The 115,343-nt window shown below is 58.5% G+C and carries 98 protein-coding genes and 7 tRNA genes (2 of these 105 running past the window's edge); 67 read left to right on the top strand and 38 right to left on the bottom strand.

Features of this window, described 5'->3' with window-relative positions:
• Positions 1-439, bottom strand: the 5' portion of a protein-coding gene (locus F451_RS0103430) for a sigma-54-dependent Fis family transcriptional regulator (RefSeq protein WP_020679955.1). Its footprint begins 1,571 nt before the window's first position; the window shows 439 of its 2,010 coding nt (coding positions 1-439); it begins with the start codon at positions 437-439; the stop codon falls past the left edge of the window.
• A gap of 385 nt (positions 440-824) precedes the next feature.
• On the opposite strand from F451_RS0103430, the gene F451_RS0103425 reads away from it, so the two are divergent.
• The 7 genes from F451_RS0103425 (at position 825) to F451_RS0103395 (ending at position 8,278) form a co-directional block, all read left to right on the top strand.
• On the top strand, positions 825-1,928 hold the full coding sequence (locus F451_RS0103425) for an ABC transporter ATP-binding protein (RefSeq protein ID WP_020679954.1): 1,104 nt from the start codon (positions 825-827) through the stop codon (positions 1,926-1,928).
• A complete protein-coding gene (locus tag F451_RS0103420; RefSeq protein ID WP_020679953.1) occupies positions 1,921-3,021 on the top strand; it encodes an ABC transporter ATP-binding protein in 1,101 nt (366 codons plus the stop codon). Before F451_RS0103425 ends, F451_RS0103420 begins: the two co-directional genes overlap by 8 nt.
• The gene (locus F451_RS0103415; protein WP_205623955.1) at positions 3,021-3,887 is read left to right on the top strand and encodes a carbohydrate ABC transporter permease; all 867 of its coding nucleotides are present in this window, start codon (positions 3,021-3,023) and stop codon (positions 3,885-3,887) included. The genes F451_RS0103420 and F451_RS0103415 overlap by 1 nt, the downstream gene beginning before the upstream one ends.
• Positions 3,888-3,897: 10 nt before the next feature.
• Positions 3,898-4,704, top strand: a complete 807-nt coding sequence (locus F451_RS0103410) for an ABC transporter permease subunit (protein WP_020679951.1) — start codon at positions 3,898-3,900, stop codon at positions 4,702-4,704.
• Positions 4,705-4,718: 14 nt separating this feature from the next.
• Positions 4,719-4,991: a DUF2160 domain-containing protein gene (locus F451_RS0103405; RefSeq protein ID WP_026291470.1), complete on the top strand. Its 273-nt coding sequence runs from the start codon at positions 4,719-4,721 to the stop codon at positions 4,989-4,991.
• 156 nt (positions 4,992-5,147) lie between these two features.
• The gene (locus F451_RS0103400) at positions 5,148-6,896 is read left to right on the top strand and encodes an ABC transporter substrate-binding protein (RefSeq protein ID WP_020679949.1); all 1,749 of its coding nucleotides are present in this window, start codon (positions 5,148-5,150) and stop codon (positions 6,894-6,896) included.
• Positions 6,897-7,054: 158 nt separating this feature from the next.
• Positions 7,055-8,278: an iron-containing alcohol dehydrogenase gene (locus tag F451_RS0103395; protein WP_020679948.1), complete on the top strand. Its 1,224-nt coding sequence runs from the start codon at positions 7,055-7,057 to the stop codon at positions 8,276-8,278.
• Between the two features lie 14 nt (positions 8,279-8,292).
• Here F451_RS0103395 and F451_RS0103390 read toward each other — a convergent pair whose 3' ends face one another.
• Complete coding sequence (locus F451_RS0103390) at positions 8,293-9,084, bottom strand: endonuclease/exonuclease/phosphatase family protein (RefSeq protein WP_020679947.1); 792 nt, start codon at positions 9,082-9,084, stop codon at positions 8,293-8,295.
• A gap of 160 nt (positions 9,085-9,244) precedes the next feature.
• On the opposite strand from F451_RS0103390, the gene F451_RS0103385 reads away from it, so the two are divergent.
• Together F451_RS0103385 and F451_RS24680 are read left to right on the top strand one after the other, a co-directional pair.
• Entirely contained in the window at positions 9,245-10,462 is a 1,218-nt protein-coding gene (locus F451_RS0103385) for an MFS transporter (RefSeq protein WP_020679946.1), read from the top strand.
• A gap of 115 nt (positions 10,463-10,577) precedes the next feature.
• Complete coding sequence (locus tag F451_RS24680; protein WP_020679945.1) at positions 10,578-12,287, top strand: phosphoethanolamine transferase; 1,710 nt, start codon at positions 10,578-10,580, stop codon at positions 12,285-12,287.
• 3 nt (positions 12,288-12,290) lie between these two features.
• On the opposite strand, the gene F451_RS0103375 is transcribed toward F451_RS24680, so the two are convergent.
• From F451_RS0103375 to F451_RS0103360, 4 genes are read right to left on the bottom strand one after another with little or no spacing between them, the layout of a single operon-like run.
• Complete coding sequence (locus tag F451_RS0103375; RefSeq protein WP_083928325.1) at positions 12,291-13,493, bottom strand: histidine kinase dimerization/phospho-acceptor domain-containing protein; 1,203 nt, start codon at positions 13,491-13,493, stop codon at positions 12,291-12,293.
• On the bottom strand, positions 13,477-14,175 hold the full coding sequence (locus F451_RS24675; RefSeq protein ID WP_020679943.1) for a response regulator transcription factor: 699 nt from the start codon (positions 14,173-14,175) through the stop codon (positions 13,477-13,479). The genes F451_RS0103375 and F451_RS24675 overlap by 17 nt, the downstream gene beginning before the upstream one ends.
• Before the next feature lie 22 nt (positions 14,176-14,197).
• Positions 14,198-15,019 (bottom strand): phosphatase PAP2 family protein, encoded by an 822-nt coding sequence (locus tag F451_RS24670; protein WP_020679942.1) that lies wholly within the window; start codon positions 15,017-15,019, stop codon positions 14,198-14,200.
• Positions 15,016-15,228, bottom strand: a complete 213-nt coding sequence (locus F451_RS0103360; protein WP_020679941.1) for a hypothetical protein — start codon at positions 15,226-15,228, stop codon at positions 15,016-15,018. The genes F451_RS24670 and F451_RS0103360 overlap by 4 nt, the downstream gene beginning before the upstream one ends.
• Positions 15,229-15,456: 228 nt before the next feature.
• Between F451_RS0103360 and F451_RS0103355 the strand changes: the two genes are divergently transcribed.
• The 3 genes from F451_RS0103355 (at position 15,457) to F451_RS0103345 (ending at position 18,159) form a co-directional block, all read left to right on the top strand.
• Positions 15,457-16,818 (top strand): aldehyde dehydrogenase family protein, encoded by a 1,362-nt coding sequence (locus tag F451_RS0103355; protein WP_020679940.1) that lies wholly within the window; start codon positions 15,457-15,459, stop codon positions 16,816-16,818.
• A gap of 261 nt (positions 16,819-17,079) precedes the next feature.
• Entirely contained in the window at positions 17,080-17,823 is a 744-nt protein-coding gene (locus F451_RS24665; RefSeq protein ID WP_169434428.1) for a class II glutamine amidotransferase, read from the top strand.
• A 9-nt stretch (positions 17,824-17,832) separates the two neighbouring features.
• Complete coding sequence (locus tag F451_RS0103345) at positions 17,833-18,159, top strand: YnfA family protein (RefSeq protein ID WP_020679938.1); 327 nt, start codon at positions 17,833-17,835, stop codon at positions 18,157-18,159.
• A gap of 191 nt (positions 18,160-18,350) precedes the next feature.
• On the opposite strand, the gene F451_RS0103340 is transcribed toward F451_RS0103345, so the two are convergent.
• The 3 genes from F451_RS0103340 to F451_RS0103330 all read right to left on the bottom strand — a co-directional run bounded on the left by F451_RS0103340 (position 18,351) and on the right by F451_RS0103330 (position 24,224).
• Complete coding sequence (locus F451_RS0103340; RefSeq protein ID WP_020679937.1) at positions 18,351-20,339, bottom strand: flavohemoglobin expression-modulating QEGLA motif protein; 1,989 nt, start codon at positions 20,337-20,339, stop codon at positions 18,351-18,353.
• 118 nt (positions 20,340-20,457) lie between these two features.
• Entirely contained in the window at positions 20,458-22,743 is a 2,286-nt protein-coding gene (ptsP, locus tag F451_RS0103335; RefSeq protein ID WP_020679936.1) for a phosphoenolpyruvate--protein phosphotransferase, read from the bottom strand.
• 194 nt (positions 22,744-22,937) lie between these two features.
• On the bottom strand, positions 22,938-24,224 hold the full coding sequence (locus F451_RS0103330) for an NAD(P)/FAD-dependent oxidoreductase (protein ID WP_020679935.1): 1,287 nt from the start codon (positions 24,222-24,224) through the stop codon (positions 22,938-22,940).
• Between the two features lie 297 nt (positions 24,225-24,521).
• Between F451_RS0103330 and F451_RS24660 the strand changes: the two genes are divergently transcribed.
• Positions 24,522-24,761 (top strand): hypothetical protein, encoded by a 240-nt coding sequence (locus F451_RS24660; RefSeq protein WP_020679934.1) that lies wholly within the window; start codon positions 24,522-24,524, stop codon positions 24,759-24,761.
• A 9-nt stretch (positions 24,762-24,770) separates the two neighbouring features.
• On the opposite strand, the gene F451_RS0103320 is transcribed toward F451_RS24660, so the two are convergent.
• Positions 24,771-24,953 (bottom strand): hypothetical protein, encoded by a 183-nt coding sequence (locus F451_RS0103320; RefSeq protein ID WP_020679933.1) that lies wholly within the window; start codon positions 24,951-24,953, stop codon positions 24,771-24,773.
• 157 nt (positions 24,954-25,110) lie between these two features.
• Here F451_RS0103320 and recC point away from each other — a divergent pair, with 157 nt between their 5' ends.
• From recC to recD, 3 genes are read left to right on the top strand one after another with little or no spacing between them, the layout of a single operon-like run.
• Positions 25,111-28,467: an exodeoxyribonuclease V subunit gamma gene (recC, locus tag F451_RS0103315; RefSeq protein ID WP_020679932.1), complete on the top strand. Its 3,357-nt coding sequence runs from the start codon at positions 25,111-25,113 to the stop codon at positions 28,465-28,467.
• A gap of 2 nt (positions 28,468-28,469) precedes the next feature.
• On the top strand, positions 28,470-31,997 hold the full coding sequence (recB, locus tag F451_RS0103310) for an exodeoxyribonuclease V subunit beta (protein ID WP_020679931.1): 3,528 nt from the start codon (positions 28,470-28,472) through the stop codon (positions 31,995-31,997).
• A gap of 3 nt (positions 31,998-32,000) precedes the next feature.
• Positions 32,001-33,833, top strand: a complete 1,833-nt coding sequence (gene recD, locus F451_RS0103305; RefSeq protein WP_020679930.1) for an exodeoxyribonuclease V subunit alpha — start codon at positions 32,001-32,003, stop codon at positions 33,831-33,833.
• 9 nt (positions 33,834-33,842) lie between these two features.
• Here recD and F451_RS28565 read toward each other — a convergent pair whose 3' ends face one another.
• The 4 genes from F451_RS28565 to F451_RS0103290 form a co-directional block, all read right to left on the bottom strand.
• Positions 33,843-33,977, bottom strand: a complete 135-nt coding sequence (locus F451_RS28565; protein WP_276202583.1) for a hypothetical protein — start codon at positions 33,975-33,977, stop codon at positions 33,843-33,845.
• 139 nt (positions 33,978-34,116) lie between these two features.
• Entirely contained in the window at positions 34,117-34,359 is a 243-nt protein-coding gene (locus F451_RS0103300; RefSeq protein WP_020679929.1) for a GrxA family glutaredoxin, read from the bottom strand.
• Between the two features lie 81 nt (positions 34,360-34,440).
• Entirely contained in the window at positions 34,441-34,896 is a 456-nt protein-coding gene (locus F451_RS24655; RefSeq protein WP_020679928.1) for an RrF2 family transcriptional regulator, read from the bottom strand.
• 168 nt (positions 34,897-35,064) lie between these two features.
• Positions 35,065-35,670, bottom strand: coding sequence for a TIGR04211 family SH3 domain-containing protein (locus tag F451_RS0103290; protein ID WP_156826352.1), 606 nt, complete (start codon positions 35,668-35,670; stop codon positions 35,065-35,067).
• Between the two features lie 334 nt (positions 35,671-36,004).
• Here F451_RS0103290 and F451_RS0103285 point away from each other — a divergent pair, with 334 nt between their 5' ends.
• Positions 36,005-36,820 (top strand): mechanosensitive ion channel family protein, encoded by an 816-nt coding sequence (locus tag F451_RS0103285; RefSeq protein WP_020679926.1) that lies wholly within the window; start codon positions 36,005-36,007, stop codon positions 36,818-36,820.
• A gap of 107 nt (positions 36,821-36,927) precedes the next feature.
• Here F451_RS0103285 and F451_RS0103280 read toward each other — a convergent pair whose 3' ends face one another.
• The 4 genes from F451_RS0103280 to F451_RS0103265 form a co-directional block, all read right to left on the bottom strand.
• Positions 36,928-39,135: a sodium:solute symporter family protein gene (locus F451_RS0103280; protein ID WP_020679925.1), complete on the bottom strand. Its 2,208-nt coding sequence runs from the start codon at positions 39,133-39,135 to the stop codon at positions 36,928-36,930.
• Between the two features lie 139 nt (positions 39,136-39,274).
• Positions 39,275-39,553 carry a membrane protein insertion efficiency factor YidD gene (yidD, locus tag F451_RS24650; protein ID WP_020679924.1) on the bottom strand — a complete coding sequence of 93 codons (279 nt, stop codon included), beginning with the start codon at positions 39,551-39,553 and terminating at the stop codon, positions 39,275-39,277.
• A gap of 114 nt (positions 39,554-39,667) precedes the next feature.
• Entirely contained in the window at positions 39,668-41,218 is a 1,551-nt protein-coding gene (mqo, locus tag F451_RS24645; RefSeq protein ID WP_051103896.1) for a malate dehydrogenase (quinone), read from the bottom strand.
• Positions 41,219-41,924: 706 nt separating this feature from the next.
• A complete protein-coding gene (locus tag F451_RS0103265) occupies positions 41,925-43,313 on the bottom strand; it encodes a PhoH family protein (protein WP_020679922.1) in 1,389 nt (462 codons plus the stop codon).
• Positions 43,314-43,844: 531 nt separating this feature from the next.
• Here F451_RS0103265 and ppnN point away from each other — a divergent pair.
• From ppnN to F451_RS0103220, 9 genes are all read left to right on the top strand, one after another.
• Entirely contained in the window at positions 43,845-45,233 is a 1,389-nt protein-coding gene (gene ppnN / locus F451_RS0103260) for a nucleotide 5'-monophosphate nucleosidase PpnN (RefSeq protein ID WP_020679921.1), read from the top strand.
• Positions 45,234-45,473: 240 nt separating this feature from the next.
• The gene (locus F451_RS0103255) at positions 45,474-46,433 is read left to right on the top strand and encodes a M23 family metallopeptidase (RefSeq protein ID WP_020679920.1); all 960 of its coding nucleotides are present in this window, start codon (positions 45,474-45,476) and stop codon (positions 46,431-46,433) included.
• Complete coding sequence (locus F451_RS0103250) at positions 46,430-46,816, top strand: bactofilin family protein (RefSeq protein ID WP_020679919.1); 387 nt, start codon at positions 46,430-46,432, stop codon at positions 46,814-46,816. Before F451_RS0103255 ends, F451_RS0103250 begins: the two co-directional genes overlap by 4 nt.
• Before the next feature lie 95 nt (positions 46,817-46,911).
• Entirely contained in the window at positions 46,912-47,772 is an 861-nt protein-coding gene (locus tag F451_RS0103245; protein ID WP_020679918.1) for a class II glutamine amidotransferase, read from the top strand.
• Between the two features lie 115 nt (positions 47,773-47,887).
• Positions 47,888-51,805: an ATP-dependent RNA helicase HrpA gene (hrpA, locus tag F451_RS0103240; protein ID WP_020679917.1), complete on the top strand. Its 3,918-nt coding sequence runs from the start codon at positions 47,888-47,890 to the stop codon at positions 51,803-51,805.
• Positions 51,806-52,382: 577 nt separating this feature from the next.
• On the top strand, positions 52,383-53,372 hold the full coding sequence (locus F451_RS0103235) for a porin (RefSeq protein ID WP_020679916.1): 990 nt from the start codon (positions 52,383-52,385) through the stop codon (positions 53,370-53,372).
• Between the two features lie 190 nt (positions 53,373-53,562).
• On the top strand, positions 53,563-54,267 hold the full coding sequence (locus F451_RS0103230; protein ID WP_020679915.1) for an MlaA family lipoprotein: 705 nt from the start codon (positions 53,563-53,565) through the stop codon (positions 54,265-54,267).
• A 106-nt stretch (positions 54,268-54,373) separates the two neighbouring features.
• Entirely contained in the window at positions 54,374-55,522 is a 1,149-nt protein-coding gene (locus tag F451_RS0103225) for a PP2C family protein-serine/threonine phosphatase (RefSeq protein ID WP_169434426.1), read from the top strand.
• Entirely contained in the window at positions 55,515-56,000 is a 486-nt protein-coding gene (locus tag F451_RS0103220) for an STAS domain-containing protein (protein ID WP_020679913.1), read from the top strand. Before F451_RS0103225 ends, F451_RS0103220 begins: the two co-directional genes overlap by 8 nt.
• Positions 56,001-56,411: 411 nt before the next feature.
• Here the strand turns inward: F451_RS0103220 and tal are convergent, their stop codons facing one another.
• Complete coding sequence (gene tal / locus F451_RS0103215) at positions 56,412-57,365, bottom strand: transaldolase (RefSeq protein ID WP_020679912.1); 954 nt, start codon at positions 57,363-57,365, stop codon at positions 56,412-56,414.
• Between the two features lie 23 nt (positions 57,366-57,388).
• Entirely contained in the window at positions 57,389-58,327 is a 939-nt protein-coding gene (dusA, locus tag F451_RS0103210; RefSeq protein ID WP_020679911.1) for a tRNA dihydrouridine(20/20a) synthase DusA, read from the bottom strand.
• 321 nt (positions 58,328-58,648) lie between these two features.
• Here dusA and F451_RS0103205 point away from each other — a divergent pair, with 321 nt between their 5' ends.
• Positions 58,649-60,445 carry a phosphoethanolamine transferase gene (locus tag F451_RS0103205; protein WP_020679910.1) on the top strand — a complete coding sequence of 599 codons (1,797 nt, stop codon included), beginning with the start codon at positions 58,649-58,651 and terminating at the stop codon, positions 60,443-60,445.
• Complete coding sequence (locus F451_RS0103200; RefSeq protein ID WP_020679909.1) at positions 60,445-60,822, top strand: diacylglycerol kinase; 378 nt, start codon at positions 60,445-60,447, stop codon at positions 60,820-60,822. The genes F451_RS0103205 and F451_RS0103200 overlap by 1 nt, the downstream gene beginning before the upstream one ends.
• Positions 60,823-60,896: 74 nt before the next feature.
• On the opposite strand, the gene speD is transcribed toward F451_RS0103200, so the two are convergent.
• The gene (speD, locus tag F451_RS0103195) at positions 60,897-61,721 is read right to left on the bottom strand and encodes an adenosylmethionine decarboxylase (protein WP_020679908.1); all 825 of its coding nucleotides are present in this window, start codon (positions 61,719-61,721) and stop codon (positions 60,897-60,899) included.
• A 474-nt stretch (positions 61,722-62,195) separates the two neighbouring features.
• On the bottom strand, positions 62,196-62,444 hold the full coding sequence (locus F451_RS0103190; RefSeq protein WP_020679907.1) for a hypothetical protein: 249 nt from the start codon (positions 62,442-62,444) through the stop codon (positions 62,196-62,198).
• A gap of 165 nt (positions 62,445-62,609) precedes the next feature.
• On the opposite strand from F451_RS0103190, the gene pdxB reads away from it, so the two are divergent.
• The 4 genes from pdxB to F451_RS0103170 all read left to right on the top strand — a co-directional run bounded on the left by pdxB (position 62,610) and on the right by F451_RS0103170 (position 66,110).
• Entirely contained in the window at positions 62,610-63,779 is a 1,170-nt protein-coding gene (pdxB, locus tag F451_RS0103185) for a 4-phosphoerythronate dehydrogenase PdxB (RefSeq protein WP_020679906.1), read from the top strand.
• 42 nt (positions 63,780-63,821) lie between these two features.
• The gene (locus F451_RS0103180; protein WP_020679905.1) at positions 63,822-64,523 is read left to right on the top strand and encodes a flagellar brake protein; all 702 of its coding nucleotides are present in this window, start codon (positions 63,822-63,824) and stop codon (positions 64,521-64,523) included.
• Between the two features lie 171 nt (positions 64,524-64,694).
• A complete protein-coding gene (locus F451_RS0103175; RefSeq protein WP_020679904.1) occupies positions 64,695-65,807 on the top strand; it encodes an ATP-NAD kinase family protein in 1,113 nt (370 codons plus the stop codon).
• A 102-nt stretch (positions 65,808-65,909) separates the two neighbouring features.
• A complete protein-coding gene (locus tag F451_RS0103170; RefSeq protein WP_020679903.1) occupies positions 65,910-66,110 on the top strand; it encodes a hypothetical protein in 201 nt (66 codons plus the stop codon).
• A gap of 77 nt (positions 66,111-66,187) precedes the next feature.
• Here the strand turns inward: F451_RS0103170 and htpX are convergent, their stop codons facing one another.
• Positions 66,188-67,075: a protease HtpX gene (gene htpX / locus F451_RS0103165; protein ID WP_020679902.1), complete on the bottom strand. Its 888-nt coding sequence runs from the start codon at positions 67,073-67,075 to the stop codon at positions 66,188-66,190.
• A 154-nt stretch (positions 67,076-67,229) separates the two neighbouring features.
• On the opposite strand from htpX, the gene F451_RS0103160 reads away from it, so the two are divergent.
• Both F451_RS0103160 and F451_RS0103155 read left to right on the top strand, forming a co-directional pair.
• Complete coding sequence (locus F451_RS0103160; protein WP_020679901.1) at positions 67,230-68,135, top strand: class I SAM-dependent methyltransferase; 906 nt, start codon at positions 67,230-67,232, stop codon at positions 68,133-68,135.
• Positions 68,135-68,614: a 3'-5' exonuclease gene (locus F451_RS0103155; RefSeq protein ID WP_020679900.1), complete on the top strand. Its 480-nt coding sequence runs from the start codon at positions 68,135-68,137 to the stop codon at positions 68,612-68,614. Before F451_RS0103160 ends, F451_RS0103155 begins: the two co-directional genes overlap by 1 nt.
• A 71-nt stretch (positions 68,615-68,685) precedes the next feature.
• On the opposite strand, the gene F451_RS0103150 is transcribed toward F451_RS0103155, so the two are convergent.
• The 9 genes from F451_RS0103150 to F451_RS0103110 form a co-directional block, all read right to left on the bottom strand.
• On the bottom strand, positions 68,686-69,054 hold the full coding sequence (locus F451_RS0103150; RefSeq protein WP_020679899.1) for a hypothetical protein: 369 nt from the start codon (positions 69,052-69,054) through the stop codon (positions 68,686-68,688).
• Positions 69,055-69,165: 111 nt separating this feature from the next.
• Complete coding sequence (locus F451_RS0103145) at positions 69,166-69,771, bottom strand: histidine phosphatase family protein (protein ID WP_020679898.1); 606 nt, start codon at positions 69,769-69,771, stop codon at positions 69,166-69,168.
• Between the two features lie 68 nt (positions 69,772-69,839).
• On the bottom strand, positions 69,840-70,964 hold the full coding sequence (locus F451_RS0103140) for a glycosyltransferase family 4 protein (RefSeq protein ID WP_020679897.1): 1,125 nt from the start codon (positions 70,962-70,964) through the stop codon (positions 69,840-69,842).
• 7 nt (positions 70,965-70,971) lie between these two features.
• Positions 70,972-72,258, bottom strand: coding sequence for a glycosyltransferase family 4 protein (locus tag F451_RS0103135; protein ID WP_020679896.1), 1,287 nt, complete (start codon positions 72,256-72,258; stop codon positions 70,972-70,974).
• Between the two features lie 30 nt (positions 72,259-72,288).
• The gene (locus F451_RS24640) at positions 72,289-73,032 is read right to left on the bottom strand and encodes a polysaccharide deacetylase family protein (protein ID WP_020679895.1); all 744 of its coding nucleotides are present in this window, start codon (positions 73,030-73,032) and stop codon (positions 72,289-72,291) included.
• Positions 73,029-74,195 (bottom strand): glycosyltransferase family protein, encoded by a 1,167-nt coding sequence (locus F451_RS0103125; RefSeq protein WP_020679894.1) that lies wholly within the window; start codon positions 74,193-74,195, stop codon positions 73,029-73,031. Before F451_RS0103125 ends, F451_RS24640 begins: the two co-directional genes overlap by 4 nt.
• Positions 74,192-75,370, bottom strand: coding sequence for a glycosyltransferase family protein (locus tag F451_RS0103120; protein ID WP_020679893.1), 1,179 nt, complete (start codon positions 75,368-75,370; stop codon positions 74,192-74,194). Before F451_RS0103120 ends, F451_RS0103125 begins: the two co-directional genes overlap by 4 nt.
• A gap of 96 nt (positions 75,371-75,466) precedes the next feature.
• Positions 75,467-77,740 carry a mechanosensitive ion channel family protein gene (locus F451_RS24635; protein ID WP_020679892.1) on the bottom strand — a complete coding sequence of 758 codons (2,274 nt, stop codon included), beginning with the start codon at positions 77,738-77,740 and terminating at the stop codon, positions 75,467-75,469.
• 139 nt (positions 77,741-77,879) lie between these two features.
• Complete coding sequence (locus F451_RS0103110) at positions 77,880-79,094, bottom strand: pyridoxal phosphate-dependent aminotransferase (RefSeq protein WP_020679891.1); 1,215 nt, start codon at positions 79,092-79,094, stop codon at positions 77,880-77,882.
• 211 nt (positions 79,095-79,305) lie between these two features.
• On the opposite strand from F451_RS0103110, the gene F451_RS0103105 reads away from it, so the two are divergent.
• On the top strand, positions 79,306-79,974 hold the full coding sequence (locus F451_RS0103105; RefSeq protein ID WP_020679890.1) for a DNA-3-methyladenine glycosylase I: 669 nt from the start codon (positions 79,306-79,308) through the stop codon (positions 79,972-79,974).
• 11 nt (positions 79,975-79,985) lie between these two features.
• Here F451_RS0103105 and F451_RS0103100 read toward each other — a convergent pair whose 3' ends face one another.
• Both F451_RS0103100 and syd read right to left on the bottom strand, forming a co-directional pair.
• On the bottom strand, positions 79,986-80,576 hold the full coding sequence (locus F451_RS0103100) for a YajG family lipoprotein (RefSeq protein WP_020679889.1): 591 nt from the start codon (positions 80,574-80,576) through the stop codon (positions 79,986-79,988).
• A gap of 3 nt (positions 80,577-80,579) precedes the next feature.
• A complete protein-coding gene (syd, locus tag F451_RS0103095) occupies positions 80,580-81,155 on the bottom strand; it encodes a SecY-interacting protein (protein WP_020679888.1) in 576 nt (191 codons plus the stop codon).
• 396 nt (positions 81,156-81,551) lie between these two features.
• On the opposite strand from syd, the gene F451_RS0103090 reads away from it, so the two are divergent.
• The 18 genes from F451_RS0103090 (at position 81,552) to F451_RS0103005 (ending at position 92,790) form a co-directional block, all read left to right on the top strand.
• Positions 81,552-81,628 (top strand) — tRNA-Asp (locus tag F451_RS0103090).
• Between the two features lie 77 nt (positions 81,629-81,705).
• Positions 81,706-81,781 (top strand) — tRNA-Val (locus F451_RS0103085).
• A 4-nt stretch (positions 81,782-81,785) separates the two neighbouring features.
• Positions 81,786-81,862 (top strand) — tRNA-Asp (locus tag F451_RS0103080).
• Positions 81,863-81,930: 68 nt separating this feature from the next.
• Positions 81,931-82,006 (top strand) — tRNA-Val (locus F451_RS0103075).
• Positions 82,007-82,010: 4 nt separating this feature from the next.
• Positions 82,011-82,087 (top strand) — tRNA-Asp (locus F451_RS0103070).
• Between the two features lie 171 nt (positions 82,088-82,258).
• Positions 82,259-82,334: transfer RNA gene (locus F451_RS0103065), tRNA-Val, on the top strand.
• Positions 82,335-82,338: 4 nt separating this feature from the next.
• Positions 82,339-82,415 (top strand) — tRNA-Asp (locus F451_RS0103060).
• 200 nt (positions 82,416-82,615) lie between these two features.
• Positions 82,616-83,584 carry a 1-aminocyclopropane-1-carboxylate deaminase/D-cysteine desulfhydrase gene (locus F451_RS0103055; protein WP_020679887.1) on the top strand — a complete coding sequence of 323 codons (969 nt, stop codon included), beginning with the start codon at positions 82,616-82,618 and terminating at the stop codon, positions 83,582-83,584.
• Positions 83,585-83,612: 28 nt separating this feature from the next.
• Positions 83,613-84,494, top strand: a complete 882-nt coding sequence (locus F451_RS0103050; RefSeq protein ID WP_020679886.1) for an NAD(+) kinase — start codon at positions 83,613-83,615, stop codon at positions 84,492-84,494.
• A 1-nt stretch (position 84,495) separates the two neighbouring features.
• On the top strand, positions 84,496-85,482 hold the full coding sequence (locus tag F451_RS0103045) for a metallophosphoesterase (RefSeq protein ID WP_020679885.1): 987 nt from the start codon (positions 84,496-84,498) through the stop codon (positions 85,480-85,482).
• Positions 85,479-86,330, top strand: a complete 852-nt coding sequence (locus F451_RS0103040) for a rhomboid family intramembrane serine protease (protein ID WP_020679884.1) — start codon at positions 85,479-85,481, stop codon at positions 86,328-86,330. The genes F451_RS0103045 and F451_RS0103040 overlap by 4 nt, the downstream gene beginning before the upstream one ends.
• Positions 86,331-86,487: 157 nt before the next feature.
• Positions 86,488-86,748: a YeaC family protein gene (locus tag F451_RS0103035; RefSeq protein WP_020679883.1), complete on the top strand. Its 261-nt coding sequence runs from the start codon at positions 86,488-86,490 to the stop codon at positions 86,746-86,748.
• 13 nt (positions 86,749-86,761) lie between these two features.
• Positions 86,762-87,592 (top strand): DUF2797 domain-containing protein, encoded by an 831-nt coding sequence (locus F451_RS0103030; protein ID WP_020679882.1) that lies wholly within the window; start codon positions 86,762-86,764, stop codon positions 87,590-87,592.
• A 12-nt stretch (positions 87,593-87,604) separates the two neighbouring features.
• The gene (gene pepN / locus F451_RS0103025) at positions 87,605-90,232 is read left to right on the top strand and encodes an aminopeptidase N (RefSeq protein WP_020679881.1); all 2,628 of its coding nucleotides are present in this window, start codon (positions 87,605-87,607) and stop codon (positions 90,230-90,232) included.
• 84 nt (positions 90,233-90,316) lie between these two features.
• Positions 90,317-90,703: a hypothetical protein gene (locus F451_RS0103020; protein WP_020679880.1), complete on the top strand. Its 387-nt coding sequence runs from the start codon at positions 90,317-90,319 to the stop codon at positions 90,701-90,703.
• Positions 90,704-90,739: 36 nt separating this feature from the next.
• The gene (locus F451_RS0103015) at positions 90,740-91,549 is read left to right on the top strand and encodes an AlbA family DNA-binding domain-containing protein (protein ID WP_020679879.1); all 810 of its coding nucleotides are present in this window, start codon (positions 90,740-90,742) and stop codon (positions 91,547-91,549) included.
• 1 nt (position 91,550) lies between these two features.
• Positions 91,551-92,168 (top strand): HAD family hydrolase, encoded by a 618-nt coding sequence (locus F451_RS0103010; RefSeq protein ID WP_026291464.1) that lies wholly within the window; start codon positions 91,551-91,553, stop codon positions 92,166-92,168.
• Between the two features lie 73 nt (positions 92,169-92,241).
• On the top strand, positions 92,242-92,790 hold the full coding sequence (locus F451_RS0103005; protein WP_020679877.1) for a hemerythrin domain-containing protein: 549 nt from the start codon (positions 92,242-92,244) through the stop codon (positions 92,788-92,790).
• A gap of 28 nt (positions 92,791-92,818) precedes the next feature.
• Here F451_RS0103005 and F451_RS0103000 read toward each other — a convergent pair whose 3' ends face one another.
• Positions 92,819-93,433 carry a riboflavin synthase gene (locus F451_RS0103000; protein ID WP_020679876.1) on the bottom strand — a complete coding sequence of 205 codons (615 nt, stop codon included), beginning with the start codon at positions 93,431-93,433 and terminating at the stop codon, positions 92,819-92,821.
• Between the two features lie 67 nt (positions 93,434-93,500).
• Here F451_RS0103000 and F451_RS0102995 point away from each other — a divergent pair, with 67 nt between their 5' ends.
• Positions 93,501-94,409: a TIGR01777 family oxidoreductase gene (locus F451_RS0102995; RefSeq protein ID WP_240476432.1), complete on the top strand. Its 909-nt coding sequence runs from the start codon at positions 93,501-93,503 to the stop codon at positions 94,407-94,409.
• An 82-nt stretch (positions 94,410-94,491) separates the two neighbouring features.
• Here the strand turns inward: F451_RS0102995 and F451_RS0102990 are convergent, their stop codons facing one another.
• A complete protein-coding gene (locus tag F451_RS0102990; RefSeq protein ID WP_020679874.1) occupies positions 94,492-96,198 on the bottom strand; it encodes a BatD family protein in 1,707 nt (568 codons plus the stop codon).
• A 420-nt stretch (positions 96,199-96,618) separates the two neighbouring features.
• Between F451_RS0102990 and F451_RS0102985 the strand changes: the two genes are divergently transcribed.
• Both F451_RS0102985 and F451_RS0102980 read left to right on the top strand, forming a co-directional pair.
• Positions 96,619-96,843: a DUF2835 family protein gene (locus F451_RS0102985; RefSeq protein ID WP_020679873.1), complete on the top strand. Its 225-nt coding sequence runs from the start codon at positions 96,619-96,621 to the stop codon at positions 96,841-96,843.
• A gap of 84 nt (positions 96,844-96,927) precedes the next feature.
• Entirely contained in the window at positions 96,928-97,962 is a 1,035-nt protein-coding gene (locus F451_RS0102980) for a quinone-dependent dihydroorotate dehydrogenase (protein ID WP_020679872.1), read from the top strand.
• Between the two features lie 83 nt (positions 97,963-98,045).
• Here the strand turns inward: F451_RS0102980 and rmf are convergent, their stop codons facing one another.
• Positions 98,046-98,252, bottom strand: a complete 207-nt coding sequence (gene rmf, locus F451_RS27035) for a ribosome modulation factor (protein WP_083928317.1) — start codon at positions 98,250-98,252, stop codon at positions 98,046-98,048.
• Positions 98,253-98,591: 339 nt separating this feature from the next.
• Between rmf and rlmKL the strand changes: the two genes are divergently transcribed.
• The 3 genes from rlmKL to F451_RS0102965 all read left to right on the top strand — a co-directional run bounded on the left by rlmKL (position 98,592) and on the right by F451_RS0102965 (position 103,411).
• A complete protein-coding gene (gene rlmKL / locus F451_RS0102975) occupies positions 98,592-100,721 on the top strand; it encodes a bifunctional 23S rRNA (guanine(2069)-N(7))-methyltransferase RlmK/23S rRNA (guanine(2445)-N(2))-methyltransferase RlmL (RefSeq protein WP_020679871.1) in 2,130 nt (709 codons plus the stop codon).
• A 334-nt stretch (positions 100,722-101,055) separates the two neighbouring features.
• Entirely contained in the window at positions 101,056-102,264 is a 1,209-nt protein-coding gene (locus F451_RS0102970; RefSeq protein WP_020679870.1) for an ammonium transporter, read from the top strand.
• 205 nt (positions 102,265-102,469) lie between these two features.
• Positions 102,470-103,411 (top strand): malate dehydrogenase, encoded by a 942-nt coding sequence (locus F451_RS0102965; protein WP_020679869.1) that lies wholly within the window; start codon positions 102,470-102,472, stop codon positions 103,409-103,411.
• A 97-nt stretch (positions 103,412-103,508) separates the two neighbouring features.
• Here the strand turns inward: F451_RS0102965 and gltA are convergent, their stop codons facing one another.
• The gene (gene gltA, locus F451_RS0102960) at positions 103,509-104,786 is read right to left on the bottom strand and encodes a citrate synthase (protein ID WP_020679868.1); all 1,278 of its coding nucleotides are present in this window, start codon (positions 104,784-104,786) and stop codon (positions 103,509-103,511) included.
• A gap of 413 nt (positions 104,787-105,199) precedes the next feature.
• Here gltA and sdhC point away from each other — a divergent pair, with 413 nt between their 5' ends.
• From sdhC to sucC, 8 genes are all read left to right on the top strand, one after another.
• Positions 105,200-105,577 carry a succinate dehydrogenase, cytochrome b556 subunit gene (sdhC, locus tag F451_RS0102955; RefSeq protein ID WP_026291463.1) on the top strand — a complete coding sequence of 126 codons (378 nt, stop codon included), beginning with the start codon at positions 105,200-105,202 and terminating at the stop codon, positions 105,575-105,577.
• Entirely contained in the window at positions 105,571-105,918 is a 348-nt protein-coding gene (gene sdhD / locus F451_RS0102950; RefSeq protein ID WP_020679866.1) for a succinate dehydrogenase, hydrophobic membrane anchor protein, read from the top strand. The genes sdhC and sdhD overlap by 7 nt, the downstream gene beginning before the upstream one ends.
• Positions 105,919-105,921: 3 nt before the next feature.
• Positions 105,922-107,694: a succinate dehydrogenase flavoprotein subunit gene (gene sdhA, locus F451_RS0102945; protein WP_026291462.1), complete on the top strand. Its 1,773-nt coding sequence runs from the start codon at positions 105,922-105,924 to the stop codon at positions 107,692-107,694.
• Positions 107,695-107,706: 12 nt separating this feature from the next.
• Positions 107,707-108,411, top strand: coding sequence for a succinate dehydrogenase iron-sulfur subunit (locus F451_RS0102940; protein ID WP_020679864.1), 705 nt, complete (start codon positions 107,707-107,709; stop codon positions 108,409-108,411).
• A gap of 334 nt (positions 108,412-108,745) precedes the next feature.
• Positions 108,746-111,577 (top strand): 2-oxoglutarate dehydrogenase E1 component, encoded by a 2,832-nt coding sequence (locus F451_RS0102935; RefSeq protein ID WP_026291461.1) that lies wholly within the window; start codon positions 108,746-108,748, stop codon positions 111,575-111,577.
• Between the two features lie 51 nt (positions 111,578-111,628).
• Positions 111,629-112,843 carry a 2-oxoglutarate dehydrogenase complex dihydrolipoyllysine-residue succinyltransferase gene (gene odhB / locus F451_RS0102930; protein ID WP_020679861.1) on the top strand — a complete coding sequence of 405 codons (1,215 nt, stop codon included), beginning with the start codon at positions 111,629-111,631 and terminating at the stop codon, positions 112,841-112,843.
• Between the two features lie 42 nt (positions 112,844-112,885).
• Positions 112,886-114,325, top strand: coding sequence for a dihydrolipoyl dehydrogenase (gene lpdA, locus F451_RS0102925; RefSeq protein ID WP_020679860.1), 1,440 nt, complete (start codon positions 112,886-112,888; stop codon positions 114,323-114,325).
• 142 nt (positions 114,326-114,467) lie between these two features.
• Positions 114,468-115,343, top strand: the 5' portion of a protein-coding gene (gene sucC / locus F451_RS0102920) for an ADP-forming succinate--CoA ligase subunit beta (RefSeq protein ID WP_020679859.1). Its footprint extends 291 nt past the window's final position; only the first 876 of its 1,167 coding nucleotides appear in the window; it begins with the start codon at positions 114,468-114,470; the stop codon falls past the right edge of the window.

Here is a 115,343-nt window from a genome sequence, read left to right as displayed (position 1 = left end):
CCGAACCGATCATGAAGCGATTGGCCTTGAGAAAGTGCTCATCGCGCTGCACCTGGACCGCCTGCCCGGAAGCGATGGCTGTACCGATGGCATTGGTGCCGTGGGCCTTTTCCTGCCAGCTGGTGCCCTGCTGGAAAAAAGCCTTTTGCTGCTGGCCGACAAAACGCTGGTCGCCCCAGCCATTGAGTACCTGGCCACGCGAGTCCGTGAGCAGAATCATGCATTTGCTATTGGAGAGAATATTCTCATAGAAAGGCAGCACCTCCTGTCCGGTGGTATGTACCAGGGAGTGATGCGCCTCGCGCAGTACCTTGCACTCCGAGCTTCCCAGCTGCTGCAATCCCGGCTCGCTGCCGTGTTCCAGCCCGAATGAGCGGCAGCGGTCCCAGGAGTCGAGGATCAGGCTGTCATGTACGGTATCGCTGCTCGGTTCGCTCATGGGATCTGCTCTTTATTGTTTTTATGCCGTGCGAGTGCTGTTCAGGCGCGCCCTTGCCCTGCGTTCCCCTCTGAACTGTGCAGCCGGGCGAGAGCCTGAACAGGGTGCTGAGTGTTCAATCATCTGTTCATTTGACTGTGCAGTCAACAGTGTTCTGAACACAAATGTTCGAACTCGAACATTTGTGTTGTTGCCGCGATTCTGATGCTTTAAGTATATTTACTTATAAAACAAGTACTTGGTTTTTTTCGTTGGCTTCTTTCGTGTTTTGGCATGATGTTCGCTTTCATTTGTTCGTATTCGAAAAAAGCTGTGAACCGCAGAGTTCGCGGTGTTCCGGCCGCCTGAACAGGCAGCCATGACAATAAGAACAAGGGACGACAATATGTCGCTAACACTGGAAAACATCACTCGTGTGGTGGATGGCGTGCCATTCATCAGCGATGCGAACATTAGTTTCGAACCTGGATCCTTCAATGTCCTGCTGGGTCGTACCCTGGCGGGCAAGACCTCTCTGATGCGACTGATGGCCGGGCTCGACAAGCCGACCCGCGGCCGGGTTCTGATGGACGGCGCCGATGTCACCGGCATGCCGGTGCAGCAGCGCAACGTCTCCATGGTCTATCAGCAGTTCATCAATTATCCCAACCTGACGGTGCGGGAAAACATCGCCTCGCCGCTGCGTTTGTTGAAAATGCCGGAATCCCAGATTGACAAGCGTGTGAAGGAAACGGCAGCCATGCTGCGCATCGATCCGTTCCTGGATCGCCTGCCGCTGGAGCTTTCCGGTGGTCAGCAGCAGCGTACTGCCATGGCGCGGGCGCTGGTGAAGGACGCCAGCCTGATTCTGTTCGACGAACCCCTGGTGAACCTGGACTACAAGCTGCGTGAAGAGTTGCGCATGGAGCTGCGCGAGCTGTTCAAGGAGCGCCGCTCCATTGCCATCTACGCCTCCACCGAGCCCAACGAGGCGCTGGCACTGGGTGGCACCACCACCCTGTTGCACGAGGGGCGCATTATTCAGTCGGGCCCGGTGAACACGGTTTACCATCAGCCGGTGGACGTGACGTCGGCGGAGCTGTTTAGCGAGCCGCCGATCAATCTGCTGGGGGGGCGCGTATCCGAGTCGGAGGTCACCTTCGATGAATACGCCCACTTTCCGCTCAATCAGGACCTGCGTGGTCTGACACCCGGCGATTACCGCTTTGGCGTGCGTCCAAGCCATATTGGCCTGGTACCGCGCAATGACGATGACCTGGAGCTGGCAATGCAGGTCGAGCTGGCTGAAATCAGCGGCTCGGAAACCTTCATGCACGTCAAGAATCGCCATTTCAGCCTGGTATTGCAGTTGTCGGGGGTGCACGAGTACCACACCGATGCGCCGATCAAGGTGTATCTGCCGACCCATAAGCTGTTCGTGTTCGACAAGCAGGGCGCGATGCTGCAAGCACCGACGCGTCTGGTACAGGGGGCTGCACATCATGGCTGAGATTCATCTGAAATCACTCGCGCACAGTTACAGCGCCAAGCCATCGGGCCCGGCGGATTACGCGATTCGGGAGATGAACCATGTCTGGCACCAGGGAGGGGCCTATGCGCTGCTGGGGCCGTCCGGCTGCGGCAAGAGTACGCTGCTGAATATTATTTCCGGTCTGCTGGCACCATCCGAAGGCGAAGTGCTGTTTGACAATGTGCGCGTCAACGAGCTGTCGCCCAAGGACCGCAACATCGCCCAGGTGTTCCAGTTCCCGGTGATCTACGACTCCATGACGGTGTTCGACAACCTGGCCTTCCCGCTGCGCAATGCCAAGGTGCCGGAGCCCAAGGTGCGGGCCAAGGTGAACGAAGTCGCCGAGATTCTGGAGCTGCATCCGGTACTGCACAACAAGGCCAAGAACCTGACCGCCGACGAAAAACAGAAAGTGTCCATGGGCCGTGGCCTGGTGCGCGATGATGTGTCAGCCATCCTGTTCGACGAACCCCTCACGGTTATCGATCCGCATCTGAAGTGGAAGCTGCGCCGCAAGCTCAAGCAGATCCACGAGCAGTTCAATATCACCATGGTCTATGTGACCCACGATCAGCTGGAGGCCTCGACGTTCGCCGACAAGATCGCGGTGATGTACGGCGGCCAGATCGTACAGTTTGGCACGCCGCGCGAGCTGTTCGAGTCGCCCAACCATACCTTTGTCGGCTTTTTCATCGGCAGCCCGGGCATGAACCTGATGGAAGTACGTCGCTGTGAGGGTGGTGTTGCCTTTAATGGTTTCAAGGTGGCGCTGAGTGACGAGCTGAACGAGCATCTGGCGCTGGTGCCGAGCGACAACCTCAAGATCGGCATTCGCCCGGAGTTCGTGCATATCTGGGATGGCCCCACCGATGATGCCTTTGAGGTGCAGGTGAAGCACACCGAAGATCTTGGCACCTACAAGATCGTCACCTTCGAGCTGGGCGAACAGACGCTCAAGGCCCGCCTGGATGAAGATCGCGAAGTGCCCAATGGCCGTGCCCATGTGAGCTTTCCGCAGCAGTGGCTGAAGCTCTATGTCGATGAGTTCCTGGTTGAGGAGCAAGCCCGATGATCATCAAGACCGACAATAACAAAGCCTGGTGGCTGGTGCTGCCGGTGTTCCTGCTGGTGGCGTTCTCAGCGATCATTCCGCTGATGACCGTAGTGAACTACTCGGTGCAGGACATCTTTGATCAAAACAACGCCTACTTTGTGGGCGCCGACTGGTACCGCGAAGTGCTGCGCGATCCGCGCCTGCATGATTCATTGCTGCGCCAGTTTATCTACTCCTTCTCGGTGCTGGCCATCGAGATCCCGCTGGGTATCGGTGTCGCGCTGATGATGCCCACCAAGGGGCGCATGGGCTCGCTGTGCCTGATTCTGCTGGCCATACCGCTGCTGATCCCCTGGAACGTGGTCGGTACCATCTGGCAGATCTTTGGCCGCGCCGACATCGGCCTGTTCGGCTGGACACTGAATGCCCTGGGCGTCGACTACAACTATGCCTCCAATACGGGAGATGCCTGGGCCACGGTGCTGCTGATGGATGTCTGGCACTGGACCTCGCTGGTGGCGCTGCTGTGCTATTCGGGTCTGCGGGCCATTCCTGAAGCCTTCTACCAGGCGGCCGAGATTGACCGGGCGTCGAAATGGGCGGTGTTCCGTTATATCCAGCTGCCGCGGCTCAAGAGTGTGCTGGTGATCGGCATACTGCTGCGCTTCATGGACAGCTTCATGATCTACACCGAGCCCTTCGTGCTGACCGGCGGTGGTCCCGGCAACTCGACCACCTTCCTCAGCCAGACCCTGACCAAGATGGCCATCGGCCAGTTTGACCTGGGGCCGGCGGCGGCATTCTCGCTGATTTATTTCCTGATCGTGCTGCTGGTGTCCTGGCTGTTCTTCACGACCATCACCTATATGGACAAGGCGAAGTGAGGCTCGAATCATGAACATGACCAAACGCAAAATCGTCGGCATCACACTCTATATCCTGTTCCTGCTGGTGCCCATCTACTGGCTCGTCAACATGTCGTTCAAGACCAACGAAGAAATTCTGGGGTCCCTGAGCCTGTGGCCGAGCAACGTTACCTTTGACAACTACATGGTGATCTTCACCGATGCCACCTGGTACTCGGGGTATATCAACTCCATCCTCTATGTCTCGATGAACGTGGTGATTACCCTGCTGGTAGCGCTGCCGGCGGCCTACGCCTTCAGCCGTTACCGCTTTACCGGTGACAAGCACCTGTTCTTCTGGCTGCTGACCAATCGCATGGCGCCGCCTGCGGTCTTCCTGCTGCCGTTCTTTCAGCTCTATTCGTCGGTGGGGCTGTTCGATACCCATATCGCCGTGGCGCTGGCGCACTGCCTGTTCAACGTGCCGCTGGCGGTCTGGATTCTGGAAGGTTTCATGTCCGGCGTGCCGCGGGAAATCGATGAAACCGCCTATATCGACGGCTACAGCTTTCCGCGTTTCTTCGTGCGCATCTTCCTGCCCATGATCCGTTCGGGCATCGGTGTGACGGCCTTCTTCGCCTTCATGTTCTCCTGGGTCGAGCTGCTGCTGGCGCGCACCCTGACCTCGGTGGACGCCAAGCCCATCGCCGCCATCATGACCCGTACCGTGGGGGCCACCGGGGTTGACTGGGGTGTGCTCGCCGCTGCCGGTGTGCTGACGATCCTGCCGGGTCTGCTGGTGATCTGGTTTGTACGCAACCATGTAGCCAAGGGCTTTGCCCTGGGCCGGGTATAGGGAGACGACGCATGATTAGCTGGATGGCATGGACCTTACCGGTCGCAATATTTTTCTCCACCATTGGCATCATTCTGGTCTGTATGACGGTTTATGAACTGCACTCGCCCTGTGTCGAGCGCAAGGGCTTTCTGCCGATCGCCACCACCCGCGGCGACCGCCTCTTTATCGGCCTGCTGGCCAGCGCGTACTTCCACCTGCTGTATGTCGGGTTTAGCGACATGACGCTGTGGTTGCCGCTGGGCCTCTCGGCCGTCTGGCTGGCCATCGTGCTGCGCTGGGGCTGAAACCGAACCTGCAAAGGTGTGTTCCGCAAGACTGTTTAACCCAAGCTCCGGTGTGGCTTCAGGGCCGTGCCGGTAATAAGAAAGACAGGCTGTATCACTGCGGCGCTGAGCTCGCAGCGGAGGTCTGAAATGCAATCAACTCCAATGAGGTTGACGATGATCAAGAATAATAAATTGCCACAGGCGCTGCTGCTGCGTGTTGCCATTGCTGCTGCGACCCTGGGTGTCAGTGTGCAAACCTATGCCGACCAGTACCTGGATGCGGCCAACAAGTGGGCCGCCGAGGAGTTTGCGACCTCGACCCTGACGCCGGAACAGCAGATCACCGAAATGCAGTGGTTTACCGAGGCGGCCAAGCCGTTTCGCGGCATGAGCATCAACGTGGCATCCGAAACCATTGCCACCCATGAATACGAAGCCAAGGTGCTGGCCAGGGCGTTTGAAGAGATTACCGGCATCAAGGTCAACCATGACCTGATCCAGGAAGGCGACGTGGTCGAGAAGCTGCAGACCCAGATGCAGTCCGATCGCAATATCTACGATGCCTACATCAATGACTCCGACCTGATCGGTACGCACTTTCGCTATGGCAAGGTCGTGCCGATCTCGGACATGATCGCCGGTGATGGCAAGGACTTCACCTTGCCGACACTGGATCTGGAGGACTTTATCGGGCTGGACTTCACCACCGGCCCCGATGGCAAGCTGTATCAGCTGCCGGATCAGCAGTTCGCCAACCTGTACTGGTTCCGTGCCGACTGGTTTGCCCGCGATGACCTCAAAGCCAAGTTCAAGGAGATCTACGGCTACGACCTGGGTGTACCGAAAAACTGGTCCGCCTATGAGGATATCGCCGAGTTCTTCAGCGAGAAGGTCAAGGAAATCGACGGCGAGCGCGTCTATGGCCACATGGATTACGGCAAGAAGGACCCGTCCCTGGGCTGGCGCTTCACCGATGCCTGGTTCTCCATGGCCGGTGCCGGAGACAAGGGTCTGCCCAACGGTCTGCCGGTGGACGAGTGGGGTATCCGTGTCGAGGGCTGCAGCCCGGTGGGCTCCAGCGTTGAGCGCGGCGGTGCCACCAATGGCCCGGCTGCAGTCTATGCGACGACCAAGTACGTCGACTGGCTGCGCAAGTATGCGCCACCGGAAGCCCAGGGCATGACCTTCTCCGAAGCAGGCCCCGTGCCGGCCCAGGGCGGCGTGGCACAGCAGATCTTCTGGTACACCGCCTTTACCTCCAGCATGACCGAAAAGGGCCTGCCGGTAGTTAACGACGATGGCACGCCGAAATGGCGCATGGCGCCATCCCCCAAGGGACCGTACTGGGAAGAGGGCATGAAGCTGGGGTATCAGGACACCGGTTCCTGGACCTTCCTCAACTCGACACCAGAGAAACAGCGCTTGGCTGCCTGGCTGTACGCGCAGTTCACGGTATCCAAAACGGTATCGCTGAAAAAGACCCTGGTGGGCCTGACACCGATCCGCGAGTCTGACATCAACTCCGATGCCATGACCGAGGCGGCACCGATGCTCGGCGGACTGGTCGAGTTCTACCGCAGCCCGGCCCGCACCCAGTGGACGCCCACCGGTACCAACGTGCCGGATTATCCGAAACTGGCGCAGTTGTGGTGGCAGTACATTGCCGAAGCCGCCAGTGGCGAGAAAACGCCGCAGGAATCACTGGATGGCCTGGCAGCCGCCCAGGACAAGGTACTGCAGCGACTTGAGCGCGCCGGTGTGCAGGGCGAGTGCGGTCCCAAGCTGAACGAACCGCGTGAAGCCAGCTACTGGCTGGAACAGCCGGGTTCTCCCAAGGCGAAACTCGCCAACGAGAAGCCCCAGGGTGAAACCGTACCCTACGACGAGCTGCTGAAAAGCTGGGAAGCCGGCCGCAAAGGCTAACTCCTTGCGCGTATAATTGGCGAACTCGGCCGGCTGTCCCTTGGGGGCAGTCGGCTTTTTTATCGCCGCGGGATCGCTGCCTGCTACACGGGGCGGCGGGAAATGCCCTACATTGGGCATTCAGATAGCGGCAGTCGGTTTTAGCGAGGGAGTTGACGATGAGCAATACCGGATTGGATTCACAGGGTCTGCGAACGGATTCTGGCGGCATCGCCCCGTTCGGGGTGGCGGCACTGCCACGCATTATTTTTGGTGCGGGCAGCTTTGATCGCCTGGCGGATGAACTGGCGACTCTCGGCACACGGGTGCTGGTCGTGACCGGTGGCCTGTCCTTTACCGGGAGTGATCGCTGGGCGCAGTTGCAGCGTCGGCTAAAGGCCGTGGGGCTTGCCTGGGTGCAGGTCTCTATTGCCGGGGAGCCCAGTCCCGAACAGGTGGATGACGTGGTGGGTCACTACGCCGACTATGGCATCGACGTGGTGTTGGGGATCGGCGGTGGCAGTGCGCTGGATGCGGCCAAGGCCATCGCCGGTCTGCTGCCGGTGCAGCACTCGGTAATGGACTATCTGGAGGGTGTCGGGCCCGAGCTGCCCTACCGGGGGCCCGCGCTGCCGCTGGTGGCGGTGCCGACAACCGCCGGTACCGGCAGCGAAATGACCAAGAATGCAGTACTGACGCGTCATGGCGTCGGCGGCTTCAAGAAATCATTCCGGGATGAAAGGCTGCTGGCACGTGTCGCCCTGGTGGACCCGGACTTGCTGCACAGCTGCCCGTCACCGGTGTTGCTGGCCAATGCCATGGATGCCTTCACACAGCTGCTGGAGTCCTATGTATCGACCCGTGCCAGCGCTTTTACCGATGCGCTGGCCCAAAGTGGTATCCAGGCTTTTGCCGCGGGGTTTGATCCCTACGCGGCGACGCCGGTGAAAGACTATGGCCAGCTGGCCTATGCCGCTATGCTGTCCGGTATCTGCCTGGCGCAGGCGGGACTTGGATCGGTACACGGCATGGCCTCGCCGCTGGGAGCCTACTTCCCCATTCCCCATGGCGTGGCCTGCGGCACATTGCTGGCAATGGCCACGGCGATGAACATCGCGGCGTTACGCGAGCGGGAGCCGGCGAGTCCTGCGCTGGAGAAATACGCCCAGGTCGCGCGCTGGCTGGGCGTCGAAGCCCAGGGGGTCGAGGAGGGTTGCGATGCGCTGGTGGGTTTGCTCGATAGCTGGATCGAGCAATGCGCGCTGCCGCGGCTGTCGACCTTTGGCATGACCGAAGCTGATCTGCCCCGTGTGATTGCCGGCAGCGGCGGCAACAGCATGAAAACCAATCCGCTGGTTCTGAGCGATGGCGAAATCCGCCAGGTATTGCTGGCGCGCTTGTAGTGCATCAAAGACAGTCAGCCCCGCTTGGGGTCGAGCCGCAGGCGGATATGGGTGGCAACAGGCAGGTGATCGGACATGCGCTCGTCCAGCACCCGGGCATCGATGACATCGATTTCCGGCGTCGCCAGTACGTGATCCAGTGAGCGACGCGGGCGCCAGCTCGGGAAGGTTTCACCGTTGTGCAGCGTGCGCAGGGCCGCATCACGGATACCGGGGTGGGCATGGAGTTCCGGCAGGTCGCAGTTGAGGTCGCCGAGCAGCAGGCTGTCCCGGCCGCTGCCAATGAGTTCCGCCAGAAAATGCAGCTGGCGGGCCCGGGTCTGACGGCCCAGGGCCAGGTGCGCAATGATCAGGCGTACTGGCGCATAGCCCGGAGGCCGAACCTCCACTTCCAGTGCACCCCGTCCCGGCAGGCGGCCGGGCAGGGGGTGAAACTCGATCTCGCGCAATGGCCAGCGTGACAGGCAACCCAGGCAATGGCGGGCAAAGGGGGCGAGATCCCGCGTAACGGCGGCGTGCCAGTATGGCAAGCCGGCCAGCTCCGCCAGATGAGACACCTGATTCAGCTGGGCCGTGCGCAGGCTGCCGGCATCGCACTCCTGTAGCGCGACGACATCGAAGTGGCCGGCCAGCTCGGCGATGCGCTGCAGGTTGTTGCGCGCGCCACGGGTTGGCAGCAGATGTTTCCAGGACCGGGTTACATAGTGCATGTAGCTCGAGGTCTGCAGGCCGACCTGGATATTCAGCGACAGTACGCGCATTTGGCCGTCGCGGTGCTGAAATGGAAAAATCGGGGAGTTAGGCATGACAAATCCAAGTATGCGTGGCCTGAGACAAAGCGCAAGGCGGATTCAGCCAGAGGCAACCTGTGCATGACGCAATCCGCCCTGTAGGACCCAGCAGTTGCACAGGCAGGGGCTGCGTTCGATACTGGCACGCACCTCTTAGCCAGAACCCGGATGGTTTATGTCATTATCAGGTCCGCCTCCTGCCTCGGCCTTCAATGCCAATGTGATTCTGCTGTCGCTCTGTCAGGCATTGCTCACTACCGGCAATATCCTGCTGGTCTCGGTGAACGCACTGATTGGCAAGGAGCTGGCCCCGTCGATGGCGCTGATTACGCTTCCCATGGCAATGCAGTTTATCGGCCTGATGGTGGCCACGATTCCGGCCTCATTGATCATGCAGCGTATCGGCCGCATGAACGGCTTTTACCTGGGGAACCTGATTGGCCTGCTCGGGGCGGCCTGCAGTGGCATGGCGCTGGTGGAGGCCAGTTTCTGGGCCTTTAATCTAGGCACTTTCCTGCTTGGGATCGGTATCGGCTTTGGCATGCTGTATCGTTTTGCCGCCATCGAGGCGGCGCCGCAAGGGCATCAAGGTCGGGCCGTTTCCCTGGTGATGGCCGGCGGCGTCCTGGCTGCAGTGCTGGGGCCGAACCTCGCCATTCACAGCCGTGGCTGGTTCGCGGCGACGCCGTTTCTCGGTGCCTTTATGGGTCTTTTCGGACTGTATGCACTGGCGCTGCTGTTGCTGCGTGCCGTGCGCCTGTCAGCGCCGACGGCAAGTCCGTCGAATGAGCCGCCGCGCCCGCTGGGCCAGATTGTGCGCCAGCCGGTGTTCGTCATGGCGGTGGTCGCGGGCGTGGTCAGCTATGCGGTGATGAACCTGCTGATGAGTGCCACGCCGCTGGCCATGATTCGCCACGGCTTCAGCTTCGATCATTCGGCCCATGTTATTCAGTGGCATGTGCTGGGCATGTTTGTGCCGGCATTCTTTACCGGGCGTCTGGTGGAACGCTTTGGTGCGCCGCCGATAATGCTGGCGGGTGGTACTTTGATGCTGCTGTGCATCCTGGTAAACCTGCTGGGCCAGAGTCGGTGGCACTTCTGGCTGGCGCTGGTGTTGCTGGGCGTCGGCTGGTGCTTCATGTTTGTCAGCGCGACCACGTTTCTGACTCGCGCCTACAGGCACGCCGAAAAAGCCCGTACCCAGGCAGCCAATGAATTTCTGGTATTCAGCAGCGTGGCGCTGTCGGCTCTGGCCGCCGGCTGGCTGGAGGCATCTTTGGGCTGGGTGGTGATGAACTGGCTCATGCTGCCGGTGGTGCTTGGTGCCATGACGCTTATCGGCTACCTGAGCCAGTACCACGGGGTTGAGGTGACGCGTCAGCCGCTTGGATAGCCGTGCGCGCGTCGGCGTATTTAGCGGGATAGTGTGCCCGGATTTCACATGGCACTCACGCACGGCAGCCTATGCTCTGGCGCTATACGTCCTGTTGCCGTGAGTAAATGTTGTCATGAAGACCCCTCTGCGAGTATCCAGACTGAAAGGCCTGCAGCTTTCGCTGTCCAGTGGCCAGTTTCGGCTGCTGCTGTGCGCCGCGCTGGCACTGTTCTATAACGGCCCGTTGTGGCAGCTGATCTCGGCCCAGCCTGCATCAAGTTCGTTGGCAGGTTGGCTGTTTATGGCCGCCTTTTTCAGTTTCATGGTGGCGGTGCTGCAGTTTTGTCTGACCCTGATCGGCTTTCGCCACATCCTCAAGCCCCTGGCCATCTTTATACTGCTAAGCGCCAGTGCCGTGTCCTACTTCATGCACAGCTACGGCATCCTGGTTGACCGCAGCATGGTGCAGAACCTGTTTGAAACCGATGTCGCTGAAGCCGGCGAGCTGCTGAATGCAGGGCTCGTTATGCATGTCCTTCTATTCGGTATCCTGCCGGCGTTGCTGGTCATGATGCTGCGTATTCGCTACCGGCCGGTGTTTGCCGAACTAAGGGCGCGGGCGGTGGCGCTATTGCTGTGCCTGATGGTCATCGGTGCAAACGGTATGCTGTTTTACAAGGATTACTCTTCACTGTTTCGAAACAACCGCCAGGTGCGCAATCTGGCCGTGCCCTCCAACTATCTGTACTACGGAACCCGTTACCTGATGGGCGCCTATGACGCCGTGAAAGTACCGCTGCAGCGCCTGGGTGAGGATGCCCACCAAGTGTCGAATGCGGCGGTACCCGCCAAGCGCAAGCTTCTGGTGCTGGTGGTGGGTGAAACCGCGCGGGGCATGAATTTCGGCCTGAACGGTTACGGGCGCGATACCAATCCGCAATTGACTGCCTTGCCTGTGTTGAGCTTTGGGCAGACCGATTCCTGCGGCACCAGTACGGCTGAATCCCTGCCCTGCATGTTTTCGCTCAGCGATCGGGCGCACTACGACAAGGTGACGGAAAGCCACCGGGAAAATCTGCTGGATGTACTGCAGCATGCCGGCGTTAAAGTGCTCTGGCGTGACAACAACTCCGGCTGCAAGGGTGTGTGTGATCGGGTGGACAACCAGGACACGGCCGTGTTTGAGTTGCCGCAGTTCTGTGTGGCCGAGGAATGTTATGACGAGGGCATGCTCAGTGCACTGGATGACTATCTGCAACGTACTCGAGGGGACGCGGTGATCGTGTTGCACCAGAAAGGCAGCCATGGTCCGGCCTATTACCTGCGCTACCCGCAGCAGTTCGAGAAATTTACCCCGGTGTGCCGCAGTAGCCAGCTGCAGTCCTGCAGCGAGGAGGAAATTCGAAATGCCTATGACAACAGCATTCTCTATACCGACTACTTTCTCAGTCGCGTGATCGGGTTCCTTCAGCGCGAGCGGCAGGAGTACGACACCGCGATGCTCTACATGTCCGACCATGGCGAGTCGCTGGGTGAGGGCAATATCTATCTGCATGGCATGCCCTATCTGTTCGCACCTGAGGAACAGACCCGCGTGCCCTTTATCGCCTGGTTATCCGAGGGTATGCAGTTGCGCACGGGGCTGGATGCGGCCTGTCTGGGTGGCAAGCGCACCCAGACACTGAGTCACGATAACCTGACTCACTCGGTACTGGGGCTGATGGGGGTCGAGACATCGGTGTATCAGCGCGGGCTGGACATTTTTGGCGATTGCCGCTCGCCACTGCCCACCGGTACGGCGCAACAGCAGGCGTCGACGGCCGAGCAGCGGGGACCGGCCTGAGGCTCAGGCCGGCGTGAATATCAGCCGGGCGCTGAACTGCTGTGCCCCGTGCTCCAGTACGAAGCGGCAATTGGCCTGGGCGCAGAGCTGTTCCACGATGATGAGGCCGTAGCCATGGCTGTCTTGTGCGGCTGGGGCCATGTCGCCGATGCGATTACGGATCAACAGGCTGTCGGCATCGTTGCTGATATCGATGTCGCCACTGCCATGCAGCAGGGCATTGCGCAGCAGGTTGTCGATAATCACCGACAGTATAAAAGGCGGTATCGGCCAGCTGCAGGGGGAGAGTGCCAAGGACGACACCCGGGCCTGCAGGTCCGGATGGGTGCCAAGGCGCTCCTCAATCACGGTTTTGAGCCCTGCCTGATCGATGGTTGTGGTACCAGCCTTGCTTTCGCGGCCGAGCCACAAAAAGGCTTCGATCAGCTGGCTCATGCGAGTGGTGGCAGCGTCGATGCGTTGCAGGGCGCGCCCGTTGAGGCTGTCGGCCGGCATTCTTTCGCGCAGCAGATCAGCCGAGCTGCGGATGACCATGACCGGTGAGCGCAGTTCGTGGCTGGCAAAGCGGGTAAAGTCACGCTCGCGCTGGATAAAGGCCGACACCCGTTCGAGCAGGGACGCGAACTGGCGGCTCATGAAACCTATTTCATCGTTACGCTGCAGCGGCTGCAGTCGCGGGTTGGTGGGGTCGATGTCAGCGAGCTGGCGGCTGAGCTGACGGATGGGTACTGTCAACTGCCAGGTAATCAGCAGCGTCAGCCCCATGGCGCCGAAGGTGATCAGCGCAATGCCACCCATCACCAGGCCGATCTCGGCCGTTTCCTGGGCCTCGCTTTCAAGCAGTTCTTCGAGTTGCTGCAACACGATGTAATAGAGCTCGCCGGTAAGCGGGTGAGGGCGGGCGACCAGCAGGTTGTCGTTGGGCAACTGATGAATGCCTGCGGCGGCGAACGCGGCCAGGCCCTCTGGCAGGGCATCCCGGTTGGCGTAGAAGTGCAGGATGTCGAAGAACTCAAGGGTTGTGGCGGGCGCTTCGCTGGCCAGGACCCGGTCGACCTGGGCGCCGATATAGCCGGTAAAGTGCTCTACGTTCTGGGCTTCCATACGTTCGATCACCTGCCAGCCCGCCAGCCAGTACAGGCTCATGATCAGGCAGGTAGAGAGTCCGACGGTGAGCAGAATCCTGCGGCTAAAGCTCTGTTTCATGAGGTTCGGTATCCCCGGGGAGTGTCAGCCGGAATCCGATGCCGCGTACCGTGGTGAGCATCGGTTGGCTGAAAGGCTTGTCCAGCTGCATGCGCAGCTGGTACAGGTGCGAGCGCAGGGCATCGCTGCTGGGCGGGTTGTCGCCCCAGAGGAGCTGTTCCAGCTCTTCTCGTGTCACGGTACGGGGCGCTTTGGCCACCAGGTGCTTGAGCAACTTGAAAGACAGTGCGGTGAGGTTCAGTGGACGGCCTTCGCGGCAGGCGGTGGACGTTTCGACGTCCAGTTCCAGTGGCCCGAAGGACAGCCGGCGCAGCATCTGGCGCGATTCGCGTTTGCTCAGTGCCTCGACCCGGCACACCAGTTCGGCCATGGCAAAGGGTTTGACCAGGTAGTCGTCGGCGCCGCACTGAAAACCCCGTACCTTGTCGTCCAGGGTGTCCAGTGCGGTCAGAAACAGGATTGGGGTGGTGACGCCCAGCGCCCGCAGTTGCTCGCAGGTCGACAGCCCATTGAGCCTTGGCATCATGATATCGAGTATCAGTACGTCATAATGATTCTGGCGACACAGCTCGAGGACCTGGGCACCATGGCTGGCACAATCGGTTTCAATGCCACGCCACTGCAGAAAATCCGCAATGCCTGCCAGGATATTGGCATCATCGTCGGCTACCAGCACATTCATAGGGTATGGGGTCCCACAACAGCTAAGGGGCGGATGCCCCGACAGAACTGCGACTGTAGCAGAAATCCGGCTTGATGGGCTTTGGCCAGAGCAGCCAGCGGTACAGAATCAGCGCGCTGAACCAGCAGATGGCGAGGGTCCAGATATCATGCGAGATGAAATGGGCGCCGCGCAGTTGTTGCGAAATGCCGAATATTACGCCCAGGCCCAGTCCTGGCAGCAAGGCCAGGCGTCCATGACGCTGGCCGCGTTGGTTGGATGAGTCGGTGAAATAGTGCAGCCAGACGAAGTACAGTGCCACCCAGGCATAGCCTGCGCTGGCATGGCCTGCAGGGAAGCAGGCGCCGCCGCTTGCAGCGGCCGGGCCCGGGCTGAACAGTGAATGGTAGACGCGATCGGCGCCATAGCGCGTGAGGCTCCAGGGGCAGTCCAGCCCCGTCAGGCGCTTGGCAGCATTGACCGTTAGAACGCTGCACAGCAAGGCACTGATCAGGTAGCCGAATCCCGGTCGCCAGTGCCGCAGTGCCGGACGAAACCAACTCAGCCCCCAGAGCAGCAGGGTCACAAGCAGCAGGCCAAAGCTGAGCCATCGGCCGCCATTGTGGATCAGTCCTGCGGTTAGCCAGTACTCGCGCAGTGCCCAGTGCCCGCCTTCCAGCTGATACAGCAGGTCCGCCAGTTTCAGGTCTATCCGATAGGACTCCAGCAGGGTGATGCTCAGCACGAACAGGAACAGGGGGATCAGGCCCAGGCGCTTCCAGGGCAGGGGGGCTGCGTGCACCTGCAGGGCGCTGGCTGTCGGGGTCAGGCGCTGCGGCTGGCGCAGCGGATCGAGGCTGCTCATGCGAGTGCCCGAGCGCGGCGTGCAAGGTGTCCGGGCAGTCGGCGATAGCGTGCCAGCAGGGGCCAGAACGGGCAGCCGTATAGCCGGGCGAGGCCAGGGCCTGCGGGCGTGCGTGTACCTGCGCGGTTCAACGGCCTGCGCCAGGCCTGCAGGCCGGTCGCACTGATCCACAGGAACGGTGTCTGGTTAATGGCTTGCAGTGAGTGCATCGGTGGCGGGGCTCCCTGTGTTAGATGCTCGCAAAGTTCAAGATACAAAGTTCAAAATACAAGGTACTGCTGTGCGTATCGCAAGGCCCGGGGACTCTAGCAGCGCTACTGTGAGCCCGGTGTGAAATGTAACCTGCAAAAGGCTGGCCGAAGGACTTCGAGGGCGCTGGGCTCGCGACTGTGTCCGGCAGCAACTATCCTGAAGGTCAGGCTGAAGGAGGAGTTGCCATGACTTACCTGATCTCCCTGAATCCCGCCACGGGAGAACCTGTGGGTGAAATCCCGACCACGTCGCTGGATGCGATTCCTGCACTGGTGTGTGCGGCGCGTGAAGCGCTGTCGGGCTGGAGCGACCTGAGTATCGAGAAGCGGGGCGAATGTCTGCTACGTGCGGCCCAGGACCTGCTGAATGAATCCGAGCGCCTGGGTGAGTTGCTGAGTCAGGAAATGGGCAAGCCGTTGCGCAAGGGTATCGGCGAGGTGCGCTTCTGTGCCCAGAGTATCGAGCCTCGGGTCAAGCAGGCGGTGGCGGCCTTGCAGGCACGGCGCAGCAGTGATGCTGATACCGAGTCCACACTGTATTACGATCCGCTGGGCGTATGTGCCGTCATCAGCCCCTGGAATTACCCGATGTCCATGCCGCAGTGGATGCTGCTGCCGGCTTTGTTGTGTGGCAATACGGTGCTGTTCAAGCCGTCGGAAGAAACACCACTGATCGGTCAGGCGTACGCTGACGTACTCAATCGTTACCTGCCGCCCGGTGTGCTGCAGGTGGTGCAGGGGCCGGACCAGCAAGGTCGGGCGCTGGTGGAAGCCGATATCAACATGGTGGCGTTTACCGGGTCACGCGAGGCGGGCAAGGACATCATGACCCGCGCCGCAGCGGGGTTGAAGCGGCTGATGCTGGAACTGGGCGGCAAGGACCCGTTGCTGGTGCTGGATGACGCCGATCTGGATGCGGCCGCCGAGTTCGCCTGCGCCAACAGCTTCGAGAACGCAGGTCAGGTCTGCGTGGCGACCGAACGGGTCTACGTCGATCGTCAGGTGCTGAAATGTTTCGAGCAGCGGGTCAGCCAGCAGGCTGCACTGTATCGTACCGGTGCCTGGCTGGACGAAAATGCCAGCTTCGGGCCCATGATCCATGACCGCCAGCGCGAGCATGTGCTGGATCAGATCGAGCAGGCTTTGGCCGCAGGTGCACGCCTGCTGTATGGCGGTGTGGATCATCCGCCGCGTTACATTTCGCCGACCGTACTGACCGATTGCAGCTCCGACATGTGGATCATGCAGCAGGAAACCTTTGGTCCCGTCGTCTGCATTCAGGCGTATGACAATCTCGACGAGGCGCTCTTTCTGGCCAACAGCACCGAGTATGGTTTGGGCGCCGTGGTATTCGGCGAGGACGAAGATCGCGCCTGGCAGGTGGCACGGCAACTGGAAGCCGGTATGATCGGCGTCAATAAAAGTTGCTTTGGCACTGTGGAGTGCCCCTGGGTGGGGGCGCGTCAAAGCGGTTATGGTTTCCATGGTTCGGCCGAAGGCTTTCATCAGTTCTGTCAGTTGCGGGTTGTCAGCAAGCCGCTATCCTAGGAGACTGTCCGACAATACTCAACCTACTGCGAACCACCTGAGCTTGGCTGTTTTTTGTGCTGTTTTTCGTTAAATAGAACCACTATTCGCCTTAAAACACCGCAAAAACCAGCTCAAGTCAGCCGGCTCTCGCTACGGCCAGCATTCTCGGACAGCCTCCTAGCAGCCTGTCGGACTTACCACAGATCTACTGCGGAAAAGCCCGACAGGCTGCTGGGCCGCTGCACAGTGGATTAGATCATTCAAAGGGAGGTTGCAGGCGTGTCGCTTTTGTTTGCCTATTCTGGCGTTGAAGCTCCGTTACACCAGTGTCTTGCTGATCTTGCAGCGGTGTCGCCAGGCACTGCGGGCAGTTGGGGTCTGGGGTGTTATGACGGCGCTGATGCCCAACTCACACGTGACCCCGCAGCACGCGGGCACGTAGCCGGTTTTGTCGATCAGTCTGGCGGTGTCAGCGCGTTGCTGCTGTCGCACAAGGGCGAAGCACGGGATCCGCCCGCCGCCCTGGCAAACTGTCAGCCCTTTGCCCGCGAGTTGATGGGATGCGTGCACCTGTTTGCCATGCAGGGCGACCTGCAGGGGCTGGAAGATTCGCGCGCTTATCCCACCGGTGTGTATACGCCGATTGGCGATACGGCGGCCGAACGGGCGTTCTGTGTCCTTATGTCCCGCATGCGCGCACTGTGGCAGGACGACAAGCCACTTCCCGAGGTTCGTCTGGCGGTGGTGTCGGACTTTGCTGCCCGCATGCGCCCGCTGGGCCTGGCCAATTTTATTTATGCTGACAGCGAGCTGCTGTTTGTGCACGGGCACCAGCAGCTTGATGAGCCTACTCGGCCCGGCCTGTTCTTGGCGCAGGGCGAGGGTGCGGTCAGGGTGTCCGGCCGGGCGCTGGATAGCGCCGGCTGGGAGGGGCTGGAGCCTGGCGAGGTCGTGGCGATCAAGGGTGGCGAGGTGCTGGATCGCTGTGCGCCGATCAAGCTCTGGAGTCAGTTGCGTGACTGACGTACGCGCGTGAGCGCGCTGTGGTTTCTGTTCGCCGCGTTCTGTGAAATTGCCGGCTGCTACGCTTTTTGGCTCTGGCTGCGTCTGGGGCGCAGTGCAATATGGATACTGCCCGGCGTGCTCTCGCTGCTGCTGTTTGCATTGATCCTGACCCGGGTCGAAGCCGCATATGCCGGGCGAGCCTATGCGGCGTACGGTGGCGTTTATATCGTGGCGTCGCTGGGCTGGCTGGCCTGGGTGGAGCGAAGCCCGCCACAGCTGACCGATCTGCTGGGGGCGGGCCTTTGCCTGGCCGGGGCTGCGCTTATTCTTTACGGCCCGCAGTGGTCAGCCTGATCAGCTGCCTGTTTTTCGTCTGGGGGCTAGCAGCCTGTCGGACTTACCACTGATCTACTGTGAAAAAGCCGAACTTGGTCATTTTGTGTGCTCTTTCTTGTTAAATAGAACAACTATTCGCCTCAAAAGAGCTCAAAAACTGCCGCAATTCGGTCTTTCCCTCGCTACGATCGGCCAAGCCCGACAGGCTGTTAGCGGATGCAGGATACCAGGTAGTCCAGCTCGGGCGCCGAGGTGCCGGGGTCGTTGAGGCACACCGGCAGGTAGGTCGGTGCCGTCAGCAAGCCGCGGGCCAGCAGGTCGTCGATCAGGTCAAGAAACTCAAAGCTCGTTTTGCCGATAAAGAGCCCGGTGATGTCCCGGGTCTTGTGCAGTTGGTAGGCATCGCGAAAGCCGCTCAGGTAAAGATGATCCTTGGTAAAGCCACCGCCGCGGTGAACCCGGGTACAGACGCGGAAGGCTTCCTCCGGTTCGGTACCGTAGTCTTCGACGATCGTGCGCCAGGTGCGGCAGAAATCACCATAGCGAATCATCAGGTCCACCGCGATGACCCGCAGCGCCAGACTCTTGAGGCGCTTGAGGGTAAGGTTGCCGGAGCGGTATTCGCTGTAGATCGCCAGCCCTTCCTGGGTATGGGTGTTATTGGGCAGCCCCAGGGAAAAGACCTCCAGCGGCTGCTGCCTGGCATTGAGCGAGGTGGTCATGTGGACCCCCAGCTCGTGATGCGCCAATGCCCGCAGCTCCACCTGACTGACTTTTGCCGAGCGACGCACCAGCAGGGCCTTGCGGCCATTATTCACCATGGCGGCGGCGATCAGCCGGTCCGACAGCTCGACCTTGCACTTGAGCCCCCAGTCCTTGGCCATCTGCTGGAACTGCGGAATCATTTCCCTGGAACTCAGCTGGTCGCCGTTCTGTTCTTCGGCACGGTTGGCGGCGTGCAGCAAAAAGCGTGCATTGGCGAGCTCGCCGGGCGTGGGCTCTCCGTAGTAGCGCAACGAGTTGTACAGAAAACTGTCGGTACCGATGCTCACCAGCATGTCGATGCGCTCGGCCAGGGCATCAATGACCTGGCGGTAAAGCTGGCGCAGGGCCGGTTCGCGAATGGCATCGACCGGCAGGCGGTAGAGCTTTTCGCGATGTGCATAGGGGTCAATCTTGAGCTGGCGATAACGGAAGTTGGGGGCCTGGCGTCCCTGGTGCTTGAAAAAACGACGCTGTTCGACGGGCATGTTGATGGGGTTGATGTAGAGCAGCGTTTCGAGGCCGCGCGCGAGCTTCTTCAGTTCACGATCAACCAGCAGCACCTCGGGGGGAAGTTCGGTGGGCATCAAGTCGTTGCGGTGCAGCGACGGTCCCGGCAGCGTGCGGCTGGCATCCGCCGTGGTTTCGAGCAGTGCTTCATGCAAGCCGTGGCGCAATGCATCTATAACCAGCGGAAAAGGGGCTCCGCTGTCCAGATCCAGGAATACTTTCTGAATCTCGAACGGAATGGTCAGGGTGTCGCTGTGGTGCTCGGCAACGTGGCTCGCGGTATAGCCTCCCCCGTGATTGCGCTCGCCCACAGTGACGCGATTGTGCAGATTCGGCAGCTCAATTTCGCCAAGCCGGTTTTGCAGGCGTTTGAGCAGCGGGTTCCACTGCTCGCTGTCGACGTCTTCGGTGGCGATGTGAATCTTGCTGTGGCCATCCTTCATTTCTTCAAACGGACAGCTGTGCACATCGAACAGCACGGCATGGCTGTGATCTTCCTCGATCGCCCAGAGCAGGGCGTCGAGAATGCGGTAGATGCGCTGGTGACGTTCCTGTCCACGGTGGCGCATGGTCTTGGTCACCGGTTTGTGCCACAGCGCGGTGCCGTTGATTTCGTTGCGCACGCAGCGGTTCACCGGCAGGCTCAGGTCGTAATCAATGCGTGAATCCTGGGCGCACAGAGCAATGGGCATCAGCTCGATCAGCCAGTCGCTGCCGCGATCCTCCAGCTGCAGACGGGTCTTGTCATCCACTATCAGGCGCTGAATGCTGTCGCTGTGCAGTCGACTGCCGGCGTGCAGTGCGGTGCAGACGATGGGCAGGTATTCATCCACCCGAATGTGCAGTGAGCCGTCGCGCAGCCGGGCATTGAACGGGGTGCGGTTTTGAATGCGCTCGAGAATCTGATTTTCGGTGAGTGTCTGCATCGATCCGTAACCTGAACGGGTATGAAGTCGATGAGATTCTGTGCACTATTCGGGCCCATGTACAGCAATAATACTTTCGGGCCCGATAGTTATTGGTGATAAGTCATGCCGGTGGACGTCAGGCGACGACCGCGGGTTCGGGGCCGCTGAGGTTTTTGAGCCCCAGACGCTTGAGTTCTTCACTCATCAGGGCGCGTATCTCAACTTCGTTGCCAAGGGTTTGCGCCTTGCGCAGCAGTTCCTGTGCATCGGTAAAGTTCACCGAGCGGATCAGCCACTTGATTTTGGGAATGCTATGGGCGCTCAGACTCAGCGTGCGCAGCCCCATGCCCAGCAGCAACAGCACTGCCGCGGGATCCGAGGCCATTTCGCCGCAGAGGGAAAGCGGAATATTGGCAGCCTGGGTATGGGCGACGATCTGTTCCAGTGCCACAAGCATGGCCGGATTAAGGTTGTCGAACAGTGCCGACACCTTGGGATTGTTGCGATCCACCGCCAGCAGGTACTGGGTCAGGTCGTTTGAGCCGATGGAAACGTAATCAACGTATTTCAGCATGCGCGGCAGCAGCAGCACGGCGGACGGCACCTCCACCATCATGCCGATGGGTGGGCGCACGACGACCTCGCCCTCGGACTGCAACTCTTCCAGGGTGTCATCGACGATACGCACGAAGGTTTCCAGCTCGTCGATGCGGCTGACCATGGGCACCAGCAGGCGCAGGTTGTCATTGTTCACATTGGCGCGCAGCATGGCGCGCAGCTGCGTGACCAGCAGCGAGGTGTTGTCGAGGGTGAAACGAATACCGCGCCAGCCGAGGAAGGGGTTGTCTTCGCGAATTTCGAAGTAGGGGAGTTGCTTGTCGCCGCCGATATCCAGGGTGCGCATGGACACCGGCAGTGGCGCGTAGGCTTCCAGCACCTGGCGATAGATCTCATACTGCTCGTCTTCCGTCGGGAAGCTGTCGTGCAGCATGAAGGGAATTTCGGAACGATAAAGCCCAACGCCTTCGGCGCCGTGTTTTCGGCCGGGCGTCACGTCGGCCAGCAGGCCGGTATTGGTCAGCAACTGGACGCGTACGCCGTCCTTTGTCTCGGCTGGAAGGTCGTGCAGGCAGGCCAGCCGGTCGATGAACTGGGCATCGGCATGTTGCAGGCGGCGGTATTCGTGCAGCAGCGTGGGAGACGGATGCAGGATGCACTCACCGCGGTATCCGTCGATAATGACCTCCTCGCCGTCGAATTTCTTCAGGTCAAGGCTGGAGACCCCCATGACCGCCGGGATGCCCAGGGCATTGGCGACAATGCCGGTATGGGACAGCGCCGAACCCGCAGTGCAAATGATGCCCTTGATTTGCTCGGGGCGGTAAATCGACAGGTCGGCAATGCTGATCAGGTCGCTGGCCAGAACCAGCTCGCGCTGTTCGCTGGCGGTATCCAGCGGGTTTTTGCTGAGCATGTGGCGCAGCAGGCGGTTGCCGATATTGCGAATGTCCTCGCCCCTGGCACGCAGGTACGGATCCTGCGCCTGGTCAAAGACGCCGGCCAGTTCGTTGACCGTTTCACGCAGTGCCCAGGTGGCTTTGAAACCCTGCTGGATGTGTTGCTGCGTACGTTCAAGCAGCTCCGGGCTTTGCAGCATCATCAGATAGACGGAAAACAGGTTGGCGACGTCGGACGGCAGGTTGTCGCCCAGGCGCGAAGCCCCGAGACTCAACTCGTCCTTCAGCCTTGCCACGGCTGCATCAAAGCGCGTCAGCTCGGCATCGATGCTGGTGCTGCGCTGCTGGGTGATATCCTGCAGGCTGAGATTCAGGTGCAGCACTTCCAGCCGGCCGCAGCCAATTCCCGGTGCACTCTTGACGCCGCTGTAACGGTCGATATCCGGTGTTGTGTACTGTTGTGGCAGCCAGGCGCCGGAACGCTGTATTGACTGCAGGGTGCCGGCCAGCTGGCTGGCGATGGTGACCATGAAGGCCTCGGCATCCTGGCTGAAGCGCTGCTGTTCCGTGCCCTGAATAACCAGAACGCCGATCAGTTCTCGCAGGTGAATCAGCGGCACCCCCATAAACTGGTGGTAGGGGGATTCGTGCGTTTCGGGGATGAGCACAAACTTGTCGTGGGTTGGCGCATCAGCAAGGTTCAGCGGGTGCAGAGTGCGGCCAATCTTGCCAACCAGGCCTTCATTCAGCGCCAGGCTGACCTTGCCGACGGCAACATCCGCGAGACCCGCCGTCGCGGCCAGTACCAGGCGCTGTTCAGAGGATGACTTTAAATAAAGGCTGCAGACGGGTACTGAAAAAAGTTCAGCGAGCTTGACGACGATCTGGCGCATGGCCGCGACCGCGTTTTCGGCGCGGGATATGTCCTGTACCAGCGACGTCAGCGTCGAGAGGGAGTGGAGCATAGGTTGAACTCCGAAATCCTTGTCCGTGTTGGATCAAACGAGTGAGTTTGGCTTTGATACTCGCACAAGCGCCGCACTGGCGCAATTGCATGTGCGCGGCGCAAGGCCCACAGCGCGCCCGCTGCGACACTGTTGTCGCAACCTGGCAGTGGTGCGAGGGCGAACAGAGCCGGGCGGCCCTGTTCGTGGCGGCGTCAGTGTAGTTTGAGACGTGGCCGAATGACCCGGTTGATGCGATCAACCAAGGTGACCAGGATGGTTTTGGTTATACCGTAGAGCGCCATCTGGTGCATGCGATACAGCGAGATGTAGACCAGTCTGGCCAGGCGCCCTTCGATCATCATGCTCTTGCCGCTCAGGTTGCCCATCAGGCTGCCGACGGTGCTGAAGCGGCTGAGCGACACCAGCGAGCCGTGGTCGCGGTACTGGTACGAGGGTATGGGCTGGCCATCCAGAATCTTGCGGATATGGCGATACAGGTGCGAGGCCATCTGGTGAGCGGACTGGGCTCGGGGTGGGACCAGGCCATTGCCGTCCGGCATGGGGCAGGCGGCGCAGTCGCCCAGGGCGTAGATGCAGGGGTCCTGGGTAGTCTGCAGGCTAGCATTGACCAGCAACTGGTTACGCGTATTGACTTCCAGCCCGTCCAGCTCGCGGGTTAAGCCGGGTGCCTTGATCCCGGCCGCCCAAACCATCAGTTGTGCCTCGATCAATTCGCCATTGGCGGTCATCAGACCCTCGGCGGTGACTTCCTTCACTGGGGTCGAAGCACGTACCCGTACACCCAGCTTTTCCAGTTCATGGTGTGCAGCACCGGATATGCGTTCCGGCAGGGCCGGCAGTATGCGGGGCCCGGCTTCCACCAGGCTGACTTCAAGCTGCTGGGCGTCGCCCTGCTCGAAGCCGTAGCTGGTCAGTTCCCGCGCGGTGTTGAACAGTTCGGCAGAGAGTTCAACGCCGGTGGCGCCAGCCCCGACGATGGCAATCTTCAGCGGGTGGGGATCGGCACTGGTGCTCAGGTAAGCATTGAGCAGGTTTTTTCGGAACAGTTCGGCCTGCTGGCGGCTGTCGAGAAACACGCAGTGCTCTGCGGCACCCGGGGTGCCGAAATCATTGGTCACGCTGCCGATGGCCAGTACCAGCAGGTCGTAATTCAGTGAGCGCTGAGGCAGGATTTCAGATCCTTCCTCATCGGTGACCGCGGCCAGATTCACGGTGCGGCTGGCGCGATCGAGGCCATCCAGGCGGCCGATACGAAACCGGAAATGGTTATTGGCCGCCTGCGCGCGGTAGCTCAGTTCGTCGATGCCGGCATCGAGCGAGCCGGTGGCGACTTCATGCAGCAGCGGTTTCCATAGATGGGTCTGGTTGCAATCAACCAGGGTGACGGACAGTCCCTTGCGGCCATAACGACGGCCCAGGCGGGTGGCAAGCTCAAGCCCGCCCGCTCCGCCGCCAATGATGACGACTCGCTTTTTCATGACATACCTCAGACTACAGTTTTGAAATCCTGGCCTGTGCCGGTCGCGGGGCAGCCTTCGCGCTGTCTGTCAGGGGGCTGGCATTGGCAACCGAGTGTGGCGCAATGGTGATGAGAATAACAGCATGCGGACAAAGTCTTAAGTCTGCATGTAAATTATTTTCGTAATTTTCTAACGTTCTGGTCTTGCTGGGGGCACGCGGGAACCAAAAGGGGTGGCGCAAACACGCGATGAGTTAAGCGCAGAGCTTAAACTGACTGCGGCTTTATGCGATGATTCCGCTCTCAGGAGAGCACAATGAAAAGTTATCTGTTCAGTACCGAAAATGGCCGAGGCGGCGTCATTCTGTGTGACATCGATGCCTTTGAGGAGGCGGTGGATTACCTGCGCCAACGCTTTGATGGCGTGGTGCGCGTCGAGCAGGGGCTGACGCTCTGGACACTGGCGGAGGGGTTTGGCCAGTTCGAGCCGGCTATCGTGCCGAGGTTGCCAGTCTCGGCGCCCAAGGAGCCGCCCGACGGGCAGCCGGCTGGCTAGCCTGCGCGACTACAGCAGCTGCGCCGCAGCCTCATACTGCGCCGCCAGCCACAGGTCGGTGCTGCTGCTGGCTTGCTGGCGAATATCCCGGGCGCGTCTGAGCAGGCGCTGGCGTGATTGCATGCGGGTCTGTTGGGGCGCGGTGAGCAGCATCTGTGCGGGCTGAGCCGGGCTCTGGGACTGAATGTTCATGGTAAGGCTCCCGTCGGTCATTGAGTGGGCATCGGTCAGGTGCCCAGTATTAGAACAGCGGCTTGCGACAATCTGATGACGTCCGCCCGTCATTCTACGGTAAGGCCTTTACCGGATACTCATCCGTGGTGTAGGCACCGATTCCCAAGGACAGGACATGCTGCAGATCTATCATTCCCATTCGCTGACCAATCTGAAAGACCTGCTGGTACTGCTGATTGAGCGCGATCCCCTGCCTGATCCCTTTCAGGATGAAACCATCCTGGTGCAGAGTCCCGGCATGGCCCAGTGGCTCAAGCTCGAAATGGCCGCGGGCCTGGGTATCGCCGCCGGTGTTCAGTTCCCGCTGCCGGCCACCTTTCTGTGGCAGAGTTTTGCAACGTTGTTGCCTGAGGTACCGGAGCGCTCGGCCTATCGCAAGGAGGCCATGACCTGGAAGCTGATGGAGCTGTTGCCGCCGTTGCTGGAACAGGATGAGTTTCTGCTGTTGCGCCAGTATCTCGAAGCCGATGAGGCCGGCTTCAAACGCTACCAGCTGTGCGGCAAGATCGCCGATATCTTTGACCAGTATCTGGTATACCGGCCGGATTGGATTGAGGCCTGGGATCGCTCGGAACCGGTACCTGCCCCGCTGGGCGACCAGGCCTGGCAGCCTGTGCTCTGGCGCGCGCTGGTGGCCAAGACCCAGGCGCTTGGGCAACCCCGCTGGCACCGGGCCAACATGCAGCAGACCTTCGTGCAGGCGCTCGCCGCCCGAACGCCGGACGGACTGTCGTCACGGCTGTTCGTGTTCGGGATTTCCGCCCTGCCGCAAACCTTTCTGCAGGCCCTGCAGGCACTGGGGCAGCGTATCGACGTACATTTGATGATCCTCAATCCCTGTCGTCATTACTGGGGCGATATTGTGGATCCTGCCTATCTGGCAAAGCTCAGCCGTCGGCTGTTTCAGTCCGGCAATGCCCGGCAGGCGAGCGATTCGCTGGCCGATGGCGGGCAGGGGCAGTTGTTTGATGCACAGCCTGCAGGCTATCTCGAAAGCGGCAATCCCCTGCTGGCCTCCATGGGCAAACTGGGGCGCGACTACCTGCACCAGCTGCAGGACATGGAGCTCACGGGGTTTGATTTCTTTGAGCTGCCGGGTGAGCAGCTGCAGGCGCCGCAGACGCTGCTTGAGTTCGTTCAGCGGGATATTCTTGAGCTGGAAGATCGCAGCGTCGAGCCGCCAGGTGCCCTGGACTCCACTTACAAGACCCTGCTGTCACCTGAGGATCGTTCGTTGCAGTTGCACAGCTGCCACAGTCCGTTGCGTGAGCTTGAAGTTCTGCAGGACCAGATTCTGGCGCTGTTCGAGGCCGATCCGACACTGGCGCCACGGGACATTATCGTCATGATGCCGGATGTGGCCGCTTATGCGCCCCATATAGAAGCGGTCTTTGGCAGCGCGCGCTATGAGCGGCGTATTCCCTTCGCGATTTCGGATCGCTCACTGCAGCAGGAAAGCCCGCTGCTGCAGAGTTTCCTGATGCTGTTGCAGTTGCCGCAGAGCAGGCTGCGGGTGTCCGAGGTACTTGACCTGCTGGAGGTGCCGGCCACGCTGCGCCGTTTTGGCCTGGACAACGACGGCTTCGATCAGCTGCGGGCCTGGATAGAACAGGCGGGTGTGCGCTGGGGGCTTGATGCGACGCAGCGTGAATCCCTCGCGCTGCCGGCATTTGAGCAGAACAGCTGGCGTTTCGGGTTGCGCCGGATGCTGGCCGGTTATGCCCTGATGGATGATACTGGGCTCTGGCAGGGGCAGGCGCCCTATGGCGAGATCGAGGGGCTCGATGCCGTGCTGCTCGGCCCCCTGGCCGACTTTATCGATCTGCTGGAGGAAACCTGTACGCTGTTTCGCGGTGCGCGTCCGGTGGCAGACTGGGTCAGCGAGATCAACCGCCTGCTGCTGGCCTGTTATAGTCCCGATGAAGAGGATGAGCTGGCGCTGTCCCAGGTGCGCCGGGTGCTGGAAAGCCTGCATCAGGAGCTCACCGATGCGGCCTGCGAAGCGCCACTCAGCGCTGAAATTCTGGTGGACTACCTGGCCCAGAGCCTCGGTGAACAGCGTAGCAGCCAGCGCTTCATGGTCGGTCCTGTCAACTTCTGTACCCTGATGCCCATGCGCTCTATTCCGTTTCGAGTGGTGTGTCTGCTGGGGATGAACGAAGGCGTCTATCCGCGCACGCTGGCGCCCATGGGCTTTGACCTGATCGCCCGACACCCGCGTCGCGGCGACCGGTCGCGCCGCGACGATGACCGCTATCTGTTTCTTGAGGCCCTGCTGTCGGCCCGCGACCTGCTTTATATCAGCTTTATCGGGCGCTCCATTGTCGATAACCGCGAACGGGTGCCTTCGGTACTGGTGAGCGAACTGCTGGAATACAGTACCCAGGGATTCGCGCAGGCATCGGACCTTGATCTGAGCCCTGAACACAGTGCCCGGCAACTGCGTCGAGCACTGGTCACCGAACATCCGCTGACCGCCTACAGTGAGCGCTATTTTAACGGTGACTCGACCCAGCTGTTCAGTTACGCCGACCAGTGGCTACCCGCCGCCAGCAGTGCAATGGGCGCGGTTGAGCCCTTCTGTTCCTCGCCGCTGCCCCCCGAGCCTGTGACTGAGCTTGAGCTTGATGAGCTGCTGGCCTTCTATCGCAATCCGTGTCGGTACTTTTTCCAGCGCCGCCTGCGTGTCAGTTTCCATGAGCAGGGCGTTGAGACCCTGGACGAAGAACCTTTTTCGCTTGACGGACTGGAAGGCTACGGGCTTAAACAACAGATTTTGCATGCCCAGTTACGCGCAGAACCCCTTGATGTGCTGGCCAGGCGTCTGATGGCCCAGGGGGGGCTGCCGGTCGGCGTGGCCGGTACCCGCTTGCTCAACCGCCATCGCACCGATGTGGCGCCCCTGGCGCAGGCGCTGCAGCCCCTGCTGGCAGTGCCTGCGACACGACATGAGCTCAGCCTTGAGCTGGATGGCTGTCTGCTCAGCGGCTGGCTCGATGCGGTACACGACGGTTGCCTTATTCGTTACAGGCCCGCGGGCCTGAAAGGGCACGACTACCTGCGAGGCTGGATTCTGCACCTGGTTGCCAGTGCGGGTGCCGGTCTGAAGGGGTGTCATTACCTGGGGGTGGATCGCAAGGCCGGTGTGATGAGCCTGCGCTTCAAGCCTGTCGAGCGCGGTGCTGCGATCGAGGCTCTGAACCGCTTGCTGGCGGGGTATCGTCGCGGATTCTGCGAACCCCTGCCACTGGCGCCCAACACAGCCTGGGCCTGGCTCTCCAACGAGGACAAGGAGCAGGCACTGCACAAGGCCAGGGGGGCCTTTAACAGTGGCTTTCAGGTGCCGGGGGAGGGGGATGACCCCTATATCGCCAGGGCCTGGCCCGATTTCGATGCGATCAGTACACAGCTGCCGGAGCTGAGCGAGCAGCTGTTCGGCGAAATCGGCCATTATATTGAGCAGGAGTCCTGAGCATGAGCACGCATCAGATTCTGGATTCCCTGCACTTTCCGCTGCATGCCATGCGCCTTATCGAGGCCAGCGCCGGCACCGGCAAGACCTATACCATCGCTGCGCTCTACCTGCGCCTGCTGCTGGGTCATGGCGCCAATGGGACTGCCCATTCACGGGCGCTGGATGTGGACGAAATCCTGGTGGTAACGTTCACCGAGGCGGCCACCGAAGAACTGCGTGACCGCGTGCGGGCGCGCATTCAGGAAGCGCGTCGGGCCTTTATGCACGGCAGCAGCGAGGATGCCTTTATCAAGGGGCTGCTGGCGGAAGTGCCGGACCACGGTGCGGCCGCCCGGTTGCTCGGCGATGCGGCCCGCAACATGGATCAGGCAGCGATATTTACCATCCACGGTTTTTGCCAGCGCATGCTCAAGCAGCATGCATTTGAAAGTGGCAGCCTGTTCGACATCGAGCTGGAGCAGGATGATGCGCCGCTGCTGCATGAGGCCATGCTCGACTACTGGCGCCAGCGGGTCTATACCCTGCCCGATAGCCTGGCCGATGAAGTTTTGCAGCTGTGGGCCGAGCCCGCCCGGTTGCTCAAGGACATTCGGCCGCACCTGGCCACCGACGGCTTGCGCCTGGAGCCGGACCTGAGCGGTGTTGATCTGCTGGGGCAGTGGCGCCAGCAGGACGCGCGGGTGACGGCGTTTAAACAGGCCTGGCGCAGCAACACCGACGACCTGCTGGCGCTGGTGGAAGCGGCCGACCTCAATGGCACCAGCTACCGCAAGGCTTCGATACCGGGCTGGCTGCGCAGCATCGATGACTACTGTGTATCGGAGCAGGTGCTGCCGGACAGCAACCTGCTGAAAAACCTGCAGCGCTTTTGCCAGAGTCAGCTGCGCGACAAAACCAAAAAGAACGGGGTCAGCCCCGAGCATTCGCTGTTCGAGCAGCTGGAAGCGCTGTGTGAAAGCTGGGTGCCGCTACGCGAACTGATCCTCACCGAAGCGCTGCACGAGGTGCGCCTGCGTCTGGCGCGCAACAAGCAGCAGCGGCGGGTGCAGGGGTTCGATGACCTGCTCAGCGGGCTCGATCGGGCGTTGGCATCCAGCGCCGGCGAGCGCCTGGCGGCGGCGATACGCGAGCAGTATCCGGTGGCACTGATCGACGAGTTTCAGGATACGGATCCGCAGCAGTACCGCATTTTCAGTACGCTGTACTCGAATGCGCCGGAGTGCGGTTTGTTCATGATCGGCGATCCGAAACAGGCCATCTATGCCTTTCGCGGCGCGGACATCTTTACCTATATACAGGCGCGCCGCGCCGTGGCTGATCACTATACCCTGGAGACGAACTGGCGCTCTGGGCAGGCCATGGTGGATGCGGTCAATCGGCTGTTTTCGCGTCATGCTGCCCCTTTCATCTATGAGGACGATATTCCGTTTGTCGAGGTGCGCGCCGCGGCCCACGCTGACAAGAAGCCGCTGACACTGCGGGGCGAAGTGGTGCCGGCACTCACACTCTGGCATCTGCCCGGGGAGCCCATCTCCAAGGCCGACTACCTGGGTCACTTTGCCGCCAGCTGCGCCAGCCAGGTCGTCACGCTGCTGGAAGGCCAGGCGCGCCTGGGTGATCAGGCGCTGCAGGCGGCGGACCTGGCGGTGCTGGTGCGGGACCGCTACGAGGCGGCCGCGGTGCAGCGGGAACTGCAGCGGCGCAACGTGCCCTCGGTGTATCAGTCGGGCCGCGACAGCGTCTTCAACACCCAGGAAGCCCTGGACCTGTACCGCATTCTACAGGCCGTACAGGAGCCACAGCAGGAACGCTATCTGCGTACCGCCCTGGCCAGTGCGCTGTTGCTGCAGGATGCCGCGTCACTGAATGCGCTCAATGAGGACGAGCGTTGCTGGGAAGCGCTGGTGGCGGAGTTTCTGGAGTATCACCAGCGCTGGCTCAGTCTGGGCGTGCTGGCGACGGTGCATCAGTTGCTGGAGCGGCGCGACCTGGCGCCGGCGCTGCTGGCACTGCCCAACGGCGAGCGGCGCCTTACCGATCTGTTGCATCTGGCTGAGCTGCTGCAGGAGGCCAGCCAGCAGCTGGAGGGCATGCCTGGGCTGATGCGCTGGTTTGGCGAGCATCTGCAAAACCCCAATGGCGGCAGCACCGCGCAGCAGCTGCGGTTGGAGAGTGATCGCAACCGCGTCACCCTGGTGACCATTCATAAATCCAAGGGGCTGGAGTATCCGGTGGTGCTGCTGCCGTTTCCTGTTAGTCATCGGGTGGCGTCCACCGCGCTCTACCATGATGATGCCAGTGGTACGGTGCTGGATCTCAGGGGTGCAGAAGAATCCAGGGACAAGGCTGACGGCGAGCGTCTGGCCGAGGACCTGCGGCTGCTGTACGTGGCGCTGACGCGCTCCGTACATGCCTGTTACCTGGGCATCAGTGACTTGAAGACAGGCACGAGCAAAAAAAGCGTCCTGGCGCGCAGCGCGCTGGGGTACTTGCTGCTGCGTGGCGCCAAGCCGGACGATCTTGCCAGCTGTCTGGCGGAGTTTGCCGAGGCCAAGGGCATCGTGTTGAGCGAACCGCCGCTGCACGAGCACAGTCTGCCGGCCCCGGCCGAAGGGATAGTGGCGCTGCAGGCTCGGCAATTCTGTAGCCGTATCCTGCGTGACTGGCGTATCGCCAGCTATTCGGGGCTGAGTTCCCACGGCCGTAGCCAGACCCTTGCCGAGCTGCCGGGGCTGGATCTGGAGGTGGTTGCCGAGACCGATACGCCGGCCCCTCTGATCGAGCAGGCCGATATCTTCAGTTTCCCCAAGGGGGCTCGTGCCGGCACCTTCCTGCACGGCCTGTTCGAACAGCTGGAATTCCCCGAGGCTCGAGGTGAGGGGCTGGCACAAATGGTACAACAGCGCATGCAGCTGGAGGGCTATGACGCCCTGTGGCAGCCGGTGCTGGAGCAGCTGGTGGCCGATGTGCTGGATGCACCGCTGGATGCCAGCGGTCTTTGCCTGCGCCGGGTGGCTGCTGCCGACCGGCTGGTAGAGCTGGAGTTTCTGCTGCCGGTAGCGGGGCTCGACTGTCGTGCCCTGAACCGGCTGCTGGCCGAGGGCGACGCCCTTTCGGCGCGGGCCGGCCTGCTGCAGTTCGATCGCGTGCAGGGCATGCTCAAGGGGTTTGTTGACCTGGTGTTCCGGGTCGATGAGCGCTATTACATTGCCGATTACAAATCCAATCATCTGGGGCATGACACGGGATGTTATGCACAAACCGCACTGGAGAGCGCCATGCTTGAGCACCGCTATGATCTGCAGTATCAGCTCTATACCCTGGCGCTGCACCGACTGCTGCGCCAGCGCTTGCCGGATTACGATTACGATAGGCATATGGGCGGGGTCTTCTATCTGTTTGTGCGCGGTATGCGTGCCGGTGCCGAGGATCGTCCAGGGGTATTTCAGCGCCGGCCGGACAAGGCCCTGATCGAGGCGCTGGACCGGCTGTTTGCCGGCCAGAGTCTGGCCGTGGCGGAGGGCTGACCCATGCAGATCCTCAGCCTGTTACAGGAAGCCGTGTTACCAGGAGGACTGCGCTCGCTGGATGTCCAGTTTGCGCGTTTTTTGTACCAGACCGGCCAATGTAACGATGCCAACCTGTTATTGCTGGCGGCACTCACCAGTTTTGAGCTGGGGCGCGGCAATGTCTGCCTGCCACTTGCGACGGTGCCCGACCTGCTGGCCAGCCTGACGCCTCCGCTGGCCGAGCGCCTGCGTCCCTGGCTCACGGGCACGCCCGCGCTGGATGCCGACAGTGCTGTGGTGTCGGACGGTGAGCGCCTGACGCCACTGGTACTGGATCTTGATCGGCTTTACCTGCAGCGCTACTGGCGTTTCGAGTGTGATGTGGCGGGTTTCCTGGTGCGTAAAAGCGAGCCGCTGGGGCTTGATCCGGACGTACTCCGGCCGTCTCTGCAGCACCTGTTTGGGGGGGCGGGCGCAGAGCCTGACTGGCAGATGGTGGCTGCGGCGGTCGCGGTGAACCGGCGCTTTAGTGTCATCAGCGGCGGGCCTGGTACCGGCAAGACCACCACGGTGATCAAGCTGCTGGCGCTGTATATTGAGCAGCAGCTGGCAGCCGGGAGCGTTCCGCGCATTCGCCTGGCGGCGCCCACCGGCAAGGCTGCCGCCCGCATGGCGGAATCCATCTCGGCGGCGCGCGGCGGTCTGAAACTTGCGCCGCAGATTGCGCGCCTGATTCCACAGGAGGCCTCGACGCTGCACCGGCTGCTGGGCGTGCGCCCGGGCAGCCGGGGCTTTCGTCATAATGCCGATAATCCGCTGCACTTGGATCTGCTCATCGTGGATGAAGCTTCGATGGTGGATTTGCCGATGATGGCACGGTTGCTGGCAGCGCTTCCCGATACGGCGCGGCTGATTCTGATCGGCGACCGCGATCAGCTGGCGTCGGTTGAGGCGGGCAGCGTGCTGGGGGATATCTGCAGCTGGTCCGGCGAACTGCGTTACGGCCAGGCGCAGGCTGGTTATCTGGCCCGCGCCTGTGAGCTGGACGGCACCGCTTTGCAGGCGCCACAGGCCCGTCCCATCGCCGATTCCCTGGCGCAGCTGCGCACCAGTTATCGTTTTGGTGCCAACAGTGGTATCGGGCAGCTGGCCCGCGCGGTTAACCTGGGGGATGAGGCACAGTTTCAGGCGCTGTGGCAGGGGCAGTTTGCCGACATCACCTGGCACCGGCTGGATAACGCCGGCTACCAGACACTGATCGATCGCTGCGTCGAGGGTTACCGGGCGTATCTGCAGGCGATATCGGCGCAGCAGCCGGCGGGCCAGGTGCTGGCGGCGTTCGGGCGCTTTCAGCTGCTCTGTGCCCTGCGTAACGGGCCTTATGGCGTCGCCGGCCTGAATGAACGCATTGAACAGGCTCTGGCGCAGGCCGGGCTCATTGATCCGGGCTCCAGCTGGTATGCCGGGCGGCCGGTGATCGTCACTCGCAACGATCGGGCACTGGATCTGTTCAATGGTGATATCGGCATCGCCATGGCAAACGCCGAGGGTGAATTGCGTGTCTGGTTTGAGCAGGGGGGCGAGGTACGGGCGCTGCTGCCCAGCCGAATGCCGGAACATGACACTGTGTATGCCATGACGGTACACAAGTCCCAGGGCTCGGAGTTCGATCAGACGCTGTTGTTGCTGCCGCCGGAGGATTCACCGGTGCTGACGCGGGAACTGCTGTATACGGGCATTACACGGGCACGCAAGGTGTTTGAGCTCTATGCGCCGGATTTCCTGCTCAAGCGGGTCATTGCGCGGCGTACGCAGCGGGCCAGCGGATTGGCTGGCCGGCTGTGGGGTGGATAAAGTGGCTGATTAGCGACGGGGGCGGCGGTCTTCGCGCACGCGGATCGGAATGAGTCGCGGTTCGGGTCTGGAGCGGCTTTTGGTGGAAGTAGCAATTATCATCAGGCCACCTGCAAGTAACGCGAGAATCGTCAGTGTAAGCATGGCATGCCTCCGTTTCAGACATAGGGTGCTGTGGTTGGTTTACGTGATGTGGTTCAGGTCGTTTACCTGAACAGCAGTCTACCTTTGTAACAGTAATACAGCCAGGATAACAGCCCTGGCTGACTTGGTGCGCGCCTGCTCAGGCGAAAGTCTGCTTCAGCAGGTGGGCAAATTCAGTGTAGCCCCCAATGTGCTGTTGCCCGTGAAAAATCTGTGGCACCGTGAGTACCGGCTTGCCAATCGTCTTTTCGAGATCCGCCTTGCTGATCCCCTCGGCCTGGATATCGATGTAACGGTAATTGAGGGATTTTATGTCGCACAGTTCTTTTGCCCGGCGGCAGTAACCACAACCTTCACGTCCAAAAATGGTAATGCGTTCCATGTGTTCCTCCTGTCAGTCAATGCTGACAAGTTGAACACGGCGCCTCGGTGTGTTGCCAATTGGGGCTCGCAATGGCGCTGATTATGTCAGGCTATCGCCGGATGGGAGGGGGGCAATCTGCAGCACCTGCTCAAGCCAGTCGGTGTCGTGCAGCAGGTCACGCAGGCGGTACTGGTTCATGTGTTCGAGCATGTGCTGCAAGGAGTCGGCGAGAATCTGGCGCCAGCGGCACTGCATTGCCAGAACACATCCGGGCTGTTCACAGTGCGCCAGTTCCGTATCGGATTCAAAAGAGGCCACCAGGTCGCCCATGCGAAAATTCAGGGTTTCGCTGTTGAGCATCATGCCGCCGTTGCGTCCGCGCAGTGTGGTGATCAAGCCGTCTGCGGCAAAGCGGTTGACAATTTTTGCCAGGTTGTTGGGTGAAATGTTCAGTGCCGACGCCATCTGTGCGATGGTGCAGAGCTTGCTCCGCGGGGCGGTCGCAAGATAGATAAGTACGCGGATAGCGTAGTCAGTCTGCTTGTTGAGTTGCATAGAGTCTGGCTTTCGGCTGATCACAAATTGGTCAGACGTGAAATTATCTATGCCATTCGATGATTATTCAATCAAAAATGTAACGTACAAGATACAGGTGACGCTCAGTAGCGACGGTATCCTTGCGCACCGTCGCTATTGAGTAGTCGTTTGTGCTGATTGTTTCGATTAGAACCAGTCGTTGCTGCGCTTGCGCCGTTTCGGAAAATACGGAATCAGCAGGCCCAGTAATACGCCACCAAGTGCCACCAGACCACCGTGCGTTAGCCAGCGCATCAGGTTGCTTTCATCCATGTTTTCGATCTGATAGTTCAAATCCTTGATCTGGCGATTAAGCGCATCGCGCTCTCCGGCGTATGTCTGGTCGCGGGTTTTGAGTTCCGTCAGCTCTGAACGTAACCTTTCGATTTCATCGGCTTGTTTCAAGGTGGTCGCGCTTTTTTCGTTCAGTGCAGCCTGCAGCCCTGGCAGGCGTGCCAGGGTGCTTTGTCCTTCGGTGATCTGGTCGCCTGGCAGCCAGCCGGTGCGACCGCTTTCGAGCTTGACCTGGACATAGTCGGTATTTGCATCGCGCTTGAGAATTTCAACGGCTTCGCCGCTGCGAACGCGGCCGGCAATACGGTACTTGTTGCTGGGGCCGCTGTGGTAAAAGGTATAAACGTCATCGGCGACATGGCCTGGCTGGGCGAAAGCCGGTTGCAGGGAAAAGGAAGCTAGCAGAATGAGGCCAGTGGCGAGTCGTTTCGGGGTGCGTGAGTCCGGAAATTTAATCATTGAGTTTTGAAAGTCGTTGTCCTTGGTTGCCGGGTTGCCTGCCAATGGAGCGGGCTTGAAAATGACGCTCCCTGTTGGGCATAGCATCTGGGTATCTGATGTATAACCATTGTCCAAGGTTCCTGATTATAGTTCCGAAAAAAAATCGTGAAACCCTATAGCATCATAACTGTTGAGATCGTGCCGGATTTTATTATCCTATGTCGCTATCGGGTGTCATTTTGCAGCGCAGCTTCTGAGTGTTGTCGCGCGAACCCGACAGTAGGGAGCCTGTTCGAGTACCAGAGGCGACTGGAACAGTTGCAGTTTTTGTTTCATTTAAAGGGATGTGTGTATGGATAACTTTTACGCTGACTATGTTGACGCCTATGCCGTGCCTTGGGCGATCAATATTGTCTTCGCACTGGCCATCTTTCTGGTGGGTCGAGGGCTGGCAAAGCTGATACTGAATCTTCTGGGGAGGGCTCTGCGCAAGGCCAAGGTTGATCAGATGCTGGTCAACTTCATCTGTTCGATTATCAACGTGTTGCTGTTGCTGATCGTCATCGTCGCAGCGCTGGATCAGCTGGGTGTGGATACCACTTCGTTGATCGCTGTGGTGGGTGCTGCAGGCCTGGCCGTGGGTTTGGCGCTGCAGGGTTCGCTGAAAAACTTTGCTGCCGGCGTGCTGCTGATCGTGCTCCGCCCGTTCAAGGAAGGGGACTTTATTGAGGCTGGCGGCGTCTCGGGTATCGTTGAGCACATCTCCATTTTCAGCACCATCATGCGCACCGGCGACAACCGTGAGGTTGTGGTGCCCAATGGCGGTATCTATGATGGTGTGATCATTAACTACTCCAAGCGTGCGACGCGCCGGATCGACATGGTGTTCGGTATTGGTTACGACGCCGATCTGCTCAAGGCCAAGCGTATCTTCGGCGAGATTCTGGCGGAGGATGAGCGTGTCCTGGCGGAGCCTGCGCCGGTGATTGCAGTGGCGGCGCTGGCCGATAGCAGTGTGAATTTCAATGTGCGTCCCTGGGTCAACAGTGCCGACTACTGGCCTGTCCTCTGGGATACCACGGAAAAAGTCAAACTGCGACTGGATGAGGAAGGGATCAGCATTCCGTTCCCGCAGATGGATGTTCATCTGCACCAGCAGGATACCTGATCGCAGCATTGCTGCCATGCGTTGCAGTAACGCGACTGCAGCTAAAAACCGCCCTTGTGGCGGTTTTTTGCGTTAAGGCGGTTGCGGGCTCGGCGATGATGCGGCCTTTACTTCGTATCCTCGGGGCGCAGTCCGCCCAGTTCCCTGCGCAGCAACTCGTTTTCCTGCAGGCGCTTTTGCGCTTCCATGCGGTAGCGGAATATATCCGCATAGCGCTGTTCCAGTTTGGATTCGAGCTGGGCGATCTCCTTGTTCTGCTGCCTGATTTTTTGTTCGAGCTTTTCGATATTGCGTTGCAGTTCGCTCACCATGCCGTAATGATCCGCGGAGCCCTGGGCTGCAGCGCTTGGGCTATCAAGTGCGGTCGCGCTCAGGTGCGGTGTATTGAGCTCACTGACAATATGGCTGTATAGCGCTTTTAGGTCGGCCGCTTCGCGATCGCTGTAGTGTATCGACGATTCGATGGCATTGTGGGCGCTGGCAGCGCCAATGGCACCGGCCAGGGTGTGTTCCAGCGAACGATGAAATTCCACCAGTTCGATGATGGTGATATGGGGCTTGTCCAGTACCTCCAGGTCTTGCATCAGCGTGTGTACTGCGGCTTCGGCCTTGTCGCTATTAAGGTATTTGGCCAGCAGGCTGCGGGCCTCGGCGACTTTCGGGGCCAGGTCTATATAGGCATGCAAGCCTGTATGGCGGGCACGGCTTTCCCGGTGCTGCGGGAGCATGGCGGACATAAAGTCGGTGGTCAGGGTGCGCTCGCCCTTGCCCGGACTGAACAACAGCGACCCCAGCAGATAGGCGCCGATGTTAATCAGCAGTGACCAGAAAACGCTGTGGGTCAGCGGGGGCAGGCCTTCGAGCCCGAACAGGGCTTCGGGGCGCAGCATTGTCAGTGCCCAGGGGCCCTCGGTGAGCAGGTCGGGTTCATACCAGCCCTGTCGAATAAAGCTCGGCAGGGCCAGGGTATAGCTCCAGACCAGAAAGCCGCAGCAAAGGCCTGCCAATGCACCTGCGCTGTTGCCGCGCTTCCAGAACAGGCCTCCAAACAGCGCCGGTGCGAATTGCAGTACGGCGGCGAAGGACAGCAGACCAATGGTGACCAGCAGGTAGGCGTCGGCGAATTCGACGGCAAAGCTGTAGGCTGAGACCAGAATCAGTGCTATTAGCGCCCAGCGTACCTGCAGCAGTGAGCCGCGGGCGCGTCCAAGGCCCGGCGTCAGCTCAAACAGCGGCAGCAAAAGGTGGTTGGAAGCCATGGTCGCCAGTGTCATGGTGGTGACCAGTACCATGGCGGTAGCCGCCGAAAAGCCGCCGATAAACACGAGTAGCGTCAACGCTTGCTCGCCGGCTTGCTGCGGGAGCAGCAGAACATAAAAATCAGCCATGCTGAGAGGCAGGTCGCTGATCAGCCCGGCCCCGGCTATGGGCAGTACAAAGAGGTTTATAAGAACCAGGTAGAGCGGAAACAGCCACATCGCGGTCCTGATGTGCTTTTGGTCCGAGTTTTCAACCACGGCGACATGAAACTGGCGCGGTAATAGCTGGATGCCTGCAAAGCTCAGGATGATGAAAGTCAGCCAGGTGGTTCCGCTATTCTCGTTGCTACGAAAGCGGGTCAGGTGGCTTAAATCGCCATCGACAAGTCGTTCGAGCAGTGGTGAGAGGCCGCCAAATACCGTGACGGTCACAAAGACACCAATGGAAATGAAAGCGATCAGCTTGACCACGCACTCCACGGCCAGCACCGTGACCATGCCCGGATGACGTTCTGTTGGATCCAGCCTTCGTGCACCAAATGCGATCGTGAATACAATCATGACCAGCGTGACCATCAGGCCTGTGAGGCCGCCTACGCCGGGGTTGTTGCCGGATGTAATCAGGTTAAAGGAACTGATAATCGCTTTCAGCTGCAGGGCGATGTAGGGCACGGCGCCGATAAGTGCAATCAGGGTAGCGACGGCGGCGATGCTCTGGGATCGGTTGTAGCGGGTGGATATAAAGTCGGCAATGCTTGTGATGTGAAAGGTTTCCTTGGCGGCCACCATGGGGCGCAGGATAACCCACCAGAGCGCAATGGCGATCAGTGCGCCGGTATAGATCCCCAAATAGAGCAGGCCCGAATGGCTCGCCAGGCCAACGCTGCCGTAGAAGGTCCAGGAAGTGGCATATACCGCCAGTGACAGAGAATAGATCCAGGGGCCCCGGGGAGACTGTCCGCTACGCGCGATGCGGCTTTCCACCGTTTGCGCAATGCTGAACAGCACGCCCATATAGAGCAGCACCACCAGGGTGACTGTGATCGGAGAAAACATGGATGCTGGTGCCCTGTGGTCAGCGCTGTAAGAGTGTTTACTTAATAGCTGCTGCGGGCGGGAGGGTCAATCGGGACCGTTGCGTCATTTAGCGCCAAGGGCTGCCTAACGGGCTGGGTTTTTGGGGCTGAGAGGATGTTTAGGGGCGTTTTCGCGCGGGGCTGGAAGCCGCCGTTGTATGATTATCCGCGGGTTCTGCACAGCTGCATTCTGGCACCAGGTCGATGCCGCCGGGGTGTAGCGGATGGCATTTGGCAATGCGTTTCAGTGTCAGCCAGCCGCCCTTGACTGGACCATGGCGCTGAATGGCTTCTATGCCGTAGCTGGAGCAGGTTGGGTAAAACCGGCATCGGGGCCCGATAAGCGGGCTGATGACCAGTTGGTAGGCGCGAATGGGGCCGATCAGCAGCCAGCGCATAATGAGTGACTCCCAAGCCTTGGACGAGATCTCTAGTGTACCAGCATAGGGAAAAACGCGGTTGTGGGAAAGCGCACCGACCAGGCCGGCGCGCTTTGCGCTACAGCCTGTCAGTTAACTCGCCAGCGCCTGGATGTTTTCCAGCGCATCAGACGCTGGCTGTGACTTTGGGGGCGAGGTTTCCTCATCCAGTTGCAGCACCGACAGCGTGCGATTGCGTACCTGCTTGAGCAGTGGCGTATTTTGCATCAGGTCCTGCTGGTAGGACGGGATCATTGCTCTGATCTTGTCCTGCCAGGCGGGGCTTGCCAGCCGGTCTGCAAAGCAGCGTTCAATAATGCCGATCATGGCGCTTGCAGCGGTGGAAGCACCCGGGGATGCACCCAGTAGTGCTGACAGGCTGCCATCAGCCGAGGTAATCACCTCGGTGCCAAACTCCAGTTTGCCGCCTTTGTCTGCATCTTTCTTGATGATCTGTACGCGCTGTCCGGCATGGGAGAGGGTCCAGTCTTCAGCGCGTGCAGCAGGGTAGAACTTGCGCAATGCTTCGATCCTCGAGTCATGAGACTGCATGACTTCGCTGATCAGGTAGCGGGTAAGGTCCATGTTGTTCATGCCGACGGACAGCATGGGCTTGATATTGTTCAGGCGTACGCTCTTGAGCAGATCCAGGTTTGAGCCGCGCTTGAGAAACTTGGTGGTAAAGCCTGCAAAGGGGCCAAACAGCAGTGCCTTCTCGCCGTCGATAATGCGGGTATCCAGGTGGGGAACCGACATGGGGGGAGCACCTATTGGGGCTTTGCCATAAACCTTGGCCAGGTGCTGGCTGACAATCTCGGGCTTTTTGCATACCAGCCACTGACCACTGACCGGGAAGCCGCCGTAACCGTTCCCTTCGGGAATACCGGACTGCTGCAACAAGGGCAGAGCGCCGCCGCCCGCGCCAAGAAAGACGAAGCGGGCGCGAATGTGTTCGGTGCCATTGCTCTGGCTGTTTTTCAGCTCGACGTCCCACAAGCCATCAGCCTGCTGATTTAGATCATTGACGCTACGTCCGAGCCGCAGTTCGAAACCGTTCTGGGATTGCAGGTGCTGAGTCATGCTGCGTGTCAGGGAACCAAAGTCGACATCGGAGCCATAGCGTACGCGGGTGCCGGCGACTTTTTCATCCGGGCTGCGGTCCTGCATTATCAGAGGCATCCATTGACGCAAGACCTCGGGGTCTTCGCTGTATTCCATGTCTGCAAATGCCGGATGGGCGCTCAGGGCCGCATAGCGCTTGCGCAGGAAGCTGACGTTTTCCTCGCCCCAGACAAAGCTCTGGTGCGGCGTGGCATTGATGAATTTTTTGGGTGAGGGCAATACCTGCTGTTCGACCAGGTAGGACCAGAACTGCAGGCTGATTTCAAAAGCGTTGTTGATCGTGAAGGCTTTGCGGGTGTCGATACTGCCATCGGCCATAAGCGGCGCGTAATTCAGTTCGCAGTATGCTGCGTGACCGGTACCGGCGTTATTCCAGCCGTCGGTGCTTTCCTGGGCGACCTGGTCCAGGCGCTCCACCATGCTGATGGTGAGGCTCGGATCCAGCTGTTTGAGCAGCATGCCCAGGGTGGCGCTCATTGCGCCGGCCCCGACGAGTAGTACGTCTACGGATTTTGTGGTCATGATAACTCCGCCTTTTAGATAGTTGATCCTGGCGTAGAGACTTCGCGTTAAAGGGGCTTTTGGCCCTGTTCGCGTTGTCAGTCCCGTTCGCTATGAAACTACTGGTACGCTTATTCGGCGCTGATATGGCCGCGATGGCATCAGCCCTAACTTCGTTTGTCTGCGGGTGGGCAGCAAGGCGCAGAGCTGCATCAATGTGCAGATGTCAGCGCCCGTCAGATCCGGGTCTGTTCTGTCTGTTTATGCTCGGATTGATCTGGCTGAAGGTTTTATTATTATCATTCGCAGTTGCGACGCATTATAAGTCAGCAGCGACAGAAGGAAACGCTGGAATCTTTTATAGTGCCTATAAATCAGCGGTTTCATCATTGTGTAACGCAGCTGCGGTAAGGGCTGCAGGCGGGCTATATACTTTGGTCGGGCGACGTTAAAAGGAGGCTTTCGGGCATGTTGGACCCGGAATTTGCCGCGAGAACTGCGCTGTGGGCCCAGTGTGAAAATTCGCCTGGCCCGTTGTGCGGCACGCCGGAAGAACGGCCATGTGCGCAGTGGCAATGGGGATTTTTGTGTGTTGTGGAGGCGGCCAGGTCATCGCGCTTGGCCAGGCCCGACAGGCTGCTAGCTGCTGGACAGATACATCTCTGTATCGTCCAGCTGCGCGTTGTTGGGACGGTGGATGGCGCTGCAACAGGTTGTCGCGCCCGTATTAGAGGTGTTCTTCGGCGTAGCGTGCCAGTCGGGAGCGGAAGATGCCTTCGAAGTGGATGTTGGCGGAACCTTCGAAACCCTTGAAGCGTTCGACAATATACGTGAGGCCCGAGGTCAGGGCGGTCAGGTAGTTGGAATCGATCTGGGCGAGGTTGCCCAGGCAGATCATCTTGGTGCCTTTGCCGCAGCGGGTGATGATGGTCTTGAGCTGCTGTGGTGTCAGGTTCTGGGCTTCATCGACGATGACTACGGCATCCTGGATGCTGCGCCCGCGGATAAAGTTCAGCGACTTGAACTGGATGTTGGCCTTTTCAATGGCGTACTTGACGCTGCTCTGGGGACGCTCGTCATGTTCGTGCATGGCCTCGAGATTGTCGTGAATGGAACTGAGCCAGGGTGTCATCTTCTCCTCTTCGGTGCCCGGCAGGAAACCGATATCCTCGGCGACGGGGGGCGTGGAGCGGGTCACGATGATCTTGTTAAAGCGTTTTTGCTCGATCACCATTTCCAGCGCACAGGCCAGAGCAATCAATGTTTTACCGGAGCCTGCCGCGCCGTTCAGAAGACACATGTCGATGGTGGGGTCCAGCAAGGATTGCATGGCAAAGGCCTGATACAGCGTGATGGGTTCTATGCCCCAGCAGTTCTGCTGCATCAGCCGGCTGTAGCCCAGGTCCAGCAGCACGACCTTGTCGTCTTCAATGGAAATGGTACGGGCGGCAAAGTCCTGGCTTTCGTCGTAGACGTATTCATTGTGATAGGTGTCGGGCAGCATTTCCCGATTGACGCGGTGGTAGGTGCGGTCTCCGTCCCGGTAGCTGTCGACCTGCTCGACCCGGTCCCAGAAGTTACCCTCGATTTTCTGGTGTCCGGCGGGCAGCAGTTCGAGGTCCGAGATCAGCTGGTCGGTGCGGTAGTCTTCGACTTTGAGCAATCCGGCGCCGAGCGCCTTGAGTCGCATGTTGATGTCTTTGGTGACCAGTACAATATCGCGGTGGGGGTTGGTCGCCTGCAGGTGCAGGGCGCAGTTGATAATCTGGTTATCCTTGTTCTTGTCGGCGGGCAGAAAGCCCTGGCGCGCGCCCAGCTCGTGGTCTGGAAAGATGCTCAATTTTCCCAGGGGCGTATCCTTGCTCTGCCCCGGCAGCATAATGCGCACACCTTTGGTGATCTGGGTGGGGGTCGTCGCTCCGCTGAGTATATTGTCGATTGCCCGGATTGCGTAGCGGGCTTCTTGTGCCACGGTTTTCTTGCGGTCCTTGATATCATCAAGTTCCTCAAGCACGGTCATGGGGATGGATATGTCCTGTTCCTTGAACTCGAACAGGCACTTAGGATCATGCAGCAACACATTGGTATCGAGAATATAGAGTTTCGATGCGGTCATCGGCTTTTCCTTCAGCTGCTTGCTTGCTGGATGAGCATACGCATGCGGCTGTATCCTGCGGTTGCATAAGCACAATACAGCTGCCGCACCTACACAATAACAGTACCTAGATGACCGTCAATAGCCCAAGAGAGGAAGGAAATTCACGCGAGTGGGGATGGATGTCGGCACCTGCCGTTTGCCTGGCGGGTGTATCTCAGGAATGGCGCGTACTGGCGGCGGTTTTCGGTATCAGCAGTGCGATTTGGTGGGCATATAAAAATGCTGAGCCGGTGCGATAAATATCTTAACTGGTCAAAAAATAGTCTGGATGGCATTGTTTTTAAAAGGGTTATGGTGGGATTCGTAGAAATTCCCTATATTGAATAGGGTGAACCTCTGACGCGGTGCTCTTGTCTCACAACAGTCTGTGTCGGAGCTGGCACCGATTAGACGGTGCTGGTGCAGGGCTTTACTGGTTAAGTCGGTTGCGTGTGTTGCGCAGCTGAACTTGGTATTTCAGGAATTCGATGCTCAAGGGAGGTGATATTTATGATCACCGAAGACTTCGTGACCGCCAGTGTGACGCCCAGCGATAGATTGGCGTCACTTTCCCCCGTTGAAGTTGCCAGGCTGCAGGACGCAAGCCAAGGTGGTTTGTATCGACTGTTCAGGCAGTGCTGCCTGGCGGTATTAAACTGTGGCAGTGAACTGGATAGCACCAAGATGGTGCTGGAACGCTACAAGAAGTTTGATATCAGGATCAGCCAGAAACACCGTGGTCTGCAGCTGGATTTGATTAACGCACCGGCCAGTGCATTTGTCGATGGAGAAATCATCCAGGGTATTCGCGAGCATCTGTTTTCGGTACTGCGTGATCTGCTTTATATCGGCGATGAGCTGGATGATTATTGCCATGGCCTTGATGAGGGGGGCACTACCACCCACACGGTCTTTCAGATATTGCGTCACGCTGATGCCTTCCGCCCGCATGTGAAACCCAATCTGGTGGTGTGCTGGGGTGGGCACTCGATTGGCCATGAGGAGTACGAATACACCAAAAAGGTGGGGTACGAGCTCGGCCTGCGGCGTCTCAATATCTGTACCGGCTGTGGTCCGGGGGCAATGAAGGGGCCCATGAAGGGGGCCGCCATCGCCCATGCCAAGCAGCGTATCCACGATGCACGATATGTAGGTATTTCGGAGCCGGGCATTATTGCTGCAGAGTCGCCGAACCCCATCGTCAATGAACTGCTGACCATGCCGGATATCGAAAAGCGGCTCGAAGCCTTTGTGCGTCTTGGGCATGGCATCGTGGTCTTTCCGGGTGGCGCCGGCACCGCTGAGGAAATTCTCTATATTCTTGGCGTACTGCTGCACGAGAAAAACAATGACCTGCCGTTCCCGCTGATCTTTACGGGGCCTGAAGGCAGCGAAGCCTATTTCGAGACCATCGACCGTTTTATACGCTTGACGCTGGGTGAAGCCGCCGCCAAGCGCTATGAAATTATTGTCGGTGATCCGATAGAAGTTGCGCTGAGGATGCAGGCGGGTCTCAGAGCGGTAACGGCCTATCGCAAGGCGACCAGTGAGTCCTTCCACTTCAACTGGCAGCTCAGCATACCGCTGATTTTCCAGCAGCCGTTTGAGCCTACCCATGAAAACATGGCGACGTTAAAGCTGTTTCAAGATCAGTCGCCCTGCGATCTGGCGTCTAACTTGCGGCGCGCGCTTTCGGGTATCGTGGCGGGCAATGTCAAGGAACCCGGCGTGCGGGCGATCGAGGAGTTCGGGCCTTTCGAGCTCTGCGGCGAGTCTGAATTGATGGATCCGCTGGACCAGCTGCTTGGCTCCTTTGTACAGCAACGGCGCATGAAGCTGGACTATCAGGAATATACGCCCTGCTATCGCCTGACAGGCGTGGCCAGCAGCGTGGCTTGAGGCCCGCCTTGCGTGAAAACGCAGCGCGGTAATCCGCCGAGGTTGTCGCGCTGTGCTCGTCCTGCGTTATAGTGACACACCGACTGTGTCGACCTCGGGTGACCCTGGGCGCGAGTAGAGGCAGTTGTGTTCCGGATGGACGCTGTTCAAGTCCGGTATTATCCATCTGGCCGCACTGGCTGAACTTTAGTCTGACGGCTGTTGTCTTTCATCTCCTTGTCGGTTCGTCTGGGACGTGCTTTGAAAAATAAACTAATCGTTACCCTCACGACGGTAAAGGGTTCGCGACAGTACACACTGAACCAGGTTGCCCGGGTACTGGTACCGGCGTTTATGCTGATGGCGGTACTCAGTTTTTTCGTGTCCAATGCATTGCTGGTCAAGACCAGCGATGATCTGGCCATTCTGGAAGAGGATCATCAGTTACTGGCCGATCAGTACGAAACCGTACTCGGAACCCAGCAGCTGTATGTGTCCGAGCTGAATCAGTTGAGCAGTACGCTTGAGGTGCTGCAGCAGGAAAATTATCGCATTGGTGAGCTGAATGCCTCGCTGGATGAAAGCCTCGGCGGACTGGAATCGATGCTGGGTCTGCCGGCCAGTGATTCCTATACTCCTGAAAAGGCGGAAGTACTGAAAGCGACCGCAACGCAGCGGCTATTTCTGTTGCACAATATTCCCAACGGCGTGCCGATACAGGGAGCCCGCATGTCAGATCGCTTTGGCATGCGCACCCACCCCGTGACGCGCAAGAAAAGCATGCATAATGGTGTCGATTTCGCCGTCGATCGGGGCACCGATGTGTATGCAACGGCGGATGGCGTCGTAGAGTTCAGTGGCCGTCAGAGCGGCTTCGGCAAGCTGGTCATTATGCAGCACAGCTTTGGTTTCAAGACTTACTTCGCGCATCTGGATAAACTGAATGTCAAAGCAGGTGATCTGGTGGCCAAGGGCCAGCTGATTGCACACAGTGGTAACAGTGGTCGGTCGACCGGGCCGCATTTGCACTATGAAATAAGGCGCTTGTATACGGCGATTGATCCGGCACCTTTTCTGAAGTGGAATATTGCGAATTTTGACACCATCTTTACAGACGTAACGAGCGTGAAATGGGCATCTTTAAAAGAAATGTATCCGTTAAATCAGGCCGCGGTGCAGTTACCATCATCGCTGAAGGAAACCGATTCACCGGAGACATGACAGTGCACGGCAAGGTGCATGTCGATGGTGTGATTGAAGGCAAGATCGACGCCAACGACGATATATCGATAGGCAAGCATGGCCAGGTCACGGGGCTTGTAAAGGCCAGGCATGTACATGTCAGCGGTTGTCTTGAAGGCGAGGTAATCTGCGATGTGTTATTTGTGGAGGCTGGCGGCCAGGTGCGGGCCAGGGTGCTCAGTCGCAAGATGTCGGTGGACCCCAGGGGGTGTTTTCAGGGCGAGCGCCGCGAGCAGATACAGCAGGTGCTGGCCTTGCAGGAGGCACCGGAAAAAGCGTTTGAATTTGGTGTCGAGGCGATAGACAGTCTGCCGGATCGCATCGTGCTCGGGTCGGGGCGTGGCAAGTACGGTGGCAAATAAGACGGCTGCGCAGTGCCGCGGGACGAGTGCGCGAGTGCAGGCTAGGAAGCCAGTTTGTCCGCCAAGTTAATGATCGAGCAGACGGGGTTTTACGGATGTGTGAACTCTTGGGCATGAGTGCCAATGTACCCACCGATATCTGTTTCAGCTTTTCCGGGCTGATGCAGCGCGGTGGAGCAACAGGCCCGCATCGCGATGGCTGGGGCATTGCCTTTTATGAGGGGCGGGGTGTGCGTTTTTTCCATGACCCGGCGCCAAGTGTTGAATCGGCGATCGCGCGTCTGGTGCGCAGTCATCCGATCAAGAGTCATATAGTGATCAGTCATATCCGCCAGGCCAACGTGGGTCAGATCTGCCTGGAAAACACCCATCCGTTTTCCCGTGAGCTCTGGGGGCGCAGCTGGTCCTATGCCCATAATGGACAACTGGATGCGCGGCTGTATGAACTGCCACTGGAGTTCTATCGTCCCATCGGCACCACCGACAGTGAGTATGCATTTTGTTGGCTACTGGGGCAGATTCGCAATCGCTTTCCCGAACAGCCAGAGGACATTTCGCAATTAAGCGATTTTATCGCCGCGCTTTGCGACCGTCTGCGTGGCTTTGGCGTGTTCAATATGCTGCTGACCGAATCCCATTATCTGTTCTGTTACTGCACGACCAAGCTATCCTGGATAACGCGCCGGGCACCGTTCGGTGAGGCGAGGCTCAAGGATTGCGAACTGACGGTTGATTTTTGCCATGAGACGACGCCGCTGGACGTTGTTACCGTGATTGCCACAGATCCTCTGACTAATAATGAACGCTGGCAGCCACTGCACACCGGGGAGCTCTGCGTATTTAAAGATGGTCTGGTGGTGGCGCAGCGTGTGGCTCCCGCAATGGCCGAGACGCGGGCAGATGCTCCGCGGGGTGCACCGTCTGGCGCAAAGCCGGACACGCTGGGGCAGGGTTAGCCGGGAGGCACCGTTTTGGCGCAGCAGGCTCGGGCTGCGCCGTACCCGTGTATCCGCCGAGTGTCTCCTTTATAATATCCACCCTCATTTCAGACTGAACGACTGCAGCCCATTCGTGACTATCGATATTGAACACCTCCGTCAGCAGCTCGCGGGCTGCCAGTGCAAGGATCGCCTTGGCCTTCTCAGAAAGTTTCAGCAGCTGGAGCAGCGCCTTGGCAGGGGGCTGCCGGCGGACCGCCTGGCCGCGCAACTGGCACCGGCGCTTGAACGGTCAGTCGCCGAGGTAAAGGGGCGCGCCGAACGGGTCGGAACCATCAACTACCCCGACCTGCCGGTGTCCGCGCGGCGGGAGGAAATTGGCAAGGCGATCATCGAGAACCAGGTTGTGGTCATCGCTGGTGAAACCGGCTCTGGTAAAACCACGCAGTTGCCCAAGATCTGCCTGGAACTGGGTTTGGGTGTACGTGGGCTGATCGGCCATACGCAGCCGCGACGCCTTGCCGCGCGTACGGTTGCGACGCGTATTGCCGACGAGCTGAACTGCCGCCTGAGTGACCAGGTGGGGTATCAGGTGCGCTTCACCGAACAGGTCTCCGATCATACCCTGATCAAGCTGATGACCGACGGTATCCTGCTGGCGGAAACGCAGCACGACCGATTGCTGGAGCGCTATGACGTCATCATTATCGACGAAGCGCACGAGCGCAGTCTCAATATCGATTTCCTGCTCGGCTACCTGAAACGAATTCTGCCGCAGCGCCCGGACCTGAAGGTCATCATCACCTCGGCGACGATCGACCTCGAACGCTTTTCCCGTCATTTCGATGATGCACCGATTATCGAAGTCTCGGGGCGCACCTATCCGGTGGAAGTGCTGTATCGTCCGCTCAATGACCGCGGGGAGGATCAGCCCGATGTGGATCAGCAGCAGGCCATATTGGAGGCAGTGGAAGAAATCACTGATCTTGGCCGCAGTCGGCGCAGTAACAGTGCGCGGGATATTCTGATTTTTCTCAGCGGCGAGCGAGAGATCCGCGAAACCGCCGAGGTGCTGCGCCGGGCGCAACTGCGTGATACCGAAGTCATGCCGCTCTATGCGCGCCTGAGTGTGGCGGAGCAGAATCGCGTGTTTCAGGCCGAACGAGGTGCGGGTCGGCGTATCGTGCTGGCGACCAACGTAGCGGAAACCTCGGTTACGGTGCCGGGTATTGGTTATGTGATCGATCCTGGGCAGGCACGTATTTCGCGCTACAGCTATCGTGCCAAGGTGCAGCGTCTGCCGATTGAAGCGGTGTCCCAGGCCAGTGCAAATCAGCGAATGGGGCGTTGTGGCCGTATCTCGGAAGGTGTCTGCATTCGGCTTTATTCCGAAGAGGACTTCGAGGCGCGGCCGCGTTTTACCGATGCTGAGATTCGGCGTACCAACCTGGCGGCGGTTATTTTGCAGATGCTTAGCCTGCGACTCGGTGATATTGCCGACTTTCCCTTTATTGATCCGCCGGACAGCCGCTTCATCAATGACGGTTTCAAGTTGCTCGAAGAGCTCGGCGCCGTCAATGAGGCCCGCGGCATGACCGCCCTTGGGCGCCAGTTGGCGCAGTTGCCGGTGGATCCACGTATCGGTCGTATGGTGCTGGAGGGTGCAAAGCAGAGTGCCTTGCGTGAGGTGCTGGTGGTTGCCAGTGCGCTGAGCTGCCAGGATCCGCGTGAGCGCCCGCTGGACAAGCAGCAGGCGGCTGACCAGATGCACCGGGAGTACGCAGATGACGAGTCGGATTTTGTCACCCTGCTTAATCTTTGGAACCTGTACGAAGAGCAGCGTCAGGAACTGAGTCAGAATCAGCTGCGAAAATACTGTCAGAAGCACTTCCTGTCTTTCATGCGCATGCGCGAATGGCGCGACGTGCATCGTCAGCTACACCTCATCAGTCGGCAGCTTGGATTGCGAGAGAACTCAACGCCGTCGGAGTACGAGCCGTTCCACAAGTCTCTGTTGGCAGGCTTGCTGAGTCAGATCGGCATGCGCCAGGAGAATCGAGAATACCTGGGCGCGCGCAATCGTCGCTTTCATCTGTTTCCGGCGTCGACGGTATTCAAGAAGGCGCCCAAGTGGGTCATGTCCGCTGAAATGGTCGAGACCTCGCGGTTGTTCGCCCGCATGAATGCAGCGATAAAGCCTGAATGGGTCGAGCCGCTGGCTGGCCACCTGGTAAAACGCAGTTACCTTGAGCCGCACTGGGAGAAGAAGCGGGCCCAGGTGGTCGCAAGTGAGCAGGTGACACTGTTTGGACTGATCATCGTGCCGCGACGCAAGGTCCATTACGGCAGTATCGACCCACAGGTTTGCCACGAAATTTTCATTCGCAGTGCGTTGGTGGAAGGCGAGTACCAGACCCGGGCGCCGTACTTTAGCCATAATCGCCAGTTGCTGGAGGGGGTTGAGGCGCTGGAGGCCAAAAGTCGTCGCCGTGACCTGCTGGTGGATGAGGACAGTCTGTACGAGTTTTACGCCGGACGCCTGGCGGAGCATGGTGGCGCGGATATTGTCAACGGTGCCGGATTCGAGCATTGGCGCAAGGCGGCAGAGAAGCAGAACCCCAAAATACTGTTTTTTACCGAGGCGGATGTGCTGCAGCGCTCGGCCGCGCATGTCACAGCACGGGACTACCCGCCGCGCATGAGGCTTGAGGGTGTCGACCTGCCGCTGAACTACCAGTTCGAGCCCGGCGCTGAGAACGATGGCGTTACGCTTGACCTGCCCCTGGCACTGCTGCACAGCGTTACGCCGCGTCGTCCCGACTGGCTGGTGCCGGGCATGCTGGAAGACAAATGTATCGCCATCCTGAAAGGGTTGCCCAAACAGCTGCGCAAGCACTTCGTGCCCATTCCGGATCATGTGCGTGCCTTCACGGAGCAGGTGGTCTTTGCGGACGGCGACCTTTACGAAGCGCTGAGCCTGTTTCTGCGTCGCAAAACCGGTGTGCGGGTGGATCCCGCCGAATTGCGGGCGGTGGAGCTGGACAAGCACCACTGCATGAATATCCGCCTGCTGGATGCACAAGGTAAGCAGCTGGGGGTCGGGCGTGACCTGGAGGCGCTGTCGAGCCAGTTTGGCAAGCAGGCCGAGGCCGCGTTGCGCGAGGGGTCGGGGGATAGCTGGGGGCGAACTGGCCTGGCGAGCTGGGATTTCGGCGATCTGCCGGAGTCCGTGGAGCTGCGCCAGGCCGGGGGGATTCGGCTGGCAGCTTATCCCGCATTGCGCGATTGTGGCAGTAGTGTCGAATTGCACATTTGTGCATCGCTCGATCAGGCGCTGGCCGAATCGCGCCTGGGTGTGGCACGTCTGGCCATGTTGGAGCTTGCAGCTGCAGTACGCTATGCGCGACGTGAGATGCCGCATTTGAACGAAGCGTTGCTGTATGGAGGCGCTTTGTTCGACAAGGCGCGGCTGACGGATGCAATCCTGATGCAGGCCTTGATGCAGTTAATGCGGCTGGATGAGTCTCTGCCGCGCTCTGAAGAGGACTACAAAGCTCGCTTGGAGCAGGCGCGCGCCGGGTTGTGGGAAAAGGTGGTGCAGCTTGGTGAGTTTGTACGCGACTGTCACCGGGATTATCACCAGGTACGCAAACAGCTCGGTGGAAACATACCCCTGCAGGCTGTAACGGTACTTAATGATATAAAAAGCCAGTTGTCAGAACTGATTAATGCTGAATATTTGCTGACTACCCGCTGGACGCAGCTGCAGCATTTTCCGCGCTATCTGCAGGCTATTCTAAAGCGGCTGGAAAAATATCAGCGGGACCTTAATCGCGAACGGTTATTATCTGAACAGTTGCAGCAGTATTGGCAGCGCTATAAAAACCTGCGTGATAAAAATCAGGCGCAGGGCCTGTTTGATCCGGCGCTTGACGAGTTTCGCTGGATGTTGGAGGAATACCGCGTCTCCCTGTTTGCTCAGACATTGGGTACTCAGGTCGCAGTGTCGGACAAAAGGCTGCAGCAGCACTGGCGCCAGTTACAGAAGTGATGCAGAAAATTCAAGATTGGTATAGGTGCCTTTATTGTGCATGTTATGCGGGCGGGCTCTGGCAAGAGTTGAGCGTAAGTTAAACTGTCATCAATCGAGAAGCAGCCAGCTTTACAGCTCAGTGTTTCCGTCGCTTATAGCGGTCGGTCTGTATGGCTCGTGGGTGCGATCTATATTGAGTTAAGTGCAGCTTAAGCCTGTGAGTCTATATTAATAGCGCGATTCTTCGCTTGTTTGCTAATCGCGGGTGGAGCGCAGTTGGCGGGCTTGCGCGCTGCAGTCGGGTATGCTGTAATGCTTGCGATTTGGCTATTGTATTGTGGTTGTAAGTAGGCTGTCGGTACCGGTTATGGATAACGGGAAAAGAGTCTGGCAAAGCTGAAGAAATGTACAGGAACGCTTAACCTTTAGTTGCAGTTTGTGTGTAGCTATAAAAAGTAGCCAGTCAGAAAGGAAAAAAGTTCTTTCACTGGTTTGAAATATTTAGGTTTTATAGTACTTTCCTAGAAGCACTTCGGTGCACTAAGAAAAACTAGAGTATGCAACTAGCAAGTTGAATCATTGAAGGGGAATGTTGATGAAAAAGTCACTGATCGCTCTGGCTATCGCTGGTGCCATGACTGCTCCGATCGTCGCTCAGGCTGATGCGACGCTGTACGGTGGCGTTGAAACCCGCCTGAAGTTTATTGAAGACCATGATGCCGACCTGTTCGTCGACAAGGCTGAGATGGGTGTTAAGGGCTCTTCCGACCTGGAAAACCTGGATGGCGTGAAAGCCACTTACCAGATCGAATTCCGTATCGATGCCAATGGCAACGACGACTCAGCTCTTGCAAACACGATTAACAATAGCAATAGCAGCGGCGTGCAGATGCGTAAGGCCAATGTTGGTCTGGTGGGCGATTTCGGTATCGTACAGATCGGCCGTCAGAACAATCTGGGTAACGCTGTCAAGAAAGCTGACGTCTTCATGAGCCAGTCTGCGGGCTACCTGGCTAATGACCGTTTCGGCAACGCCGTATACTACGTTACGCCGAAAATGGCTGGCTTCGAAGCTTATGCCGGCCTGATTCTCGATGGCCAGCAGGATGACAACGAAGAAGATGTCGACGCCTGGCAGTTGGGTTTCAACTACGGCCTGATGGGTCTGGACCTGTCTGCTGCCTATACCGAAGTTGATAGCAACTACCTGGATGGTGCCGACGATGCTGAGCTTTGGGGTGTAGGTGCTGCCTACGCCATCGGCGACTTTACCTTGGCCGCGACCTACGAGAATCAGGAAGTGGGTGATGTAGAAGACGAGACTGCGGTACTTGCTGCACTCTACACCATCGGAAACACCACGCTGAAAGCCGGTTATGCCGAGACTTGGGTGGATAACAGCCATGAAGGTTCTGATGGCCTGTCCAATACGGGCGACAACGACTACGCAGGTTACACCGTGCAGGCTGCTTATGCGCTGGGCAAGAAAGCCACTGTAAAGGCTGAGTGGAACACTCAGGACTACGACGGCGACCGTTTCGAAGACACAGATACTGTTACTCTGAGCTACGCTGTAGCCTTCTAATCGTCTTTAAAACGATTTGTGGTTATAGAAGGGCCCCCGCATGGGGGCCCTTTTTTGCGTTTGGGTGTTGGATTGGTGTGGGTGTGTATTCTGCTCAGTGACCGTGCGGAATCTGGTCTGCGTGGGTGTGAAGTGCTATAAAGGTCAAGATGATTGGAAGGTGTCGAGTTTGGTGAAGGAAGCATTGACGATGAACTACAGCAGGGTTGCGATGCTAAGTGCGGCACTGGTCTGTACGCCCTTGATTGCAGCCGAGCAAGGCGAGGGTGCATCTGCGGATCCGTGGGAGGGCTTTAACCGGGCCGTGTTCGAGTTTAACGATGTGCTGGATCGCTATGCCCTCAAGCCGGCTGCCCGGGGCTATCAGTACGTTACCCCGGACTTGATTGAGCGGGGTGTGACCAATTTTTTCGGCAACCTGGGTGATGTGCGCACGCTGGCGAACAATGCGCTGCAGTTCAAGTTACATGATGCGGCCAGTGATGTGGCCCGTATTACTCTGAACAGTACCTTTGGTCTTGCGGGTGTGCTGGATCTGGCAACACCGCTGGGGCTCGAAAAGCACCATGAAGACTTCGGGCAGACGCTGGGGTACTGGGGTGTTCCCAGCGGTAACTACCTGGTTCTGCCGCTGTTTGGGCCAAGTTCCGTACGTGATGGCGTGGCACTGGTTCCGGACAGCTACATTGATCCGGTCGGTGACGTGGAGTATGTTCCGACGCGCAACAGTCTATATGCCCTGCGTCTGATCGATACCCGTGCCGAGCTGCTGAAGTCGGAGGGTTTGATCAGTGGCGATCGCTACTTGTTCATTCGTGATGCCTATCTGCAGCGCAGAGAATATCAGGTTAATGATGGCCAGATTAACGCGCCTTTTGATGCTGAGGACTTCTGATCTTTGCGTTGCAACTTAAGGGTAATGGGCGTAGTGTGCGGCTCATGAATATGTGGCTTTTTCTACCGCAGGCTGCTCTATGAGTCACCCCTGCCATCGGATTCTTTTGGTAGAGTCTGACACCCAGCTTATTGATCAAATATTTGAGCTAAGCGAGCAGGTCGAACCTTTTCGTCTGCAGATTCTGAAAGCAGCAGACGCTTCAACGCTTGAAAGTCTGCTCGATCACTATGAGTTTTCGCTGGCGGTGATTAATGTGCAGCGGTTGCCGTTGGAATTCTCGCTGAGTGATCTCTGTATTCGTTTTCATCCCAAGCCTGTGCTGGCATTGGTGCCGGAGCTGGATGCTGCTCACCTGCTCAGTGGGCTTCGTGCCGGTGCCAGTGATATATATAGCTACCGCTGTTTAAGTTACGAGGCGCAGGCTTTCGTGGCGACGCTTTCGCGGCTTTTAAGTCGGGCAGCGCAGCTTGAAGCCGCTCATCGTTATCGTGAGAGCCTGGAGCGTAGTCTGGATGAGCTGCGTTCGGATCAGATGGCTGCGCAGCAGGTACAGCAGAACCTGTTACCGGCAAAGCGGCAGACAATTGGCGGTGTTAGCTTTGCCTATGACCTGACGCCATCTTTGGTGCTGAGCGGTGACTTTGTCGATGTGGCGCCGCTGGATGACCACCTTACGCTGTTTTATCTGGCCGATGTCTCCGGGCACGGTGCGTCTTCGGCGCTGGTAACGGTACTGCTAAAAAATATGACGAATCGCGTGTTGCGTGCGCATCGGCGCGATACGCCATTGTCTGAGTTGTCGCCGGCTTCCACACTCTATACGCTAAACCGTGAACTGCTCGACACGGGGCTTGGGAAGCATTTTACGATTTTTGCCGGAATATTGGATGCGCGCAATTCAACCCTCCGATATGCCGTGGGCGGTCATCACCCCATGCCGATTCTGAGTCAGGGGGGCGATACGCGCTTTTTGTCCGGGCGGGGCATGCCGGTGGGATTGTTCGATGAGCCGTTCTTTGATGAGCACGAGCTACACTTGAAAGAGGCGTTTACACTCACGCTATTTTCGGACGGTGTGTTGGAGGTCATGGTTAAAGAGGGTTCGCTGGAGCGGCGTGAAGAGCGCTTGCGCGAGCTGGTAGCGGCAGGTGTGGTGATGCCTGATGATTTGCTGGAGTCTGTGCTGGGTACTGCCAGCTGTCCGGATGATATTGCGATTTTGACCTTGTACCGGGACGTCCCTGATGCGTGAAGGCTCGATATTTTTTGCCCGAGAGGGCGATAGCTATGTGTTGAAATTCGTGGGCGAAGTGCGACTCACGCTCTGTACGACACTCGATCGTCATCTTGAGCAGGTGTTGGCGGCCGGGAACGTCAGACATATTTTGGTTGATTTGACTGAAACCGATACCATTGACAGCACTTCCCTGGGATTGATAGCAAAGCTCGCAGTGGGTGCGAGCCGCTTGTCCCTGGAGGCGCCAACCCTCGTGTCGACCAATGAAGACATAACGCGCATTCTCTTTACCATGGGGTTCGAGCGTATATTTCTGTTATTGGAAACAATGCCAACCAGCCTGGTTGATCTCAAGCGACTGCCGTTTGTGCAAGAGTCCGACGAAGCGGTACGAGATCGCATCATCGAGGCTCACAAGGTTCTCATGAGCTTGAATGAGGCGAATCGGGATGCATTCGTGGATCTGGTTCATACCCTGGAGTGCCATCCCTGAGTCGGGTCGTCAGCCGGTAGGAGGTTGGTCGATTTTAGGCCTTTGTCCTATTGGTTTTGTAATCGAACTCTCTAGAATAGATCTTGCTGGTTGAGATCACAGGGATGTGGCCTAACGATAGGATGCGAACTCAGCTACTCACTTCTCACGGATTTGAGAGGTGACCGGCAAGGATGCTGGGCATGGGGCTCTCAATGGCAAGATGCCAGAGAGCCCTTTTTTGTGCTCGAAGCTTTTTATGCTTGCAGCAGGGGTGACTTCATTGTGCGCAACAGGCCCGAAGGCCGATTGCGGACCTGGTGCTTTACTCTACCTGTTTTTCCATGCGGCGAATATTCTATTCGCCTGGCTTATCGGTTGCCTGCGGCTGTGTTTCCAGTGGCTGCACCCCTGACGGCTCTGCGGTGCCTTTTACAGTGCTAGCAGTAGCTGTTCCAGTTTCACCTGGTCGGCGGCGAAGTTACGAATACCTTCCGCCAGTTTCTCGGTCGCCATGGCATCATCGTTCATGTTCCAGCGGAAGTTGCGTTCCAGCAGTGCTGTGCGTGGGTCCTGGCTGTCGGCAGTCAGTGGGCTGAGGCGTTGTGCCAGCGGGGCCTGGGTGGCTTCCAGCTCCTGCATCAGTGCCGGGCTTATGGTCAGGCGGTCGCATCCGGCCAGGGCCTGAATCTCGCCAATGTTGCGAAAGCTTGCGCCCATGACAACGGTGCCATAGTCATGCTTCTTGTAGTGGTTGTAGATGCGTGTTACCGAAATCACGCCGGGATCGAGTTCGCCGGCGAAATCGGTGTCGGGTTGCCGGGTGCGATGCCAGTCGAGGATGCGGCCGACGAAAGGCGAGATCAGGAAGGCGCCTGCATCTGCGCATGCCTGGGCCTGGGCGAAACCGAAAAGCAGGGTCAGGTTGCAGTTGATACCTTCGCGTTCCAGAATTTCGGCGGCGCGAATGCCTTCCCAGGTGGACGCGATCTTAATCAAAATGCGGTCTCTGTCGATCCCCGCCTGCTGGTACATGTCCATGAGCTTTTTGGCCCGGGCGACTGTGGCGTCAGTGTCAAACGACAGGCGCGCATCGACTTCGGTTGAGACTCGTCCCGGTACCAGCTTAAGAATTTCCAGTCCTATAAGTACGGCCAGCTTATCGGTCATGTTGCCGAGCTGGTGCTGATTGTCACCACCCAGGTCCTGTGCCCAGGTCCGGGCCTGTTCCAGCAGGGGGCGATAAGCGGGATTTTGCCCGGCCTTGAGCAGCAGCGATGGATTGGTTGTGGCATCGACGGGCCTGAACTGGCGTATGGCCTCTATATCACCGGTATCTGCCACAACACTGGTAATGGCTTTTAACTGTTCCAGCTGGTTTTGCATGCTATGTGTCCCTGTAGAAATTATTAGACCGGTATCCGTTCCATTGCTTCTCTTAGCACGTCGGCGTCAGCACCTGGCTTGTGAGCATTCTCGCTCAGATAGCGTCGGAACTGTTTGCCGCCGCGCTGGGCGTGGAAAAGGCCCAGAATGTGGCGTGAAATGTGCCCCAGGCTGACCCTGTCGCCGAGTTCTTGCTCGGTATATGCGATCATGCGCTGCAACGCATCGGTGCGACTGATGGCGCCGATGGCGTCACCGTAGAGTCGGCTGTCCACTTCAGCCAGCAGGCTATAGGGATTTTGGTAGGCTTCGCGCCCGACCATAACGCCGTCAACATGCTCCAGGTGTGTTTCACATTCTTCAAGTGACTTGATGCCGCCATTAATGATGATCTCAAGTTCGGGAAAGGCCTGCTTGATTCGATAAACCCAATCGTACTTAAGGGGCGGAATATCGCGATTTTCCTTCGGGCTCAGGCCTTTCAGGATCGCCTTGCGAGCATGGAGAATGAACGTTCTGCAGCCAGAGCGGCGTACCGTGTCGACAAACTGGTGCAGCTCTTCATAGCTGTCCATGTCATCGATACCCAGGCGATGCTTGACGGTAACGGGTATCGAGACCGCGCTTTGCATGCGCTCCAGGCACTCAGCCACTAGTTGGGGGTGAGCCATCAGGCAGGCGCCGATCATGTTGTTCTGAACCCGGTCGCTGGGGCAGCCAACATTGAGGTTTACTTCATCGTAGCCATGGTCTTGCGCCATGCGACTGCATTGCGCCAGCGCATCCGGATCGCTACCGCCGAGTTGCAGGGCGATGGGGTGCTCTGCGCTCTGGTAGCGTAAAAAACGCTCTGCATCGCCGTGAATCAGGGCCCCGGTGGTCACCATTTCGGTGTACAGCAGGGCATTGCGGCTCAGCAGACGGTGAAAATAACGGCAATGGCGATCTGTCCAGTCCATCATCGGCGCAACCGAGAAGCGTCGATTGGGTTCCGCGCTGTGATTAACTGCGGCTGGCTGGGGGCTTTGCTGAAGGCTGCTGGGCATGCTGTACAACTGGAGTCTATGGAGTCGGTGATAGGGTAACGCGGACGAGATTATATACCAATAGGGCAAGTTCGAGCGACATGCATCGTTCGTCGCCGGGGTGGGTGCGGGCTGAGGCGATAATCGCTATCATTGGTGGCTGCTTTTATTCAATTGTCTGCGGTATCCATTGGGGTGTTTTACAGGCACCGGTCAGGGTGTCCGGCCTAACATAAAGTGGTCAGGTTCAAATCGATCATGCTTGCCTCGTATTTCTCACATTACCCTGTGTCGCCCTGGCGTGCACTGTGTCGACACTGTTCGCGCATTCCCCGCACGACGCTGCTGCTAGCCTGGGTACTGTTAATCGCGCTTGATCTGTTTGTGGTGCGTAACAGTGGCTGGCTGGTGGAGCATCTGTTTGGCAAGCGCTTCATCGTTAATTTTGCCCTCAGTGCCCTGATTGCCTGGTTGCTGCTGTATTGCATGCTAGGTCTGATGGTGCGCAGGCCCTGTCTTGGTTTCAGTGTGCTATTGCTGTTGGGGATTGCCTACGTTGCCCAGATATCCTACTTCAATGTCTATAACAAATTCGTTACAGCTTTTGATTTTCGTTTTTTTGTCGCGGATCCCTTGTTGTCGCTGCAGTTGGGTGTGCAGAGTGTTTCGCTATGGCATTCGTTCTGGGGTACGGTCTTTGGTCTGCTGATTCTGGCAGTGGTCATGTCGATTGAAGCCCGTCCTTCATTGCTGCGGCGCTGGCTCAGCGGGTGTTTGGCATTGCCGCTGTTCTTGCTTATTGCGTTGAACTGGTACGGTACCTCCAGCTTCCAGCTGGCGCCTGTGGCATATTTCGGCAGTCTCGTCAGTATGCTGGAAGTTCATGCTCAGACGCTGGACAAACCCGTAAAGCCGCAACTCAGGCGCCATGCAGCCAAGCCCGGCGTACCGAATATAGTTGTGGTTGTCGGTGAGTCGCTTAACCGTGATCATCTGGGCCTGTATGGCTATGAACGTGACACGACACCGCATCTCAGCGCCATGCTCGCGCGTGGCGAAGTGCTGGCCATGCAGAATGCCGTGGGGATTTCCCCCCGTACGCTGACATCCGTACCCTACATGCTGACCGGCTTGCAGGGGGTGGATCCCAGGGGCGTAATCTATACCGTACCCACGCTGTTTAACTACGCCAAGAGCGGCGGTTATCAGACGGCATTGATTACCGCCCAGGATTTTCAGTGGCGCAACCTGGATCAGCTGTTTGTGGACGCAGACCTGGATCACTACGAGCAGGGCGTGAATTTTAGTTCGGACGTATCGGTTTCGGTTGGTGCCGATGACTTGCAGGTGCTGCAGCGGGGTATTTTACCCTACATGAAACAGGCCTCTGCGCAGGCTGAGCCCTTTATGCTGGTTGCCCAGATGAGTGGCAGTCATACGCCATTCAGTGCCCAGGTGCCGCACGTCTACAAGATCTACCTGCCGGAGAACGGTCCCAACAGTGTGAATGCGTATGACAATACCGTGCGCTACATGGATCTTTATTTGTCGAGGCTGGTCGAGGAGGCGCGGCGGCTGGATCCCAATACCTGGGTATTCTATGCCAGTGACCATGGTGAGCATGTCGATGACAAGGGTAGCCGGTTTCATGCTGACTTTATTCCCGAGGTAATCCGTAATCCCCTGTTGGTGTTCCCTCCCCTGGGGCAGCTGGATGCCGTGAAAGCCGCGCTGGATGCGCCGGTCAGTGCCGCTGATATTGTGCCCAGCGCGCTGGAGCTGATGGGGGTGAAGCCGGTCACTGAACTCGGTGGTGTCAGTTTGCTGCATCCTATTGATCCGCAGCGCATGCGTATTGTAACGGCCTACATGATTACATTGCACAATGACCCGCGTGCCGCGCTGGTCTTTCCTGATCAGTCAATTTACGACATTGATTTCAAGCGCAAAAGCGTGAAATTAAGTGATGGTGAAACACTGATTCGCTACGATGAGCTGGAAACGAAGTACAGAGGCTTGTTCGAGCCGCGACTTAATTTTTCTGGAGAGGGATGATGCCCGACGAGAAGGTAACTGGGCTGGCGCGCTTCTACTATGCAACCTGCTATTCGATGAAGGGCATTCGAGCGGCCTATGCTCATGAACCGGCATTTCGCTACGAGGTCTATGCGGTGCTGGTACTTGTACCGGCATCGTTCTGGGTCGCCCAGACGGGACTTCAGCTGGGGCTGCTGGTCGCCAGCTGTCTGCTGGTGCTGATGGCTGAAATGTTTAACAGTGCGATAGAGGCCGTGGTGGATCGGGCCGGGCTTGAGATGCATGAGCTGGCCGGACGCGCCAAGGATCTGGGGTCGGCGGGTGTGTTTTTTACGCTGCTGATCGTGGCGTCTATCTGGAGTGGTGTGCTGTGGGACAATTTCATCGCAGGCTGATGCCCGATGTTGTCATTTGCTGCTGAGCGGGGAAGGCGGCAGGAACAGAGCTGTGTCTGCTCCTGCCGGGCTTGTCAGCTTTGGCTGAACGGCAATTCCGGCAAATTGCGCGCGTAGAAGATTTCACGCATCTCACGAAACAGATTGTCGGTAATGGTGTTGATTTCTTCTTCGCTCATGCCCTGTGTGGTGGTGCCAAACAGGTATTGATTGAGGTCGAAATTGTTCAGCATCATCTTGGTATGGAAGATGTTTTCCTGATAAACGTTTACATCCACCATCTGGTACAGGTCGCGGATGTCATCGCTCATGAAATTCTGGATCGAATGAATGTCATGGTCGATATAGTGCTTGATGCCGTGAACGTCGCGGGTGAAGCCGCGAACGCGATAGTCGATCGTCACGATATCTGACTCAAGCTTGTGAATCAGGTAGTTCAGCGCTTTCAGCGGTGAAATGACACCGCAGGTGGACACTTCAATATCGGCTCGAAAGGTACAGATCCCATTGTCCGGGTGGCTCTCCGGGTAGGTGTGTACGCAGATATGACTCTTGTCGAGGTGGGCGACGACAGAGTCCGGCTGCAAGGGGCCCGGCTTTTCTGACGTGTCGACCTTGAGCGAATCTTTCAGCGGCTCTTCGGACACCAGGATTGTGACGCTCGCGCCCTGGGGGTCGTAGTCCTGGCGTGCAACATTCAGGACGTTGGCGCCAATGATGTCGCATACCTCGGTCAGGATCTCGGTCAGACGATCAGCATTATATTGCTCATCAATGTATTCGATGTACTCCGCCTTCTGTTCCGGCGTCCGGGTGTAGCAGACATCGTAGATACAGAAGCTCAGGCTTTTGGTGAGGTTGTTAAAGCCCTGCAGTTTGATCTTGCCACTGGGTGTCAACGATCAGGCCTCCAAAAAAATAACGCGCCTCTCGGGCGCGATGGACGAATAGCTAAGGGGCTTGCCCCGGTAATGTGTCGTGATTGTAGTGCAACTGGGCGATCAGAAAAAGTCCATCCGGCGACAAAAGTTGTGCTGTATACAAAACGGCCTGTTTGTGGGCGCTTAATTTGTCTATTTTTAGTTGTTGCAAATCATTATCACTAAGATTATCGTTTGTTTGTCAGTAAGACCTGACAGGCATCAAGGGTTGTTCTGATGCGCTGTTGGTCCGGCAGAAGTCGCCTTTGGCGGGGCCGGTTCTGCCATTTGCTTTATGTTCAAGGCTCTTATCACGCATATCGTGAAAGCCGGTTCTGTCATGGAGCCGGCTTTTTTTTTGCTGGAATTGAGCGTATCGGAATTGTGCGTGTCGACAAGGGTAGGCGGTCGTACTGAAGGGGCTGCAGCGGGAGGCCGCGGGGGCCTCAGGTGTTAGCTGAAATCGAATCCCAGCTGTTCTTCACTGCGGCCGGTATGGCGATAGCCCCGTTTGCGCTGCTGGCGCGCAATGCTGCTGAGCAGTCGCCTGGCGTCCTTGTAGGAGTGCAGTACGGTATACGTCACCGTCGCTTCGTTGGCGGCTCGATCTCCCCAGCTCTGGCTCAGAATCCAGTCACCGACAAGGTCCTGATACAGGCGGACGATGAAGTATTCCTGCTCTTTTTGCCAGCGTACTATCAAGGGGCTTTTACCGTAACTCAATCGGGGGGAGAATGTTGCAGTGAATGCATACCCGTTTATGCGACGAACCCAGGCCCGCCGCGCCAGACCCCGATGCAAGGCGCATCAGGCGTAACGGCGCATTGAGCCCGAAACCACAGCATTTGTAAAGATCCGGAGTACAGATTGAAGCCCCGTCCCCTGCATATAGTTGCCGATGAAAACATACCCGCATTGCAGGCCCTGTTGGGGTCGCTTGGCACTATCAGGACCCTGCCTGGGCGCAGCATGAAAGCTGCTGACCTGGCCGAGGCCGACGTGTTGCTGGTGCGCTCTATCACCCAGGTGGATCAGACGCTGCTGAAAGACACGCCGGTTCGTTTTGTCGGTACCGCCACCATCGGCATGGACCATGTCGATCAGGATTATCTGCGTGAGCAGGGGATTGAGTTTTGCAGTGCTCCGGGCTGCAATGCCGACGCTGTGGTGGAATATGTATTGACGGTGCTTTACAGCCTCGCGGCCGAGCAGGGTTTTGTGCTGCGGGACAAAACCGTCGGAATCATAGGGGTCGGCAATGTCGGATCCCGCCTGCAGCGTCGACTGCAGGGCCTTGGTATCCGGCTGTTGCTGAACGATCCGCCGCGGGCTGCTGAACAAAGGGATAAAGCGGCGGCAACAGCGGAAGCATTTGTGAGTCTGGATACGGTGCTGGACGAAGCCGATATCCTCTGTCTGCATACACCGCTGGTGTTCGCGGGCCCATACCCCACACAGCACTTGCTGGCGGCTGAGCAGCTGGGCCGGCTGCGCCCGGGGGCTATTTTGCTGAATGCCGGTCGCGGGGGGGCCATCGATGGTGCCGCATTGTTAAGCGTGGCGCGGCAGCGCCCGGATCTCACTCTGGTGCTGGATGTCTGGGAAGCTGAACCCTGTATCGATCCCGCCCTGGCGCCTTATGTACGTATTGGCTCGCCCCACATTGCAGGCTATAGCCTGGATGGCAAGATTCGTGGCACCTACATGCTCTATCAGGCGCTATGCCAACACCTGCATTTGTCCGAGCCGGCGCCGTTGCGGGAATATCTGCCTGCGCCGTCGGTGACCCGGGTGGAGGCGGGTGAAGGGCTGGTTCCGCTTGAGCTGATGCGCCTCTTGTATGACCCCTATCGGGATGACCGGGCGCTACGGGCGACCCTGGGGCTGGAGAAGGTCGAGCGCGGCATCGCGTTTGACCGCCTGCGCAAGGAATATCCGGTACGACGTGAGTTTGACACCCTGACTGTGGCAGGCCGTCTTGAGCCCGCCCTGGCAGAGGAACTCACGGCACTCGGCTTCAGGGTCGAATTGTCGTAAGCTGTCGCGCTTTTAACACGTCATGACCATGCCGGAACCTTAATGCAGAACTCATTGGAACAGGGGGCTGAAGCTCTCGATCTGGCGCAATTAAACCCGTTGCCAGGCGAGCGCCTTAGGGTTGAAAGTCGTGCGCCGCGCAGCCGCTTTGTGTCCGAGCTCATTGGTTACAGGGTCGGTGGCAGCGTGCTGATTGCAGCGCCGAGTGCCGGTGCTTTGGCGGCCAGTGTCAATGCGGGCTCGTCCGTCACCGTGAGATTGATGGCGGGCAATCGCATCTGTGCCTTTACCAGCCGGCTGCTGCGGGTACAGGCGCAGCCCTTTGCGTACTGGCATCTTGAGTATCCGAAGGCTGTCGAGGTGCGCCGCATCCGCAACTGTACCCGGGTGCCGGTACGGCTGAAAATTGCGCTGGATGCTCAGGAAGACAGTTCGGCGGTGCAAGCAGGGTTGCCCTGTTCTGCCCTGTGTACCGATATCAGCCTTCAGGGAGCCTGCGTGGAGACCCTGGGCCTGATCGGTCAGCCCGGCGACCGGCTGTTTGTGACCATGCGTCTGGCGCTGGCCGGTATCGATCAGGTCCTGTTGGTACCTGTGCAGATCAGGAATCAGCAGGCGCTGGCGGCGGGCTTTCGCTATGGGGTGGAGTTTCTGGAGTTGGAAGAGGACAGTCGGGTAATGCTTGCAGGCTTCGTCTATCAGCAAATGCTGCTCGAAACCGGCCATATCGAGGCGGTGCTGTAGCCTGAGGCTGGCCGTTATAGTGCCGGGAGTATGTTGCTGCAGGGGCAAGTGGTGATGACCGTGCCAGCAGGGAGAAAATTCCTGCCCATAACGTACAGGCAGGCTGTCTGGTTGTCGGATTAATGGCTTGGGCACTGCGTGCCGTATCTTTTATCGAATGCTGGAGGTCGCGTGTTTCGACTTGGACTGATCGTCAATCCGTTGGCGGGCCTGGGAGGCAGTGTGGCGCTCAAGGGCAGCGATGGCGCTGAAACTGCGCGCCTTGCGCTGGAGATGGGTGCGCAGCCGCGTGCCGGGGAGCGCGCGCTGCAGGCGTTATTGCCGCTGCAGGGGCTGGATGTCGAGATCCTGACCTGGCCGGCCGAAATGGGTGCAGATGTGGCGCGCCGCGCAGGTTTTGAACCCCGGGTTCTGGGGCAGATCGACAGCGGCCATACGGGGCCCGAGGATACTGAACGTGCAGCGCGGGAGCTGGCATCGGCTGGGGTTGATCTGATTCTGTTTGCCGGTGGAGATGGCACGGCACGCAATATCTGCAATGTATTGTCTGATCGGGTACCGGTTTTGGGGGTGCCCGCCGGGGTAAAAATTCATTCCGGTGTCTATGCCGTTACGCCCCGTGCTGCCGGTGAAATTGTTGCCATGCTGGTGCGTGGTGAGCTGGTAACGCTGGCAGATCAGGAAGTGCGGGATATCGACGAAGAAGCTTTTCGACAGGGGCGGGTGCGTGCCAAGTATTACGGCGAGCTGCTGGTGCCACAGGAACACCGTTATTTGCAGCATGTGAAAAATGGTGCGCGCGAGGTTGAGGAGCTGGTGTTGGCGGATATCGCTGCCGATATGGTCGAAGCCATGTTGCCGGGAGTTCGTTATGTGATGGGCTCAGGCACGACAGTGCAGGCGGTGATGGATGAACTTGGGTTACCCAATACCCTGCTGGGTGTGGATGTCATCGAGGATGGCAGACTGATTGCCAGTGACTGTACGGCCGATCAGCTGCTGGCGTTGACTGAGGGCCATGCGAGTCGCCTGGTGATTACGGTCATTGGCGGTCAGGGACATATCATCGGACGCGGCAACCAGCAGTTGAGTCCTGCGTTGCTGCGTCGTATCGGGCGGGAAAATATTCATCTGCTGGCATCCAAAACCAAGCTCAAGGCATTGGACGGAAGGCCCCTGATTGTCGATAGCGGGGACCCCGAGCTGGATCGCGACTTCGCCGGACTGGTACGTATCACCACCGGTTATCATGATGCGGTGCTTTATAGGGTGGCGGATTACTGAGCAGGCTTCTAACCTGAAGGGAATGTGAAAGAGCGGTTGTCGGGCATGCCGTGCGTGTGCCGGTGAGTCGGCGGCCATCGTTCTATTGCTCTGGAGGTGCTCATGTTTCCCGGTCTGTTCGGATTTGTATTGCAATGTCTTGGGCTGGATGGATACAAAGTACGCTCGCGCCTGGGGCTGGTGCGCAATATCTGGATATTGTCAGGGTTCTTTATGCTCTGGCTGGCGCAGCCACCACTTATCATGGCGGTGGCGCTGTTCAGCACTTGTCTGTCTTTTTGTGTGCTTGACGAGAGTAGCTGATCGTATTGTTGAACGAAAAACGGGCGCCCTGGGCGCCCGTTTTTGTATCTGGAAGTTGTCAGTTGCGCCGAATTAAATCAGCGCTGGTTCTGTAATGCGGCGATACGATCGTCCAGCGGAGGGTGGGAAGAAAACAGTTCCATGAATCCCTGTTTGATGTGGCTGCTGATGCCGAAGGCGGTGAGCTGGCCCTGGAGCTGGTCGGGCATGCCATATTCAGCCTTCAACCGCTGCAGCGCGCCGATCATGGCATGGGGGCTTGCCAGCGATGCTCCTGATTCGTCGGCACGGTATTCGCGTCGGCGCGAGAACCAGGCCACGATTATCGATGCAACTATGCCAAACAGGATTTCGAATACAAAGGTCGTGATGTAGAAGCCAATTCCCGGGCGCGAGTCATCGCCATCACGACGCAGGAACGAATCCACTGCATAGGCTGCAATACGGGCAAAGAACATGACGAAGGTGTTTACCACGCCCTGTATCAGGGCCAGTGTCACCATGTCGCCGTTGGCGACATGACCGATCTCGTGGGCCAGTACGGCGCGCGTTTCTTCTTTGCGAAAGCGCTCCAGCAGACCCTGGCTGACGGCCACCAGGGCGGCATTTCGGTTCCATCCGGTGGCAAAGGCGTTTGCCTGCTGGGCGGGGAAAATGCCGACCTCTGGCATCTTGATGCCGGCCTTGTCCGACAGTTCTGCAACGGTGTCCAGCAGCCAGCGTTCTGCCTCGGTGCGTGGCTGGGTAATGATCTGGGTGCCGGTGGACATCTTGGCCATGGTCTTGGACAGCAGCAGTGATATCAGGGATCCGGCGAAACCAAACACGGCGCAGAATGCCAGCAGCGAACCGAGATCAAGTCCGGTGCCGCTGAGGTAGTGCTCGACCCCCAGCAGGTTTAGCGTAATGCTGGCAACGATCAGCACAGCGATGTTGGTGGCTAGAAACAGGACAATCCGCATCATGTTGTATGTCTACCTGGTTGGGTGGTAGTCGATAAGATGTGGTCTGGCCGCAAAAGTTTCAATGCCTTAGGTAATAAATAATCGTCTGGTTGTGATGCGCCACGGCGGCTATAATGCCGCGCTTTTACAGTAGCCGAAGCGGCCGGGGTAGGGGATGGAAGCGCTGATCGAGACGGTCACGCAACAACTGCAGTTGGCGGCGGGCGAAACGCGCCGGCTGTTTCATGGTCGTGGTCACTGTTACCCTGGCCTGGAGCACCTGGTGATTGACTGGTTCGCCCCGGTTGCCGTGGTGCGGCTCTATGCAGAGGTGGACGCTGCCTGGTGTGAGCGTCTTTGTACGGCTTTGCGTACAGTGCCCGCGATCGAGGCTCTGGTGGTACAGTCCCGCGGTCGTGGCCGTGAAACGCATAACGAGATCGTCTGGGGCGAGGTACCGGAGCGCCTGGCGGCCATCGAGCTGGGCCTGAAATACTGGGTATCGCCACTGCAGAATCAGAACAGCGGGTTATTTCTGGATATGCGCGAGGGGCGCCGCTGGGTTCGCGAGCATGCAAGGGATGCCCGGGTGCTCAACCTGTTTGCCTATAGCTGTGCGTTTTCGGTAGCCGCCATGGCGGGCGGTGCGGCCTCGGTGGTGAATCTGGACATGAGCCGCGGTGCGCTGGCGCGGGGGCGCGAAAATCATCAGCTCAATGAGCAGGATCAGCGCGATGTGCGCTATCTGGGTCATGACCTGCTCAAGTCCTGGGGTAAGCTGCGCAAGCTTGGCCCCTATGACCTGGTGTTGGTGGATCCGCCGAGCTTTCAGCCGGGGAGTTTTATCGCCGAGCGGGACTATCGCAAGGTGGTGCGTCGATTGCCTGAACTGACACAGACCGGCAGTCGCATACTGGCGTGCCATAATGATCCCCTGCATGACACCGGTTTTATCCGTGCGCTCATGGCCGAAGAGTGCCCGCAGTTCGCCTTGCGTGAGCGGCTGGCTAACCCCGACGACTTTCCCGAGCAGGAGCCTGAACGGGCTCTCAAGGTATTGCTATTTGAGCGTGAGGCCTGATGGACATTATCTGCCTTGATTTTGAGGCCAGCGGGCTGAGTCCGCGTTCGTACCCGATTGAAGTGGCCTGGCGTGATGCGGGGAGCGGTGCGCAGGATAGTTTTCTGATTGATCCGCAGACCGTGCCCAACTGGACGCACTGGGATGAGGTTGCGCAGGGCGTACATGGCCTCTCTCGCGAAGAGTTGCATGCTAAGGGCATCAGTGCCGCGGCGGCCTGCTGGCGGCTGAACAAGGCGCTGGAAGGCAAGACCGTTTATTGCGATGCGCTGGAGTTCGATTATTTCTGGTTGCGGCGACTGTATGATGCGGCGCAGATGCGCCGCTTATTCCTCATTGAGGGGCTGGAGGTGCTGCTAGACGCCCATCAGCGTAAGCGATTTGTCAGTGCCATGGAGTCTCAGGAGCGTAACCACCGCGCGCTGGATGATGTGGCAGATTTGATCAAGGCGCTTGATTACGCCTTTCAGGCTTCCTGAGTCATTACCCTGGGATAGCACAGCATTGGCGGGGTTAAGGCCCGCCAGTGCTGATGGGTGTTTCCGTCGCCTCAGGTGTTTAGCGTCAGCGCTTCGATCTGGCTGCGGATAGCATCGTACTGACCGGTTTCCTCTGGCATGAAGTACAGCTTGTAGTAGCCGCGATCCACCAGGCGACCCTTGCTGCCCTGGATTGTTTCCTTGTATGTGGCATACAGGTAACTCATCTGCAAATGAATAACCCGGGTATTTGGCTGCACCGTAAAGGGGTGGTTTTCCAGGTCGTAACGGGTCTTGGATTCCTTGATGGAGTAAAACGATACTTCAGCGACGTGATTCAGGTTGATCAGGAAGTTGGAGCTGACGGGAACTAGGCGCTGCTTTTCCAGCCCATTGTGTTCCATGTAGATGCCGCTGTTCTTGTTGATCTTGATAAACATGACTGACGAACCTCTGCGTGTTTTTCGACTGTGAACGACAATAAGACAATTTGATTATAGCTGTGTGACAGCTTAGCAGGTTGTTGAAAGAATTGGTTTTTTTGCAACAAGTCAGCTATTTCTGCGGCATTGGCGTGGTTCCAGTGGCACGTTTGCCTGTCGCAGGTGCCAGCGCCGCCCATCCCATGCAAAGCACTGCAGGCAGCTGTAATCCAGCTTGACCGGCGCCTTGGCGCGCATGTCCCATTGGCAGGCGTTGGCGAGCAGTGCCCGTATCACACCCTTGTGGCACACGGCGCCGGCGCGCTTGATTCCCTGTAGTCGCAGTGATTCTGCCCAGTCGCTGAGACGTTGTTGTACCTGGCGCGGCGACTCTCCGCCTGGCGGGCACAGGTCCAGCCCCATTGATTCCATCGCATTCATGCCATTCGGGTCACTCCGTCGCAGATCCGTTATGCGTTGACCTTCCCAGTCGCCCCAGTCCATTTCGATCAGCGCAGGCGCCTGGCGTGCGTCCAGCCCCAGCAGCTGTGCTGTTTCCAGTGCGCGGACAAGTGGGCTGCTATACCAGTTGATGTCCGCAAGGCTCTCGGGCACCTCGAGGGTCAGCAGTTGATGCCGGCTTTCTGGCCGTAGCGGCTCATCATGCTGCCCCTGGATCCGTTTCTGTCGGTTCCATTCGGTGGGGCCGTGGCGCAGGCAAATCAGTTCAAGCATGGGGCAGAAACTCCCTGTGCGCGCGCAGGTGTCTCTGGCGCTTGCGCCGTCTGCATGGGGTTGGCACCTCAGGCATGGATTAAGGGTTCCAGTTGATTGCGTAATACCGAGGCTGCGGCCTGGAGTGAATGCTGCTGGTAAACCTGTACCAGGCTCGCCTCGCGCCACTGCTGGCGCTGTACCGGCCGTGCCAGCGCCTGGTCCACGGCGTGGGCGAGAGCGTCCGGGTCCCGGGCGGGTACCAGCTGGCCGGTCTGGTTGTGATGCACGACGGCGGCAACCCCCCGTTCGTTGCCGGCAATGACCGGCAGGCCCTGGGCCTGGGCTTCCAGCAGTGCCATGCCGAAGGCTTCGTTGACCGCCGGCCAGACCATCAGGTCTGCTGCCTGCAACAGGGGTGTCAGTTCGATCGGCGCGAGCTGGCCCAAAAACCGCACACGCGGATCCTGTCCAAAGGCGGCCCTGATTTCCTCCCGGGCGCTACCGTCACCGATAATCAGCAGTTGGCAGTCGCTGCGCAGCTGTTCAAGACTGGCCGCCAGTACGCGGTACGACGCCAGCTTGTCGCCGGGGCGCATCATGGCGACGCTGATCAGCCAGGGCTTGTTGGCAGTCAGGCGCCAGCGTCGGGCGAGAGAAGGTTTGTCTGCGCCCGTCGCGGGCTGGGTGGCGAGATCAATAAAGGGTGCCAGGCTGACAATGGGCGCGCCCGGACCAAGGCAGGACCTGACACCCTCGATATCGGTGGGGTTAAAGGTAAAGATGCGCTGTGCCAGGTGCAGCGCGTCGCCGACGCTGCGGTGCGACAGAGCCCAGGGGCCGCTGGCGCGGCTTGCGGCCCAGGAGGCTTCGGCACAGACATAGGGAATACCGAGCCGGCGGCACACGACGGGGCCAACCCAGTCGGGTGCCTTGTAGTACAGGTGATAGGTAAACCAGAGTCTGGGCTGCCATTGCAGGCGTTGCCAATGGCGGATCAGCCGTGTTGCCAGCCGCTCGCCGAGTTGCGCCATGCGCGCCTGGCGCGCGGCATCGCCGCGGGCATCACGGCTGCGCAGTGTGCTGGCCAGGCGCACATCAAAACCCGCCTCGCTCAGTGCGTCCATCAGTAACCGGGCCAGCAGTCGGTCACCCGACGGGTTGGGGTGGCTCGGGGCCTTGAGGGGGGCATAGAAGGCGACAGGCGCGGACATGAGGCGTTCAGTGCTCGCAGTGACAGTGCCGGGCGGCGGTGGAGTTGACTGCTGTTTCGCCGGCCGGCGCCGGCAGGTCAAACAGTTCGGCCAGCTGATCAATGCCGCGTTCAACATCGAAGACCCGCTGTACGCGCTGCTGGCCGGCCTGGCCCAGGGTGGTGCGCAGCGCAGGGTCGTGCAGAAGGCGTTGCAGTGCCGCTGTCAGCCCCGTTGCATCGCCGGGCTCCACCAGCCAGCCGGTGCGCTGGTGCTCAATCAGCTCGGGGATGCCGGAAATGCTGGTGCTCAGGCAGCACAATCCCTGACTCTGGGCTTCCATCAACACGTTGGGCAGGCCGTCGCGATCGCCATCATCGACGATCTTGCTGGCCAGTACGAAGAGATCCGAGGTGCGGTAGCTTTCCAGTACCTGTTTTTGCGGCAGGGCGCCGAGCCACTGGATACGCTGGTCTATGCCCAGTGCCTGTGCCTGCTGCTTGAGTCCGCCGAGCAGGGGACCGCCACCGATATGGGTCAGCTGCCAGGCGCATTCAGCCGGCAGTGCTGCCAGTGCGTTGAGCAGGTCGTCGTAGCCTTTCTTGGCGACGGCGCGACCCACCGATATCAGCCGTACCGGGTCCTGTGCCTGGCGGGCGTCACGCGACTGGGGCATGCTGGGCGGGGCCGAAAAGCGCCGAAAATCCAGCCCGTGATAGACCAGGTGTACCCTGGAAGGGTCAGCGGCAAGGCTCTGCAGGTAGTCGTGATTGGCGCCGGTGCAGGTGGCGAGCCAGGAGAGCTCGGCGAGTTTTTCGCGCAGCTCCCAGGGTTCGCTGGTCCAGATGTCCTTGGCGTGGGCCGATGCGCTCCAGGGCAGTCCGGTCAGCAGGGCGCAATAGCGCGTTACCGAGGCGGGTGTATGCAGAAAATGGGCGTAGAGCTGCTCGGTGCCCGGTGGCAGTTCTGCCGCCAGCACCATGGCCTGGCCCAGCCGGCGCACGCGGTTGCGGCTGCAATCGCGCTTGAGGTCCTGCCACCAGTGCTGCAGGCAGGTGCGGTATCCAGGCAGGCGGCGGGCTTTCCACCACCCCTTGAGTACGCGCAAGGGTTCCTGGTGCAGGTATTCGGGAAGGTAGAGCACCGGCGCCTGGATCTCGTCGTGTATCGGGTGAGTGGCCTTGTCGGTCGGGTGGCGCAGTGATGCCAGGGTAATATGCAGGCCCCGCTGCTCCAGTGCGCGTATTTCCTGGGCGATAAAGGTTTCCGACAGGCGTGGGTAGCCTTTCAGCACGAGGGTAATCTGTCGGCTCAAATTGTACTCCTTCAGGGCCGTGATCAGGGGTCAGACCGTCAGCAGGCGGGGTCCTTCGATCCAGCTGACCAGTTGCGTTGCCGATAATGTGCGGGTCAGTTGCTCAAGGAACGCCCAGCATTCCTGGTCATGATCCAGGTGATGCGTCATCAGGCCGCAGGGTTCGCTCGCATCGACCTGGCCGAGCCTGCGCGCTTCCAGGTTGGCGATAATGCGGTTCAGCACCTGCTCGGTACCGGCGAAGCGGCGTGCGCGCCAGTCGATAATGTCGATATGTACATTGATCTGCGCAGGGCCCACAGGTTCAGTCTCCCGAGGCCCCAGTACGGACAGGCGCCGATAGCCCAGCGCTGGCAGCAGGGGGAGCAGGTCGGTATCGATGCGGTTCCAGGGCGGGACCAGTATATCCAGTGCCTGGGCGCCAAATTGCTGTGTCAGGCGCGCCCGGCCGAGCTGCAGCTGGTGCAGGATTTCAGCCCGTGGCCGTGGGCCGCCCAGCTCACGCTTGCGCTCTCCAGGGGCGGCGTAGGGCCGGTGGTCGTAGCCGTGCTGCAGTACCCAGATACGGGGCTCCGCCGCCAGGCGTTGGGCGAGTGCCGATGTGCACAGGGCTGGAATCACGGCAAGACACAGGTCGATATCCTGACGCTGGGTGATGTCGATGAGCTGATCGAGGGCGGCGCTGGGCGCGACTGCATCGTCGTCGCGCCACCAGAAGGTCGCGGGCTCAGGCCAGCGTTCCAGTTCCTGCTGAAGTCGTTGCCAGGGTGTCATGCGCGCGGACCTTGCAGCAGTCCGAGCAGGTCGGCGGCGGCGTCGCGAGCGCCATCAAGGCGCAGCCTGGGTGGCTCCTGTGTGCTGTTGCTCTGCTGCAGTGCCTTGAGTGCGGCACGGCTGAGGCTCTGTGCGCAGAGGTCCGTTTCGTTGGCGATGCTGACGCGCCCGGCGCCGGCCAGCTGCTCTGCGCGGCTGATTTGTTCGGTTTCGCCACTGCCAATGTAAGGTACAACGACCGCCGGCACCTGGCTGACCAGCAGGTCCATGACCGTGTTGTAGCCGGCCTGGGAGATGGACAGCTCGGCGCCTGCCAGGCGGCTGACGAAGTCGTCACAAAAACGAATCAGCTGCAGCTCGGGCCCGTGCAATGAGTGCTGCAGCCGGTCGAAATCCGTCTGGGGCAGGTTGGGGCCCGCGATCAGGGTCCAGGGGCGCTTCGGCAGCAGGCCGGTACGCTGTGCCTCAATGGCGGCCTCCAGCAGGCGCAGGCCGACGGCCCCGCCACCGGCCGAGACGATGACGCCGTGCCGTGGTTTTGGCCCGGGCGCCGCAGGGGCAATGTAGCCGGTGTAGTGCAACCGCTGAGCGAGCCGGGGCGTCAGCCGGTAGCTGGCATCCAGGGGTGCGAAGCGCGGATCGCCATGGGCCCAGACCCGGCTGTAATATGTCTCGATCAGCTGCAGTGTTTCCAGCTCCCGCTCCGGGCTGCGCTGTTGCACGATATCGCGCAGCGAGCACACGAGCTGCGGGCGCGGCGTTTGCTGTCGTGCCCAGTCGAGTAGCGGGCGCAGTTCGAACCGCATCTGGCGCCGACCGAAGGGATACAGCTCGGTAATAATGGCATCGGGCCGAATCTGGGCCGCCAGCGCCAGCAGCTGGTCCCGGCGGCTGTGGCGCATCGTATCGCTGAGCGGGTTGCCTGACGCGTCCACCAGGGTGTTAAAGTTCGCATCCTGTGCTCGTATGGCGCTCAGGTAGTGGCACCGGGCGCCCGGAAAGGTGATCGAGGGGACTGGGTCGCCACCAAGCACCATCTGCACGTCAAGGCCCGCCTCGACCAGGCCTTCGCAGAGCAGGGCTGCGCGGCGCAAATGGCCGACACCCAGAAGATGCTGCACATAAAACAGTACGCGCGCGGGTGTGGTGTTCGGCGGGCTCATTGCGGCACCTGGCCGAACAGCTCGCCTATGCGTTCAGTGACGCTATCAAGCCCACCAAGCCACTCGGCCTTGTCGACGACGTTTGGGGGTGGCTGCAACGGTAGCTGCTGCAGGGCTTGCACCATCTCGGCGGTGGTGCGATCGCCGTCGGCATCCACCATGCTGATCAGGTTCAGGGCGGCGGCATTCTGTGCCCGGATCAGCTGCTCCTTGCGAGGAAAGCTGCGGGGCAGGATCAGCGCCGGGCGATTGAGGGAGAGGATTTCGCAGAAGGTGTTATAACCGCCCATGGCGACGACGGCACTGGCGTTGGCCATGAGCCGCTCCAGCTGCGCATCGAAGGTGATCATGTCCACGTTTTTCAGTGTCTCGGCGCGCTGCAGAAACTGCTGGCGTTCCGCCTGGGGCATAAAGGGGCCAAGCACAAACAGCGCCCGCCAGGGCAGTTGCGCACCGGATTCGTAGGCCCGCAGTACCCAGTCAGTCATCTCGATACCGTCGCCTCCGCCGCCGGGTGTCACCAGGATGTAGGGCGGTTCGGGGGCTGTATAGTCGACGGTGTTGGCGAACTCGGGGATTTCGCGGCGCAGATAGCCGGTGTAGCGCATCCCCGCCAGGGTGTCCGCATCGATTGGCAGGCCGCGCAGCGGGTTGCCCATGGCGCGGGGGCCATATACCCAGAGTTCGTCATACAGGCGCTCCAGTTCGCCAAAAACGCCCTTGGTGTGCCACTCGGCGGCCAGCAGGTCTGGCGCGTCCATGACGTCGCGCAGGCCCAGAATGGTCCGGGTCGGCGTGTCCTTGAGCATTTCCAGCGTGGCATGCACTTCGCCCTTCAGCCCCAACGGTTCCTTGTCGACCAGGAATATGTCCGGGGCGAAGGCCTTGGTCGTGTTCAGGATAATGCTTTCGCGCAGCGCCAGGGTATCGGCCAGGTCGATATGCAGCGCCAGGGAGGTATAGTCGCCATTGTGGAGTTTGATCACGCCGGGGATGCGGACAAAATCAACCCGGGCCTTGAAGTCGAAGCGGCCGATGATGGGCGATCCGGTCATGATCAGCACCGAGAGCCCCTTGTAGGCATCCACCATGGCATGGGCCAGTGCACGGCAGCGGCGCAGGTGGCCGAGACCGAAGGAATCGTGGCTGTAGATCAGCAAGCGACGGTTTTTCAAACTATTGCCTTATGCAACTGCGTCCATTTCTGGCGGCCATAGTAATGCACCGGCTCAGGGCTTGTATAGCCATGACCGGCGCGGCTATGACCTGGCTCAGGCAGATCCATCATCTTCATAGGGATTTTTGCCGTGGTCGTCGTCGATCCGATTACTGCGCAACAGGTCAGGATGCGTGGCCGCCTGGGCGGCTGCGGCGCCGACGATACTCAGGTGTGTGGCATCTTCCTGGTCGGATGTCTGCGCGGGGGGCAGGTTGTCGGGCAGCAGGACATGAACCGAACGGTGGGCGAAGCGAATGCCGTTGGCTTCCAGTGCGTCTTTCACCCGACGGTAGGCTTCGCGGCGAATGATCCACTGCTCGCCGGGTTTGCAGGTGAATTTCATGCGAAAGATCAGTGCTGATTCCTCGACCCGCATGACACCCTGGGACTTGAGTGGCAGCAGTATCTGTGGGCCCATTTCGGCGTCGTTGAGCATTTCCTGACCCACTTTTTTAATGATCTTGCGTACCTGCTCGATATCAGTGTCGTAGGGCAGGCGGAACTCGAGCTTCATGGTGACCCAGTCCCGTGACAGGTTCTTGACCGTGGCGATCTCGCTGTAGGGGATGGTCTGGACTGCGCCGAGGTGGTGACGCAGGCGCATGGAGCGCAGTGAGATCTGCTCGACGGTGCCGCGCAGGCCTGCGGCCTCGATGTACTCGCCGCGGCGAAAGGCATCATCCAGCAGGAAGAAGATGCCGGACAGTATGTCCTGCACCAGCTTCTGGGCACCGAACCCGATGGCGATACCTACTACGCCGGCCCCGGCGAGCAGGGGGCCGATCTCAATGCCGGTGACGCTCAGTGCCATCAATGCCACCACGATGACCAGAATCACGGAGGTGAAGCTGCGCACCAGTGGCAGCAGGGTTTCAGCTCTGGAAGCGCCCTCGGCGCCACCTTCGCCTTCAAGATTGGCGATGGCGTCATTCTCCTGGGGTTCGGGCAGGCGCCGTTCAATGGCGGACTGAATCACCTGCCAGCAGGTGTAGGCCAGCAACAGGATTACCATGATGTCGATGGCAACGCTGAGGCTGCGTTGTACCAGGGTTTCCTCCAGCATCGACATGGATGAAAAGCCAAAGGTTTCACTGAGGAAGAACAGGGTTACGCCCAGCAGGATCAGGCGGCTGCCGTTCTGAATGATGCGAATAAAGCTGCGCGAGCGCTGTTCGAAGGTATGGCTTTGGAGCCATGAAAACTGGCACATGCGGGAGAGCAGGGCATGCAGCAGCCGGTCGATGAGGATAAAGCCCAGTGTCAGCCACCATACAGGCTCTACGCTGTGGGCGGTTTCATAATTGCCGATAAAAACGTGGTAGCTCCAGATACACCAGAGCAGCATCAGCCAGATCGTGGCGAGCATTGGCCAGTTCTGGCGCAGTGTCTGGCGCATGGAAGAGGCCTGATCTGCTTCGGGATCGGCAAACAGTCGGGTGATGGTGTGGCGGTGATACCAGACGAAGGCGATGGCGATTAAATTCAGCAGCAGCCCGCCCAGCGGGACGGTAATGGCCGACAGAATGGGTTCAATGCCGTGATGGTAGACCAGCGCCAGGCCATTTTGAACGATGACATAGGTGATGGCGAAACCAATGACCCAGTGGTGCATGTCCTGGGCCTTTTCGCACTCCATTCGAAATGGGCGGATACCGCGGGCATAGGGTGCAAACAGCGAGCGCGACAGGATACTGACCAGGCGGATGATGCTGACTGCAATCAGCAGGGCCATCAGTGTCGGACGCAAGCCGGTGCCGGGGTCGTAGGCCAGCACCGGCAGCGCGAGTGCGCCGAGCACAAAGGCGCCAAGGCGCACCAGGTTCAGTGCGGACTGCAGCAGCAGATAGCCCACGCTGGTGGACAGGTCCTGGCACACCTGGCATGAAATGTCGGCGGACATGCGCCTGAGCTTCCAGCCCAGCAGGCCTTCGGCTGCCAGCCCCGACAGGAGCATCAGCGCAAAGGCTATCATCAGGTCGCTGAAGCCGTCCCAGCCGCGCTGATCGGTCAGCGAATCCCAGAAATGCTGTTGCTGCTGTGGCCAGCGGTGCAGGCTTTGTTGCAGCAGCGTAAGACGGCTTTCGAAATCGTTGGTCGGCGCCGGCATGCTTTGCAGCACGTCGTAGGGGTTGGGTCTGCGGGCAATGCTTTGCTGCTCGAGCTGGTCAATCAGCATCTGGCGCACTTCGCCGTCGCTCATCTGCGCAACTTTGCCGGTACTGCTGAGCCGCGCCTGTTCTTCAGTCGCCGTCGCCGCCAGGCCCAGGGCGCTGAACGCCAGCAGCAGGGACGTGAGTAGCAGGTTGCGCCAGAGAAGTCGGGTCATGGTGGGTTCCAGCCTTATTGTTCTGAAGAGTCGACACTCGGGGTATTGCAAGCATGCCAGAGAATGGGGCGCGGGTCAGTCTCTGGCGCGGGGATCACGGCGTTTTTGGTGCCGGCAGCGTCGTTTGGGCCGTGCCTGTTTATTGTCGATAAAGGCGCAGGAAGTCCGCCAGGCGGTGGATGGCGTCTTCAAGCTCATCCTGGCGCGGCAGGAATACCACACGGAAGTGTTGTGTGTCGGTCATGTTAAAGCCGCTGCCCTGGACCACCAGTACTTTCTGCTGCTGCAGCAGGTCCAGCACCATCTTCTCGTCGTTGTGGATCGGATACATTTGCGGATCCAGTTTCGGGAACAGGTACATGGCGGCCTTGGGGCGAACGCAGGAAACCCCGGGGATATCGTTGATCAGGCGCCAGGCGCTATCCATCTGGTCATACAGGCGTCCGCCCGGGACCGTCAGCTCGTTGATGCTTTGGTAGCCGCCCAGCGCTGTCTGAATCGCATGTTGCGCGGGCACATTTGCGCACAGGCGCATGCTGGCCAGCATGTCCAGGCCTTCAATGTAATCCCGTGCCAGGTGCTTGGGTCCGCTGACAATCAGCCAGCCGGAGCGAAAGCCAGCCGCACGGTAGGTCTTGGACAGACCGTTGAAGGTAATGCACAGCACGTCGTCGGCCAGGGAGGCGAGGGATGTGTGTTCGTGACCGTCGTACAGGATTTTGTCGTATATCTCATCGGCAAAGAGGATCAGGTCGTGCTCGCGGGCCAGGTCGATGATCTGTTGCAGCAGCTCCAGCGGGTAGAGCGCGCCGGTGGGGTTGTTGGGGTTTATCACCACAATACCCTTGGTACGCTCGGTAATCTTGCTGCGCATGTCGTCGATATCCGGGAACCAGTCGGCCTGCTCGTCACAGACGTAGTGGACCGGATTGCCGCCGGACAGGCTCACCGCTGCAGTCCACAGAGGATAATCGGGCGAAGGGATCAGCATTTCATCGTTATCGTTGAGCAGCCCCTGCATGGCCATGACAATCAGCTCGGATACGCCATTGCCGATGTAGATGTCCTCAATGGTGACGTGGCGAATGCCCTTGCGCTGGGTTTCCTGCATGACGGCCTTGCGCGCCGAAAAGAGCCCCTTGGAGTCGCAGTAGCCCTGTGCCGTTGGCAGGTTGTGAATGACGTCCTGCACGATTTCTTCCGGGGCTTCAAAGCCCCAGGGGGCAGGGTTGCCGATATTCAGCTTTAAGATGCGGTGGCCTTCTTCTTCAAGTCGCTTGGCCTCTTGCAGGACAGGGCCGCGGATGTCGTAGCAGACGTTGATCAGCTTGTTCGATTTTCTGATTACTGGCATGGTTGCAACCCTAAACTCCATTGCAGTTGCGATTGATTCGAGGCACTGCGACTGGCTGGACTCTATTTGGCGAAGTGCCTGTGTCCATTGGCGAAAAAGGGATAAATCATACGTCTTTTTGCAATGCAAAAGAATATGCGGCCACAGAATAGCGCCGGGCTATCCGTGCATTGCAGACAGGCATGCAAGATCAGGAGTGTAACAAGCGACGATGAAGTCTTTTCAGTGGCTGTACGAACATGTGGTTGAGCATCGCGCCGGGGAAAATATCGAGGCGCTGTTGCCGCAGCCACTGAGTACCTCGCAGCTGGCAGCTGTAGCCGATGACCGGCTGTTCTCGGACCTGTGCCGGCGGGTGTTTCGCGCAGGCTTAAAGCACTCGCTGGTGGATGCGCGCTGGCCGGCGTTCGAAGAGGCATTCTGGGGCTTTGATGCGCACAAGGTGGCGCTGATGTCGGACGAGCAGCTTGAGCGGTTGATGCACAATGACAAGCTGATCCGGCATTGGGGGAAGCTCAAGTCGGTCCGTGCCAATGCCTTTATGGTGACGGAGCTGGCAGCAATGCACGGCAGCTTTGCGCGTTTCCTGGCGGACTGGCCGCAGGATGATATTGTCGGGCTCTGGCTGTTGCTGAAAAAGCAGGGCGCGCAACTCGGCGGCAATTCGGGCCCAGCATTTCTCCGTATGGTGGGCAAGGACACCTTCATGCTGACTGACGATGTGGTTGCCGCCCTGATTGCTCAGGGGGTGGTGGACAAAAGACCGACGGCCCAGCGCGATCTGCGCCTGGTGCAGCAGGCCTTTAATCAGTGGCATGAAGAGTCGGGGCGACCGCTCTGTCAGATCAGCCGACTGCTAGCCATGACCGTCGGCTGGTAAGGCGCTGGCGCTTAACGCTGCTGGTTTATGAAATTCAGCAGCCTGGGATCGTTGAATGCACGGCTGAGGGTGTCGCTTGCCAGCAGGTTGAACAGAGTCTGATTCTTGGCCTCCGAGGGCGCAAGTGGAGACTGGTAGCGTTGTTCGGACTGGTATTTCCCAGTGAACGTGCGGCCGTTCATTTGCGCGACAAGCCGCAACTTCATCCGCAGGCGTACCTGTTGTTGAGTGCCCTGATGGCTGGCCTTGTAGGTCAGGTCGTCGAGCAGCAGCGTGAGCTTGAGTGTGTCACGCTGGCCGGTGCCAGCACCAAACCGATATACGCCCATCTGGCGCAGGCCCTGCTGTGCGCTGTTTAGCAGGGTGTAGCGCGCGTCCCGCGCCAGCGTGATAAACGCATTCTGTTCAAAACGCGATATGCGATGGCCAATGATTGGGGATTTGCGCAGGTCTTTTGCGTCCAGTTCGACCTGAATGCCGCCGGGCAGGCGCTGCTGCGCATCGATCTGGGGCTGCAGTTCAATCTGTTGTGGGCTCAGACTGGTGCAGCCGGTCACGAGAATGACAAGCAGGCAGAAAAAAAGCTGTTTGCAGCGGGGCATTATTTACTCCTGATCCTGAATAGTGTCTGGCTGCAGGCCGTCGATGAACGCTGCCAGATTGTCTGCGATCTTGCGAAGTGGTTTCTTGCCGGGCGCTTCGAGCCAGATGGTGCCATCACTGTTGTCCAGGCTGATGAACATGTCGTCAGGTTCGGTGCAGGCAAAGAATAGCGTGAGCGGCTGCTTGCTGCGGGCTTTCATCAGGGCGTGCCCGAGCAGGTTGCTGCGCAACCGCTCGCCATCTTCAGGGTTCCATAATTGCAGCAGGGAAAGTCGGCCGCACTGGTGGTGGGCAGGTAGCGGGTCGGACCAATAGCGGCTGTAGTATGTGATGATGTCCGGATGAATCGGCAGTTCCAGCGCCTGCCCGATTCGCTCGAAAAGGTCGCTGGGGCTTGACTGGCGCACGGGGCGCCACTGTGTCGGTTCGCCTGCTGCGGCATCGTCGACGTAGCAGGCCGAGTACCAATTTTCGTCGAAGGGGGTGAGGGGTAATCTGCCGGCGTGTTCTAGCTGGTATTCAAGCGCGCGATCAATGTAGCGATCAAGTGCCTGGGCGGTGCTGGCGCTGTGAGTCATTGCGTCACTCGGATCCGGATGAAATGTGGGTCTTGAGTGCAGTGCGCACTCCTCTAAAGTGCGGCTTACTCTATCTGTATCAGATTTGATTGTGCAAGGGCAGGAAGGTCAGCTGAATGCGAGGTTAGCATGCCAGGGCCAGAGTGTTCATTGATGGAGTGCGGAATGGCCTGGGGCTGAGTCTCAGTCTGGCGGACGTAAATTAAAGCTGATGCCTGGATATGCTTTTTTGTATGAAAAGTGTTCAGCATGAAAATGACTTAAAAAAAATGCCGCTAAACGTTTGACAGCACTCGAAAAATCATTAGAATTCGCACTCCGTTCTGAGGCAACAGCTTGTTTGGAACGGTTGATTTGAGGGGTGGTTGATGTGTAATCTTCCCTCGGTCAGGCTGCGGAGTGGTAGTTCAGTTGGTTAGAATACCTGCCTGTCACGCAGGGGGTCGCGGGTTCGAGTCCCGTCCATTCCGCCACTTTTCTGAAGTGGTAAAGTATGAAGGTAAGACTTCGTTTCAAAGTGCTGAGGCGTCGTATTAACAGCCAGCGTTATGGGCGAATAGCTCAGTTGGGAGAGCGTCTGCCTTACAAGCAGAGGGTCGGGGGTTCGAACCCCTCTTCGCCCACCATAACGGAGTGGTAGTTCAGTTGGTTAGAATACCTGCCTGTCACGCAGGGGGTCGCGGGTTCGAGTCCCGTCCATTCCGCCACTTTTTTAAGTGGAAAGGTAAGACTTCGTTTCAAAGTGCTGAAGCGTCGTATTAGCAGCCAGCGTTATGGGCGAATAGCTCAGTTGGGAGAGCGTCTGCCTTACAAGCAGAGGGTCGGGGGTTCGAACCCCTCTTCGCCCACCATAACGGAGCGGTAGTTCAGTTGGTTAGAATACCTGCCTGTCACGCAGGGGGTCGCGGGTTCGAGTCCCGTCCGTTCCGCCACTTGCTTTGTGTGAGTGGATAGCTAGAAAATTGGTGTTGGGGTCACAGGTTGGAAATCTGCCTGTCAGCTTATCACAGGTGCGGTCGGGGATTCAGTCCCGTCCATTCCACCACTTTTTAAGTGGACTTCGTTTCAAAGTGCTGAAACGTCGTATTAACAGCCAGCGTTATGGGCGAATAGCTCAGTTGGGAGAGCGTCTGCCTTACAAGCAGAGGGTCGGGGGTTCGAACCCCTCTTCGCCCACCATAACGGAGCGGTAGTTCAGTTGGTTAGAATACCTGCCTGTCACGCAGGGGGTCGCGGGTTCGAGTCCCGTCCGTTCCGCCACTTCTTTGAAGTGGCTTTTTTTTGCCTGTTTTTTGATGTGCTCGCTGGCGGCGGGTGCTTTTCCTGTCTGCGCGGCGTGTGTCTTTCCCGCTATCCACATTCCCGTCGTTGTCCGTCTGGACGCGTCTTTGGCGTGCTCTGCGCTTGTGCCGTCCTGTATGAATAGGCAGGAAGTATCTGATCTGTTAGCGTGAGCGCCCATGAGCAATCGTCGTTTTAATCCCTTTGAAAGTACTGCCAGGCCTGCGTTGCAACTGTTGCAGCTGGATCTGTATCGTCGTGCGGGTATAGAGGTCTGGATACTGCGCCTCGACAAGGTGCATCCCCTTATCAGTGGCAACAAGTGGTACAAGCTTAAATATACGCTGCAGGATCTGGTGAGGCGGGGAGAGAAGCGCGTGCTCACCTTTGGCGGAGCCTATTCAAATCATGTGCATGCGCTTGCATTTGCCGGCCAAGCGATGGGCATCGAGACGATCGGTGTCATTCGAGGTGAGCCCGCCTATGCTGCAAATCCGACCCTGACGGATGCCAGAAGCTGGGGTATGAAGCTCGAATTCGTTGATCGGGCAACCTACCGGAGCAGACGCGATCCTGATTTTGAGCTGCAATTGCACAGGCGTTTTGGTGATTTTGGGCTTGTTGCCGAAGGGGGCTTCGGTCCGCTGGGGCTGTTGGGTTGTCGTGAAATTATTGCAGGCCTTGATGGGGTTGCTGGGTTTGACTTGATCTGTGTGGCGGCTGGTACCGGGGGGACCCTGGCCGGGCTGCTTGCGGCCAAACCTGTTTCGAGTCGTCTGCTGGGTTTTTCGGCGCTTAAGGGCGGTGACTTTCTTAGTCAGGATATCATCACCTTGCTGCAGCAGGCCGGTGAGGCGGATCCCGGTGGCTGGACACTGCAGCTGGATGCCCACTGTGGCGGCTATGCTCGCACAACACCCCTGCTGGCGGCGTTCATGGCGGCTTTTCGGCAGAAGACCGGTGTGACGCTGGATCCTGTGTACACGGGCAAGATGCTGCTGCGCTTCAATCAGATGGTGGCTGACGGGGAGGTTGTCCCGGGTTCCCGAGTGCTGTTAATCCATAGCGGTGGGCTGCAAGGGCTTAGAGGAATGGAAAAAACATTGTACGATCAAGAGCATGCTCACCGTGGCGGGCTGCCGCTTTGAACGATCAGGTTAACAACAGGATGGTTAGATGGACGATTTTCGAAATGTAGGCTTGATCGGGCGCCTTGGCAGCAAGTCGGTAATTGATACGCTTAAGCAGCTGATTCGCTTTCTGAATGACCGCGGTCTCAATACGGTATTGGATGAGCGTATTTCCGATACGATACCGGGGCACGGCCAGCAGACCTGCAAACAGAAAATGATGGGCGAGATCTGCGACCTGGTCATTGTTGTTGGTGGTGATGGCAGCCTGTTGGGCGCGGCGCGGGCATTGTCGCCTTCCCATGTGCCGGTTCTGGGCGTTAACCGCGGTAATCTGGGATTTCTCACCGATATATCGCCGGCCGATATAGAGGCGAAGGTCGCCGAGGTGCTGGATGGCAAGTACACGGTAGAGAGTCGCTTTCTGCTCGACATGGTCGTTAAGCGCGAGGGGGAGCCGATCGGGGAGGGGACGGCCCTGAACGATATAGTGCTGCACCCCGGTAAGGCGACGCGCATGATTCAATTCGAGTTGTTCATCGAGGGGCAGTTTGTTTACACGCAGCGTTCCGATGGTCTGATTGTGGCGACGCCCACCGGATCTACTGCCTATTCGCTGTCCGGTGGAGGCCCGATCATGTCGCCCAAGCTGGATGCGGTGGTGCTGGTGCCCATGTTCCCTCACACGTTGTCCAGCCGTCCAATCGTGGTGGATGGCAACAGTGAACTCAAATTGGTGATCAGTGAGAATAACAAAACGTACCCTACTGTATCCTGTGACGGTCAGCTAAGTTTCAGCCTGGCACCAGGCGATGTGATCACCATTCACAAGAAGCCGCACAAGCTCAAGTTGCTGCATCCGCTCAATTATGATTTTTACCGTACCTGTCGCGAAAAGCTCGGGTGGGGGACAAGGTTGGGAGGTTGATGTGCAAAATGTAAAGGGCTTTGACCTCATTGGCGATGTGCACGGCTGTGCGGCCAGTTTGGCTCTGCTGCTGGAGCGCCTCGGTTATCGTCTCCAGCGGGGCATTTATCGCCATCCTGATCGTCAGGCACTGTTTGTTGGCGATATTATCGACCGGGGGCCGCGCATCCGTGAGTCGCTTCACCTGGTGCGTGATATGGTCGAGGCAGACAGCGCTCAGGTGGTGATGGGGAATCATGAGTATAACTTTCTCTGCTATAGCACGCCGGGGCGTCCGGGTTCCGGTCTCGAGTATTTGCGTTCCCATACGCCGCGCCATCATCGAGTGCTGAAGGAAACCCTGGAGGCCTTTGAGCGCCACCCGCAGGAGCTGCATGATTTTCTTGTCTGGATTCGGGATATGCCGATCTTTCTGGAGTTCGAGCATTTTCGAATGATTCACGCCTGCTGGCCCCATGCCTTGCTCGAACGCTTTTCGCGTGAGTACGGAGGAAACCGTATCAGCGAGGCGTTTTTGCATCGCTCGGTCGAGCCGGGCCGGTTCGAGTGTGAATTGATGGATCGTGCGCTGCGTGGTACCCAGATGAAGTTGCCAGACGGGGCGGTTATCACCAGCAAGGATGGCTATCAGCGACGCTATTTTCGTACCAAGTTCTGGGTCGAGTCGGCCAAGTATTACGGTGATATTGTGTTTCAGCCCGACCCGCTGCCGGAGTCGATCGCCCGTATGAAGCTGACTGCGCAAGACCGTACGCAGCTGCTGCATTATGGTGAGGATGAGAAACCGCTGTTCGTGGGGCATTATTGGCGCGATGGCGAGCCTGCCCCCATTACCCCCAATATTGCCTGCATTGACTACAGCGCGGTCAAGTTTGGCAAGCTGGTCGCTTACCGTTATGACCATGAACCCCGTATTGATCCTGCCAAGTTTGTCTGGGTCGATGTTGGGCGTGAATTACGTGAGCCGACAGAGGATAAATCACAGTGATCAAGGTGCTGGAAGTGCCTCTGGCCCAGGATTTGAGGGGCTTTACCGAGTGTCTTTGGCAGCAGCGTGTGCCCCATCGGGTGGTGGAGCGGGGAGCGGTGCAGGAGTTGTGGATATCCAGTCAGGTGGATGCTCAGCAGGTGCTGGCGCTTTACCAGTTGTGGCGAGAGGGGGCCGACTTGAGTGTGCTCAAGGCGCCACGGGCGCGTTCCGCCGGGCTCTTGAATGTGACCGCGCTTCGTCAGGCCTGGCTCACTGTACTGCTGATCATCGGCAGTGTGCTGGTGTCGCTGCTGGTGGGTTTTGGCGACAATATCGACTGGATGCGCCGTTTCGCCCTGGTGGATTTCCAGGTGCGTGGCGACAGTGTTTATTACGCAGGCCTTGAAGCCACCCTGGCAGCGGGGCAGTTTTGGCGCCTGTTTACACCGGCGCTGATGCATTTCAGCTTGCCACATATTCTGTTCAATCTGCTCTGGGTGTGGGTGGCTGGGCGTGGTATCGAGTATCTGCATGGCCGCTGGGTGCTGCTGGGGCTGGTCATGTTTTCGGCGCTTGTGTCAAATCTGGCCCAGTTCTGGGTCAGTGGCCCGATGTTCGGTGGCATGTCGGGCGTGGTCTTTGCGTTACTGGGCTATGCCTGGTTGTGGGACAAGCGAGCAGGCCGGCCTGCTATCGGACTGCCGCCTGCGCTGATGGGGCTGATGGTGCTGTGGCTGGTACTGGGGTTTACCGGTGTACTTGAATATATCGGTGTGGGTGCCATCGCCAATACGGCTCATCTGGCTGGGCTGGTAGCGGGGCTGCTGTGGGCCTGGTGGCGCAGCCTGTTTGCCGTCAGGCACTGAGACTCAATAGGTGGCGATCCTGTTGCGCGATGTGGGGCTTTTCTTGCGCTCCACGGTGTCTAGACGGTTCAGCCCCGGCGGTACACTCTGGTACACTGCGTGCGAATCAAGTGCGCAGGCCATCTGGCTGATGGTCAGAGAGTGTGGAGTGTAGTGAATGAATTACGAACAGCTAATTGAATCCATGACCCCCGAAATGCATCGCTCGCTCAAACTGGCGGTGGAAATCGGAAAGTGGCCCAACGGTGAGCGCCTGAGCGACGAGCAGCGTACCCTGTGCCTGCGCGCTGTTATCGCCTATGACCAGAGTCGGCTGCCCGAGTCACAGCGCACCGGATATATTGATCGCTCAAAGCCCGATGGCACGCAGCATGGCAGCGATCCGCTGCAGCCTCAGCCCCTCAAAATTCTCAACTAGGCTCTAATTTTTCATGCAAGTACTGGCACAGGGCGAGCTGCGCAAAATGCGTACCGAGCTGACCGACGGCAAGGCGCACTATCAACTGGTCTGTGGCGAGCAGCAACTACCGCTCAATGCGCTTCTTGGGCAGCGAATCGGCATTCGCTACAGCGGCGCGATTAAATGTCTGCATTGCGGCAGAAAAACCAAGAAAAGTTTCGCTCAGGGGTATTGCTACCCCTGCTTTACCAAGCTGCCCGAGTGTGACAGCTGCATCATGAGCCCGGAAAAGTGTCACTTTCACCTGGGCACCTGTCGCGACCCCGCCTGGGGCGAGCAGTTCTGTTTCCAGACTCATATCGTCTATCTGGCCAATTCATCCGGTATCAAGGTCGGCATAACCCGCGCGACTCAGGTGCCCACGCGCTGGATTGATCAGGGCGCAGTGCAGGCGCTGCCGATTCTGCGGGTCGACTCGCGTCTGCAATCGGGTGTGGTTGAGCATTTGTTCAAGGATCAGGTGGCGGACAAAACCAACTGGCGCACGATGCTCAAGGGTGGCATTGCGCCGCTGGACCTGAAGGTCGAGCGCGATCGGCTGTTTGAAGGCAGTGCCCGGGGTCTGGCGGAGCTGGAGCAGCGCTTCGGGCTGCAGGCTCTGCAGCGCCTGAACGCCGACGAAGTGTCGATCGAGTATCCCGTATTGAACTATCCGCTCAAGGTCAGCTCTCTTAACCTGGATAAAACACCTGAAATCAGCGGGCAGCTCTTGGGTATCAAGGGGCAGTATCTGATACTGGACACCGGCGTGATCAACTTACGCAAATACACCTCCTACGAGGTGGAATTTTGTTCCGAATAGGATAAGGCAGGTATGGCAGAACAACCGCAGGCAATTTATCTGAAGGATTATCAGGTTCCGGCGTACCTGATTGATACAACCGATTTGCGTTTTGAGCTGGAGGATGAGCAGACGCTGGTGCACTCGGTGCTCAGAGTACGGCGCAACCCCGAGGCTTCGCCAGCACAGGCGGCGCTGGAACTGCACGGGCACGAAAGCCTGGAGCTGTGCAGGCTGTCCATCGATGGACAGGAGCTGGCAGCGGGCGACTACCGCCGCGAAGACGAACTGCTGACGATTATGCAGGTGCCCGAAGCCTTTGTGCTGGAGTGCACAACACGCATCCATCCGCAGGACAATACTGCGCTGGAAGGACTGTACCTGTCCGGTGGGATGTACTGTACCCAGTGTGAGGCCGAAGGCTTTCGGCGTATCACTTTTTATATGGACAGACCTGATGTGATGTCGGTCTTCACGACGACCGTCGCGGCGGATCAGGTCCGTTTTCCGGTACTGCTGTCCAACGGCAACCCGGTGGCATCGGGTGAGCAGGATGGACGTCACTGGGTTACCTGGCAGGATCCCTTCCCCAAGCCTGCTTACCTGTTCGCACTGGTGGCCGGTGATCTGCAGCACATTGAACGCCCCTACAAGACGGCGTCCGGGCGTGACGTATCGCTGCGCATCTTTGCCGAATCCAAGGATCTGGACAAGCTCGATCACGCGATGGATTCCCTGGTCCATGCCATGCGCTGGGATGAGAAGGTCTATGGCCGCGAGTACGATCTGGATATCTACATGATCGTGGCGGTGGATTTTTTCAATATGGGCGCCATGGAAAACAAGGGGCTCAATATTTTCAATACTTCCTGCGTACTGGCCAGCCCGCAAACCACAACTGATGCAGCCTATCAGCGTGTTGAGGGTGTGGTGGCGCATGAATATTTCCATAACTGGTCGGGCAACCGCGTCACCTGTCGGGACTGGTTTCAGCTCAGTCTGAAAGAAGGCTTCACGGTGTTTCGCGATGCAGAGTTCTCCGCCGACACCAACTCGCGCACCGTCAAGCGGGTGGAAGACGTCACCCTGCTGCGCACCGCCCAGTTTGCCGAGGATGCCGGTCCCATGGCGCACCCGGTACGTCCGGCGTCCTATATCGAGATTTCCAACTTTTACACCCTCACGGTGTACGAGAAGGGGGCCGAAGTCGTGCGCATGCTGCACACTCTGCTGGGAGCCGAGTTGTTTCGCCGGGGTTCGGACCTGTATTTCGAACGCCACGATGGCCAGGCCGTGACCACCGATGATTTTGTGCGTGCCATGGAAGATGCGTCGGGCCGTGATCTGACGCAGTTCCGGCGCTGGTACAGTCAGGCAGGTACGCCGACGCTGCGGGTGACGGACGACTATGACGCCGACACGCAGCAGTACCGCCTGCACGTTGAGCAGCAGCTGCCGCAAACACCTGACCAGGTTGACAAGCTGCCGTTGCATATACCGCTGTCGGTGGGGCTGCTGGACGCCAGCGGTGCCGATCTTGCGCTGGCCGATGGGGTCACCACTCGAGTGCTGGAACTGACCGAGCTGCGCCAGGCCTTCGTGTTCGAGCGAATTGCGGCCCGTCCGGTCCCGTCGCTGTTGCGCGGCTTTTCAGCGCCGGTACGGCTGCAGTATCCCTATAGCCGCGAGGCGCTGGTCTTTCTGATGAGCCACGACAGCGACGGTTTCAATCGCTGGGACGCCGGCCAGCAGCTGGCGGTCGAGGTCATTCAGGGGCTGATGGCACAGTATCGCCAGGGTGAAAGTCTGCAGATGGAGCCTGCGCTGGTGGATGCTTATGCTGCGGTGCTGGATGATGAAAGCCTGGACCCTGCGATGGTGGCCAAGGTGTTGTCGTTGCCCTCCGAGGCTTATCTGAGCGAACTGTCCGAATGTATCGATGTGGAGGCTATCCACGCGGCTCGTCAGTTTGCCCGCACCGCATTGGCGCGGGCGCTGGAGGCGCCTCTGCAGCGGCGCTACGAGGCGCTGGCGCCGGTTGGCGTCTTTTCGCCGACGGCCGATCAGGTGGCACGGCGCAGCCTGCGCAATCTGTGTTTGTCCTACCTGGTGGCGCTTGAGACACCGGCGCATATTGCCCGGGCCCGGTCACAGTATGACGCCTGTGACAACATGACCGAACGCCAGGCGGCACTCAGCCTTATTGCCCACTCAAGCTTTGAGGCTGACGCTGACGCCGTACTGGATGATTTCTATCAGCGCTACCAGGGCGAAACCCTGGTGGTGAATCAGTGGCTGGCGGTACAGGCCTGCGATCCCAAGCCCGGCGCTCTGACGCGTATCAAGGCGCTGATGGCGCACGCGGCCTTTGATCTGCGTAACCCCAACAAGGTACGCTCGCTGATCTCGACATTCTGTGCCATGAACGCCGTGAACTTCCATGATGCCGGCGGGGAAGGGTATGCTTTCCTGGCGGATCGGATTATCGAGATGAATCGGCTGAATCCGCAGATGGCCTCGCGCCTGTTGACGCCGCTGACCCGCTGGCGCAAATATGACGTGGCGCGCCAGGGGCTGATGCAGGCACAGTTGCAGCGCATTCTGGACAGCGGTGAGTTGTCCCGAGACGTGTACGAAGTCGTCAGCAAGAGTCTGAGCTGAAACAAGACCCTGGTGACAGGGTTGGTTATACTGCCAAGCGACGTTTGGCTGCAAATATCCAAGAAATACTCAGGGATGCATTAGATGGAAAGATTGCTTTCAAGCCACGACAAGTTCGATCTGCAACAGAACTATCGTCGCTACCTCAAGTTCCGGGATCAGCGCGAAGACGCCAATCGGGCCATGCAAACTGCCAAGGCGAGCCGTGTTTGGGTCGCAGGTGTGGTGACGTTGTTATTCGCGCTGGCGTCTGACTTTTTTCTGGGCGCGTCTGCAGCCCTCTTCGGTCTCTATTTCTACCGCCTGCTGATGGCGCGCATGAAGACCAGTCAGGCGGACGAAGGCTGTGAGGATACGGATCGCTGGTTTGCGTCCAAGGGACTCAAGTTTGAAGGCCGAATTCTTTACTTTCGTGATGACAAGATGCTTGAGCATCCGCTGGATCCGTTTGACGACGGCATCTACAAGTAAGCCGCTTGCTCCGGTGATCTGCATGAGACGATGCCCATGAGAAAAGAGTATCGTGGCATTACCGGGCGCACGCGCCGTCTGCTGCAGATGCCCGAGGGCGTCAACGTTGACTTCAAGCGCGAGGCATCCGCGGTTCACGCCAGTGACTTGGTTGCCTTCGCCAACGCTGCCAGCGGCGGTACTCTCCTGATTGGTATCGACGAGTACACCAGCGATGATGGCGTGCAGCGCGGCCAAGTGGTGGGCTGTGATGTGGACGATGGCGCCCGCCTGAGTCTGATCAACAAGGCCACCGGCTGCTATCCCAATATCGATGTCGAGCTCTTTATCGAGAACCTCGGCGCTAAACCCATTCTTCGGGTCGAAATTCCCTCCGGCCCTTCCAAGCCCTACTGTACGCCCAGTGGCCAGTACGCCATGCGTGCCGATGGCCGCAATCGGGCAATCTATCCCGAGGAGCTGCTGTCGATCTTCATGGATCGCGAGGGTGAGCAGTTCCTGTCGCGTTTTCGCAATGCGGTGTTCCGCCTAGAGGATCAGGTGGGCGGGATCAGCCGCTCGATCAACGATGGTCTGCTGCAGGTCAGCCAGCATATTCATGACCTGGATGACCAGCTCAAGCGTACCTTCAGCCGTATCGACCAGATGACCGACAGTAGCAAGAAGCGTTCGCGCAACATGTTGCAGACCCTGCGGGACAGCCAGGAAAGCATTGGCAACCTGGAGCGATTGTTGAGCGAGGGCAGCGGCAATCAGCACCGCTATCAGGTCATGCTCAGGGAGGTCGAGGACAAGCTCGGCGGCCTGCTGGACAACATGACTGGCGACAACGCGGCGGATGGCTGACATGGAGTCATTGCATCAGCGCCGCCATTGGGTGTTTGATCTGGACGGCACCCTGACCCGACCGGTACATGATTTCGCGCACATCCGCCATGAGCTTGGGCTGGCGCCGGAGGCAGATATTCTGGCCACGCTGGCGCAGCGGCCCGAGCCGCAACGCAGTCGGCTTTACGCGCAGCTCGATGAACTCGAGCGGCACTATGCGATCAGGGCGGAACCGGCACCGGGGCTGCTACCACTGTTTCAGTGGCTCAGCTCGCGTAACTGCTGCTTTGGCATTCTGACGCGCAACAGCCGCGAGCTGGCCTTGCTGTCACTCCAGGCCATCGGCGTGGCACCCTATTTTGACCCTGCTTTCGTACTCGGGCGTGACGAAGCGCAACCAAAGCCCGATCCCGGCGGGCTGCAGCATTTGTTGGCGTCCTGGTGTATTGGGCCCGGTGATGCGCTGATGGTGGGGGATTTTCGCTATGATCTTGAGGCCGGACGCAATGCCGGCCTGATGACTGTGCATGTGGACAGTCGCGAGGATCGTCACTGGCCTGAACTGACGGACCTGAGGGTGCAGGATCTTTGCGAGTTGCACGCCTTGCTGCAGCGAACGGTGCCGGCGGGCCATTAAACGACCGAGTATCCAACTCCGCAGCCTTTGGCTTGTCTATAGTACATGTATCAATTTACCGTGGAGGTTCGATATGACAATTCTGGCGGAACTGCACAGCGACCACGTCAATCTTGGGAGGCTGCTGGAGATTCTCAGTGCCAAGGTCGCCAAGCTGCGCGCCGGTACCCGGCCGAATTACCAGCTAATGGCCGATGCCATAAGCTACATCGGCGACTATGCCGCTCAGGATCACCATTTGCGCGAAGATCGGATGCTGGCTTATTTTCAGGGCCGGGATACAAAGCTTGATGAACTCACGCGGCAGTGTGAAGCCCAGCATCAGAAGCTGAATACCTTGTCGCATCATTTGTACGAGTCCATAGAAAGTGTTCTAAACGATACGCTGATGCCGATGGAGCTGTTGATCGATCAGCTGGAAGCCTATGTGGTTGAATACAAGAACCATATGGAGTTTGAAGAGAAGCAGCTTTTTCCGTGCCTGGAAAGTGTGGCCCAGGCATCGGACTGGCAGACGCTGCGTGAACAGTTGCCGCGCAATGACGATCCTCTGTTCGGCGAACACCAGTCCGAACAGTATGTCGAGCTCTACCGGGATCTGTTGCGGGATATGGCGCGTTAATCGCTGCTTTTGAGCGGGGTATGTCCTATCAGGCCCCGGACTGGGCATTCAGGTAGCGTTCCACGGTATCCACCACGGCCTGGGTGTGTGGGTCGACTTCCAGGTTGACGCGCTCGCCCACGCGAGCCGTCCCAAAACGTGTTACCGCCAGGGTTTCGGGAATCAGGTATACATTGAACTGACCGTTATGCACTTCGCCGATGGTGAGGCTGCAACCATTAAGTGCCACAAAGCCTTTGGGAAGGATGTACTTTTGCAGAGGCTGTGGCACTGCAAAGCTGATGATGCAGTTGTGCTCTGAGGTTTCAATGCTGACGATCTCGGCCGTGGCATGGACATGCCCAGACAGCATATGGCCGCCTATTTCATCACCAAAGCGTGCCGCCCGCTCAAAATTGACCTCGTCACCCGGCTCAAGCTCGCCGAGGTTGGTTGCATGCAGTGTTTCGACGATCAGGTCAAAGTCTACCCGCGTGCCTTTGAAGCCCGTCACCGTAAGACAGGTGCCGTTCACCGCGATGCTGGCGCCCTGTTCTAGCTGATTGGCGCGCTCGGGCGGCAATTCCAGGCTGAGTTGCATAAACTGGGGATGTCGTTGCACTGCGACGACACGGGCTTTGCCCTGAACGATACCGGTAAACATGGCTGTCTCGTGTAGCTGGTTTTAAGAGACCGAAGCTTAACCGAAAAGTTGAGCAGATACGAAATGGATGGGAACACGAATGAAGGTGCTGATCACCGGCGGGAGTGGTTTTATAGGAACGGCACTGGTGCATAATCTGGTGGCGGCGGGACACGAGGTGCTGGTGCTCTCGCGTTCGGTACAGCGAACTGCCCGCTTGCTGGGTGTGCCGGTGCTCGATCAGCTGGATCAGATTCCCAGCAGCGACAACATCGATGCCATCGTGAATCTGGCAGGCGCACCCATTGTCGATCGACGCTGGAGCGAGGCGCGTAAGAAGTTGTTGCGCGACAGCCGCCTGAAAACAACAGAGGCCCTGTTGGCACTGATTCGTCGCCTGGACAGGCCTCCCGAGGTTATGGTGAGTGGTTCTGCGGTCGGTTATTATGGCAGTCACAGCGATGATGTGACGTTGACGGAAGCCGCGGATGACTTCAGGCCCGGCTTTTCACATCAGCTGTGCGCTGACTGGGAAGCCTGCGCATTGCAAGCCGAGACGCTGGGGGTTCGCGTTTGTCTGCTACGCACGGGTATTGTGCTCGGGCACGGTGGGGCACTCAGCAAGATGTTGCCGGCGTTCCGCTTCGGGCTTGGCGGTCCGATCGGCAATGGTCGACAGTGGATGTCCTGGGTTGCGCTGGAAGACGAAGTGGCGATCATTCGTTTCCTGCTGGAGCAGCGTACGCTGCGCGGGCCCTTTAACGCCTGCGCGCCGGAAGCGGTTACCAATGCCCGTTTCAGCCAAACGCTGGGCGCTGTACTGCACCGTCCTGCCCGTTTGAGGGTGCCTGCCCGCGTGCTGGAGCTGTTGCTGGGGGAGGCCAGCGAATTGCTGGTATCGGGGCAGCGGGTTTATCCCAGGCGCTTGCTTGATGCGGGTTATACATTCCGCTACACGTCGCTTGATGATGCCCTAAAGGCAGCCATATCTGGCTGATCACCACTGAACAGGGCGCTTGTTGAGGATTGAGTCGGGAGTCATTCCGCTGGCGTAAACCGGCAAATAGAAGGCTGTCGCCTCAGGATGCGAAGTGCAGCTCGGGCAGTGGTGCTTCTTCGTAGCCTTCGGGGCGGCGGTCGCGCAGTTTCTCAATGGCTTCGAGCAGCAGGTCTCCCTGCCAGAGCGCTTTGTCATCCTGATGGACGTTCTGTTCGAGGTCCAGAATCAGGAAATCGAGAGTCTGGCTTCGGGCTGCATCACTGATGTCTTCACTGTTAAATATGTGCTGATCGGGCCAGAAATTCTGTGCCCATTCCACCAGTCGCATTTTGGCAACGGCCGGATTATTTTGCTGGCAGGCCATGGCCAGGGCCTGGAACGTATTCTTCTCGGCCATCTGGTGAGCCATCAGCAGCTTGCGCCGGCGCCGCATTTCTTCCTGTTGCGCCTGCTGCCGTTCTTCCAGGCGCAGCTGGCGCAGATGATTGAAGGTGTAGAGCCAGCCCAGTGACGAAATCAGACTGATGACAGTGAGCAGGCCGATGAGTAACCGGCTCTCGTTCAGGGCGCGTTGCAGTCGCAAGACCGACGCTGCAGTCGCGGCAGCTGTGCTATCGATGTTGCTCGGGGGAGCAGGAGCCGCGTTCGACGGTGTGGCGGCCAGAGCCGCTGTGGCCGGTTGTATACGAGGCTGAATCTGCAGCGGGTGGGCAGGCAGGGTCACATTGCGCGCGCTGTCGGTGTTGAGATCCCACCAGGTAATATCGATGGGCGGCAGTGTCAGTGCGCCCGCGGTATGCGGCCGCAGTACGATGTGTTCGGTGCGCCGGCTGGTCAGGCCCTGGTCGGAGACATCTTCAACCAGTTCGACACTATCGACGCTGAGATCGAATGTGGTGCCCGCCGGAGGTGCCAGCGACGGCAGGCGTGACGCCGGTAAGCCAATTGCCGTCATGCTGATGCTGTAGCTCAGGCTGTCGCCGAGGCTGGATGTCTGACTGGCCTGCCAGTTGTCTTCCAGTGTCAGTGCCGTTGCCGGTAGCCAGTAGCCGCGGGCGCTCTGGTATGCGGGCGCGATAACGGCGACTTCGAGCGGGCGGGCCTGCAGCTGAATCTGACTGTTGTCATGCCTGGCCCGCCCTTCAAAGATGGGACCGTCGAGCGCCAGGGTGCCGGTCTGGCTGGGGAACAGCGCATAGCGCTGTTCGATGACATTATAGGTGCGGCCACGTACCTGTTCAGTGGTGCGTACCTGCTCGCCCAGAGGCTTGACCAGTGCGCCGGGCAGGTAAGGATCTGTCAACTGGGTGTCGGGCATCAGGTCGATGGCATGGTATAGACGCACACGGTACAGCAGCTGACTGTTCTGGTAGACCTCGTTGGTATCGAGGCTGGCCTCAATGAAAACCGGTTCGCCCTGCAGGCCGCTTTCGCGGGCGGCGCCGCTCAGGACCTTGAGTTGCAGACTGTTGCTGGATTCGAGGCCAAGCAGCAGGGGGGGGATATTGATTTCGCCGGTTGACTTGGGGCGTAACAGTACTTCCCAGCGGGTGCGATACTGGCTGTCACCGCCGGCGTGGCTCGACAGGGTCAGTTGCTTGCTGCCCAGAAACTGAAAGTTGCGATAAAGCGGGGAGAAGTCGATTTCCTGCTGAATGCGCGAGTCTGCCTCAAGCGTCAGACGAACCGTGTCCTGCGCCGTGATCGTATTTCGATCAAGGTAAGCCGACACGTCAGCAAAGACGGGCAGGCAGATGAGGTTCAGTACTAACGGCAGCTTGCGCATAGTGCCTTTAATTCAGCTGGCTATGAAAGACCCGTCAGGGCCACTCCGAGGCATGCCGTCAAGCGGGGTGCAAGCTTGAAATGGCCCAAGTTTCAGATCCGCGTCCTGCGTCATTATCAGGTAACCCCCCTCGTATATCAATGACTTGTTGGAAGTCCTGGCCAGTCTGAAGCTTTATGTTACCGCGGGCAGGGCTGGCAGATCTCGACGCGTCTTTGCTCCCGGTGCTTTGATACAGAGAGCGAAAAGAAGCAGTTATCCCGGAACAATAGCAGAGCTTGCCGGGCCGGGTGGCATTTGGGGCGCCAAACCGTGCTTGAAGCATGCTGTGCGGGGGATCGAAATCGGCCACTTGATGGGGCATTATCTGAAGCGGATGGCCTATCACATGGTTTTGAACCGTAGCATGCAGGGCAGCACATGGCGCAGGTCGAGTTTGATCTCTCAATAAGTCGGGAAGAGTACTTGAGGTACTATCAGGCGCAGGGGCGAGTTCAGGTCACGGTGATGGCACTGGACGGGCGGCGGGTGCGCTTCCCCGCCGGTATTCTGCAACCTTTTGTGCTGAGCGATGGCGTGCGGGGGCGCTTTGTGATTCATTTCGATGTGCAGGGTCGGCTGAGTTCCATTGAGCGCTTGCGATGAGGCGGTCAGCCTGGCGGGTGTTCAGGACCCCCCGCGTCGCCTATAATGCCGCCTTATTTTCCAAAAACCCTACTTGGATAATCCATGTTGTATCAGCTTGCGCGTTATTCGATGTTCAAACTGGAGCCCGAGTTGTCCCATGATCTGGCGCTGGCGGGCATGAACCTGATGGCGAATCTGGGTATGCACCGATTACTGGGTGCCCGGGAGGAGAGTTGTCCGGTAGAGGTCATGGGCATTCGCTTTCCCAATCCCGTTGGGCTGGCTGCAGGACTGGATAAAAACGGCGTGGCCCTCGATGGCCTGGCCGCCATGGGGTTTGGTTTTCTTGAGGTGGGAACAGTAACGCCGCGACCCCAGCCCGGCAATCCGCGTCCTCGCCTGTTTCGCATTCCCGAGCACATGGCCATCATTAACCGCATGGGTTTTAACAACCTGGGCGTGGACCAGTTGCTGAAAAATATTGAACGCAGTCGTTTTGACGGTGTGCTGGGGATCAATATCGGCAAGAACAAGGATACACCGAACGAGCGTGCCGACGAGGATTACATCTATTGCTTGCGCAAGGTGTATGCGCGGGCAAGCTATATCACGGTAAATATCTCGTCACCCAACACGCCCGGGCTGCGCTCGTTGCAGTTTGGCGAGTCGCTCAACAGCCTGTTGAATCGTCTTAAGCTGGAACAGGCGCGTCAGGCCAGGCTGCATGACCGCTATGTGCCTATAGCGGTGAAAATTGCGCCGGACATGACCCATGAGGAGGTCGTTATGGTCGCCAAGGCGCTTAAAACCTATGAGCTGGACGGTGTTGTCGCAACCAATACGACCCTGTCTCGTGACGGTGTTGAGGATTCTCCGCTGCGCAACGAAGAAGGTGGGCTCAGTGGCGCGCCGGTGCGCAATCGGTCGACCCGCACCATACGACAGCTGGCGGCCGAATTGGATGGAGCGTTGCCGATCATTGGTGTGGGGGGGATTACAGAAGGCTTTGATGCTGCTGAGAAGATTGAAGCGGGCGCCAGTCTGGTGCAGATTTACACCGGTTTTATTTACCAGGGGCCCCGTCTGGTGAGTGACTCGGTTGAGGCGATCAGGGCTGCACAGGTACGGTCAAAGTAATTTTTCCGGCTGTTTAATTGCAAGTGGCTCCCCGCGGGGAGCCACTTAAAATCCTGGTAATTAGGTTGTTCGAGTAGTATCTATCAGTGCAGCGACGGGTTGGCTTGTATTGCAGAGACGCCGGATTGACCGCTCCAGTGGGCCTCTCGTCCCTCGCGCCATCCACTCATCCAGTGTGTACGTAAAGCGACCTCGCTAACTGGGCAGGAACTTTTTGATTTACCGTCTAAGCCCGCCTGGAAACCGCGGTTAAACAAAGTAGAGGTTTTATCGCGTTTCTGTGTCTTCATAGTACGCCTCTCTAAAATTCTAAATCCGGGAAGGGGCTTAACCGACCGTTCCCAGCAGGTGTGGCAGATCCTCTCGTGTACCACAGCTTTCATTGATAACGGAATTTGACGGCAGTTACGATCCTAAAAAACTATGAAGGTGAACGCTGTAATAGTGCCAGTGCTAGATTTCCATAAAAAATTGTTAATTATCAATTAGTTAAATTACTGTCGCCAGATATAGTCAGTTAATGAATTATTTTCATTAAAATTTTGTAAAGTTTGAATGAATTTCTCTAATCAGCTGCGTGCCGCGGTATCCGTGGCTGGCTGTGTGAAACAACTTGAAGAGCGTGGCTGATGAAATTTTTTGTGACCTGCCCCAAGGGTATCGAAGGACTGCTGCTGGAAGAGCTAAAGACGCTCGGCATGTCGTCTGTGAAGGAAACGCAGGCGGGGGCTTATTTTGACGGTGAGCTGGCCGATGCCTATCGGGTCTGTCTCTGGTCGCGGTTGGCAAATCGTGTCTTGTTGCCATTGCAGGTATCCCCGGTTAATACGGCGGATGATCTGTATGAAGCCGTACAACAGGTGCAATGGCTGGATCACCTGCGACCGCAGGGGACGCTGTCGGTGGATTTTACTGGGCGCACGGAGCATATCGTCAATACGCACTTTGGCGCTCAGCGGGTTAAGGACGCGGTGGTCGATCAGGTACGGGCCGTGACGGGTAACCGTCCGACGGTGGACCGGGTGCAGCCGGATCTTGGTATCAATGTGCACCTGTATAGCGGGCAGGCCACCATCGCGCTGGATTTGTCTGGCGACAGTCTTCACAGGCGTGGTTACCGCAAACGTGCCGGTCAGGCGCCGATGAAGGAAAACCTGGCGGCGGCGGTGCTGTACCGTGCCGGCTGGCCTGAGCTGGCGGCGACACATCCGCAGTTGCTTGATCCGATGTGCGGATCGGGTACTTTGCTGATTGAGGCGGCCATGATGGCGGCGGATATTGCGCCGGGCCTGTTGCGTCAGCGCTTTGGATTCAGTCGCTGGCTCAAGCATGACAAGGGCCTGTGGCGCGAGCTGCACGAAGAGGCCGTGCAGCGTCGCGAGCGGGGGTTGGCTGGCCTGGCTGTGCGTTTCAGTGGTTACGATCGCGATGCTTCGGTGTTGCAGATTGCCGCGCAGAATGCGGAGCGTGCGGGTCTTGCCGGACTGATCGACTGGCGTGAACAGGACATGGTGGAGCTGGCGCCGCCGGCACCGGGCCCCGGTTTGCTGGTAACCAATCCGCCCTACGCTGAGCGTATCGGGGATGAAACCGAACTCATGTACATGTATCGCCAGATGGGAGAGCGGCTTAAGCGGCAGTTTGGCGGCTGGAAGGTGGCGATCTTCAGTGGTAATGCGCAGCAGTGCAAGGTGATCGGTCTCAAGGTCGATCGTCAGTACAAGCTGTATAACGGTGCGATTGAATGTGGCCTGTTCGTCTTCACGCTGCATGCCGAACGCGACCGCCCGCTGCCGCAGGAAGGTGGGGTGCATAGCGAGCAGGCGCAGATGTTTGCCAATCGGCTGAAGAAAAACCTCAAGGGCTTGTCCAAATGGCTCAAGCGGGAGCAGATTGAATGCTATCGCCTGTACGATGCCGACATGCCTGAGTATGCCGTGGCCGTGGACTGTTACGGTGACTGGGTGCATGTGCAGGAGTATGCACCGCCGCGCTCTGTTGATCCGCGCAAGGCCTTCGAGCGCCTGCAGGACGTAATCAGTGTCATTCCCGATGCTCTGGGGGTCAAGCCGGAGCGAGTGGTGCTCAAGCAGCGCCGGCGTCAGCAGGGCTCCAGCCAGTATGGCAAGCAGGGGCAGACCGATCATTTTCTCGAAGTGCAGGAGCATGGCTGCAAGCTGCGGGTCAATTTGCACGATTATCTGGATACCGGGCTCTTTCTGGATCACCGCCCGGTGCGTCGGCATATTCAGGCCTTGTCCGCCGGCAAGGATGTCCTGAACCTGTTCTGTTACACGGGCACGGCATCGGTACATGCGGCGCTCGGTGGCGCGGCGTCGACCACCAGTGTGGACATGTCCGCCACCTACCTGGGCTGGGCCATGAAGAACATGGGTCTGAACGGTTTTTCCGGCGGCGCCAACCAGTTTATCCAGGCGGATTGCATCAAGTGGCTGAATCAGCCCCGTGCGGCAACTTTCGATCTGATCTTCATGGACCCGCCGACCTTCTCCAATTCAAAGCGCATGGAGGAAGTGCTCGATATTCAACGTGACCATGTGTCCCTGGTGCAGGCGGCCATGAAACTGTTGCGCCCGGGTGGCGTTCTGCTGTTCTCCAACAACTATCGCCGTTTTAGTCTCGATTACGAGGCGTTGGCCGGTTTTGATATCAAGGATATTACGGCCAAAACGCTGGATCCGGATTTCAAGCGAAGTAAGGGTATTCACGTGTGCTTTGAAATTCGGCACCGTGGCTAGATTGTCAGGCGCTCGGTAAGGTCGGTAACGCCGCACCCTTGGGGGGTGCGGCGTTTTGCGTTTGGCGTCGGGGTTTCTTCAGGGCGGCCTTATGGCATAAATAATGCTTCAAATAGGGGCCAAATATTGGGGTGTGCGCTATTTAAGGGCTCGATATGTTGGATTTCAATGTGTCGATACGCTGGAAATGGCGGTTTGAAGGCATACAGTGAAGCTGGAGGGTGTTGCTTCGCTGTAGCATGATTTGCACCGTGGTGGTTCATTAAATAATAAAATGCACCTCGTTGGTGCTATGCGTGTCTGTCTGATGGCGCGCACCTTTAGGAGGCTGGTCTTGGATACTGTCAACAGTGCGGTTGAAACCCTGATTCAGAGTTCAAACACGCTATTTATTCTGCTGGGTGCAATCATGGTTTTTGCCATGCATGCGGGCTTTGCTTTTCTTGAAGTCGGTACGGTACGACACAAGAATCAGGTGAATGCGCTGGTCAAAATCATGACCGATTTCGGTTTTTCGGCCGTGGTCTATTTCTTTGTGGGTTACTGGGTGGCTTACGATGTCACCTTTTTCACTGATGCAGCGACACTGGCCGAAAATAACGGCTACACGCTGGTCAAGTTTTTCTTCCTGATGACCTTTGCAGCGGCGATTCCCGCCATTATTTCCGGTGGCGTGGCTGAGCGTGCGCGTTTCTGGCCCATGCTGACGGCTTCGGCGCTGACGGTGGGGCTGGTATATCCGTTTTTTGAGGGCATTATCTGGAATGGAAATTACGGTTTTCAGGCCGGGCTTGAGTCCCGTTTTGGCGCGCAGTTTCATGATTTTGCCGGGTCTGTTGTCGTACATGGCGTAGGTGGCTGGATCGCGCTGGTGGCGGTGTTGTTGCTGGGGAATCGCCATGGTCGCTATCGGGGTGATCGGCTGGTGGCGTACCCGCCGTCCAGTATTCCATTCCTCGCGCTGGGTGCCTGGGTTCTCTGTATTGGCTGGTTTGGCTTTAACGTCATGTCTGCGCAAACACTGGATGGTATTTCCGGTCTGGTGGCCGTGAACAGTCTGATGGCAATGGTCGGCGGTATTATTGTTGCGCTGATACTGGGGCGTAATGACCCGGGCTTTATTCATAACGGCCCGCTGGCGGGGTTGGTGGCGGTGTGTGCGGGCTCTGACTTGTTGCACCCTATTGGTGCTCTCGCGGTGGGCGGAGTTGCGGCGGCACTTTTCGTCTGGTTGTTCACGCTGATGCAGAATCGCTGGAAAATCGACGATGTGCTGGGTGTATGGCCGTTACACGGTGTTTGTGGCGCCTGGGGAGGGATTGCGGCAGGTATCTTCGGCAGCGAGGCGCTGGGCGGTCTGGGCGGTGTGAGTCTGCTGTCACAGCTGGCTGGCACCCTGGTCGGTGTGACGGTGGCGCTGGTTGGTGGTCTCGTGGTCTATGGCGGCGTCAAGCTGATTGTCGGTTTGCGCCTGAGTCAGGAGCAGGAGTTCAATGGCGCTGACCTGAGTATTCATCGCATTGAGTCAACCTCGGTGGAGTAGCGTTACCTCGCCAGCTGTGGCCGTGTTCGTACAGCGTTGAGATTCTGTTTCGGGTCACCTTCGGGTGGCCTTTTTATTATTTGGCGTGCTCTGTTCTCATGAGTGCGCCAGATGGGTTCTGTGGTAGCGGGGTTCGAATACAGCGTTAATACTTCCTAGTAGGGGTTGGTGTGCGAATGCAAGCGTGCCGGCCGGGAGGTGTGAAATGAACAAGCTATCGATTGTAGGTGCCGGCATGGTGGGTGAGGCTGCGGCACAGATTATCGCCAGGGACGAGCTTTGTCGTGAACTAATGTTGATCGATGTTCAGGGCGAGTTGGCGCAAGGCAAGGCGCTGGATGTCTGGCAGGCTGCTGTGGAGTCGGGGTCTGATACCTGGGTGTATGGTGGGTCCAGGGCTGAATTGCTGCAGGATTCCGAGCTGGTGGTGATTACTGCAGGCGTGCCGCGAAAGCCGGGTCAGTCGCGTCAGGCGGTGTTAAGTACCAATTTGCCGATCCTCGACGGCATTATGCAGGATATTAAGCGTCATGCGCCCACGGCAACCGTGTTGGTGGTATCAAATCCGGTCGACGTGCTGACCTATCGGGCCTGGTCTCTCAGTGGCTTGAGTCGCAATAAGGTGTTTGGGCAGGCCGGGGTGCTGGATACGGCGCGCATGAAATGTTTTATCGCCGAGGAGACGGGCTTTTCGGTGCGGGATATTAGCGCGCTGGTGCTGGGCGGGCATGGTGACAGCATGGTTCCGCTGATGCGTTACTGCGCGGTTGGCTGTGTACCGCTGTCGAATTTTCTGTCTGCTCAGCAGATAGGGCATATCGTCGAGCGCACGCGCAACGGGGGTGGCGAGATTTTAGGGCTGAAAAAGCTTGGGAGTGCCTGCGATGCGCCGGGGGTGGCGATTGCGCAGATGGTGGATGCGATTGCAAATGGGCGTAACCGAATCCTGCCTGCCGTGGCGATACTCGAGGGTGAGTATGGTCGTGAGGACGTTGCCATGGGGGTCCCCTGCGTGTTGGCAGAAGGCGGGCTTACGCGGGTAATCGAGCTGGATCTGAACGAGCAGGAGCGGGCAATGTTTGATGGCTCTGCGGATCAGGTTGTGCGGGATATAGCTGAAATGAAGGCGCTGTTGGGGCTGGAGTAGCACGGTTCGGGTTCGTGTGCCTTCTGGCGGATGGGGAGCGCCGTCCCTGGCGCTCTGTGTCACACTCTGGCAGTAAGAGTCTGTGAGGGTCTTGCTGTCAGAGCGGGTAGTCGCGTTTTTTCGGGCCAGTGTAAAGCTGGCGCGGGCGGCCGATACGGTTCGGGCTGCTGTGGAACTCGCTCCAGTGGGAGATCCAGCCGATGGTGCGTGACAGTGCGAAAATCACGGTGAACATGCTGGTTGGGATGCCAATGGCCTTGAGGATGATGCCGGAGTAAAAGTCGACATTGGGGTACAGTTTGCGCTCGACAAAATACGGGTCTTCGAGTGCGATCTGTTCCAGGCGCTTGGCGATCTTCAGCAAGGGTTCGTTGTCGACGCCGAGTTCTGTCAGTACCTGGTCGCAGGTTGCCTTCATGACCTTGGCGCGAGGGTCGAAGTTGCGGTAGACGCGGTGGCCGAAGCCCATCAGACGGAACGCATCTTCAGGATCCTTGGCGCGGGCAACAAACTCGGGAATATTTGCTTCGTCGCCAATCTCTTCTAGCATGGTCAGCACGGCTTCGTTGGCGCCGCCGTGAGCCGGTCCCCAGAGTGCCGCGATGCCGGACGATATGCAGGCAAAGGGGTTGGCGCCAGAGGAGCCTGCCAGGCGGACGGTGGAAGTTGACGCGTTCTGCTCATGGTCGGCATGCAGTACAAAGATGCGATCCATGGCCTTGGCCAGTACCGGATTGGGCTTGTATTCCCCGCAGGGTGTGCCGAACATCATGTGCAGGAAGTTTTCGGCGTAGCCCAGATCGTTGCGCGGGTACATGAACGGCTGCCCGATTGAGTACTTGTAGGACATGGCGGCCAGCGTCGGCATCTTCGCGATCAGACGGAAGGCGCAGACTTCGCGGTGGTGCGCGTCGTTAATGTCCAGGGAGTCGTGATAGAAGGCGGACAGGGCGCCAACGCAGGCGACCATGATGGCCATGGGGTGCGCGTCGCGACGAAAACCGTTGAAGAAGTGGCTCATCTGTTCGTGAACCATGGTGTGGTTCTTGACGATGCGCACGAACTCTTCTTTCTGTTCCGGCGTGGGGAGTTCGCCATTGAGGAGCAGGTAGCACACTTCCAGGTAGTCGGATTTGTCGGCCAGTTGTTCGATGGGGTAACCGCCGTGGAGCAGTATGCCCTGGTCGCCGTCGATGTAGGTGATTTTGGATTCGCAGGCGGCTGTGGAGACGAAGCCGGGGTCGTACGTGAACAGACCCTTGCCGGTGAGCGGGCGGACGTCGATTACGTCAGGGCCTTCTGTGCCGGAATAAACAGGCAATTCGATAGCTTCTTCAAGACCGTCGACTGTCAACCGTGCTTTCATGTCGGCCATTTTCAGCTCCTATTCTCGTCGTAATTTTTCAGTGGCACGCAAGTGGCATGCCGCATTTTAATATCTAGACCCGATTGGACCCACCCAATATAGAGATTGAAGCGGGATTGTCAATTGGGCGAATGGGTCTTATCTTCGCAGTGCAGCAAAAAAACGATAATGCCATGTCTAGACAGGCTTGCGCGTATTGGACATTAGTTGTAAGTGCCGTGCAAATGCGGGTTGGCGGGCGATCCGGATGCGTTGAGAGGCTGCAGTTTCATTGTAATGTGTGGGGGGAATGCTTATACTCTCGAGCCGAAGTTGCGGCGCCAACGATGGTTTTCGCGGCTTCGACGACAGGGGTATTTACTCTCTGAGCACTTCCTAGCAACCCTGTTCTGCAATAGAACAGCCAAGTGTGAACTAGAGCCGTGAACAAAAAAAGACCTGTAAACCTAGATCTGCGAACTATTAAACAGCCCCTTCCGGCGATCTCTTCAATTTTGCATCGCATCACGGGTGTCGCGTTGTTCTTCGGCGCCATCTTTATGTTGTATGCATTGGGATTGTCACTGGAATCCGAGGCTGGATTTAACGAAGCAGTTGTCATGTTTGAAGACAGCTTCTTTGCAAAACTGATAGCGTGGGGATTGCTGTCAGCACTGGTATACCACTGCCTCGCGGGCGTCAAGCATCTGTTGATGGACGCTGGCTACTTTGAAGAACTGGAAAGCGGTCAGCTGGCAGCAAAGGCAACCTTGATTGCCGGCGGTGTGTCGATCCTTTTGGTGGGGGTTTGGGTATGGTAACCAGTATCACGAGTTTTGGCCGTAGCGGCCTGTATGACTGGATGGTGCAGCGGGTCACTGCTGTCGTTCTGGTCGCCTATGCGGTATTCATGATTGTCTACCTGGCGTTCGGTGACGAGCTAACGTTTGAGCAGTGGCATGCACTGTTTGAAGGCACCGCAATGCGCATTTTTACCCTGCTGGCTCTGTTTTCCATGGCAGCACATGCCTGGATCGGGCTCTGGTCAGTATCGACCGACTACATTAAGCCGACTGGTGCGCGTTTTCTGTTCCAGTCTGTGTGTGGTCTGCTGACCTTTATTTATGTCGTGTGGGGCATTCAGATTCTGTGGGGTATCTAAGCGATGACTAAGCTGCGTACGCTAACTTTCGACGCAATTGTAGTCGGTGGCGGTGGTGCGGGTATGCGTGCAGCACTGCAGTTGGCTCAGTCCGGATTGAATACGGCCTGTGTCACCAAGGTGTTTCCGACCCGTTCGCATACAGTGTCCGCCCAGGGCGGCATTACCTGTGCGATTGCCAGTGCTGATCCGAATGATGACTGGCGCTGGCACATGTACGACACCGTCAAGGGTTCCGATTATATCGGTGACCAGGATGCGATCGAGTACATGTGTTCTGTTGGTCCCCAGGCAGTGTTTGAGCTGGACCACATGGGTCTGCCGTTTTCCCGTACTGAAGTGGGTCGCATCTATCAGCGCCCGTTCGGCGGTCAGTCGAAGAACTTTGGTGAAGGTGGTCAGGCGGCGCGTACCTGTGCTGCGGCCGACCGTACCGGTCACGCCCTGCTGCACACGCTCTATCAGGCTAACCTGAAAGCCGGCACCGTGTTCCTGAACGAATGGTATGCCGTTGATCTGGTGAAGAATGCCGAAGGTGCTGTGGTGGGCTGTATTGCCATCTGCATCGAGACGGGTGAAACCGTCTACATCAAGGCCAAGGCTACGGTACTGGCAACTGGCGGTGCGGGTCGCATTTATGCGTCCACCACCAATGCGCTGATCAATACCGGTGACGGCATGGGCATGGCGCTGCGCGCAGGCGTGCCGGCGCAGGATATGGAAATGTGGCAGTTCCATCCGACCGGCATTGCCGGTGCCGGCGTGCTGGTCACTGAAGGTTGCCGTGGTGAAGGCGGTTACCTGATCAACAAGGATGGTGAGCGCTTCATGGAGCGTTATGCGCCGAACGCCAAGGACCTCGCCGGTCGTGACGTGGTTGCGCGCTCCATGATTCTGGAACTGCTCGACGGCCGTGGCTGCGGCCCGGATGGAGACCATGTTTTCCTGAAGCTGGATCACCTGGGCGAAGAGGTGCTGCACTCCCGTCTGCCGGGTATCTGTGAGCTGGCCAAGACCTTTGCTGCCGTGGATCCGGTGAAAGAGCCGATCCCTGTTGTGCCGACCTGTCACTACATGATGGGTGGCGTCGCTACCAACATCGGCGGTCAGGCCATTGGCCTTGATGCTGACGGTAACGACACCATCATCGATGGTCTGTTCGCCTGCGGCGAAGTGGCTTGCGTATCGGTTCACGGTGCCAACCGTCTGGGCGGTAACTCGCTGCTCGACCTGGTGGTGTTCGGTCGTGCGGCCGGTATCCAGATCGAGAAACAGCTGCAGGCAGGCTATGAGTGCCTGGATGCGACCGAGGCTGACATCGACGCGGCCATGACACGTCTGAATCGTCTCAACAACAGCACTGGTGGTGAAAGTGTGGCTGAGGTTCGCAAGGATCTGCAGAGCACCATGCAGCTGTACTTCGGCGTATTCCGTGATGGCGAAAGCATGCAGAAGGGTCTTGAGCTGCTCAAGGGTCTGCGTGAGCGCGTTGCCAACCTGAATCTGGAAGACAAGTCCGGCGCCTTCAATACCGCGCGTATCGAAGCCCTGGAGCTTGAAAACCTGATGGAGGTGGCTGAGGCGACTGCCATTGCTGCTGAGGTCCGCAAGGAGTCCCGCGGTGCGCATGCGCGTAATGACTTCACCGAGCGTGACGACGAAAACTGGCTGTGTCACTCCCTGTTCATTCCGGGAGAAAAGCGCATCACCAAGCGTGCGGTGAACTTTGCGCCCAAGACCATGGAAGCTTTTCCGCCGAAAATCAGAACTTACTAAGGGGCTGTTACGATGCTGGTAAGTGTATATCGCTACAATCCTGAGACCGACGATGCGCCTTACATGCAGGATATCCATATTGATATCCCGGGTGGCAAGGACATCATGGTGCTGGATCTGCTGCAGCTTCTGAAGGATAAGGATCCGTCCATGGCCTACCGTCGCTCATGCCGTGAAGGCGTGTGTGGCTCCGATGGCATGAACATGAACGGCAAGAATGGTCTGGCCTGCATCACTCCGCTGTCGGCGGTGGTGGAAAAGGACAAGCTTGTCTTGCGCCCGTTGCCGGGCCTGCCGGTCATTCGTGACCTGGTGGTCGACATGGGGCAGTTCTACAAGCAGTACGAGAAGATCAAGCCGTTCCTTATCAACGATACGCCGGCGCCGGCGATCGAGCGTCTGCAGTCGCCGGAAGAGCGTGCTGAGCTGGATGGTCTGTACGAGTGTATTCTCTGTGCATGCTGTTCCACTGCCTGCCCGTCCTTCTGGTGGAATCCGGACAAGTTTGTCGGGCCGTCCGGCCTGTTGCAGGCTTACCGGTTCCTGGCGGACAGCCGTGATACCGCGACCCGGGAGCGTCTGGCCGAACTGGATGATCCGTTCAGCGTCTTCCGCTGCCACGGCATCATGAACTGTGTCAGCGTTTGTCCAAAGGGGCTTAACCCCACCAAGGCAATCGGCAAAATCCGGAATATGTTGCTACAACAGGCGACCTGATCCGACAAAAAAGGCGGCACCGGTGGTGCCGCTTTTTTTTGGTAGCGTGCAGCACATCAAGGGGCGTCCGGTTCGAGTGGTCGGAAAATTGTCAGCTGGCAAGAGCATAGAAATATGCACCGGTTGATTAAGTTTTTTTGTCGAATGCCGCGCGGCTTTGATGTGTAAAGCCTGTCACAAAAGGCGTACAATACTGCCCCGCGTTTATGCGCTTTCTTAATAGGCGTGAGGCGACACAAAACGGTAACAAAAAGGTGGCATCCAGCGGATGTTACGAAAGGACTTGGTGCAACCTTTCGTGCTGATGTACGCCTTGAGCCAGGGTGATCAAAGAATGCAAGATGGCGTAATGGAGCTGTTATGGAAGAACGCCCACCTATACGGTGGCAACCTTTCATACGTTGAACAACTTTACGAAACCTACCTTATGGATCCAAACGCCGTTCCCCACGAATGGCGCGAAGAGTTTGACCGGCTCCCAAAGGTCGGCGAGCACATATCTCAGGATGTGCCTCATTCTCCGATCCGTGAACACTTCCTCTATCTATCCAAAAACCAGGGATTATCCCGTCCGGTTGAAGTCAGCAGCGTCTCGTCTGAGCATGAAAAGAAGCAGGTGCGTGTCCTGCGGATGATCAATGCTTACCGTGTGCGCGGACATCAGGCCGCGGATATTGACCCGCTTAACTTGCACAAGCGTGAGCCGGTACCCGATCTGGACCTGCGTTTTCACGAGCTGAGCGAAGCGGACTATGACACTGTGTTTCAGCTGGGTTCACTGTTCTTCGGCACCGAAGAAGCACCGCTGAAACAGATTGTTGAGGATCTGAAACGCACGTACTGCACCACTGTGGGTGCCGAGTACATGCACATCGTTGATACCCAGGAAAAACGCTGGCTGCAGCAGCGCCTCGAGCCGGTGCGCTGCCATCCAACCCTGGAGCCGCAGGAGCGCAAGCATATTCTTGAGCGCCTGACCGCGGCCGAGGGACTGGAGAAGTATCTCGGTGCCCGCTATGCCGGCGCCAAGCGCTTTGGCGTGGAAGGCGGCGAAGCGCTGATTCCGCTGATGGATGAGCTGGTACAGCGCGCAGGTCGCGATGGCGCCAAGGAGCTGGTCATCGGCATGGCGCACCGTGGTCGCCTGAACGTGCTGGTGAACATCTTCGGCAAGAATCCGGCCGAGCTGTTCGGCGAATTCGAAGGCAAGAAGATGATTTCTTCTTCCGGTGACGTCAAATACCACCAGGGCTTCTCGTCCAACGTGATGACGGCAAGTGGTGAAGTTCACTTGGCCATGGCGTTTAACCCGTCGCATTTGGAGATCGTGTCTCCGGTAGTCGAAGGCTCGGTGCGTGCGCGTCAGGATCGTCGTGAAGATCCCGTCGGCAGTACGGTCGTGCCGGTGTCGATCCATGGTGATGCGGCCTTTGCCGGTCAGGGTGTGGTAATGGAGACATTCCAGATGTCCCAGACCCGTGCCTACAAGACCGGTGGCACCATTCACATCGTGATCAACAACCAGGTCGGTTTTACCACGTCCCGCAAGGAAGACGCGCGTTCGACCGAATACTGCACCGATGTGGCCAAAATGGTCCAGGCGCCGATTTTGCACGTTAACGGCGACGATCCCGAGGCGGTCAGCTTTGTCACCCAGGTGGCACTGGATTACCGCAACGAGTTCAAGAAGGACGTCGTTATCGACCTGGTGTGCTACCGCCGCCGCGGTCATAACGAAGCGGATGAGCCCTCCGGTACCCAGCCGCTGATGTACGCCAAGATCAAGGCCCAGAAGACCACCCGCGAACTCTATGCGCAGCGCCTGATTGAAGCGGGTGTCATCGACGCCGATGAAAGCAAGGCGATGGAGCAGGAATACCGTCGCGCGCTGGAAAATGGCGATCATGTCGCCAAGTCACTGGTGCTCGAGCCCAATACCGAGCTGTTCGTTGACTGGCGTCCGTACCTGGGCCATGAATGGTCCTTTGAGTGCGATACCCGGGTCGACATGAAGCTGCTGCAGGAACTGGCGAACAAGGTTTGCGAAACGCCGGAAGGCTTTGCCGTGCAGCGCCAGGTGCAGAAGATCTATGAAGATCGCAAACGCATGGCCGCTGGTGCAATGGCGCTCAACTGGGGCTTCGCCGAGACCATGGCGTACGCCACTTTGCTGGCCGAAGGCTATCCCATTCGTCTGACAGGGCAGGATGTGGGTCGCGGCACGTTCTCCCACCGTCACGCGGTGCTGCACAACCAGAAAGATGCCAGCTGCTACGTGCCGCTGAAAAATCTGGCGGAGGATCAGCCGAACATGACGATTCTGGACTCCTACCTGTCGGAAGAGGCAGTGCTGGCGTTCGAATACGGTTATGCCACGACGATCCCGAATGCACTGGTGATCTGGGAAGCCCAGTTTGGTGACTTTGCCAACGGTGCCCAGGTGGTGATCGATCAGTTCATCACCAGTGGTGAGCAGAAATGGGGCCGTCTGTGTGGTCTGACCATGCTGCTGCCGCACGGCTTTGAAGGCCAGGGGCCGGAGCATTCCTCTGCCCGTCTGGAGCGCTTCCTGCAGTTGTGTGCAGAACACAACATCCAGGTTTGCACACCGACCACGCCGGCACAGATTTACCACCTGCTGCGTCGTCAGGTTGCCCGTCCGCTGCGCAAGCCGCTGGTTGTCATGTCGCCCAAGAGCCTGCTGCGTCACAAGCAGGCGGTATCGACGCTGGAAGACCTGGCCGAAGGCACTTTCCTGCCGGTTATCGGCGAAGTGGATCAGCAGGATGCCGCCAAGGTGAAGCGTCTGGTGCTGTGTGGTGGCAAGGTCTATTACGATCTGTACAACCGCCGCGCCGAACAGGGCCTGGAAGATGTTGCCATTGTGCGCATCGAACAGCTGTATCCGTTCCCGGAAGCGGCCCTGGAAGAAGCGATTGCCGGCTACACCAATCTGGAATCTGTCGTCTGGTGTCAGGAAGAGCCGATGAACCAGGGGGCCTGGTACTGCAGTCAGCATCACATGCGCAACGTGTTGCAGCGTCACAATCCTGCGCTGCACTTGCATGGTGTCGGACGTCCGCATGCGGCGGCGCCTGCGGTGGGTCATATTTCGGTGCACATCGAACAGCAAGATGCGCTGGTCAACGAAGCACTCAACGGTTAATGACAGGTCGTATCGCGGGATACGACCTTGCGGAGCACAAAAGGAAACAACATGTCCATCGAAATCAAAGCCCCGACTTTTCCGGAATCCGTCGCAGACGGCACAGTAACCACCTGGCACAAGCAGCCGGGCGAAGCCTGTGCGGCCGATGAGCTGATTGTCGATATCGAAACCGACAAGGTTGTACTGGAAGTGGTTGCACCGGCTGACGGTGTGATTACGTCAATTCTCAAGGGTGAAGGCGAAACCGTCCTCAGCGATGAAGTCATTGCACAGTTTGAAGCCGGCGCTGCCGGTACCAGTGCCGATGCTGCGCCTGCAGCCGAAACGGCTGCCGGTGGCGATACCGACAAGGTCGGCCCGGCTGCACGCAAGCTGATCACTGAGAACAATCTGGATGCCAGTCAGATTGCCGGCACCGGCAAGGGCGGCGGCATTACCAAGGAAGACGTACAGAACTTCATCAAGTCCGGCGCCCAGGCTCCGGTTGCTGCAGCGCCTGCACCAGCTGCGGCCAAAGCGGCTCCGGCACCGGCTGCTACCGTCAGCGTTGCTGCCGGAGAGCGGGTTGAGAAACGCGTACCGATGACTCGTCTGCGCGCTACCATCGCCAAGCGCCTGGTCGAAGCACAGCAGAACGCTGCCATGCTGACAACCTACAACGAAGTCAACATGAAGCCGGTCATGGAACTGCGCAAGCAGTACAAGGACCTGTTCGAAAAAGTTCACGGCGGCACCCGTCTGGGCTTCATGTCCTTTTTCGTCAAGGCGGCTACCGAAGCGCTGAAACGTTTCCCGGCGGTCAACGCCTCCATCGATGGCAACGACATGGTTTACCACGGTTACCAGGATATCGGCGTCGCCGTATCCACCGATCGTGGCCTGATGGTGCCGGTACTGCGTGATACCGACAGCATGAGTCTGGCCGATGTCGAGTCCACCATTGCCGATTTCGGCAAGCGTGGCCGTGATGGCAAACTGGGCCTGAATGACATGCAGGGCGGTACCTTCACTATCACCAACGGTGGTGTGTTTGGTTCCCTGATGTCGACACCGATCCTGAATCCGCCACAGACTGCGATCCTCGGCATGCACAAGATCCAGGAGCGTCCTATGGCGGTCAACGGTCAGGTCGTCATTCTGCCGATGATGTATCTCGCGCTGTCATACGACCACCGTATGATCGATGGTAAAGAGGCTGTTCAGTTCCTGGTAACTCTGAAGGATCTGCTGGAAGATCCTGCTCGCATGCTGCTGGACGTTTAAGGCAGCCCACAGTACTTCGAGAGCATTTAAGGATAGGAAGATATGTCTGATAAATTTGACGTTATTGTTATTGGCGCGGGCCCTGGCGGCTACGTTGCCGCGATTCGTGCAGCTCAGCTGGGTCTGAAAACTGCCTGTGTCGAGAAGTGGGTTGATGGCAAGGGTGTTCCTGTACTGGGCGGCACCTGCCTGAACGTGGGTTGCATTCCCTCCAAGGCGCTGCTGGAATCGACGCACAAATACCATGACGTGAAAGAGAAGGCGTCTGTTCACGGTATCAACGTCAGCGATGTTCAGATGGATGTGAAACAGATGGTTGCCCGCAAGGACACCATCGTCAAAAACCTGACCGGCGGCATCGCGGGTCTGTTCAAGGCCAATGGCGTAACCCTGCTGCAGGGGGCTGGCAAACTGCTGGCTGGCAAACAGGTTGAAGTCACTGCCGCCGACGGTTCCGTCAGCGTACACGCGGCTGAAAATGTGATCCTGGCGTCCGGCTCCGTGCCGGTGAACATTCCGCCTGCACCCCTGACCGAAGGTCTGATCCTGGACAACGCCGGAGCCCTGAACATCGATGAGACCCCGAAACGCCTCGGCGTTATCGGTGCCGGTGTCATCGGCCTGGAAATGGGTTCTGTGTGGGCCCGTCTGGGATCTGAAGTCACTGTACTGGAAGCCATGGATAGCTTCCTGGCCCTGGCCGATCAGGATGTTGCGAAAGAAGCCGCCAAACTGCTCAAGAAGCAGAACCTGGACATTCGCCTGGGTGCCCGTGTGACCGGTACCGAGATCCTGGATGGCAAGGAAGTGAAGGTGAAGTTCACCGATGCTGAAGGCGACAAGGAAATCATTGTCGACAAGCTGATCGTGGCTGTTGGCCGTCGCCCGCTGACCCAGAACCTGCTGGCCGGCGACAGCGGTGTTGAGATGGACGAGCGCGGATTCATCAAGGTTGACGAACAGTGCCGTACCGACATGCCGGGCGTTTTCGCCATTGGTGATTCGGTGCGTGGGCCGATGCTGGCGCACAAGGCCTCTGAAGAAGGCATCATGGTTGCCGACATCGTGGCGGGCCACAAGGCGCAGGTGAACTACGATGTGGTTCCCAACATCATTTACACCCATCCGGAACTGGCCTGGGTCGGCAAGACCGAACAGGAACTGAAAGCGGCGGGCGTAAAATACAAGTCCGGCAAGTTCCCGTTTGCGGCTTCCGGTCGTGCCATGGCATCCAACGATACCGACGGTTTCGTCAAGATCATTTCTGACGAAGTGACCGATCGCGTTCTGGGTGTGCACATCGTCGGCGGCATCGCTTCCGAGCTGATTGCCCAGGGCGTCATCGCAATGGAGTTCTGCTCCACGACCGAAGACCTGCAGCTGACCATGTTCGCGCACCCGACCGTGAGCGAAGCAGTGCACGAAGCGGCTCTGGCAGTGGACAACCACGCGATTCATATTGCCAACCGCAAAAAGAAATAAGCCTCTAAAAGGGGTTTATGAGGGGCCGGATATCCTCCGGCGCCTCTTATTAGACGCTTGTCGTATAAACGAGTGAGCACGAATACTGTAAGCTCGCCTAGCGGATACAGTATTCATAATTGACCAGACAACGGACAAGAGCATGAACCTTCACGAGTACCAAGGTAAACAGCTGTTTGCCACCTATGGTCTGCCGGTTTCCAAAGGATTCGCGGTAGATACTCCGGAAGACGCAGCTGCAGCAGCGAAGAAAATTGGCGGCAGCCAGTGGGTTGTTAAGGCTCAGGTGCATGCCGGTGGCCGAGGCAAGGCCGGCGGCGTCAAACTGATCAAATCTCCCGAAGAAGCCAGTGCATTTGCAGAACAGTGGCTGGGCAAAAACCTGGTGACTTACCAGACTGATGCCAACGGACAGCCGGTTTCCAAAATTCTGGTTGAAACCTGCACCGATATCGCTCAGGAACTTTACCTGGGTGCGGTTGTAGACCGTTCTTCACGTCGCATCGTGTTCATGGCCTCCACCGAAGGTGGTGTCGAGATCGAGAAAGTTGCAGAAGAGACTCCGGAAAAGATTCTCAAGGCAACCATCGATCCGCTGACTGGCGCGCAGCCTTACCAGGGCCGCGACCTGGCGTTCAAGCTGGGCCTTCAGGGCGATCAGATCAAGCAGTTCGTCAACATCTTCCTGGGTCTGGCGAAGATGTTTGAAGAAAAGGATCTGGCACTGCTGGAAATTAACCCGCTGGTTATCACCGAAGCCGGTAACCTGCACTGCCTGGACGCCAAAATCGTTCTGGACGGCAATGCTCTGTACCGTCACAAGGATCTGCTGGAAATGCACGATCCGTCCCAGGATGATGCTCGCGAAGCCCGTGCGGCTGAGTGGGATCTGAACTACGTTGCGCTGGATGGCAACATCGGTTGCATGGTTAACGGCGCAGGCCTGGCCATGGGTACCATGGACATCGTCAAGCTGCACGGCGGCCAGCCGGCCAACTTCCTGGACGTTGGCGGTGGC

Origin of the sequence: Marinobacterium rhizophilum DSM 18822, from assembly GCF_000378045.1 — a bacterium.
Lineage (GTDB): Bacteria > Pseudomonadota > Gammaproteobacteria > Pseudomonadales > Balneatricaceae > Marinobacterium_A > Marinobacterium_A rhizophilum.
This window is presented reverse-complemented; position numbering and strand designations above follow the sequence as displayed.

Coding starts and splice junctions, on each gene's coding strand:
- F451_RS0103425 (WP_020679954.1), top strand. CDS start 825: ATGTCGCTAACACTGGAAAACATCACTCGTGTGGTGGATGGCGTGCCA.
- F451_RS0103420 (WP_020679953.1), top strand. CDS start 1,921: ATGGCTGAGATTCATCTGAAATCACTCGCGCACAGTTACAGCGCCAAG.
- F451_RS0103410 (WP_020679951.1), top strand. CDS start 3,898: ATGAACATGACCAAACGCAAAATCGTCGGCATCACACTCTATATCCTG.
- F451_RS0103400 (WP_020679949.1), top strand. CDS start 5,148: ATGATCAAGAATAATAAATTGCCACAGGCGCTGCTGCTGCGTGTTGCC.
- F451_RS0103395 (WP_020679948.1), top strand. CDS start 7,055: ATGAGCAATACCGGATTGGATTCACAGGGTCTGCGAACGGATTCTGGC.
- F451_RS0103390 (WP_020679947.1), bottom strand. CDS start 9,084: ATGCCTAACTCCCCGATTTTTCCATTTCAGCACCGCGACGGCCAAATG.
- F451_RS0103385 (WP_020679946.1), top strand. CDS start 9,245: ATGTCATTATCAGGTCCGCCTCCTGCCTCGGCCTTCAATGCCAATGTG.
- F451_RS24680 (WP_020679945.1), top strand. CDS start 10,578: ATGAAGACCCCTCTGCGAGTATCCAGACTGAAAGGCCTGCAGCTTTCG.
- F451_RS0103375 (WP_083928325.1), bottom strand. CDS start 13,493: ATGAAACAGAGCTTTAGCCGCAGGATTCTGCTCACCGTCGGACTCTCT.
- F451_RS24675 (WP_020679943.1), bottom strand. CDS start 14,175: ATGAATGTGCTGGTAGCCGACGATGATGCCAATATCCTGGCAGGCATT.
- F451_RS24670 (WP_020679942.1), bottom strand. CDS start 15,019: ATGAGCAGCCTCGATCCGCTGCGCCAGCCGCAGCGCCTGACCCCGACA.
- F451_RS0103360 (WP_020679941.1), bottom strand. CDS start 15,228: ATGCACTCACTGCAAGCCATTAACCAGACACCGTTCCTGTGGATCAGT.
- F451_RS0103355 (WP_020679940.1), top strand. CDS start 15,457: ATGACTTACCTGATCTCCCTGAATCCCGCCACGGGAGAACCTGTGGGT.
- F451_RS0103340 (WP_020679937.1), bottom strand. CDS start 20,339: ATGCAGACACTCACCGAAAATCAGATTCTCGAGCGCATTCAAAACCGC.
- ptsP (WP_020679936.1), bottom strand. CDS start 22,743: ATGCTCCACTCCCTCTCGACGCTGACGTCGCTGGTACAGGACATATCC.
- F451_RS0103330 (WP_020679935.1), bottom strand. CDS start 24,224: ATGAAAAAGCGAGTCGTCATCATTGGCGGCGGAGCGGGCGGGCTTGAG.
- F451_RS24660 (WP_020679934.1), top strand. CDS start 24,522: ATGAAAAGTTATCTGTTCAGTACCGAAAATGGCCGAGGCGGCGTCATT.
- F451_RS0103320 (WP_020679933.1), bottom strand. CDS start 24,953: ATGAACATTCAGTCCCAGAGCCCGGCTCAGCCCGCACAGATGCTGCTC.
- recC (WP_020679932.1), top strand. CDS start 25,111: ATGCTGCAGATCTATCATTCCCATTCGCTGACCAATCTGAAAGACCTG.
- recB (WP_020679931.1), top strand. CDS start 28,470: ATGAGCACGCATCAGATTCTGGATTCCCTGCACTTTCCGCTGCATGCC.
- recD (WP_020679930.1), top strand. CDS start 32,001: ATGCAGATCCTCAGCCTGTTACAGGAAGCCGTGTTACCAGGAGGACTG.
- F451_RS28565 (WP_276202583.1), bottom strand. CDS start 33,977: ATGCTTACACTGACGATTCTCGCGTTACTTGCAGGTGGCCTGATGATA.
- F451_RS0103300 (WP_020679929.1), bottom strand. CDS start 34,359: ATGGAACGCATTACCATTTTTGGACGTGAAGGTTGTGGTTACTGCCGC.
- F451_RS24655 (WP_020679928.1), bottom strand. CDS start 34,896: ATGCAACTCAACAAGCAGACTGACTACGCTATCCGCGTACTTATCTAT.
- F451_RS0103290 (WP_156826352.1), bottom strand. CDS start 35,670: ATGATTAAATTTCCGGACTCACGCACCCCGAAACGACTCGCCACTGGC.
- F451_RS0103285 (WP_020679926.1), top strand. CDS start 36,005: ATGGATAACTTTTACGCTGACTATGTTGACGCCTATGCCGTGCCTTGG.
- F451_RS0103280 (WP_020679925.1), bottom strand. CDS start 39,135: ATGTTTTCTCCGATCACAGTCACCCTGGTGGTGCTGCTCTATATGGGC.
- yidD (WP_020679924.1), bottom strand. CDS start 39,553: ATGCGCTGGCTGCTGATCGGCCCCATTCGCGCCTACCAACTGGTCATC.
- mqo (WP_051103896.1), bottom strand. CDS start 41,218: ATGACCACAAAATCCGTAGACGTACTACTCGTCGGGGCCGGCGCAATG.
- F451_RS0103265 (WP_020679922.1), bottom strand. CDS start 43,313: ATGACCGCATCGAAACTCTATATTCTCGATACCAATGTGTTGCTGCAT.
- ppnN (WP_020679921.1), top strand. CDS start 43,845: ATGATCACCGAAGACTTCGTGACCGCCAGTGTGACGCCCAGCGATAGA.
- F451_RS0103250 (WP_020679919.1), top strand. CDS start 46,430: ATGACAGTGCACGGCAAGGTGCATGTCGATGGTGTGATTGAAGGCAAG.
- F451_RS0103245 (WP_020679918.1), top strand. CDS start 46,912: ATGTGTGAACTCTTGGGCATGAGTGCCAATGTACCCACCGATATCTGT.
- F451_RS0103235 (WP_020679916.1), top strand. CDS start 52,383: ATGAAAAAGTCACTGATCGCTCTGGCTATCGCTGGTGCCATGACTGCT.
- F451_RS0103230 (WP_020679915.1), top strand. CDS start 53,563: ATGAACTACAGCAGGGTTGCGATGCTAAGTGCGGCACTGGTCTGTACG.
- F451_RS0103220 (WP_020679913.1), top strand. CDS start 55,515: ATGCGTGAAGGCTCGATATTTTTTGCCCGAGAGGGCGATAGCTATGTG.
- tal (WP_020679912.1), bottom strand. CDS start 57,365: ATGCAAAACCAGCTGGAACAGTTAAAAGCCATTACCAGTGTTGTGGCA.
- dusA (WP_020679911.1), bottom strand. CDS start 58,327: ATGATGGACTGGACAGATCGCCATTGCCGTTATTTTCACCGTCTGCTG.
- F451_RS0103205 (WP_020679910.1), top strand. CDS start 58,649: ATGCTTGCCTCGTATTTCTCACATTACCCTGTGTCGCCCTGGCGTGCA.
- F451_RS0103200 (WP_020679909.1), top strand. CDS start 60,445: ATGCCCGACGAGAAGGTAACTGGGCTGGCGCGCTTCTACTATGCAACC.
- F451_RS0103180 (WP_020679905.1), top strand. CDS start 63,822: ATGCAGAACTCATTGGAACAGGGGGCTGAAGCTCTCGATCTGGCGCAA.
- F451_RS0103170 (WP_020679903.1), top strand. CDS start 65,910: ATGTTTCCCGGTCTGTTCGGATTTGTATTGCAATGTCTTGGGCTGGAT.
- htpX (WP_020679902.1), bottom strand. CDS start 67,075: ATGATGCGGATTGTCCTGTTTCTAGCCACCAACATCGCTGTGCTGATC.
- F451_RS0103160 (WP_020679901.1), top strand. CDS start 67,230: ATGGAAGCGCTGATCGAGACGGTCACGCAACAACTGCAGTTGGCGGCG.
- F451_RS0103155 (WP_020679900.1), top strand. CDS start 68,135: ATGGACATTATCTGCCTTGATTTTGAGGCCAGCGGGCTGAGTCCGCGT.
- F451_RS0103150 (WP_020679899.1), bottom strand. CDS start 69,054: ATGTTTATCAAGATCAACAAGAACAGCGGCATCTACATGGAACACAAT.
- F451_RS0103145 (WP_020679898.1), bottom strand. CDS start 69,771: ATGCTTGAACTGATTTGCCTGCGCCACGGCCCCACCGAATGGAACCGA.
- F451_RS0103140 (WP_020679897.1), bottom strand. CDS start 70,964: ATGTCCGCGCCTGTCGCCTTCTATGCCCCCCTCAAGGCCCCGAGCCAC.
- F451_RS24640 (WP_020679895.1), bottom strand. CDS start 73,032: ATGACACCCTGGCAACGACTTCAGCAGGAACTGGAACGCTGGCCTGAG.
- F451_RS0103125 (WP_020679894.1), bottom strand. CDS start 74,195: ATGAGCCCGCCGAACACCACACCCGCGCGCGTACTGTTTTATGTGCAG.
- F451_RS24635 (WP_020679892.1), bottom strand. CDS start 77,740: ATGACCCGACTTCTCTGGCGCAACCTGCTACTCACGTCCCTGCTGCTG.
- F451_RS0103110 (WP_020679891.1), bottom strand. CDS start 79,094: ATGCCAGTAATCAGAAAATCGAACAAGCTGATCAACGTCTGCTACGAC.
- F451_RS0103105 (WP_020679890.1), top strand. CDS start 79,306: ATGAAGTCTTTTCAGTGGCTGTACGAACATGTGGTTGAGCATCGCGCC.
- F451_RS0103100 (WP_020679889.1), bottom strand. CDS start 80,576: ATGCCCCGCTGCAAACAGCTTTTTTTCTGCCTGCTTGTCATTCTCGTG.
- syd (WP_020679888.1), bottom strand. CDS start 81,155: ATGACTCACAGCGCCAGCACCGCCCAGGCACTTGATCGCTACATTGAT.
- F451_RS0103055 (WP_020679887.1), top strand. CDS start 82,616: ATGAGCAATCGTCGTTTTAATCCCTTTGAAAGTACTGCCAGGCCTGCG.
- F451_RS0103050 (WP_020679886.1), top strand. CDS start 83,613: ATGGACGATTTTCGAAATGTAGGCTTGATCGGGCGCCTTGGCAGCAAG.
- F451_RS0103035 (WP_020679883.1), top strand. CDS start 86,488: ATGAATTACGAACAGCTAATTGAATCCATGACCCCCGAAATGCATCGC.
- F451_RS0103030 (WP_020679882.1), top strand. CDS start 86,762: ATGCAAGTACTGGCACAGGGCGAGCTGCGCAAAATGCGTACCGAGCTG.
- pepN (WP_020679881.1), top strand. CDS start 87,605: ATGGCAGAACAACCGCAGGCAATTTATCTGAAGGATTATCAGGTTCCG.
- F451_RS0103020 (WP_020679880.1), top strand. CDS start 90,317: ATGGAAAGATTGCTTTCAAGCCACGACAAGTTCGATCTGCAACAGAAC.
- F451_RS0103015 (WP_020679879.1), top strand. CDS start 90,740: ATGAGAAAAGAGTATCGTGGCATTACCGGGCGCACGCGCCGTCTGCTG.
- F451_RS0103010 (WP_026291464.1), top strand. CDS start 91,551: ATGGAGTCATTGCATCAGCGCCGCCATTGGGTGTTTGATCTGGACGGC.
- F451_RS0103005 (WP_020679877.1), top strand. CDS start 92,242: ATGACAATTCTGGCGGAACTGCACAGCGACCACGTCAATCTTGGGAGG.
- F451_RS0103000 (WP_020679876.1), bottom strand. CDS start 93,433: ATGTTTACCGGTATCGTTCAGGGCAAAGCCCGTGTCGTCGCAGTGCAA.
- F451_RS0102995 (WP_240476432.1), top strand. CDS start 93,501: ATGGGAACACGAATGAAGGTGCTGATCACCGGCGGGAGTGGTTTTATA.
- F451_RS0102990 (WP_020679874.1), bottom strand. CDS start 96,198: ATGCGCAAGCTGCCGTTAGTACTGAACCTCATCTGCCTGCCCGTCTTT.
- F451_RS0102985 (WP_020679873.1), top strand. CDS start 96,619: ATGGCGCAGGTCGAGTTTGATCTCTCAATAAGTCGGGAAGAGTACTTG.
- F451_RS0102980 (WP_020679872.1), top strand. CDS start 96,928: ATGTTGTATCAGCTTGCGCGTTATTCGATGTTCAAACTGGAGCCCGAG.
- rmf (WP_083928317.1), bottom strand. CDS start 98,252: ATGAAGACACAGAAACGCGATAAAACCTCTACTTTGTTTAACCGCGGT.
- rlmKL (WP_020679871.1), top strand. CDS start 98,592: ATGAAATTTTTTGTGACCTGCCCCAAGGGTATCGAAGGACTGCTGCTG.
- F451_RS0102965 (WP_020679869.1), top strand. CDS start 102,470: ATGAACAAGCTATCGATTGTAGGTGCCGGCATGGTGGGTGAGGCTGCG.
- gltA (WP_020679868.1), bottom strand. CDS start 104,786: ATGGCCGACATGAAAGCACGGTTGACAGTCGACGGTCTTGAAGAAGCT.
- sdhD (WP_020679866.1), top strand. CDS start 105,571: ATGGTAACCAGTATCACGAGTTTTGGCCGTAGCGGCCTGTATGACTGG.
- sdhA (WP_026291462.1), top strand. CDS start 105,922: ATGACTAAGCTGCGTACGCTAACTTTCGACGCAATTGTAGTCGGTGGC.
- F451_RS0102940 (WP_020679864.1), top strand. CDS start 107,707: ATGCTGGTAAGTGTATATCGCTACAATCCTGAGACCGACGATGCGCCT.
- F451_RS0102935 (WP_026291461.1), top strand. CDS start 108,746: ATGCAAGATGGCGTAATGGAGCTGTTATGGAAGAACGCCCACCTATAC.
- odhB (WP_020679861.1), top strand. CDS start 111,629: ATGTCCATCGAAATCAAAGCCCCGACTTTTCCGGAATCCGTCGCAGAC.
- lpdA (WP_020679860.1), top strand. CDS start 112,886: ATGTCTGATAAATTTGACGTTATTGTTATTGGCGCGGGCCCTGGCGGC.